Source organism: Acinetobacter rongchengensis (assembly GCF_003611475.1).
GTDB lineage: Bacteria > Pseudomonadota > Gammaproteobacteria > Pseudomonadales > Moraxellaceae > Acinetobacter > Acinetobacter rongchengensis.
In genome coordinates, this window is sequence record NZ_RAXT01000001.1 from 115,344 (window position 1) to 230,686 (window position 115,343).

Genomic DNA, 115,343 nt, shown 5'->3' on the forward strand with positions numbered 1-115,343 from the left:
TTACAAAAAAGTAAGACCTCTTCATTTTGGCTGAAAATTATCTCAAAGCCAATATTTACCGTGATTTTTCATTTTATATTCAACCAATATGACACAAAAATAATCTTAGACACAAAAATAATCATTTGAATTTTACTCAATCAAGTTTTAGAATTTTGAATATGTAACAAATTCGAGTTAAGCGATGAATGAGCCTAAATATCAGCATGATGACCATGGGGAAAAAAGGATACTCAGGCCACATGATGCCTATCAAATACTAAAAATAAACCTCACTAATAAAGAACAGGCTAAGTCTTCTCATACATTTCAATCTTGCTCATTCACAATCAAAAATTCCTCCAATAAAACACAGGTTGACATTGACCATATTCAACAGATTAATCCTGTGACCTTTCTACAAATTCCTCTTGTAACTGAACGTGTCCAAGCAGGCTTCCCCTCTCCCGCTCAAGACTATATCGATAAAACCCTCGATTTAAATGAACACCTGATTAAAAACCCAGATGCTACTTTTATTGTTCGAGTAAATTCCCTATCCATGCTTGATATCGGTCTCGATATTAATGATGAGTTAGTTGTTGACCGTAGCCTTGAAGCTAAGCATCGAGACATTGTCATTGCCATGATCGACAATCATTTCACAGTCAAACGTTTGATGATTGAAAATGGTCTGCATTGGTTAAAAGCCGAAAACTCTGAATATAGCGATATTTATCTTGATGAAAGTCAAGAACTTATTATCTGGGGTGTCGTCACTTATGCATTAAAGAGCTTCAAATGAATAGTCAAAATAAAATCTTTGCACTGGTCGATATTAATAATTGCTATGTCAGTTGTGAGCGTGTTTTTGATCCATCTTTAAACAATAAACCTGTTATTGTACTGTCAAATAACGATGGTTGTGCTGTGGCGAGAAGTCAAGAAGCCAAAGATTTAGGCATAAAGATGGCTGTACCATACTTTCAGATCGAAGAGATTGTACAGAAGCACGATGTACAAGTTCTTTCCAGCAACTATGCTTTATATACTGAAATGTCACGTCGTTTTCACGCTATACTGGGAGACTTCGTGACAGCTTCGGAACAAGAAATTTATTCTATTGATGAATGTTTCTTAGAACTGACTGCTTATGCAAAAACCTATGATCTCACTGAATATGCTCAAGAAATGCGTAAGCGTGTTGGGAAATGGCTCGGTTTACCTGTATGTATTGGCATTGGTCGAAGTAAAACAGAAGCTAAAATGGCCAATCACATGGCGAAAAAAGCCAAACGTTTTAATGGTATATGTAATTTAGCATCAATGGAGCCCAAACATCGTGATTATTTTTTCAGCCTAATTGATGTCAGTGAGGTTTGGAATGTTGGTCGTAAGCTTTCTAAAAAATTACATGCGATGAATGTTCATACAGTATTGGATCTCGCTTCTTCAAACCCTGTTGAAATGAAAAAACACTTTTCAATTGTTATGGCAAAAACGGTTGCAGAATTACAAGGTACATCTTGCATCGAGTTTGAACATACCCCACCAAGTAAAAAACAAATCATCGCCAGTCGTTCATTCGGTTCACGTGTGACTGAACTCAATGACCTTAAAGAAGCCATGAGTGCTTATACTCAAGATGCTTGCGCACGGTTACGTGAAGGTCAATTGCTGTGTGGCTGTATTATCATTTTTGTGCAATCTAATCCTTTTGATGAGAATATTCCTTTTTATAATCAATCTATTCCTTTTGCATTTCCTGAGCCTACTGACTGTGTAACAGATTTAACCAAGGCTGCGACCGGAATGCTCAAACATATTTATAAAAAAGGCATTCAGTATAAGAAATGTGGAGTGATTCTGACCGCATTAGAGTCGAAAAATAGCTATGCTTTTGACTTACTTTCTGATAGATCAAACATTGAAAAAAAAGATAAATTAATGTCTGCGATTGAAGACGTACATGAACGTTTTGGGAAGAAAAAATTAGGAATTGGTGCTTGTTATATTCCCAATCGCAGTTGGTCAATGAATCGTAATAAGCTCAGTAAAAATCCTTTTCATTGGGATGAGCTATTAACAATAGATCATTAAAAAGCATCAGAAATAAAGTGCTAAATAATTCTAATCTATAAAAATAACTATATAGTTTTAAAGCAATCAAAGCCTAAGACAATGATCTTACTTCTTTTTTTTACGAATATATCTCAAAAAAAAAGCAATTAAACATGCTAATTTAGAGAAAATTATTTATCGTCTTTAAAATAATCATCTTTTAGAAGAGCCATTTTGATTTCATCAATCTGTTCACCTTTATAAATCAATCCATTTTTTAAAATATCTACAGTTTTAAATCCAAGTTTTTTATAGACATGTAACCCACGCTTATTATGACTATACACTTCTAGTCCTAGCTGTTCCAAGTTCAAAACATTAAAAACAAAATCCAACGCTAAATTCATCGCTTGAGTCCCATAACCTTGACCTGTCAATTCGATATTGCACATGGAAATTCTGAAACCCGCACTTTTATGGACTTGATCTATATCCATAATGACAAGTTCGCCAATCATTTGATGATTACTATTCAAACATATCGCGAAGTCATAACGACTTGTATTATTTTGACAATTCAAGATATGTTGTTGTATTTGTTCCAATGTAAAATCAACTGTCGTTCCAGTCATATAGCGAATTTCTTCAATCTGCGTGCTCGCCAAAATAAGTGGTGCATCTTCTATACGGATTGGTCTTAAATAAAGTTTTTGATTGGTAAGTTTGTGCATATATTTGCGATAAATTGATTATGATGAATAAAAGATAAATTAACATTTTTTTATTTAAAACCAATAGCTTCATTTATATTTTATTAAAATAAACTTTGATATTTTAATGTCTTATAATTCATTAAATATGAATTTTATCACTTTTATTGGATTTTCTTTTTTAATAAAAATAATCACGTGTACTCTACTGATAAACAATAAAAAAACTTGCACCAGAGTATCTCGTGCAAGTTTTTCATTTTATTCGTTGATTACTTAGCAGCAGGAACAGAAGCTTCAGTGGTAATATTTACAGTGATCTTATCGCCGACATTTGGCACATATGCACCCACACCAAATGCAGAACGATCAAACGAAGTGGTTGCATTAAAACCAATTGACTGTGCTTTGGTCATCGGATGTACGCCTTGTTTGTTTAAAACTGCATCTAAAACAACAGGCTTAGTCACATCTTTAACCGTTAAGTTACCCGTAATTTTATATTTGTTTTTACCAACCGCTTGTACTTTAGTACTTTTAAACGTGATATTTGGGTATTTTTCAGCGTTAAAGAAATCAGCATTTTTTAAATGCTCATCAAGCGCTTTTACATTGGTATTTAAGCTTGATAAAGGAATAGTTACATTCACTGAAGAGTTTGCAGGTTTTGCATTATCTACAGAGATTGTACCTTGAATATCACTGAAATTAGCAGATGGTGTAGAAAAACCAAAATGGTTCCAACTAAATACTGTAGCAGTATGTGTAGGGTCAATCGTGTAATCCACTGGTTTTGCAATCGTGAACGTTGTTACTGACGCCACGGCCAAACCTAATGTTAATACTTTAAAGTTCATATTCTTAATCTCGCTCTTGAATGTTTGTTATTTTATACCGCTCAGATTTTAATGCACTGTTATAGATAAGACGATATGTTTCAAAATTAGAACGCAGTATCAAGACTCATGCATTCCATAAACACTTAAATAGATATATCCAATTGAATTAGATGCACTTTATTTAAAATAATATTATTATCTTTTGAATTTCTGTTCTATTTTAAAATATCATTTAAAAAATATTCGATACAAAACAACTACAGTCAAAATTGTCGTTAAGGCGTTGTATAAGCTTACGAATTCATTCCGAGAATCATTAGAAATGAGCCATAATAGTAGCGTAGCACACAGTACAAAAACGCCTTATCGTGTCACCCTCACAGATCAACAAGGACATACATGGTATGCCGACGAACCCATTGAAAAAGGTGGAAAAGATACAGCCCCAAATCCAATCCAGTTACTATTGTCTGCTTTAGGTGCTTGTACAACCATTACGTTAGAAATGTATGCCAATCACAAAGGGATTAAACTTGACCATGTTCAAGTTGATTTAGCACTGAATCCAAATAGTGAACCAGAAGCTGGGCAAAATAATATTGTCCGAAAAATTATTTTAACAGGTGATTTTACTGAGGACCAGCATAAACGGTTACTCAAAGTAGCGGAGAGCTGTCCTGTACATAAGCTGTTGACGTCAAATATTCAGATTCAAACAACATTAGAAATTGATTAAAAATATATGTAAAAATTATGATTTTACTCAAAGCAAAGCCCCTTACAGGGCTTTCATTTTCAAACTTACAACTTTTCAACCAAGATTCGATCAATCAGCTTCATACCTGTCTGCTTTTCATGGTTTTTGCGACGGATTTTAATTTGCTTATCTTCTGCTAAATCTTGCAATAGCAACTCAACGGCGACCATAGATTCAATAGGCAAATCCTGTCCAATCCACTTTTGCTCGCCTGCATCCATCAAAACAATTTCATCACTAATCTGATCATAAAGGCTCATACTTTCCTCACTTATGGTCTATGTTTGACTATAACGCTTAAATACTGAAAAACGGGTCAACTATAAACCTATTACTAAAAACGACTCGTAAAATTTGACCTAGTTACAAAACATCGCTCAAAATAAAAAACGCTCCAATTAAGTTGGAGCGTTTGGAAACTTTAAAAGAATTTAATACTAAGCTGTTAACTCTTTTACCGCTTCAACTACAGCTTCAGTGGTGATACCAAAGAATTGGAATAAGTCCTTCGCAGGTGCAGATTCACCATAAGTCGTCATACCAATCACTTTGCCGTCTAAACCAACAAATTTCCACCAGTAGTCTACATGAGCTGCTTCAACTGCAACACGTGCACGAATGTGTGCCGGAAGTACAGCTTCACGATAAGCAGCATCTTGTTTTACAAATTCTTCAGCACATGGCATAGATACAACACGTACACCCTCAAGTTGAGCATGTGCTTCCATTGCCAATGAAACTTCTGAACCTGTTGCAATGATGATTGCTTTTAATTCACCTTTTTCTTCAGCCAAGACATAACCACCTTTTGCAACATTCTCAATTTGAGCTTGAGTACGTGTTTGGAATGGTAGGTTTTGACGAGAGAAAATAAGTGCTGTCGGGCCTTCACTGCGTAACAATGCAGATTTCCAAGAAATAGAAGCTTCAACAGTGTCACATGGACGCCATGTATTTAAGTTTGGCGTACCACGTAAAGAAGCAATTTGTTCTACAGGTTGATGTGTAGGGCCATCTTCACCAAGACCAATCGAGTCATGTGTATAAACATGGATCACACGTTGTTTCATCAACGCAGACATACGTACCGCGTTACGTGCATATTCCATAAACATTAAGAATGTTGCAACGTAAGGGATAAAGCCACCATGCAATGCAACACCATTGGCAATAGCTGTCATACCAAACTCACGTACACCATAATGTACATAATTACCTGCTGGGTTTGACTCTACGCTTTCAGCACCTTTCCAAAGTGTGAGGTTTGAGCCTGCTAAATCAGCAGAACCACCTAAGATTTCAGGAAGTAGCGGAGCAAATGCTTGAATAGCATTTTGACTGGCTTTACGTGTTGCAATCGTTTCAGCTTTTGCATTTACTTCTGCAATATAAGCATCTGCTTTAGCAACGAAATCAGCAGGTAAATCACCAGTTAAACGGCGTTTAAGTTCAGCAGCTTCTGTAGGGTATTTTGCAGCATACGTTGCAAATACATCGTTCCAAGCAGCTTCAGAAGCAGCACCTTTGGCTTTTGCATCCCAAGCAGCATAAACGTCAGCAGGAATAACAAATGGCTCTTCTTTCCACCCCAAAGCTTCACGTGTTAACGCGATTTCATCATTGCCCAATGGCGCACCGTGGCAATCTTCTTTACCTTGTTTGTTTGGTGAACCTAAACCAATAATTGTTTTACAAATAATCAATGTCGGTTTTGCGGTTTCAGCTTTAGCTTCAACAGTCGCAGCACGGATTGCATCACTGTCATGACCATCGACTTTAAGTACTTGCCAACCATAAGCTTTGAAACGTTGCTCTGTATCGTCAGAGAACCAACCTTCAACCTCACCGTCAATCGAGATACCATTGTCATCATAATAAACAACAAGTTTACCTAAACTTAAGGTCCCTGCAAGAGAACATGCTTCATGAGAAACACCTTCCATTAAACAACCATCACCCAAGAAACAGTAAGTGAAATGATCTACGACTTTAATATCTTCTTTGTTAAATTGAGCAGCTAAAGTTTTTTCAGCCAAAGCAAAACCAACCGCATTGGCAACACCTTGACCTAATGGACCAGTGGTTGTTTCAATACCTGGTGCGTAACCTAATTCAGGATGCCCTGGTGTTTTTGAATGTAATTGACGGAATGCTTTTACATCTTCAATAGAAAGATCATAGCCTGTTAAATGAAGTAACGCATATTGAAGCATTGAGCCATGACCATTCGATAAAACAAAACGGTCACGGTTCGCCCATTGTGGATTGGTCGGGTTATGATTTAAAAACTCACGCCATACCACATCAGCGATATCTGCCATCCCCATTGGAGCACCTGGATGTCCAGAGTTTGCTTTTTGCACAGCATCCATTGCTAATACACGAATTGCATTGGCAATACGACGTTCATTCAGCGGGGTTGTCATAGATCAAAGTCCAATAAATATGAAAAAAATAAGAAGATGAATTAAATTCAAAACTGCTGCATATTGTCTTAAAAAAAGCGCAAGGCGTAAAGCCCGTTAAGCTATAAATATCCAATCAAAATGCAATAGAACAAAAAATAAACATATTTAAAATAAAAGATCAAATTCAGATGAATATTATTCACTCTTATTCAGCTCATTTGCTTGAAAAATTAAAATACAAAAGAATGAATAACAATATTTGTATGCTCGGGCTACATGTTGCAGCATGTCTTAATTTTTAGATCACTTTAAAGTGTTTCTATAAAGCCCCCACCGATATGATGAGTCATCAATCAAAATCAGCTTATACATTTTTATACTTAATTTATAGAATGTTGATGATATTGGAATGAAGTATTATTTAAAAATGATTGATGCTATGACTTAAAAAAGCAAAGCCAATTTTAAATCAGCTTTGCCAAAAATATAAAAACCAATAAATAACTGAGTTTAATCAATTATTTTAAGAAACCTGAAACCATGTTCATTACATCTTGAATATCATTATTCGCTTCATTTTGATCTGTCGCATCACCTTGAGGTGTTAAAGAGTCAATGATTTGTGGTAATACAGTTGAAATCGCACCATAAACTTCGTTGGTTGGAACTTGAGCTTGTTGCGCAACTTGTTCAACTTGCTGACCACCAAACAAGCTTTGGATTTGCTGTGCATCTACAGCATTATTGCCTTGAGATGGATCGACCCAACTTTGTACTTGACCACCCAAACCAGCACCTTGCAATTTTGCCAAAGCACCTTGTAAACCACCATTTTGTTGAATCCAACCTAAGATTAAAGGTACAACGGCAATCAATAAAGAAGAACCATTAAAACCGCTCGATTGTGATTGCGGTGCTTGTTGTTGCTGCCCGCCTGTCAATCCCCCAAGCACAGAGCCAAGCATGCCACCTAAACCACCTTGTTGTGATTGTTGTTGACCACTTGTTAAGCCACCCAATACTGAACCTAACACGCCCCCCAATCCCCCACCTAAACCGCCTTGTGATTGTTGTTGTCCGCCAAGCGCTTGTTTCGCCAAAATTTCCACAATATTTGATAAATCTGTCATGAGTTTCTCCTTTTTAAGTTTTTATGACACTCGCACAGCATACGTGGCTTTGTTGTTTTCGACAAAATTGAAATTGTTAAATTTTGCAATAAGTTAAAACTCAGTTTTTAACTCGTACAAACAGCTTACCAACGGAATTTATCCCAATTTTCAGGATTTGCCCAAAACTTGGAATTAAACCAATCAGGCACATGTTTATACGTCAGAATATTAAATTGCCACAGCGCGAAATCATTCTCATGTGACGTTTTATCGATCAACTGGGTAAAACCAAGTGATCTTAATAGTTGTTCATCACTTAATTTACAGACCACAACAATTCGTTTCGCCAATAAATCACGTAGTTTGACTAAAAGTTGTGTTTTATGCTGATCTGAAACAGCTAAAGTTTCATCTGTATCAAATAACACAAAACCTAAATCATAACGTTGAGTAAAAGGCAGATTTAAAAACTCAGATACGTTAAAATAAGACCATTGAATTGAATGATGAACATTGTATTGCGCCAAATTTTGCCCAATACACAATGCAGTTTGAATTGGCTGTTCTAACGATAAATCGTCTAGCATTGAAGTGATGACATTTTGCTCAGCCATAACTGCACCTTTATTGAAGTGAGTAATTAAACATGGAACTACAAGGCATTTGCCATAAAATGCATGCAGGCCTTAAAGACCTAAGTGTAACTGATCAGCAAACACATAAGGCAAATGTTGAATATAAATTCATATTAGATCGTTCAGAAATTGACCTTCCGTTTAGTTTAGGTCAAGAAATTGAAATTGAAGCGACTGGAAATATTTACTGCGTATCATGCGGGTCAAAAACCCCGAAGTCATATTCACAAGGTCATTGTTTTAAATGCATGAAAACCAAAGCAGCTTGTGACATGTGTATCATGAAGCCTGAAACCTGCCATTATCATTTGGGAACGTGCCGTGAAAATGATTTTGCGCATAACGTTTGCTTCCAGCCACATATCGTTTATTTAGCCAATTCCAGTGCTTTAAAAGTTGGAATTACCCGTATAGGTCAAATGCCAACCCGTTGGTTAGATCAGGGTGCAACACAAGCCCTGCCGATTATGAAAGTCGGTTCACGTCGCCTGTCTGGTCAGCTAGAAGTTATGTTTGGAACCCAAGTTGCAGATAAAACAGATTGGCGTAAATTACTCAAAGGCGAAGCAGAACCTGTCGATTTAATTGAAATTCGCAATGACTTGGTTAAAGAATTCGCACCTAAAATTCAGACCATTCGTGATGAATTTGCCCAAAATCTTGAGTTTAACGAAACCGTTGAATTGCTTGAAAATGAATTGCCACGTGAATTTGTTTATCCTGTTGATCTTTATCCTGAAAAGATTAAATCGCATAACTTGGATAAAACCCCGATTATTCGTGGCAAATTACAAGGCATCAAAGGTCAATACTTAATTATGGATACAGGTGTGATCAATATCCGTAAATATACTGGATATGAGCTTAAAGTTCGGGCTGAATAATCAGTTAATCAATCCATATTGAACAATCTCTCCTTTTTTAAAGGATGAGCGTTATTACGCGCAAGAGGAAGAGGATTTAAATAACCTCTTCTTAACTCTTTATCACAATCACATCAAAAAATATAATTTAAAATCAAATACATAAATCTTAAAAATTAACAATATTAAAATGCTTAGGCTATTTTAAAATCGCTAAAATTGCTTGTACAGGATCTTCGCTATTGCCTGACAATAATTGCTTATGCATGGTAATCAATTGCATCACTTGAATTTGAGCCGTTTCAATATTCATTAATTTTTCAATCTCATCTGCAAGTTTTTCAGCGGTTGCATCTTGTTGAATAAGTTCCTGAATCACTTTTTTACCTGCAATAATATTGGGTAAAGAATAATAAGGAATCTTCACCAATAGTTTTGCAATGATATAAGTCAACCAATTCAGTTTATAAAAAGTCACCATTGGACGATGCAATAATAGTGCTTCTAAAGTCGCCGTTCCTGACGCTAAAGCCACAATATTTGCAGCATTCATGACTTGACGACCAATTTTTGATTCTTTATCTGTATTTTCAAGTAAATGAATTTGATCTGTTAATGATTTCGGATAGTTTTTTAATAGTTCTTCAATTTGCTGTTTTCGTAAATCATTAATCGCAGGAATTAAAAATTGATACTCAGGGTGCTTTTGGTGAATGATTTTTGCTGCATCTAACACCAATGGCCCAAGTCGTTCAATTTCACCACGGCGACTCCCCGGCAATAATGCAATATGTTTTTGGCTAATGTCTAAACCCAGCTCTTGTTTGGCATCTAAAATCGGGTTTTGTAATGACAATTGACTGGCAAGAGGATGACCAACAAAGGCCGCGGGTACAGCAAACTTTTCAAAAAATGCTTTTTCAAACGGAAATAAACACAACACTAAATCAATACTGGCTTTAATGCCATGTACTCGCCCTTGACGCCATGCCCAAACTGAAGGACTCACGTATTGAACTGTTTTAATCGCTAAATTTTTCTGTTTTAAACTTTTAGAAAGACGTAAATTAAAATCTGGCGCATCAATACCAATAAAAATATCGACAGGATTTTCTGTCCATCGCTCAACTAGGCCATCACGAACAGCAAATAGTTTTTTCAAATCTTTAAGTACTTCAACGATTCCCATAACCGATAAAATATCCATCGGGTAAAAACTATTAAAGCCTTCTGCGATCATTTGAGGACCACCAATCCCCTCAAACTCAACATCTATACCTTGTTCACGAAAACTACGGATAAGTTTCGCACCTAAAGTATCTCCTGATACTTCACCTACTACGATTCCAATTTTAAGTTTCCGATTTTGCAAGATATTCTTCCTCACCCTTTTAACAGGCACATCATAGCATAGTCATTTTTGGATTGGTGTGTATCTGAGCACAGTACTCTTAAATTCAGTATTGATTCGAACACTGATTTATCCAATCACTTTTCACCTATTTTCAATCAAAAAGTATTTTCAATTTATATTTCCAATTGTAAAAAACTTGTAAAGCATATTTACAAACAATAAACTTATTAATAATTATTCTCATTTGTATTTGTAAATGACAAACACTATCTCATCCCCTTTTAAGCTTTCGATGATCACATTGGCTATTTTCAGTGCACAATATAGTTTGGCTGAAGATGTACAAACTCTAGCCACCATCACAATTGAAGCAAATGCCGATCAAAATGAGCAAACGTCTGAACAGTCTAAATCCTATATCATTAAACGATCTTCTAGTGCCACTAAACTCAATATTCCACTGAAAGAAACGCCGCAAACGGTCAATGTAGTGACCCGTCAGCAACTGGATGATTTTGCACTGAATAGCACACGTGACGTATTACGTAATGTACCGGGTGTGATTGTCAGTAACCAAGAAACCGACCGGAGCACTTATCTTGCACGTGGTTTTGAAATTTCAAATATATTGGTTGATGGCGTTGGTTTCCCCTTAGAAAGCTATAACTACAATAATGATAATCCTGACAGTTTCTTGTTTGATCGAATTGAAGTCGTTAAAGGTGCGGATGCTTTAAATAATGGTGTAGGTGATCCAAGTGCGACCATTAACATGATCCGCAAACGCCCAACACAAGACTTACAAGCGTCTTTTAATGCAAGTTATGGTTCTTGGAATACCCAACGTTATGAGGCAGATATATCTTCAGCCCTCACCAAGGATGGTAAAATCCGTGGTCGTGTATTTGGTTATGAACAGACGGGTGATAGTTATTTAGACCACTATTCACTTGAGAAAAATGGCTTTGGTGCAATCATTGAAGCAGATCTCACCGATTCAACATTATTCACGGCAGGTTATACCGAAACCAATAATAATTCGAACGGTAATAACTGGGGCGCCAATCCGCTGATTAATACACAAGGTGAACAACTGCATTATTCACGAGATTATAACTACAGCCCAGAATGGACCTATTGGGATACCAATATCAAAAACTATTTCGCTGAATTGCAACAAAAGCTAGGCGGTGATTGGGTTGCAAAATTGTCTTATGATGAAAAGCAAACCGATCGTCGCTCAAAATTATTATATTTATCGGGTAATCCGAGTGCAGATGGAACCTCTGGTGTCTACTTATGGCCTGGTATTTATATAGATGACAATAAAGCACGCCAAGCCAATATTAATTTCCAAGGGACATATCCATTATTCGGACAAAAACATGAAGCCACTTTTGGTTATTCATGGTCTGAAAATAACAGCAATGAATTGGGTTATGGTGGAAGTTATGCAAATCATTTAACGACTGATTTAGCCAGCTGGACTGCTGCGGAACCGACGTGGGATTTCTCCCAAACCAGTGGTGAAATGCATATGAAACAAAAAAATCAAAGTTATTATGCGGCAACACGTTTGCATTTTAACGATGATTTAAAACTGCTCTTAGGTGCAAACTATGTGCAAGCTGAAAGTACAGGTAGCAGCTATGGTACTGACACGATTTATGATGAAGACAAAGTTTTACCTTATGCAGGGTTAACCTATAATTTCACCCCTGAATATACAGGCTATATGAGTTATACCTCTATTTTCCGCCCGCAAACAACCAAGGCGCTTGATGGAAGTATTAATAAACCCATTGAAGGCGAAAGCTATGAAGTTGGGATAAAAAGCACATGGTTAGATGACAAATTAACAGCAACCATGGCGGTTTTCCGTACCGAAGAAAGTAATTACCCGCTACGTAACTCAGATGGACTACCGACTACACGTAAAACCCAAGTCAGTGATTTACGTTCTCAAGGCTACGAATTTGGCCTTGCAGGACAGCTTACAGACAATTTAAATCTCAGTTTTGGTTATACCTTATTGAGTTTGAAAGATCTAATTAATGGTGGAGATGCACGTACCTTCAACCCAACACAATCTTTCAATTTATTAACAACCTATCAAGTACCTCAACTACCGAAGTTAAAACTCGGTTTAGGCGTTCAATGGCAAGATAAAACACATTTAGATGTGCCTCAAACTGAAAGCAATGGCGTTGTGACTCAAAAAGCGGGTGTGATTCAACAAGATGCTTATGCGTTGGTCAATGTCATGGCAAGCTACGAAGTGAATAAGAACATCACTTTACAAGCCAATGGTAATAACCTCACCGATGAGAAATATCTCTATAACTTCCCCGATGCTCAAGGTTTTTATGGCGCACCTGCCAATTATAGTGTTGCTGTAAAATTTAAATATTGATTCAATAGCGCCTTGGTTTTCACCCTTGAAGATAAAAGTAAACCAAGGCACTTTTATCTGAATAAAATGGTTCGTTATGCATAAAGTTCAATATCCATTATCAGTCTTATATCGTTTTATTCTTGCCTTTGGTTTGGGGTATATCTGTAGCTACTTATTGTCTTTATCTTTAACTGATCTTTTTTATCCTTATTTTGCAAAAGCAGAATCTATTTATTTGGCTGCATTTTCAGCTTTGGTTTTTTACATTATTTTTGTGATTTCGAGTTTTTGTATTCAATCTTTAAAAAAACTCTCAACCATTATTCTGTCTTTGTTATCCATGTTGTTTTTACTTTCGAAATTAGTAGGTTAATCCATGTTTAAATCTGTTCGCCAATCGATGGCATGGCTACATTCATGGATTGGGCTTCTTTTAGGCTGGCTTCTTCTGGCAATTTTTATGACAGGTTCAGTCACCTATTATCGTCATGCGATCAGCACTTGGATGCAACCTCAATTCGCAAGTATGCAAATTCATCAAGACACCGCTGTGCATACTGCTTTTGATTATCTACAAAAAAATGCAGCAGATGCCAAAAATTGGTATATCGGTGTGGCCAATGCTGAATCCCCCGTCAATAAAATCTATTGGCAGAAAGCGGATAACAGCTATGAAAGTAAAACCTTAGATGCCAATACTGGAAAAGCGTTAAATTTATCAGCCACACAAGGCGGTAATTTTTTCTATACTTTTCATTATCAATTGTATGGCATGCCTTATCAAATTGGTCGGTTGATTGTTACCCTCGCCGCTTTAGTCATGTTGATTACCCTTATTTCAGGCATCATTACCCATAAAAAAATATTTACCGATTTCTTTACATTAAGAGCTTTCAAGGGACAACGCTCCTATTTAGACTTTCATAATGTTTCTGCAGTATTGGCCTTGCCATTTTTTTTGACCGTTACATTTACAGGATTGGCGATTTTCTTTTACATTATCTTTCCTGCGGGTATGAAAAAACTTTACCCCGACAATCCATTTCAATATTTTGAAGAAATTAGAACTATTTCAATATCTTCAAATGAAATAACTGCCAACAAAGTACAGATGCTACCGATTGATTATTTTTTAAAACAGTCCCAACAGCGTTGGGGAAATTCAGAAATTGATCATATTACAGTGAAACAGCCCAATACTCAGCTTGCTCAACTGACGATTACAGAACTTAAAGATCAATCCATTACACGAAATCAAGCGCAACTGAGTTTTAATGCGCAAGATGGTCATTTACTTAACGACACACGTAATCACAGTGCAATTGCAACCTTAAATGCAGGTGTCTATGGCTTACACATGGCAGATTTTGCACAACCGATTTTACGTTTAGCCTTCTTTTTTTCAGGTATTTTAGGCTGTGCCATGATTGCATCTGGCTTATTATTGTGGAGTTTAAAACGTCAAATTCAAAATAAAACACAGCGTTTTCATTTCGGACAATATCTGGTGAACCGTTTAAATATCGCTGTAATCTTAGGCTTACCGATCGCAATGCTCAGTTATTTGTATGCCAATAGACTGGTACAGATTCAAGCTGACGGCCCTAATTATGAAATATACAGTTTCTTTATTGTGTGGCTAATGAGCTTTATCTTTGCCCTCATCACGCCACAACAATATTTATGGAAATCGCAACTTAAAGTCTTTATTGGACTGGGGTTAGGATTACCATTTTTTAATATTTATTATTTAATCACCCATAATCATATCCAATCATTTCAACAATATTGGGCATTTTTACGTGTCGATTTAATGATTACACTCTTTGCAATGATGGCAATCTTCCTACATCAAAAAATTGTTCCGATACAGCAAAAATCGGTAGCTAAAATTCAACAGAAATTAGCAAACAATCAAGCTAAGCCAACATTTTCGGAGTCTCTAAAATGATTTTAATCATTACTTTTGGATTGATTCTGATTGCGAGTTTTGGCTTGTATTTAGTCAGCAGCAAACAAATCCCGAAAACCTTAAAATCGAAATGGGCCATACTGGCGAAGCATCCTAAGCGTATTCGTGTTATTGCGTTTATTTTTATACTGATCGCACTTAGTTGTTTGAGTCATTATTTTGGCAATAGCATTGCGATTGTTGCCTTGTGTCTATTTTCAACTCCAATTATTTTTGGGTTGATTTTATCAATCAACGATCTCAAACCCAAAAGCAAAACTTAAATAGCTTAGCTTGAGTATTTAGAAGTTTAGTGATTGAAACATTTGAGCACTTTGGCATTTCTACTTATCTAATGCCAACAGTACTTCATTTACTGGGGTTAACAATTGTACTGCAACTATCCCCCTAATCATCAACGAGCATTATCCAAAATAAATAGTTAAATATTTTCAAATAGATATAAATAATTTCTTGAAAAAAGTTTTAAAATAATCATTTTAAAATTACTTTAGCATTTTTTAGAATAAGTAAATCAATAATCAAGACAACCACTTATATCAAAAAGTCATAAGATATGCCTGTTTTCTGATATTTGGCACTATAGTCATGGTTGGTCCTGTTGAGTTTATTTTAGCTGGTGTTCTGGTTGGTTTTTGCGTAGGTATTACGGGTGTCGGTGGTGGTTCTTTAATGACCCCTATTCTAATCAGCTTATTTAGAATAGAACCACACATTGCGATTGGTACCGACCTGCTTTACGCTGCTATTTCAAAATTTTGTGGTTCTTTGGTGCATGCTAAAAAACTGAATATTGTTTGGCCGATTGTTTTATGGCTCGCTGCGGGCAGTATTCCTGCATCATTTGCGACCCATTGGGCTTTAGAAACCTACCTGAGTGGTTCAACACATTACAAAGCTGTATTGACCATGGTCTTAGGTTTCATGTTGACGCTGACAGGGCTTTCAATTGTGTTCCGTGCGCAAATCGAAAAGTTCTTTGCTAAATTCCGTGCGGAAAAACATGATTTCCATGAAACCAATAATTTCACAATCGATGGTAAACGTCTTTATGTCGTCATTATGGGGATTGTATTGGGTGTATTCGTCACATTATCTTCAGTCGGTGCAGGTGCTTTCGGGATTATGGCACTAATTTTAATGTTCCCAAATTTACCTATGATTCGCATTATTGGTTCAGATGTGGTTCATGCTGTTTTACTGACGTCTGTTGCAGGCTTTGCACACATGACCTCTGGTAATGTCGATTTCCACTTATTGGGTTGGCTTTTAGTTGGATCAATTCCAGCGATTGTGATTGGTACACTGATCAGCTCTCGCCTACCTGAAAAAATGATTCGTAAAATATTAGGTGTTACCTTATTTGCACTGGGTATCAACTTTATTTTGAATCCTGTAAAAAGCAAACCAGTAGAAAAACCTAAAACTGCTATGGTTGTTCAAGTACAACAACACCATTATTTAGGTTAATTTGCAGGTTTAACTCATAACTGAATTTTATGAATTGATCGCAAAGTTTTAATGATTTATTTATAACAAAACTTTGCTCAATTCATGTTATATTCAGCCAACTAAAAATACTTTTGTATGATCTAATACCTAGTGACGGCAATGAATACACAACAGTCTACTCCAATTACTCAATCAGATATTGATGATGTGAATGTACAAAGCATTCAAACACTTGTAACTCCAGCTGAACTTAAAGCTGAATTGCCTTTAAATGAAAATGCCTATCAAACTGTGCTGCATGGTCGTGAAACAGTTCGCAATATTCTTGATGGTAAAGACAACCGTTTATTTGTTGTGATTGGTCCATGCTCGATTCATGACCCCGTTGCTGCCCATGATTATGCAGATCGCTTAAAAGTTTTAAGTGAAAAAGTAAAAGATACGTTATTTATCATCATGCGTGTTTATTTTGAAAAACCACGTACAACTGTAGGTTGGAAAGGTTTAATTAATGATCCCGACATGAATGATTCATTCAATATCGAAAAAGGTTTACGTATTGGTCGTAAACTTTTGCTTGAATTGAATGACAAAGGGCTTCCTTGTGCAACTGAAGCACTCGATCCAAATTCACCACAATATTACCAAGACTTAATTTCTTGGTCTGCGATTGGCGCACGTACGACTGAAAGCCAAACACACCGTGAAATGTCTTCAGGTCTTTCATCACCTGTCGGCTTTAAAAATGGTACAGATGGTGGTTTAACGGTTGCAACCAATGCTATGCAATCGGTAAAACATGGTCATAGTTTCTTAGGTTTAAACAACGAAGGACAAGTTTCTGTTATTCGTACCAATGGTAACCCATATGCTCACGTTGTTTTACGTGGTGGTAATGGCAAACCAAACTATGATGCAGGTTCAGTCGCTGAAACTGAAAATGCTTTAGCAAAAGCCAAAGTAAGCAACAAAATCATGATTGATACCAGTCATGCCAACTCAAACAAAGACCCATACTTACAACCTTTGGTATTGAAAAATATTACCGAACAAATTTTAGATGGTAATAAGTCTATTGTCGGGATTATGGTTGAGAGTCATATCAAAGGTGGACGCCAAGATATTCCTGAAAATCTCAGTGATTTGGAATATGGCAAATCTGTTACTGATGGATGTATCGATTGGGAAACCACTGAAAAAGCCCTACTCGAAATGGATGCGGCATTAAAAGAAGTTTTACCAAATCGCTAATTAATTTAAAAACGCCATCTACATAGATGGCGTTTTTGTTTATGATGTCATTAAAATTTTTGTGTAAGTGTTAGAGTGTTATGAACGAATTTGAACAAGAACTCAGCCAAATTCCAAACTTCCAGTTTATACATGAGCATTTATTTACTTCAGGACAGCCTTCACTAGAGCAATTTCAACACATTAAAGAATATGGCATAGATACAGTCATCAATCTTGCCTTTAATGATGCGGAACCACACTTAGCTGGTGAAGATAAAATCTGTGCTGAACTTGGGCTTAACTATATTCAAGTCCCAATTTTGTGGGAAACACCTGCCGATGATCAGTGTCTATTTGTTTTGGACTTGATTGCACATTTGGTTCAGGAAAAAATGATTTGGGTACATTGTGCCAAAAATATGCGGGTCAGTAGCCTCATGTATCTATATCGACAATATTTCATGAATATCGATATGCCGACAGCCCAAGAGCTACTGCACCAAATTTGGGAACCGAATGAAACCTGGACGGGTTTAATTCATGCGGTCGGCTTACAACTTCAAGGGCGCAAAGCCACAGAAGATTTACAACATTCATTAATGAATGCGGATCAGTTTTTTTAAACCTTAGACACTCCGTCCTTAAAAATCGATCAGTTAATCATTCAAAATAAACGTTAGATATCACACGTTACAACAGATTAGCTGATCATTTTTTACTTGGTAGGATGCGTAATCAATACCGTCGCAGTCGATAAAATACCTTCCTGACGTCCTGTGAAACCTAATTTTTCAGTTGTGGTTGCTTTAATACTGATCTGGGTAATATCCACATCCAAAACATCTGCAATGCTTTGACGCATTTCTAAGTTATGTTTCGCCAATTTCGGACGCTCGCATGCCACTGTAATATCAGCATTATTCAACACATAACCACGATCTAAAATCAACTGATACACATGCTTCAATAACTTACGACTATCTGCACCTTTAAACTCTGGGTCAGTGTCTGGAAAATGCTGCCCAATATCACCCAAAGCCAGTGCACCTAATAATGCATCACATAAGGCATGTAACACCACATCACCATCCGAATGCGCTTTTAAGCCATGACTATGTGGAATTTGTACGCCAGCCAAAGTTACAAAATCACCTTCATCAAAAGCATGTACATCCATTCCTTGCCCAATACGAATCGGTATGATCATTTTCAGCTCCTTTATGCAATCTTTTCCTTTGAAAAATCTTGTATTCGTACTTTCTATTTCGCTATAGTACGTATGCAAACATTGTGAAAGTATAAGCGATCATGCTGTTGAATACAGAATTTAATCAAACTAAAACGCTCTTATCTGCTCTCATTTTAAGCTGTATCAGCACATCTGCTGTTTATGCCTTACCTGTGGATTGTGCGCATCAAAACGCTTCAACTTTGAAGACCTTGTGTGAAACACAATTCAAAGATTTACGAGCAGAACTAAATGAAAAGTATTTAACAGCTTATCTCATTACAGACGCACCTATTCGCTTAATCAATGACACCAATCAGTTATGGTTCAACCGTTTAAAGCAATGTAAATCTAATGATTGCTTTAAACAGCAAATTGATATTCGCCTAGAAGACTTTAACTTTTATACTTCAATGAATCAAAGTTTAACGCAACATTTCATTAAATATGAACATGGTGAAATTGCGAAACAACCGATCCATTTGCAAATTCATCAGTTAACCAAAGACCGTATCAAAGTTGAAGGTATCGCATATCGCAATCCCAATAACCGTAAAGACACTCAAATTGTCACCTTATTGGCATACACCACACCCGAAAAGAAAAACGAAATTTTGGACAATGAACATGATTGCAAATATCAACTCAATTTCCAGAAATCAATTCTATCGATAAAAACTGAACAGAAAGGTTGCGAACGCTTTACTGGTGTCTATCGTTTATATGATTAAGTTTTATCATATTGTGCTTGCTAATCAATAAATTATCTTTCGGTATATAAAAATGAATAACAAATTTGACGATCAAATTGTTTAGGGAAAATACTCATACCTATCTATGAATAATAAAATAACGGTATTACACAACCTGTTTTTATAGGTATTCATTTTGAGCTAAATGGATCAAAATTCTATTTTTGAATCTAGAGTGCATCGACTCAAAACCGAACTAAAGCGATCACGATTTTAAAACTTCATTATTTTTTGTTAAAAATAAATTTTTTCATCATCTATCAAATAGATACTTCAACATAATACTAACGATGAAGATAATGCAATGAATATACTTAAATCACTATTGAATTTCGAATTATCCATGATCAGCAATAAAAACCCTAAACTTCACATTCTTATTTCATTTACATTTTGCTTAATTTTTAATTACTTAGCGTTTTAAATATTGAGAATAAAACAATGATTTGTATTTTTGCAGGACTCCTTCTGTTTTGAGAGCGCTATATTATGATCAACTTAAAACAACAGATTCTTAAACAAAACTAAGCATAGTTAACTTCATCCTTCAACAAAACTCTTTCTGAAACAAAAAGCCCAATCTATTTGATTGGGCTTTTATATGAAATAACACCAAGCTATTTCAGAATAACAATGAAGAGCAAATTATTTAATTTTAGCATGTGCTTTTAAGTAACGAGAGTAATCATCAAGGATTTGCTCACCACGGAACTTTTGATACATCTGAGTTAATTGCTGAACTTCAGCAGGGCTCAAACTATCAATCGGCGTTTGCTTCACATTTGATACAGCTACCACAACCAATTCATCTGGTAATTTAGCTGTCGTCACAGACCACATACCTGCTTTAGGTGTAGGTTGGCTAAATGCAGCTCGTTCAATTTGACGTTTCAAACCTTGAGAACGTGTGAATATACCCGCATGCACAAAGTTATATGGGTATTTCTTGGTCACTTCCTGCGCTGGTAATTTTTTGAAATCAGCCAACATTGCATTGAGTTTGGCATGCGCCGCATCAAAAGCCTTTTGCTCAATGAGCTGTGCTTTAACACGCTCAGTTGCTTGTGCCAAAGGTTGAACACCTGCGGCATGGTACTTACGCACTTTGATCCAAACTGTGTCACCATTTGCTGTTTGAATGTTACTTGAAGCAGTTTGATTACCCGCTTTCACATCTTCACTAAACAATTTAGATTTCACCGCAGGATCAGCAAATACAGGATTTGTGGTACCGAGCGTTACACCATTTGCAGATTCAACTTTTACAGTTTTAATCGCTTCTGGAATCACATCTAAACTATCACCACTTACAACTTGTTCATTTAAAGTATTCACTGTATCTGAATAATAATTTGCAGATTTATTCTTTAATACTTCAGCCGTTAATTCAGCTTTTTTAGCTTCAAATGATGGCACTGCACCTGCAACTGTTTGCACTTCCAATATGTGATAACCAAATTGAGTTTTTACAGGTTTAGAGATTTGCCCATTTGCAGTGCTTGAAACCGCAGCATCAAATTCAGTACCAAAAGCACCTGGTACATAAGCAGCAAGTAAACCACCTTTTGCCTTTGAGTCTGGATCTTCTGAATATTGTGCCGCAGCAGCTGCAAATGAAGTCCCTGCTTGAATTTTCGCATATACCTCATTGGCAAGTTGGGCTGCTTGTTCAGGTGTACGATTATCCAAGGTGATCAAAATATGCTTAACATCACGTTTAGCATCTTTGTTTTGCTTTTCAACAAACTGATTATAAGCTTGCTTTAATTCTTCATCTGACACAGCTGTATTTGGCTGAGTCAACGTTGCAGGACTTAACACAACATAATCCACATCAACTGAAGCGACTTGTTTAAACTTATTTTGATGTTTGTTGTAATAATCAGCAATTTCCTGATTCGTCACTTTCACATTGGTTTTGTATTCATCCAGCTTAATACTCGATAAAAATAATTCACGCTGCTCAGTTTGTAAGTTTGCAATCTGTTGAATATCAGTTTTACTTACCAAGGCATTGTCCGTAAATGTACTCATTAACATTTTCAACGCATGGTCTTGACGTAAACTTGCAATCAACGTTTGATTGGTCATTCCAACAGAACGCAAATAGTTTGCATACAAGTTTTGTGAAAATTTACCATTTTCTTGAAAACTTGGTTGTTGAGCGATCATTTGCTCAATTTGTGCATCACTTAATGAAATACCCAGCTTGTCCGCTTGCTGAACCAACAATGAACGCGCGATTAAATTATCAAGAACAGTATTTTCAATATAAGACTGATTGAGCAAGGACTCGTCACCATTTAGGCGTTGAAGCAATTGATCTTTATACGCTTTTGTCTGCGCTTCTAAATCTTTTTTCGAAATATCTTGACCATTAACGGTTTTAGCTACGTCTTCTTTTTGCCCACCGCTGAAATAACCTTCAATACCGACCACAGCAAATGGCGCTAAAAATAACACAAGGAGAACTTTACCAAACCAGCCCCTTATGAGCGTACGAAACGATTCCATGAGTATTCCAATATTTTATTTCGTAGGGATTCTAACTGAAATTAACAAATGAATGAATGAGCAATCTCTTATAATTCGACATTTTTCATAAAAAACGCGCCACATGGGCGCGCCTATAGCAATAAAAGATTAAGCAACTGAATCTTTTAATCCTTTACCTGCTTTAAAGCTAGGAACTTTGCTTGCTTTAATTTGTAGTTCTTCACCAGTTTTTGGGTTACGCCCTGTACGAGCAGCACGGTCTTTCACACTGAAAGTACCAAAACCAACTAAAGTTACTGTATCACCCGTTTTAAGTGCTTCACCGATTGAAGCAATAGTCGCATCTAATGCTTTACCTGCATCAGACTTAGACAATCCCCCTTTCTCTGCAATCGCGTCGATTAATTCTGATTTATTCATGAAGATTACGTCCTCTTATATCGTTTGTTTAAGTTCCAAGGCTGTAGATCAAAGGCCATGACGACTTTATAGCAATGCTTTGGGGGAAAACGCAAGACTCCAAACCAGCTTTTCACAAAATTTATGACCAAAAAATGAGATTTTTTTACTTTCACAGCATTTATTTCATTTTTTTAGCAATTGTTCACGTAAGTTTTTATTCTCATCTGCCAACGCATCAACCTTGCTATGTAACTGTAAAATGAGGTTTTCTAGGTGCTGTAAATCTTTTGCCGTTACCAGCCCAATTCGATTAAGCGAATGATTAACACTTTGGTCTATTATTTTTTCAACTTTATCCTTGGTATCCGTTACAGACTCTTTGGTTTTTTCAGCAACTTTGTTGACGGTCTGATCCGTGACTTCTACTGTTTTAGATTCAAGTTCTTCACCCACTTTCACTAAAGAATCAAATAATTTATTACCTTCTTCTTCTGCGCGTGAAAATGCACCCAAACCTGCCAACCAAATTTGTTTGGTATATTTTCTAAAATCTAAAGCTGATTTTTTTTGAAATTTACTTCTTTGTTGCGATGAAATGTGCCCTTTTCGCTCTGTCGTTTGATCCGATTGTTCTACACTATTATTTTTCATATCTTGCTCCATTCGCCCCGCACTCCTGCATTTAATTGCTTAAATGACCAAATTATGTAGAAAATATACCTATAATATCAAATAAAAGTATTGAACCTTTTGCTAAACTGTTCTACAAAGCAAAAGTAATTATTTAATGTTAAGGAACACTTGGCAATTCAACAATGGTTATGCGATAAATATTTACGTAAATCATCAGAGAACATTGAGTGTTTCTTTTTGAGAATATATTTTGTCAATGGATTTTGTGAATAATTTCACTTTTTAGTTTTAAGAGATCGGATTCTCTGTTTTGCAATAGGAATTTTATATGGATGAAGCGCAACAAAAACAAGGTCAAACTCGTTTGTTGCTAAACATTGTCATGATTATATTGGAGACAATTTATTCTTTCGTATTAAAGCATGATCGTGTTGTTCGCTTACAGGCAAAAACATTTGTCACACAGCAAATAACCATAAAAGTGAATAGCTACATTCCGTATTTTGATTTTTATGTCCAATTTACAGATCGTGGCATATTATTTGACTTACAGCCATTTGAAAAAGCTGTGGATTTAACTGCCAGTAGCACACTAATTGATTTAATTCAGATTTTTGTATTTGCTAATCGACGCAGTATGAAAAAAATGCGTCTAGAAGGCAGCCCAGAACTAAAAGACCAATTTCGTGATTTAGTCGTACATTTAACAGCACCAAAACTATTGTCAGATTGGAAGCATTGGCTCACTCACCCAGAGGATGACAACGAAACGCGTGCTTCAAAAAAACGTATTGCACCACTATTGGAAAAAATTGATCTACAGCGCTCTAAAATCAATACATTACAAGTAGAAGTAAAACAGTATCAAAACCGCATTAAACGCATGAAACAGAATCAAAAAAGAGTGAATACTGCTTTTGGCGTAGTAGGCTTTCTATTTGTTGTGTTAATCGTGTATAATTTATGGCAGATTTTTTCTTAAATCTGTTAAGAGAATCTGTCATTAAATAAACAATTACAAATTCTGACTAAAATAGTCAGAATTAACCTCAAAAAAACTTGACTATTTTAGTCAGGATTCATAAAATTCGAACATCTAGTCTAAAACATGTGTATCGAATCATGCGCCTAACTACTCGCGGTCGCTACGCAGTGACTGCACTACTTGATTTAGCATTGCAGCCAGCTGAGCAAACGATAACGCTTGCAGAAATTGCAGCTCGCCAAACAATCTCTGTCGCTTACCTCGAACAACTGTTCGCAAAATTAAAGCGTCATGGTTTGGTTTCAAGTGTCCGCGGTGCAAATGGTGGTTATCACTTAGCGCGTAGTGCTGAAGAAATTACTGTCTTAGAAATTATTGAAGCCGTAAACGAAACAGTGGATGCTACACGTTGCGACCATAAAGGAAACTGCCAAAATGGTGCAATGTGTTTAACTCATGATTTATGGCAAGAACTCTCCCTTCATATTGCCGATTATCTCGCTAAAATCACGCTTGCAGACCTAGTCGCTCGTGACAACGTACAAACCGTTGCCGTTCGCCAAAATTCAGCACACCTTGATTCAGCCCTATTATCGGTTACAGGTATTTGACATGAAACGTCCGATTTATCTTGACTACGCAGCAACAACACCTGTTGATCCTCAAGTAGCAGAACGCATGATGGAATGTTTAACCTTTGACGGTACATTCGGTAATGCTGCCTCTCGTTCACATGCTTATGGTTGGCAAGCTGAAGAAAAAGTTGAATACGCACGTGAACAAGTCGCTAATTTAATTAAAGCAGACCCACGTGAAATCGTTTGGACTTCTGGTGCAACTGAATCAGATAATCTTGCACTTAAAGGTATTGCGCAATTTTACGGCTCTAAAGGCAAACACATCATCACCAGTAAAATTGAACATAAAGCAATTTTAGATACTTGTCGTGAGTTAGAAGATGAAGGTTTCGAGATCACTTATCTTGAGCCTGAACCACAAACTGGTCTTATTACTCCTGAAATGGTTCAAGCTGCATTACGTCCAGATACCATTCTTGTTTCATTGATGATGGTAAATAACGAAATCGGTACTGTGACAGATGTTGCTGCGATTGGTGAACTCACTCGTGCCAACAAAACTTATTTCCATGTCGATGCTGCTCAAGCTGCAGGTAAGGTTGAAATCGATCTTTCAAAAATGAAAGTTGATTTAATGAGTTTCTCTGCGCACAAGATTTATGGACCAAAAGGTATCGGTGCTTTATTTGTACGCCGTAGCCCACGTGTTCGTATTAAAGCGCAAATGCATGGCGGTGGCCATGAACGCGGTATGCGTTCAGGCACACTTGCAACTCACCAAATTGTTGGTATGGGTGAAGCATTTGAACTTGCAGGCAAAAATTTACAAGCTGAACAAGCGCGTTTACGTGTACTGCGTGACAAACTTTGGAACGGCTTACAAGATTTAGAACAAGTGTTCTTAAATGGTCACCCAGTTCATAATGTTGCCAACTATCTCAATGTCAGTTTCAACTTTGTTGAAGGTGAATCATTAATGATGGCGTTAAAAGATGCTGCTGTATCGTCAGGTTCAGCATGTACATCAGCAACATTAGAGCCGTCTTATGTACTACGTGCATTGGGCTTATCTGATGAATTAGCACATAGTTCAATCCGTTTTAGTTTTGGTCATTACACCACTGAAGCTGATATTGACCATGTGATTGAAATCACCAAAGCGGCCGTTGAAAAATTACGTGCGCTCTCTCCTCTTTGGGATATGTACAAAGAAGGGATCGATTTGAGTACAGTTGAGTGGGCTGAACACTAATCACACAATCAAAACTCGGCATTTCATTGAAAATCAGTGAAATGCCCTCATATTAGACTGTAGCAATACATATTATCAACGCTGACCCCGAGGTTTGGAGAAGCATCATGGCTTATAGTGAAAAAGTAATCGATCATTACGAAAACCCTCGTAATGTAGGTGTTTTAGACAAAAATGCGGAAAATGTTGGTACAGGTATGGTCGGCGCACCAGCTTGTGGCGATGTTATGCGCCTTCAAATCCAAGTGGATGATAATGGTGTTATTGAAGAAGCACGCTTTAAAACCTATGGTTGTGGTTCTGCAATTGCTTCAAGTTCACTTGTAACTGAATGGTTAAAAGGTAAAACTTTAGACGAAGCTCAAGCGATCAAAAATATTGATATCGCAACTGAACTTGCTCTACCTCCTGTAAAAGTACACTGTTCAGTACTTGCAGAAGATGCCATTAAAGCTGCTGTTGAAGATTACCGTAGCAAGAAAACTAAAGCCTAATATCTGTAGGTTTATTTTACAGATCATTTTATCACGGAGTTTTCATGATCCACTTAACTGAAAATGCTGCAACTCATATCAGCAATTATTTAAAAAATCGCGGTAAGGGTGAAGGTATTCGTCTTGGTGTGAAAACTTCAGGCTGTTCTGGATTGGCTTATGTGCTCGAATTTGTAGATGAAATAGATACACATGATCAAATTTTTGAACAGTTTGGCGTTAAAGTTTTTGTAGACCCAAAAAGTTTGGTTTACCTCGAAGGCATGGAAATGGACTATGTAAAGAATGGTCTAAATGAAGGCTTCGAGTTTAATAACCCAAACAAAAAAGGTGAATGTGGTTGTGGTGAATCTTTCACTGTTTAATAACAGCCCCTACACTTTTCATATTAAAACAGTGCACAACACTGTTTTAATCATATTTATTTATACCGTTTTCTTGCAAAACATCGTGGATGAGTATCTCCCATGAGTCATTTTGAGCTGTTTAATCTCCCAGAAGCACTCGATATTGATCTAGCAACCTTAAAAGCTAATTTTTTAAAATTGCAACAACAATATCATCCTGATAAAGCTGAAGATAAAGATCAAGCGCTGATTAAATCAAGTGAAATTAATCAAGCATATAAAGCTTTGTCTCATGTGGATAGTCGAGCCGCTTATCTTTTAGCACTCAAAAAACAAGATCATCATTTAGATCAATCCATTAATGATTTTGAATTTTTACAATCTGCGCTAGAAATACGCGAACAATTAGATGAAGCAAGTTCAACCGACCAGCTTAACTCACTTAAAAATGAAGTAAACCAATGGATTGATGGTTTAGTTCGTGAATTTAAAATTGATTATTTAGCTGAAGATTGGGCAGAAGCACGAGATACAGTTCGTAAATTACGTTTTTTCCAAAAAGTGATGAATGACATTGAAAAGACTGAAGATCGTCTTTTAGATGATGAAGACTTTGATTTAGACGACGATTTTTAACTTCAAGCTCAACCCATTCACCTAAAGCGCTATTTTGTATATTTAAAGCTTGTATATTTTAAGGATGTAACACATGGCACTCTTGCAAATTGCTGAACCAGGTCAATCAAGTGCGCCACATGAACACCGTATCGCAATTGGTATTGATCTAGGTACAACACATTCTTTAGTTGCCACAGTATTGTCTGGAAAAGCTAAAGTTCTGAATGATGAACATGGCCGTGTACTGCTACCCTCTATTGTCCATTATTCAACAAATACAACTGAATATGGTGATGCAGCTAAACCCTTTATCACGACAGATCCTAAAAACAGCATTGTTTCAGTTAAACGCTTTATGGGGCGTTCTAAAGCAGATATTAAATTTCAGCATCCATATAACCTCGTCGGTGCGGATAATGAAATGCCTGCATTCGAAACCGCTCAAGGTCGTAAAACACCTGTAGAAATTTCTGCTGAAATTTTAAAACAACTCAAGGATCGTGCTGAAAAAAGCTTAAATAATCCTGTGAATGGTGCAGTGATCACCGTTCCTGCCTATTTTGACGAAGCACAACGCCAAGCAACCCGTGATGCAGCGGAACTTGCTGGTTTAAATGTACTACGCTTACTGAATGAGCCAACAGCTGCGGCTGTTGCCTATGGCTTGGATCAAGCGAGCAACCTTGAGAATGATCGCAATTATGTGATTTATGATCTCGGTGGTGGTACTTTTGACGTTTCAATTTTACGTTTTTCTCAAGGTGTTTTTGAAGTTCTCGCAACGGGTGGTCATACAGCACTGGGTGGTGATGATTTAGATCGCTTAATTGTTAAATGGGCAAAAAAACAACTCAACATAGACACTTTAGATGATGCTGAATATGCACATTTTCTAGTCTCTGCACGTAAAGCCAAAGAAGCGCTAAGCGATGCGGAATCTGTGGATATTAAAGTTCTTGGCCATCATTTAACTTTGAACCGTAGCACTTTTGAAGAAATCATCAAAGTTGCTTTAGATAAAACCATCAGTGTTTGCAAACGTGTCATGCGAGATGCCAAACTCGAACTTGATGATATTCAAAATGTTGTCTTAGTGGGTGGTTCAACCCGATCTTATGCTGTACAAAATGCAGTCCAAGCTACTTTTAAACAAGAGCCACTTTGTACAATTAATCCTGATGAAGTCGTTGCGATTGGTGCATCTATTACTGCAAATCAATTGATTGGTAATTCAAAAGATGGATCTTTACTACTGGATGTAACGCCACTATCACTTGGTTTAGAAACCATGGGGGGTTTAGTTGAACGCTTAATTTCACGTAATACAGCTATTCCTGTGGCTCGTCGTCAAGAATTTACCACCTATCAAGATGGTCAAACAGCCATGTTGATTCATGTCGTACAAGGTGAACGTGATCTTGTTGAGCATTGCCGTAGCTTAGGGCGTTTTGTTCTACGTGGCATTCCACCAATGACTGCAGGTCAGGCTCGTATTGAAGTGACTTTCCAAGTCGATGCTGATGGTTTATTAACAGTTTCTGCCAAAGAAACCAGCTCTGGCGTACAAGCGCAGATTGATATCAAACCCTCTTATGGATTGTCTGAAACAGATACTGAACGTTTACTTTTAGATGGCTATAAATTTGCTGAAGTAGATAAAAATCTTCGTCATTTAAATGAAACTAAGGTTGAAGCTCGCCGAGAGCTTGAAGCATTAGAACAGGCTTTAAAAGTTGATGCACAACTTTTAAGTACAAAACAATTAGATTCACTGAATCAAGCAACTGCCCAATTAAAAGCACAACTTGAAACAGATGACATCAAGGCTATTGAACATGCTATTGAGCAGCTAAAAGTATATAGTGATGCTTTTGCTGCAGAACGTATGAATCAACATATTGATCACGCCTTAAAAGGCACTAAACTTGATGACTGGTCAAACTCAAACTAATTTATAGGTAAAGACTATGCCACGTATTAAAGTACTACCTCACGCAACAATTTGCCCGAATGGTGCTGAGTTTGAAGTTGAAGAAAATGCCAATCTTTGTCAAAGCTTACTCGATAACGGCATCAAAATTGAGCATGCTTGCGATATGTCAAAAGCCTGTACAACTTGCCATGTCGTTGTTCGCAAAGGTTTTGACAACCTAGATGAAATGGATGATGTTGAAGCTGATTTACTTGACCGCGCTTGGGGGTTAGAGCCAGACTCTCGCCTTTCATGTCAAGTTAAAATCACCGATGAAGATATGGAAATTGAAATTCCAAAATACACCATTAATCATGCTTCAGAGAACCATTAATTCTCAATCAAAGTATGCGAATAAAAAAACCACTCTAAACTGAGTGGTTTTTTTACAACTGAAATTCAGGAAAATTAAAAATATCAGATCAAATAATCCGATCTAATTTCATCTTCAGCATTTAATTTTGCAACGCCTTGGGCATTGGTTAAACGTTGTTGAATTTTAATACGTTGAACCATTTTTTCTAAAACTTCAACCAATTCAGCATATTCAAAGTTTTGTACTTCTTCTAAATTGAGCACCAAGTGAAAGCCTTTATACTCATAATCAAACCATTGCTGATTTTCATTTTTATTGGCTGAATATTTTTCCATCACTTGCCAAGTACGTACTTTGCCTTGAATGCCTTTTAACTCAATTGGCTCTTTAGGCGCACAAAGATAATCATTTTTGATCAACTTAAACGTCTCTTCTGAAATTAAAATCTCATCAATTTCAGCAGCATATTGTAATCGTGCTGCCAAATTAGCATCACGTCCCACAATTGTATAAGCCATACGATGAACTGCACCGTAGTTACCTACGTGGCAATACCCTGTACTTACCCCCATACGAATATGCAATGGTGCATAACCCATTTTCACCCAGCGCTCTCGTAAAAACGTCATTTGTTGACGCATTGCCAAAGCCATATCCATACAATTTTTAGCATCCCGCTCTACACCTTGCGAGTCAGGATCGCCAAAGAAAATCAAAATAGCATCGCCCATAAATTTATCAATGGTTGCGCCATATTGTTTTGCAATTTCAGTCATATGACTGAGATAATCATTTAACACAAATGCTAAATCATCTGGAATAAGTGTTTCAGATAACTCAGTAAAACCTTGAATATCTGAGAAGAAAACGGTGATCTTTTTACGTTTATATTCGATTTTCGCCTCTGAATCACCTCGCATAATCGCCTGCCACAATTGTAATGGCGCATAACGACTCAGCTGATTTGATAATTCAATATAACGATTCATTTCGTTAAAATAAGTTTGCTTTTGCTTTTCAACTCGCTTCATGCGTCTGTTTTGATAATAGTTTCCAATATTAACAAACATGATCAAACTAACAAACGACAAGACCGAAAGTTCTAAACTGGTTTGTTCGAAATAACCATCAAAACCAAAAATGAAAATAATGTTGGTATAAAAAACCACGAAAGCAATTAAAGTGGCTAAAGATCCCATCATAAAGGATATTTTGTTATTGATTGCAGTATAAATAAGTGCAAACAGCAAGACAAAAGACACCACTAAACTTAAATGCACAGCGGCCAATGCAGTAGATACAACCACCACATCAATTAAAAAATAAATATTTTTTCTCGCTTTATAACCATAACGATATTCAAGCCAACGAGAAAGTTTTGGACTAATTAAGAAAATAAATAAAATAAAAATAGGGACATAAATTTGATAATTCGCGTTAGCTGAAGTGAAATAATAAATAACAACCAATAAAGCAATAATGACATATCCCATAAACCGCTGGAATATTTCGAATTGCTTAGGCTCTTTATCTAACATACGGTCAAATGGCAAAATATTTCACCTCGAATGTCATTTATTAAACACTTCCTATGCGTCGCTGAATTAATCCATACGCCAATCAAATGGCATATCACCTTGACCACGTAGAGCCAACATCAGTGTTTGACGCATATGTGCCAAAACTTCATTTGTATATGGAACAGCTTGAAGACCAAACACTGGCTTAGGCCACGCTACATCGTTTTGATAACGAACAACATGGTGAAAATGTAATTGCGGAACCATATTTCCCAATGCTGCCACATTCATTTTGTCAGCACGGAAAACACGAGAAAGCTGGCTCGATAACCAACTAGATTCACGCAAAAACTGCTCTTGATCTGCTTGACTCAGTTCATAAAGCTCTGTAATACCTGGCACACGTGGGATAAGAATCAACCACGGGAATTGCATATCATTCATTAAACGACATGTTGAAAGCGGAAAATCGCCTACAAAAAAAGTATCTTGAGCAAGTTGTGGATGCAAACTAAACATATCTTTATAAATGACGCAAAATTAAAATGATGGACAATACTACCACATCGGTTTTCATGTGAGTATTGCTTAGCTTGTGTTTCTGTACAAATTAATACAGATAAATTTGTACTTGATCACAATTACACTTTAAAGAATCACAATTTTTTTTCAAGAAGTCTGAGCTAAATTTTTCAATTATTTTCTTTCATTTACTTTTATAGAGCATTCATATTTCAATGATTTTTTCTAAACCATATCATTAAGGCCTCTTCCTGAACACTTTAGGCTTTTCATTCACCTTGTTCAGGAAGTTTAAACACTTAAACGGATAAAAACTGCTCACATAGAACTGTCATAAAACTTAAATCAGCCTCACTTTAATTCTGAAATAAGCTTATTGAGAAGCTCCTGAATAAATTGAATACGTTTTTCGTATTCCTCTAGCATCACCATCACTTTTAAGCGCTGACCACCTTCCATACGATAATAAGTTGGTTGTTTTTGCATAAGCTGGATAATGCTCAGTGCCTGAACAGGTGTATCTGGTGAAAATTCTACAACACCACCATTCGCACCGATATCAATCTTGGTAATACCTAAAAACTCTGCATGAATTCGAATTTGATGTACGCTGAATAAATGTTTGACTGCCTGTGGTGGCACACCAAAACGATCAATTAACTCCATGCGAATATTATCTAACTTTTCTTGCGTATCTGTATTACTAATACGTTTATAGAATAATAAGCGTTGATGCACATCACCCAAATAATCATCTGGAATCAAAGCTGGCATGTGCAAACTAATTTCAGCCGTCAATGATAATGGTGCATCAAAATTAGGGGTTTTACCATTTTGAATTGCTTTGGTGGCTTTTTCGAGCATCTCCATATACAAGCTATAACCAATCGCTTGCATAGAACCACTTTGTTGCTCACCTAACAGCTCTCCAGCGCCACGAATTTCTAAATCTTCTGTAGCTAACATAAACCCTGCACCAAGATTTGATGCTCTAGTGATCGCATCTAAACGTTTTTCAGCATCACCTTTTAAGCCTTTTAATGAAGGAACCATTAAATAAGCATAGGCTTGGTGATGAGAGCGTCCAACACGGCCTCGTAATTGATGTAATTGTGCTAAACCCAATTTATCTGCACGTTCGATGATAATGGTATTGGCGTTTGGAACATCAATCCCTGTTTCAATAATCGTAGAGCACACCAAAACATTGTATTCTTTATGATAGAACTGCTGCATAACTTGCTCTAATTCACGTTCACGCATTTGTCCATGTGCGACCGCAACACGTGCCTCAGGGACTAAATTACGAATATTTTCAGCAGCGCGTTCAATCGTATCTACTTCATTATGCAGAATATAAACCTGTCCACCACGTAACAACTCACGCAGAATCGCCTCTTTCATGGTTTCATTGGTTTGTTCATTGACAAATGTTTTGACAGCCAAACGTCGTGCAGGTGGTGTTGCAATAATAGATAAATCACGCATCCCACTAAACGCCATATTAAGCGTTCGTGGAATTGGGGTTGCTGTAAGTGTCAACATATCCACATCTGCACGCAGTGCTTTGATACGCTCTTTATCACGTACACCAAAGCGATGCTCCTCATCGACAATCATTAAACCTAAGTTTTTAAATTGCACATTTTCCTGAAGAATTTTATGCGTACCGATCACAATATCAACTTTACCATCCACCAAATCTTCAATGATTTTTGTATGGGTTTTATTGGTTCCAAATCGTGAAAGCACTTCAATACGTATTGGCCAATCAGCAAAACGATCTTTGAAAGATTCATAATGCTGTTGTGCCAAAAGTGTGGTTGGTACCAACACTGCAACCTGTTTGTTATTTTGTACTGCAACAAATGCAGCGCGCATAGCCACTTCTGTTTTACCAAAACCAACATCACCACAAACCAAACGATCCATAGGCTTGGCTTGTTGCATATCATATAAGGTAGCTTCAATGGCATTGGCTTGGTCTAGGGTTTCCTCATAGGCAAAACCACTGGAAAATTGCATATAACTACTGTGTTCAAGTTCAAAACTCATGCCCGGTTTAGCTTGACGGCGTGCTTGAATATGCAACAACTCCGCAGCCACATCATGAATTTGTTCTAAAGCTTTTCGTTTGGCTTTATTCCATGCATCTGTACCCAACTTATGTAATGGCGCCAAGTCTGGATCACCGCCACTAAAACGGCTGATCAAATGTAAATGTGTGACTGGAACATAGACTTTTGCCTCGTCGGCATAATTCAACTGTAGAAATTCATAGTCTTGATTGTCAATATTTAAGGTAACCAAGCCTGCATAACGCCCAACGCCATGATCTATATGCACAACAGGTGCACCAATACTCAATTCAGTGAGGCTACGAATTAAAAATTCTTCAGAAACTTCTTGCTGGCGCTTACGACGTCGCTGAACGACACGGTGCTCGTAGAGTTGGTTTTCTGAAATGACAGACAATTGATCTGTAACGACCAATCCACGATCTAAAGGTGCATTGGTAATTGCAACAGAAAAGTTGGATTGACGGAAAATTTCAAAATTTTCAACAACTGGAATTTCACCTAAACTGGCACGCAACGCATCTTTTAAGGTTTCACGGCGTCCTGCACTTTCAGCAACCAATAAAACTGGATGATTGGCAACATCGATGTATTTTTTAACGGCTGAAAAAGGTTTTTCTTGTTTAGGGTCAACAGGGAGTTTTGGTGGTTGTTCTACATTTAAATGAACAACACCTGCCTTTTTCTCAAACTCTTCAGTTGATGCGATAATTCTTGAAAATTGGTTTAAATATTCAAATATTTGGTTCGGTTGTAAAAAGATTTCTTCAGGTGCCAACAAAGGCTGATCAACATTATGACGACGATCCTCATAACGTCGCATCACATCTTTCCAAAAAGTGGTTAATCCTTCATCAATATGTTTATCTGTAATGACAATAACATTACTTGGTAAGTACGATGTTAAACTACTTTGCGACTGCATCGCCTCTTTGCTAAAGAATAGTGGGAAATAAAAATCTAAACCTGGCGAAGCAATCCCTTCTAAAACATCTTGATAGATTGGGTTTTTTTTCGGATTTGCCGTTGGAAAACTTTCTGCATAACGATCACGGAAAATTGAACGTGCTTCTTTGAGCGGGAATTCTTTGGCAGGTAGAACGGTAAACCGATCTAACTTTGTTGTAGTACGTTGTGTTTCAGGATCAAAGAATTTTAGGCTATCAATTTCATCATCAAATAAGTCAATACGAATTGGTGCATTCTGACCTGATGCATAAATATCCATGATGCTACCACGTACGGCAAACTCACCATGATCATAAACGGTATCGACTAAATGGTAGCCAGCCTGAACCAATTTAAGTTTTTGTTGTTCTAAATCAAACTTCTGGCCTACTTTTATATCAAAATGTTCTCCGAGCACCCATGAGGTTGGAGCAACACGTTGCGCAAGTGTTGTTGCAGAAATGAGTAATATGCCTTTTTTAGGCATATTTGAAAGAATAGATAAACGCTCTGAAACAATGTCTTGATGTGGCGATAAGCGATCGTATGGCAATATTTCCCAGTCTGGAAATATCGTTGGTTTAATGCCATAAAACTCGAGTTCACTTTCGAGTTGCCCTAAATGCTGATTATTTCTTGCAACTAAAACAAATAGTTGTTCAGATTGTTCTGAAATTTCTTTAAATAATAAAGCAGCAGAAGATCCGAGCATCGAGCCGATCCAACGCTTTTCACCTATTTTAAGTTGTTTTAAATTGAGTTCAGAGATTTCTTTTTGGAACATGATCGCTATGGGTCTAAAAGACATGGCGATAGTTTAACATGCCCAAACTTTCATGAGAACTTTCATACCAAATCAATTAATGCGTAAAATTTTGATATACAAGAATAAAAACCATCAATAGCATATGATGGTTTTTATCTTTACTTACTGATTAAATTATAATTTTTAACAATCAGCTTCACCAACAATTTGCATTGCCTGTGCTTTCGTTGGTACGTCTACATAACCTTGCGCAGCAATACGGACTCTATCAAGATCGCCATTGCTCCACGACAAAAATGCAATCTTACAAGTACTACATTGATTAAATATCCGTATTTTATTCATAGAACCACTTAAAATTATTCTTACACAACCTAAATTGGCTGATTCAGGAATATCTTGGTTATTTACTTTGTTTAACTCCTTTTCAAAGGTATTTTGAATAAATGTTAACTGGTCAGAAGATATTTTATAATAATCTTCCTCATTTATTACTTCAGTATTCGTAAAACAGCTATATCCTGTTTCACTCCAATAATCACCATCACACCTCAATTCCCTGCCATTTGCACACACCAAGGAACCCTGAGAATAAGTTTTTCCATTATGATTACAACTCATACACTCACCTTTATTGTTTTATCTTTATTTATAGTTCATTAACATTGTTTTTGTATTTTATTAAACATATAAACAATGTTAGCTATAATTATATATCAATTTAAAATAATTACATAGTTTTAATAAAACATCATTCTTACAATTTTTTTCTAAATCATCTTGGTCTTTTAAATTCTTTATAATAATCATTCAGTTTCTGAATAACTGCTTTGAGTTGGATTAGATTTTCTTCTGTATTACCCAATCTTGCAACATAGCGCTTTGAGGCTATTTCCAAATCAATCTTTTCATTGATCAAAATAGCTTTATAAAACAGCGCTTCTAAATCATCAAAATTTGTTAATTTACGATTAGAAAAATACTCCAGCCGCTCAGCTAACGCATTCACCACCACATCATCTACGATATAACCCTTTTCAGAATCAATTTGAATGTTATTCTCACGTAAATAAACTTGTTCAGCACTTTCTTTATGACTCTTAAACATTCCTACAAGTTTATTCAACATTTTCAATCACCCTCATTCAACACTTGATCTATCATAACAAAATTCAACATAAGAATTAAAAAAGGATGCGATCTAGGCATCCTTCAAGATTAAAGCAATCTGCAATATTTTTTAGAACATGATGAAATTACTCATCGCCTAAATCATCTAGAAAATCAACTGTCGGTACAAAGAACAAAGTCCCTGTTTTTGCAGTACTAAAATCCAATAAACTATCTAAATTACCTTCTGCATCACCTTGGAACATATGCTGTAACATCTGACGTGTGACACTGAATTTACGTGCATAACCGATAAAGAAAGTTCCATATTCATTTCTGGATGGATAAGAGAACGGCATATTTGCACGCATAATTTTGATTTCATTACCATCTTCATCATGTGCCTTACTGACCACATTATGTGCAGTTTTCGGCTTAACATCATCCCCCAACTCCACATCATTAAACTTTTTGCGTCCAATGACTTTTTCTTGGTCTTCATCACTTAAGCCACGCCATTTGTCCATGTCATGCATATATTTTTGAATAAAGGCATAACTTCCACCTTTAAATTCTGGATCCTCATCACCAACCAATGCATATTCTGCGGCAATTTCATGTTCAGGATTTTCAGTACCATCAACAAAACCAATAATTGAACGACCATCAAAATAACGGAAGCCATGCACCTCATCAATTGGGGTAGTCACATCTTGTAATTGTTCTTGAATAATACTCGCCAGCTCAAAACAAAGCGCTTGGCGATCAGCACGAATATGGAAAAATAAATCGCCCGGTGTCGACACTGCTGTATATTTAGGACCTTTAATTTCTTGGAATGTTTCTAATTCTTTAGGTTTAGTTTCTTCTGGAAATAAACGATCCCAAGCATCTGAACCAAATCCTAAGGTCGCATTAAATTGAGCATCAGGATAACGATTGCTTAAACTACGTGTTAATGCTGAAAAATTAGCTGAAAAATCTATAACACTATCTACAACCTCTGCCCCTTGCTTTAAGCCCAAAACAATAAATAATGCATTCTCACCAGGACGGCTGATTACAGGTTGGATTCGAGTTGTAGTCATATAAACATCCCTAAATTGATAATATTTTTGTCAATTTATCATAATCTCAATGAGATTTTGTCAATTAGATTCACTATCCATAAGCAAACTTATGATTTAGTGCGACTTAATTTACAAAAAAAGTGCTAAAGCAATACATCGCAACATTCACACAAAGCCAATATTTTTTGCCAATCAAACTAAGACCATGACATTATTTTCAATAAAAAGCACCCTTTTCAGATGCTTATATTTTCATATCACAATTTCAATCCTATCAAGCTTCGATTTCAATCATGTTATGCGCCATATTGTTTTTGCAAATATTGAACAATCGCTTCAGATTCAAATAAATGTACCCCTGTATTGGGATCAATTAAATATGGTACTTGAATATCTTTTTTGTTACGCGCCATGATCGGAATGATTTTTTCACGCTTACCGCCTGACAAAGGTTGATATTTACCCGGTTTTAAACGCAAAACTGCTGGTCCCATATCTTGCCAACGTTCTTTTGCAACATTATGTAATTTAAAAGGTAATTCTAATTCTGTAAGCACGCCACGAATAATACGTGAGTACGGACTTGCTTCAAAACTCCACAACTCTAGCAACTGAGCAGGTGCCTCACGATGGATAACTTTTTTATCAATCCACACACCACGTGCTCCATTGATCATTGTTCCAACCAATGCCACTCTCGGATATTTTGGATACTTCGCATATTTTTGTGGCGTCTTGCCTGTTTTACCGTAATGTTTAAATAGATAATCGACAATCGCTATAGACTCATACAGCTTTTCACCTGTATTTTCATCGACAAAATAAGGAAATTGCGCCTTTCCACCTTGCTCTTTGACAATTTTACGGTATTTGGTTCCGCCTTTGGGGCATGGATAGACCTCATAATCAAGGTTTAATAAAGTCAAAACCTCACGAACACGGCGACAAAATGGTGAACCTTCAAATTCATACAATTTTAATGCTTTTTCAGGTTGATTGGGAAATGCTGTCCCTGAAACGCCTCGACCACCCGCTGTCAGGCTTGAAAGCAATGCTTGTACAACTTTTATTTGATGGTGCACCATTTTATGGTCCTTATGATTTGTCTAATCTTATAAATCGACTAATTTTTCTTTTGCAACTACGATTCCGTTGTTATCTGCATACAGATAATCACCAGAATTGAAACTTACACTACCAAAATACAAGGCAACATCGACTTCACCTATGCCTTTACGATTACTTTTTTGTGGAATTGCAGCCAATGCATGTACACCTAAATCAAGTTCTGCCAATGCATCCACATCACGCACACAACCGTAAATCACAACACCATTCCAGTGATTTTTAACCGCAGATTCAGCAATCATATCGCCCATCAAAGCACAACGCATTGATGCGCCACCATCTACCACTAAAACCTTACCTGTTCCATCCGTTGCCAATAACTCTTTAACACGTGAATTATCTTCAAAACATTTAACTGTCACAATTTGCCCACCAAATGTCTTGCGCGCACCATAACTCTTGAAGAATTTACCATCCATTGACGGAATTAAGGTTTGAATCTCTTTATCTGGATTATCATCTAATAAATCACACGTTACGAATGGAACTGTAGTCACTTTAATTCTCCATTATTGGGCATTGAGTATGCGTAAATTATCATATATTTCAAAATTTTCAGTCTGAGTTTGTGCTGCCTCGACCATAGTATGAGCCACTTGATCTGCTGTCACTGGCTTATATTTAAAAGAATTTGGAACCAAATGCGAAACCTTGAGATAAGCGCTTTGCATAGCACCTTCCATGGTTCTTTTTTCTTGGCGTTCACCTATCAGCAAAGATGGTTGAAGAATAGAAATACGATACAAATCTAGCTTTTGAATGTATTGTTCCAACTTTCCTTTGACTTGATTGTAAAAAATCGGCGAGCTTGCACTTGCACCCAATGCACTCACCAAAAGAAAATGTGTTTCCGTCATTTCAAACAAATCTGCAAAATGTGCATTGATTTCAAAATCAATATTATAAAAAGCCTGTTTTGAACCCGCTTTTTTAATGGTTGACCCTAGGCAGCTAAAAGCATGACTATAACCACTGACATCCTGATCATTGAGCAACAAGAAGTCTTCTATGACAAATTGCTCTACTTTACTCAAATGCTTAAAGTCTGCTGATTCACGTCTTACAATCGCTGTAATTTTCTCACAATTTGGATTTTGCTGAAGTTGCTCAATCAAAGCTTTCCCCACCAAACCTGTTGCTCCAATTACAATTGCATTTTTAATCGATTTAGTCATTTTTTAAACAATCTCCTGAACTTATTACTAATCTAACGTTTTATTTAGAATTTTTCTGCATCAATAATGTTGCCAAAACAAGCCAAGACTTGACTTTGAAGCTGGTTTTAATCACAATATGGCACTTGTTTACGGGCTGGTGAAAATTCTCTGATGTAGGTTTTCAGATGTAATTTCAGCCCGCCCAGACCAATCTATTTCAAGGAGTGCACGAGTGGCAAACTCTGCTCAAGCAAAAAAACGTGCTAAACAAAACGTTAAAGCACGCAAACACAACGCAAGCTTACGTTCTATGGTTCGTACTTATATCAAACGTACAGTAGCTGCTATTGCTGCTGGTGACTATACTGTTGCTACTGATGCTTACAAAAAAGCTGTTCCAGTAATCGACCGTATGGCTGATAAAGGCATCATCCATAAAAACAAAGCTGCTCGTCATAAGAGCCGTTTAAATGCACAAGTTAAAGCATTAGCTAACTAAGTTGTTGCATAGAAAAGAGCCCTAAATTATAGGGCTTTTTTTGTATCCGATACTTTATAAAACCAAATAGTTTATAAAACTAAACTTTATTGCTCAAACAATTCAAAAATATCAATAAATTTAAAAAATAACATCTTTAACCCATCAATAGATCAAAGCGTAAACTAAACCATTCCCATTTAATATTGCTGAAACTCTCGGATAGACAAATCACCTTTCTCACCGCGCCATATCCATTTCAAATGGCAATCAGCAAAACGGTCACCTTCAAACCAAACAAATAAACCTTCCATCATTTCAGGCCAATCACTTTGGTTAATTTGAGTACGTTTTGAAATAACAGCAATTATTGCAGCGAGAATTGTATCGTGGCTGACTGCAAGGCTCAGTTGGTTTTGCCCTGTTGGATGTGTTTCATAAATTAATTCAAGTACATCTACCACACCTGTAATCGGATGTTTCATTCCTGGCAAGGTATTATTCACAAAACTATTAATAAAACCTAAAGCACCCTGTTGACGAAAATACGGTGCAGCTTGTTTGATATCCAGTACAAAACTCCCGGGTTCAACCAATAATCCTTTTTCTACAATTTCAATATGATGCGTATTATTATCAGGTAAAATCGTATCCGCCCCCTGAATCATCAAAGCCGCTGTATCGACGCAACGTTGAATTGGACTTGAAATACAATGTTGAATCACCCGATCTGTATGATCAATCAAATGCGAGCCCCAAGCTTGCGCTAAATCACGGCCTTGTGAAGTCAATTGTAAATCATAGCCCGACAAACCTTGCCCATTCACTATTTCACGAATCGAATGTCGGGTAAATAAAGTCACAGGCGTACTGGTATCTGGCAATAAATCAATTGCTTTTAGCATGCTCTTTGGCAATAAATCTAAGGCCATATTCAATCATAACTCTGCTTTGTACTGCTCCCACTATACCATGTGAGGCTAAACTCTCAATCAAATCTAAAGATGAACTCTTTACTTTAAATAAGAATAATCGACTTCTTGCTTCAATCGAGTTGCGATAAACATCTATTTACAATGAAAATTCCCTTTCCTTTAAAAAGGATGAGCATTACTCGGCGCATGAGAAAGTATTTATATAATAAATTACCTCTCATACAAACCTTCTCTGATATTTTCAATGATCTCTAATCATCAATTTCAATGGCAATGTGAAGCCAAGACCACCACTACAGATTCACATTAGACAATGCTTCCAAAGCAATCTCTTTATTCTCTGCATTTCTATAAGCAATAAAACCGTCATTCAATACAGTATCTCTTTGATTATAAGTAAATGGCACTGCATCCAAACTCAATAAACCACCACCAATACTTTCCAACAAACCTTGTCCTGCACTGGTATCCCACTCTGAAGTTGGGTGGAAACGTGGATAAATATCGATTTCACCTTCCAGCATCATACAAAACTTATAAGCACTGCCTGCCTCACGACGAATTACAGGTGTTTCTTGTTCAATATAATCAATATATTGCTGATATTTTGGATTTTTACTGCTATGACTTAATCCAACTTGAATAGCATCCGTTTCGGTATCCTTATATTTACAATAACGCTCCCAACTTTCACGAATAAATGAGTATTTATAAGGCAACTCCGTTAAATATCCGATATACATCACTTGTTCTGTGGGCACAGCAATGATTGAAAATAAAGTCTGATGCGCTTGAATTAAACTTAAATTAATCGTGAATTCATCCCGTTCATGAATAAATTCTTTGGTGCCATCCAAAGGATCTAGCATCCAACATATATTCCATGTATGACGATTGGAATGATCACTTTCTTCTGATAAAACTGGGATATCTGGGGTTAATAATGCCAACTGTCTGATTAAATAGTCATTCACTCTTAAATCAGCCTGTGTTACAGGTGAATGATCATCCTTTTCATCAATATTAAATTCGCGTCCTGCACAATAATTTTGGTATTCTTCTAACAAGATTTGACTTGCATGCGCCAAAATTGGAACCAATTTTAAGATTTGTTCATCTTGCGGTGCGGGAACTGTAATAAACATTGATTAAAACCTATTTTATGTCTGATTCTACTCAGCCGATTATCTTCTTCGATATGGACGGCACACTACTCGATTTAGCTTTTGATGATTTGATCTGGAATACCAAACTTCCTGAACGTCATGCAGAAACTCATCAATGCTCATTGGAACAAAGCCATGCGCTTTTGCATGATTTTTATCAACAGCATAAGCATACACTATCTTGGTACTCATCTACCTATTGGACTGAAAAAGTTGGTGTCGATGTATTACAATTACAGCGTGACTTTAAAGATAAAATTGCACCAAGAACTGGCTGCTTTGAGCTATTAAAAACATTACAACAACAAGGCTATCGCTGTTGGTTACTCACCAATGCGGATTGCGCGGGATTAAAACTTAAACTTGAAAATGTTGATTTAAGCCCTTATTTTGAAGTGATGATCAGTAGTGAAGAGATCGGCTACTCCAAAGAGTTTGTTGAGTTTTGGCAAATTCTACAAAGCAAACACTTCTTTGATCCAAACAATGCGTGTTTAATCGATGACACTGCACCTGTTTTAAAAGGTGCGGAAAAATTTGGAATACAGCATTTGATTACGATCACTCAGCCTTCAAGCCTTCGTGCACCCCGTCATGCATTAGAACTTGAATTTACTGCGATCAATGATTTAACCACGCTTTTACCTATACTTGAACAAATTCAAAATAAGGATGTCGATGTCAAAACAGCCTAATCACTCACCTGTAGAATCTATGCGTGTAGACAAATGGCTTTGGGCTGCACGTTTTTTTAAAACCCGTTCAATTGCTAAAGGTGCTATTGAGGGGGGTAAAGTGCATCACAACAATGAACGAGTCAAAGTTTCCAAAGAAATTCGAGTTGGTATGGAACTCACCATACAGCAAGGTTTTGACCGAAAGACTGTGGTGATTAAGGCTCTTTCTGCTGTTCGTGGTGGCGCTCCAATTGCACAACAACTTTATGAAGAAACCGAAGTCAGTATTGCACGTCGAGAGTTGATTTCATCCCAAAGAAAATTGCATAATCTTGCCCGACCTGATCATCGACCAAGTAAAAAAGATCGACGTGAAATTCATAAATTTAAACAAGAAAATGATCAACAATTTGACCAAAACTGGTCTTATGATGATGACTGAAATTCGTTTTGGTCTATCGCGACATTTCATGTCGCACAAATAAATTTAAACATAGAACAGATTTTTAATTTCTGTCACTATTACTGCCGTGGACGAAAGATCAAATTTAATCACATCCACTTAAGATATTAGTGATATTACATCGTTTGAGGTTTACGAGATGGATGATAACAAAAGCAAAGCGCTCAACGCGGCTCTCAGCCAAATTGAGAAGCAGTTTGGTAAAAATACAGTTATGCGCCTTGGCGACAATACTGTTCAAGCGGTAGAAGCTGTATCTACAGGTTCTTTAACGCTTGATATTGCACTCGGCATCGGGGGTTTACCGAAAGGTCGTATCGTTGAGATTTACGGCCCTGAATCGTCAGGTAAAACAACCATGACACTTCAAGCGATTGCACAGTGCCAAAAAGCTGGTGGAACATGTGCTTTTATCGATGCTGAACATGCTTTAGATCCACAATATGCACGTAAACTTGGGGTTGATATTGACAACCTATTGGTTTCACAACCAGACCATGGTGAACAAGCGCTTGAAATTGCAGACATGTTGGTTCGTTCAGGTGCAATTGATATGATCGTTGTCGATTCTGTCGCTGCATTGACCCCTAAAGCTGAAATTGAAGGCGAAATGGGTGATTCCCATATGGGCTTACAAGCACGTTTGATGAGCCAAGCATTGCGTAAAATTACAGGTAATGCCAAACGTTCAAACTGTATGGTGATCTTCATTAACCAAATCCGTATGAAAATTGGTGTCATGTTTGGTAGCCCTGAAACCACAACAGGTGGTAATGCACTGAAATTCTATGCCTCTGTACGTTTGGATATTCGTCGTATTGGCCAAGTGAAAGAAGGCGATGAAATTGTCGGTTCTGAAACTCGTGTTAAAGTTGTTAAAAACAAAATGGCGCCTCCATTTAAAGAAGCCGTATTCCAAATTATGTATGGTAAAGGTGTAAACCACTTAGGTGAATTGGTTGACCTTGCTGTAGCACAAGAATTGGTTCAAAAAGCAGGTGCTTGGTACTCTTATCAAGGCGATAAAATTGGTCAAGGTAAGAACAATGTGATTCGTCACTTAGAAGAAAATCCTCAAATCGCTCAAGAACTTGATCGTTTGATTCGTGAAAAGCTTTTAACTACAGCGATTGCTGCACCAACTGATGAAAAAGATGAAGAAGAGCCTGATTTCCTAGAGGTTTAATTCTTTATTTGATCCTATTAAACGCCTTTCGGGGCGTTTAATTTTTATTATAGGGTTGCTAAATATTATTGAATCGTATTTCGCACATAAACATACAAAGCCATATCCATTTCCCTAAATAATTTTTCTAAATCTAATTCAACTCCACCTCCCAAAATATCGATCATATCTTGATGATAATCTGTTCTATCACCGAAAGGTCTTTTACCATCTGTATATGGCATTGGCAATGGATAGCCTTGAAAATAAAATTGTACGATACCATCATTGATGACCATATCACGCCAAATAAGGTGATGAATGAGCTTAATATGCTGTTCAGTCAATTGAAACAAAAATGACTCTTTTTGATTATTTTCACAAAGATATTCTCCAGCATGGCAATTAGATCTAGACAACCATAACGGAAAGGCACATAAAGCCTCACTCATAATTTTTCTTAATTCATTTGAATTTCTTGATAACTTTAATGCATGAGCAACTGAATCAAAATTTGGGAAATACGCCGCTATCGCCCCACTCTCGATATTCAACCAAGTAAACTTTAAATTCTGGATAACCATTAAATGCTGTTCATTTAATGCTATATCACCTTGATGATAAGCATCTTGCACATCATAACCAGTAAAAATATTTTTCAGTATATTCATTATTTTAGCCATATCTCTACCGCTCCCAATCTATACGCTTATCTAAAAATGCATAATTTGAATTTAACTTAGGCTCAAACTGCAATTTCGCAAAATAATCAACTTTTTCTGAGTCTTCTATATCAAAGCGTTTTAGCCATGCTTCAGCTCGATAGCCTTTAATCAATGGAATTTCATCCGTTGAATAATTACCACGATGTAAACTTCCTATCTTTTCAACACGTAGAGGTTTTAAAATCCGATTGAGTAAGACATAGGGTGCAGGCAAAGGATCTTCTTCAACAGAACCACCCAAAGGTAAAGTACCTGCTTGTATCACCACGCCAGTACCATAGTCATAACCAATAAACCAGCTCATGGGTAATTCACTATTTAAAGCCTCTTCTTCTTTTATTCGATTAAACCACTCGTAATTAATTGCAGTAAGCCAATTGACTGTTTTTATTCCTTTAATCAAGTTATCTGATTCAAGATAAGGATTACCAACATCCATCGCCCACCATTTTCGGGACAAAAAAGCTTCCGTCGGTTCATTTTGATCATCTCGAATCTGAGAAATAATACATGCATAACCCGCATAACCATGATTAGCTTTTAAGCGTTGAGCAAAGTTAATAAATAAATCTATAAATAATTTTGTGTTTTCTTCAGCCCACTCAATCGGCATAGAAAAAGTTAAAGTGCTCTGATATGTCCCATTGATTATTTGCCATTTGCTAGCTCCTCCTATACTAAACTCCCACGCTCCTGTTGCAAACTTTTCTTTACCACTGGTATATAAAAAACCTAGAGACTTCATAGGACTATAACATTTAAAAATACTACGTATAGGCTTTACATTCTTATACTGTGTGCTATCAGAACCAGCACCTTTCGGTGGTTCATCTAACCACAACCATGTCAAATGTTCTTCAGCAACAGCTCGATAATCATCAAAACATTGTGCAATCGCTTCTCGCATTTCATCACTATAGCCTTCTTTAAAGTAAAGCACTGCACGAATCGCAGGAATGGCACCGACATAATCTTCTGGGCCTTCTTTAGTAAAAATCCCCCCACCGATAGCACCTAATGCTTGTTGCTCAGCCCATAATTTATATTCTTCTTCACTTTTAAAATGCATTCAATTCTCCTTCTACCACGCAGGGCTAGGTGATGGTTTTGGGGATGGAAATTTAGGAAACTTGGGTATTTTTCCTTTTCTTAGTTGGAAAGCGGCAGCAACAATAGCAGCAGCCCAAGCCACAAACTCTAAAACTGTCGATGTTTTACCATTTTGGTCATCACTATCACAATCACATTCATTGGGATCTAATTTTTTAACTTTATTTTGATCTCCTGCTATTTTGGGATAATCTCTTTTTTGATCCCTATTGAGTTTATCCTTAAATTTAATTTCTATAACATGCTTAATATTATCTTGAGTCGGTGGTTTGGTAGGGTCTTTAACAATAATAACATCGGGGCGACGAACCATGCCTTGCCCGCTTTCAAAAGCATAGCCTTTTTCTTCTTCCCAATACTTTTTTATCCAACCTGGAAGATACGGATGCACTTTAGTTAAGATCCCTTTCTCCATAATTGGCGCAGGTGGGTTTCTATGCATATCATAATTCACCTCCGCCTTATAAGGGCTTTGATAACTTAAAAACTTATCTAATTCTTTTAAACGCTCAGAAACACATGATTGATGCAAATTTTGTTCTGTTTTACCTTTATTAGGAATGCTACTGCAATAGCAAATAGCCTTACAGATCACCTCCTTGTCTTGTGGATCAAGCGCATCATTATCAATTGCCACCACTTTTATGGCAGGCATTTGCACGGGTGAAGTGACTAAAGTTCCTTTTGGCTTTCCTTGATCAGCCATTGTCTAACTCATCCACTAAATATAAGTGAATGTCTTGCTCTGAAGGCGTATAAATCCAATCGGTAAAACCTTCATCATTACTTGCATAAATGGTACTTGTACCATCAGCCATAACGACCCGAACCCTACGGTTAGCTATAGGATGACCTGTATTTTGGTCAATCAATTGAAATCTTCCTGAATGTTGTTCAGGTACAGGAACTGTATCTTCCTCATCATCATTTGGATTGGCAATCAGACTTGAACCAAAAGGTGAGCTAGCCTCTACGATCACCAAAAAGGTACTTGCTAATAAAGTTGCTCCACATGCGGTTTTCATACCAGCCAAAGCAACAGGTAAATCATTGGGTAATGTAAAATTTTCCGCTCCCTCAATAATCGGGAAAACACCTTGGCATCTAGGGCAACTCACCATATACCCCTTAGCCGCCATACCAATCCCATTAATTGACATCGTTGGATGTCCTTGCAGAACAACGCCACCATGATCGGTCTTACAACCTTGAACAATAATTGGTTTCATCATTATTTTCCTAATTTGTGTATTTTTATATAAAATGTAAAAGAACTTATATTTCTAAACTGTAGCGGAACAAATTATGACCACATTAATGATCAAAACAAGATATTATTAAACATATCTAACAAAACTATACAAACCTCTTAACCCAATTAAACAGAAACCCAAAGATGTCCAACTCAAATTTCCCTAAAATGCTCGATTATGAAAAATTAAAACAGCAATTTGGTGAACAAAAACCCAATCAAACAGATCAACAAAATCATATAGCGTATCAACAAGCTGACGACACGACTTCTCTAGATTCACCCTCAGATGATGAAACCCACGACACCCCAAAACCACAAGGTTTAACAGGCACTCGCCTACGCTCTTATGCTTTTGCAGTATTAACACGCAGGGAATATTCAAAAGCGGATTTAATTGAAAAGTTAATCACCTATGCGCAAGATCGGGATGAAGTTATTGGTCTAGTAGAAGAATTAGCGCAAAATAATTATCAAAGTGATCAACGTGTTGCTGAAATGACTGTACGTAGTCAAATGCGTAAAGGTAAAGGCCCAAACCGTATTAAGCTCGCCTTGAGAAGCAAACAACTGGATAAAGCGTTAGTACAAGAGGATTTGGCTGAAATTGATTGGTATGCACAAGCTTATCAACTCAAAGTTAAAAAATATGGGACTGAGGTCGCTAAAGACCCAAAAATTAAAGCCAAACAAATTCGTTTTTTGCAATATCGTGGTTTTGAAATGGATGCGATTCTGAAAGCTATTTCCAAAAAAGAAATTGACTAAAAACAATATAATACAGATAAAAATATAGACTGATCATAGATGAAAAATAAGAATAAACAACAAAATTAAAGATATAAATAAGGGTGAGAATATTTAAATTAAGACAATTGATTAAAAAGATATTTAAAAACTGCAGAATAACAATTTATTATTATGATTTAGAAACTGGTGGCAACCCTACTAGCAAAACCTCGGCACATCGTATTTCTGATACCGTTGCTACCTTCCGGTCCTGGCGGGGTTTTCAGAGTACAATTGCGAAGCCACCAGCAGGGCTACCATTGCAAGATCAGAGTATAGAGATTTTTTATATTCTTTCAAGCCAAACATTGTCATTTTCTCAAGTTATTCATTCATTTGCTTATTTCATCATCAATATATCTAAAAAGTTGACACAATCTCAGCTTGAAGCACCCTTTTTCTGGGTATGGGAATAAAAGTAGCTGGTTGTTCTATACAAAAATCATTCACATTCTGATTAGAAATAGCTGAAGTTTGTAAATGCACCTTGCATTTCCCTTTTCAGCCGTTTTAAATGAGGGCAAATATTTATTTTCATACATGCTTTAAAAAGGGTCTGTATGTAAAACTTAACTTTGATGGATCTAAAATTATGCTAAAGAAGCATGCCCTGTTTTCTATTGCCTTACTCAGTTCAGCATCTTTATATGCAATTCCTATTGAATCTCGTGGTTTAAGTGATTCTGTATCGACACCCAATGCGATATCAAACTCTACTTCGCCAATCGCTGGCAATATGAGTTGGGATTTAATTCAAAAGAATCAACAATTAGAAAATCAAATTCGTGAATTACGCGGCAAAATTGAAGAACAAGAAAATACCATTGAACAATTAAGTAAAGAACTGACGAACCGTTATACAGATTTGGATCAACGCTTAGAATTATTAAGTCAAAAACTTGATCCTGAGAATACGGAGCAAACTGCACCTGTTGAAAATGCGCCTGCAAATAGTACCAATACACCTACGAATAGCACACCGACAGATCCTGCTCCTACCAACAACAGTGTTGCTTCCCCACAAACCGTAGCACCTACAACAGCAGCACCTCAACCAACTACAGAAAATACGCCCCAGCCCACCACAACCAATACCGTGAATAATAACAGTAGTGACCCTATTGCTTTAGAAAAAGCCGCATATACAATTGCGCTAGATGCATATAAAAAAGGTGGTGCAAAGCAAGCGATTGCACCTATGCAAAACTTTATTAAAAATAATCCGAATAGCATCTACACAGGTAATGCTTATTTTTGGTTAGCCGAATTCAATTTGGCGATTGACCCGCCAAATTACAATGAAGCCAAGAAAAACTATGAAATTGTTGCTGCAAAATTCCCAAACTCATCTAAAGCACCGCGAGCGCTTTACCAACTTTATAGCATTGCCAAAGATGTAAATAAAAATACACAAACAGCAAATGTCTATAAAAATAAGCTTTTAAAAGCCTATCCAAATTCTGAGGAAGCAAGCTACTTTAAAAAAGCTTAATGATTGGCTTGAAGATAAAGCAAAAAACAACAAGGCAACTTCGTTTAAATACGCAGAATTTGACATCAAAGTAGATTGGTTTAGCACTGATTTACTTTGATGTTTTATAGGGTAAATCTGTTACAGTTCTATTTCTTATCATTCTAAAAATCTATATTTCATTATTCAAATTGCTTGAATAACAATTGTGTAAATATCAATCTCGCCAAAACGCTAAAAACTGAACACGAAATCAACAATTGGTGGCATGCATATACTGTTTATATTTACTGTGACTTAACTTTTGCCAATCCATCTCCTGTTTGCTCAAAATGGTCAATGCTAATCAAACACATCAATCATGAACTAAATGGTCAATGCTGTATGTTTTTAGATATTTTATAAGACTGGTTGTGAAAGGATGTATTGCATGAATATTGCTTTAACAACTTTTTAAAAAGTTAAAATGATAAAATTAGAAACTGTTCTTATAGTGCTCATTGGAGACATCCCTTCATCAATAGCAATACAGCATAACACCTCATTTCGATTTGCGCTTCGTCATCCTCTAAAACACCATGCAAAGAAAATTATGGCATTGCTCAAATTTAATTTTAACCTATCACCATGAGTAAAAAATCAACAACCCAAATCCTAACATGCTGTTTTAATAAGTAAAAAATATGAATTTTAATTGCTTAATTTAATAAATACTGATGAGAAAAAAATGTAAAACCAAAATTTATAGCAATCGCTATCTTATATAAGACAATAACAAACATGCAAAAAAATTAGGCAACTGCAACTCGAGTAACTTGAGAATGTGTAGTCAAACCACACAATCTCCTTATCATAAAATGTTCAAAATCGGATAAAGATCTAACATTCATCATTGCACATCTGATTGAATACAATGTTGTATACAGTCGTTTTAAGTAAAGCTGTTACACAAATCAAATGAATAGTTTGGTCATTCGGTTTAAAATGTAAGAATTACGAAACATCTATAAAATTTGTCATATTTTAACATTGCCAATTGTCGGCAAAATTAACATTATATAGCCCATATGAGGCACAACCTTTCTGCGACAATTCAAAGAAAATATAAAGTATTTGTAGAAAAACATGCCATAATGTGCAAACTTTGCAGATATCTTGCAATTTTTTTTGCAACTTTTAAATTGGAGCAGGCTTAATGAGTTCGACCATTTTGGTCATCCACGGACCAAACTTAAATTTGCTAGGACAGCGCGAACCTGAGGTTTATGGTCACCTCACATTGGATGACATTAACCAGCAACTCATGCAACAAGCTCAGCAAGCAAATATTTCTTTAGACACCTTTCAAAGTAATTGGGAAGGTGCAATCGTAGATCGCATTCACCAAGCTCAGCAACAAGGTGTGAAATTTATAATTATAAACCCAGCCGCATTGACACATACATCTGTAGCCGTACGTGATGCGTTATTGGGTGTAGCCATCCCCTTTGTTGAAGTACATCTTTCAAATGTACATGCACGTGAAGCATTCAGACATCATTCTTATTTATCCGACAAAGCCGTAGGCGTAATTTGTGGCTTAGGTGCAAAAGGCTATGCTTTTGCGCTCAATTACGTGATCGACAAAATTCAATCTTCAACTTAAATCATAATTTAGGAATACGAACCCATGGATATTCGCAAAATCAAAAAGCTCATCGATTTGATGATTGAATCTGACCTTCAAGCGATTGAAGTGAAAGAGGGAGATCAATCGATCGCTTTAACACGCCGTAATCCTGTGGTTGCTGCTGGCGTAGCACCTATTGCAGCACCAATCGCTGAGGCACCTAAAAAAGCTGCGCCTCGTGGTGCAGTAGAAACCTCTCCAATGGTTGGCGTATTTTATTCAGCACCAAGTCCTGGTGAAGCACCTTTTGTCAATGTTGGACAAACTGTTTCTGCTGGCGAAACACTGGGTATCATCGAAGCAATGAAAATTATGAACCCAATCGAAGCAACTCAAAGCGGTGTTGTTGAAGAAATTTTAGTTAAAAATGGCGATGTAATCCAATTCGGTCAACCTTTATTCCGCTACCGCGCGTAATACCTCGGGGGGTTGATATGTTGCAAAAAGTTTTAATTGCAAACCGTGGTGAAATTGCTTTACGCATTACCCGTGCTTGCAAAACTTTGGGAATCAAAACAGTAGGTATCTATTCTGATGCTGATAAAGATTTGATGCACCTTCGTTTTTGTGATGAAGCGGTTTGTATTGGTCCGGGTGCGAGTAGTGAAAGCTATTTAAATATCCCTGCTCTCATTACCGCTGCTGAAATCACAGGTGCAGATGCTATTCATCCTGGTTATGGTTTCCTTTCTGAAAATGCTGAATTTGCTGAAATTGTAGAAAGCTCTGGTTTTATTTTCATTGGCCCACGCCCAGAACATATTCGCTTAATGGGGAATAAAGTTTCTGCAATTATGGCCATGCGTAAAGCTGGTGTACCAACGGTTCCTGGTTCAGCACATGCGGTAACGACAAATAATGCATTGGCTGAAGCCAAAGAAATTGGCTTTCCATTGATCGTAAAAGCTGCTTCAGGTGGTGGTGGTCGTGGGATGCGTATTGTTGAACGTGTAGATACCTTACTGGAATCTGTTCAAGCTGCTCAACGTGATGCTGAAATGTGGTTTGGCGATGACACGGTTTATATGGAACGTTTCCTGCAAAAACCGCGTCATGTTGAAGTACAAGTATTAGCTGATGGTAATGGGCATGCTGTACATTTATATGACCGTGATTGTTCATTACAACGTCGTCATCAAAAAGTTTTAGAAGAAGCACCTGCACCTGGGTTGCCAGAAGAGGCTCGTGCTCAAATTCTAGATGCTTGTGTTCACGCATGTAAATTAATGCAATATCGTGGTGCGGGTACTTTTGAATTCTTATTTGAAGATGGTGAATTCTTCTTTATTGAAATGAATACCCGTGTTCAAGTTGAACACCCTGTTACTGAACAAGTGACTGGTATCGACATTATTGAACAACAATTGCGAATTGCAGCTGGCTTGGGCTTAAATCTTCAGCAAGAAGAAATTGAAGTAAAAGGCCATGCGATTGAATGTCGTATCAATGCGGAAGATCCAACAACATTCTTACCTTCACCGGGTAAAATTGAAAGTTTCTATGCACCAGGTGGTGCAGGTATTCGCCTAGATTCTCATATTTATGAGGGATATAGCATTCCTCCATATTATGACTCTATGATTGCAAAGTTAATTTCGCATGGTAAAGATCGTGAGACAGCAATTGCTCGCATGAAACAAGCTTTAGATGAAATGATTTTGACTGGAATTAAAACCAATATTCCATTACACAAAGATTTGATTCTAGAAGACAAAAAGTTCTGTGAACGAGCGATGGATATTCACTACCTTGAAAAACATTTGTTAAAACAAGTTCAAGGTCATGAGAATGATGCTTAATTAGCTCATCGTTTAAGCATAAAAAACCTCTGTAAATCAGAGGTTTTTTTATGCTTTAGAATGTCTTGATTAAGGCAATACACGGCGTAATATTGCAAAACATTGATCACCTTTTTCAGAAGCGCAGAATGTTATGGTATTTGGATTATTCCATTTCACAAAATATTGAGAAACTTCACCTGATTGATCTTCTTTACGACCTGAACAATCAGTTTCATTATTTTCATATTTAATTTGCATAATTAATGCAGGTGGTTTTTCTAAAGTATTATCAGGAGATGGTTGATAATCATATAGACCAATTGACCACTCTTTGCCACTGTTTACGACGACTTCATTTGAACCTCGAAAGTTATAATATTCAGTACATTTTTTATTGTTTGGAATTTCCATACCCCATAAACCCAAAATTTCTGGTCGGGTGTTTATACGAATTAAATTCGCTGAACTTGTACTATTTTTGGTTTGTGGTTGAACTTTTTCATCTGCAAAAGAATGTACTGAAAGACTAAGCAGTAAAGGAATAATCAGTGCTGTTTTTTTCATACCTAATCTGTGTAAAGATTTCATCAAAACTAAATTAGCATATATTTAAAATAAAGCATGCAAAAATAACCATATAAGAACAATCTTTATAGCTTCTAAAGCTTGATATTAATTTTGTAAGTATTTCTTAAAATGACACCTACGACTATTGATTTATAGATCAAAAAATATATTCTTGTTGTAATAAACTTAGAGTAACTGAGTAATTGTATATAATATACTAATGGTTTAACCGCTCCAGTCAAATAGGTTAGCAAATTGCTAAAAATAAGATTCTCAAATCAAGCACTTAAACAGAATATCTCTGCATTTTTTATTGTTGCAGTGGTTATTTTCGTCTGTGCTTTAATGGGAATACTGGGTCGTCCGTTATTTTTCCTTGCTATTTTTTGGCCAGCCAATGCCGTGTTATTGGGCATGTTTCTTCGCTTCCATAAATTGAAAAATTTTGGTAGTTGGTTCGGTGCTTTTAGTGGATTTATGATTGCCGATCTGATTACAGGTAATTATTTCTTACTGACCTTATTTTTGACAATTGCAAATTTATTGCATGTTATTGTTACCCTATTATTGATCCGTCTGTTTAAACTCAATTATAAACAATATAATAAAGGCTTAACTTTCCTTTATTTATTTGCAATCAGTGCTTTTGGTGGATGTTTAGCCGCGCCAGTTTTTGCCAGCCTTACTGTGCCTTATTTACCCAATACTTTTATGTCGATGGATCGCATTTGGATTGATTTTGGTATGTGGTGGACGGGTGAAATTTTAAATGTTATCGCCTTTTTACCAATTATTTTGGCAATTCCAGAAAGGAAAGTTTTTAAAAAATATCTTGAAGAATATAAACAAAAACCACTCCAATCTAAAACACTGCTGCCTTTAGTCGCTGTCATTGTTTCTGTTATTTTGACTCATTTTTTTATTGGGCCAGGCGCAATTATGTTTCCAATTGCAGCATTGGTTTGGGCTTCACTGAGTTATAACTTATTTTTTGTTTCGATTATTAACTGTATTGTCTGCATGTTGCTGTATAACAGTTTAACAAGTTACTATATTGCGCAATCCCCAGATGCTTATTTAGCAACAACCATTTCCGTACGAATTGGACTATTGATGTTGGCACTCGGGCCACTCACGCTAACAATCATCAGTTTGAATCGTCAAAAGCTATATCATCAAATTTTATATCTTGCCAATCATGATGGCTTGACCACGGCGATGAATCGTCGCTTCTTTTATGAAGAAAGTGAGCGTGCTGTAACCAAGGAAATTGAAAAATATCAATCTCATAGCGTTACAATTTTAGTATTAGATCTAGACCATTTTAAAAAAATTAACGATCAATATGGTCATGTTGTTGGTGATTTTGTTTTACAAGAATTTACGCGACAAGTTAAAGCACAACTGCGTTCAAACGATTTATTTGGTCGTTTAGGCGGGGAAGAGTTTGCGATATTATTGAAAGACTTAAGCTTAGAACAAAGTGTCAATATTGCACAACGAATTTGCAATAGAGTTTTTAACACGCCAATCCGTTTAGATGATCAACGTGAATTAAATATTAGCGTTAGTATTGGATTAAGTTATCAAACTTTGCCCTATTGTGTTCCTTTCCAGCAACTGATAAAACGGGCTGATGAAGCACTTTATCAAGCCAAAGAAAAAGGACGCAATCGACTTTGTTTGGAAAGCAACTTAAACCTTGAACATACTTTAGAGGTACACCCTAATTTGCAAATGTAATTAGGGACTTCTGACATTTCATCCATAGTTTGTAGTTTAGGCTAAAATTGAGCAGACTAGAAATGACGATGAAAATAACCTCACATTAAATCACAAGTTAAATTAATAAAATGCAATTGTGCAAGGAATGCAATGAAATTCTCAGAATATGTTCAATACGATGGTTTGGGTTTAGCAGAATTAGTTCAAAATAAAGAAGTTCAAGCCAAAGAGCTACTTCAAGTTGCTATGCAACATGCCGAAAAAGTAAACCCCAAATTGAATGCGATTGTGATTCCAATGCATCAACAAGCAGTCGCACGTGCTGAACAACATTCGACAACAGGCACATTTTCAGGTATCCCCTTTTTACTTAAAGATTTACATCAAGAGTATGCAGGGGTTGCCACATCATCTGGATCAAATGCATATAAAAAAAGCAAATATGTCGCCACTGAAAATGCTGAAATTGTTAATCGTTGGGAAAATGCAGGGGTTATTACTTTTGGTTTAACCAATTCTCCTGAGTTTGGAATCAAAGGGATTACTGAACCTGAAGCATGGGGAAGTTGTAAAAATCCGTGGAATCTAAAACATAATAGTGGCGGCTCTTCTGGCGGTTCAGCATCTGCTGTCGCAGCCGGGATTGTGCCTATTGCAGGTGCAAGTGATGGCGGTGGTTCAATCCGTATTCCTGCATCATATTGTGGTTTATTTGGACTCAAACCAAGTCGTGGACGTACACCGTGGGGACCGCAAATAAGTGAAGCCATGCATGGTGCAGCGATGCAACATGTGCTGACTAAATCGGTACGAGATAGTGCTGCCATGCTGGATGCGACACAAGGTTCAGATCACGCCTCTTTATTTAATATCCAAAGTCCAACAGAAAGTTATCTAAAACTTTTACAAAAAGTACCTAAGCGCTTAAAAATTGGATTTTCGACTGAATCACCGATTGGTACTAAAGTTTCTAAAGATGCAATCCAAGCCATTCAGAATACAGCGAAACTATTAGAATCTTTGGGGCATCATGTCGAACAAGCCAAACCGCAAATTGATGGTATGCAACTGGCCAAAGATTTTATTACCACATGGTTTAGTCAATGTGCTTTTACAGTCAATCAAGTCAAACAGAAATTTAATGCCAAAGACAGTGACTTTGAATTAGATACCTTGGCAATCGCCGCTTTTGGCGCTAAAGCTTCTGCTGTAGATTATATTAACAACCTGAATAATTGGGGCATTTATGTCTCACAAATGAATCATTTTTTTGATCATTATGACTTATTTCTACTTCCTGCCACAGCTTCTGTCGCACCTAAAAATGGTGAAGTGAAAACCCCTACATGGCAAATTCCAATTCTCAAAACTTTGATTAAAGTAGACCGAGCACATTTGTTGGCAAAAGGAAAATTGGTCGAACAGCTCATTAAAAATAATTTGCAATGGGTGCCTTTTACTCAATTGGCGAATATTACTGGACTACCCGCGATGTCCGTTCCTTTGTATTGGAATAAAGACAATTTACCGCTCGGTTCGCAGTTTGTTGCACCCTTTGGACGTGAAGATATACTTTTACAGTTAGCAGCACAACTGGAAGTTGCTCAACCTTGGATGCCAAAATACCAATCCATCCAATTATAAATGGATTCAATTTTTCAAAATTTGCACCAATTCAATGAATAAAATGAGTAATGTCGATTACTCATTTTATAAATATACACTTGCGATCACAAAAGCCAGTAAACAGATTGCTTCTGTGATTTCAATACTCGCGCCTATGGTATCACCTGTAATTCCATCAATCCTTTGAATAAATTTAAAACGCAAATACAGTAATGTAAGAATAAAAACTGTCGCAGTCATCAAGCCGATCCAAACAAAATAACCACACAACAATAAGCACACTGCAAAAATAATCACGGCCCAAACACGTGAAATATATTGGGTAATTGAAGAACCTAAACCATTTTCACGGACATATTCTGTAGTAAGAAATAAGAATAACGGCGCTAAACGCCCCAATATAGGAAATAAGATTAAGGCAATATATTGTTGTTTTTGCAAAAGAACATACAAGGCAGACCATTTAACTAAACAAGAAATGATTAAGCTGAGTACCCCAATTGGACCACAAGCAGGATCTTTCATTATTTTTAAGGTGCGTTGTTTATCCCCAAAACCACCAACCCATGCATCAGCTGTGTCAGCCAAGCCATCGAGGTGTAAACCACCTGTTAGCCATATCCAAATGACGAGAACAATTGTACTCAGCAAAACCACGGGTAAGGCATGCAGCACATTCGCAATTGCAAATAAAATCCCGCCTATGATTAACCCCACCAAAGGATAAAACAATACAGACTGTGCATTTTGCTGGAGTGATGGCATCGCTTTGAGCTGAATCGGGATGATCGTCAAAAACTGTAGCGCAATAAAGAATGGCCTCATAGATTTACTCCAACCACTGCAAATGCATTGTTTCCCTGTTTAAAACAAAGCGATTTAACTGCCCTAATTCTGCTGACATTTTCAAAATATCATCTAAAGGCTGTTGTAGTGCGATACATTTTAAAAGTTTAATGACACCAGCATGTGTCACGATTAAGGCCTTTTCGGCATGCGCTTGCAACATATACTGTTGAATATTATGTAATGCATCTTGAATACGTGCATAAAAAATATGCAAACTTTCAGCATGTGGTGGTGTAAATTTTGTAGGCTGTTGCCAAAAATTCGCTAATAACTCAGGCTCATTTTCATAAATAGTTTGAGTTGATTGAGCTTCCCAATCCCCAAAATGCATTTCTTGTAGCTGTTGATCAACGATCAAGGGAATATTGAATTGTTCAGAAATAAGCTCTGAAAATAAACGACAACGCTTTAATGGTGAAGTAAAAATCATATCCCAATCAGACTGAAGCGCACTTAAAACAGTTGAAGACTGGTCTAAGATTTGAATGGACTGATGCATTTGCTGCCAACCCAATACAGTCAGATCATCATCGGTAGAACCTCGTAAGGTATGACTGAGTGTGGTTTCTCCATGGCGGAGCAAATCCAGTTGCAGTTTGAGTTCCATTTGGGTTGTCACTTGCTCGCCATCCACTTTGATTAAACCTTTTCACCTGTGACAGCCGCTTCAGCAAAAGTCGCCATATGATTATGTAAACTACATGCCAATTTGATAATGCCTAAAGCAGCACCTGCACCACTGCCTTCACCGAGTCGTAAATTCAATTTTAATAGCGGATCTGCATCTAATTCATCTAATAAACGGCGATGTCCGTACTCGGCAGACTGATGACCGAACAGCATCCATTGTCGTACTTCTGGGTTTAAACGCACAGCAATTAAAGCTGAAACTGTACTAATAAAACCATCGATAACAACAGCTAAGCCGAGTTGCGCACAACGAATATAAGCACCTGTCATTGCAGCAATTTCTAAACCACCAACGGCACAGAGTATTTTAAATGGATCCGTGCCAACAGCATGCTGATGCAGTTGAATCGCTTGATTAATCACATCCTTTTTATGTTGTAATTGTACTGCATTGATTCCTGTACCAATGCCTGTTAATTGTTCTGCCGATTCAGCAAGCAATAAGCAAGATAATGCTGAAGCTGAACAGGTATTGCCTATCCCCATTTCGCCTGCAATATAAATTGATGCACCATGAGCAATGGCTTTTTCTACACTTTCACAGCCTAAATTCATGGCTTGCATACATTGCTCTTCGGTCATTGCTGCTTGTTTTACGAAGTTTGCTGTACCTTGAGCTATACAATATCGCTCGACACCAGCATATTCATAAGTATCACCCACAGAGCCACAATCAATCACCTGCAATGTTGCAGCATATTCCTTAGCAATCACACTGATACATGCACCACCTGTCGCAAAATTTTGTAGCATTTGACGAGTCACAGCTTGGGGATATGCAGAAATATTTTCCTGCATAACACCATGATCACCTGCAAAGATCGTAATCCAAGGGCTATTCACATTGGGTTGAGGATTATTTTGTAACGCAGCCAATTGCACCGCTACATTTTCCAATACTGAAAGAGAACCTGTGGGTTTAGTCAGTTGCAATTGACGTTCTTGCGCCTGTTTTTTGACATCTGCATTTGGAACTTTACATGCATCTAACCACCACTTCATTATTTCTCTCCTTTTAAGATCATTGGAAACCCAGCCACACAAAACACCACTTTATCTACAATTTGTCCTAACTGCTGATGCAAACGCCCCGATTCATCGACAAATTTACGGGTAATTTCGCCCATAGGAATAACACCTAAACCAGTTTCATTACTCACCAGAATAAGCTCAGATTGCAGTTGAGGAAGCAGTGCCAATAACTTTTGACATTGATCGATTTGTAAATCTAAGTCAGGATGCATCAATAAATTACTCATCCACAGTGTTAAACAATCAACCAAAATTACTTGCCCTGCTACATCATTTTTCAGCAAACAATCTGCTAAAAATAGCGGTTCCTCTATGACTTTCCATTGGTTTGGACGTTGTGACTGGTGATGTTTAATTCGTTGGCGCATTTCATCATCATCAGCTTGTGCTGTGGCAATATAAATAACAGCTTTGCCTGACTGAATAGCTGTTTGCTCTGCTAAACGACTTTTTCCAGATCGTGCGCCACCCAATATTAACTGCATCATTGATTTTGCTCCTGAAATAAAGCTTGCTTAACACTATTTTGATCAAAGTTATGCTGATACAAAGGATAAAGCTTACCTTGTAAAATTTTAGCTTTATAAAAACCAAAAGTAAGATGATCAATTGAAATTTCAAACGTTTTTTGTTGCAACACTGAGATATCATTAAATATGTGTTCAGCTGTAAATGCCGCTTGATATAAACCCAAAGTAATATGCGGGCAATATTCTAATGCCGCAATTTCTTGATGGTTGCTAGAGAGTAGGTTTCTTATTTTGCTTAGGCTATTTTCTGTATCTAATATTTCAATAAATAATGCACTTTCAAAACTTTTGATTTGTCCTGTACTGAGTTTAAACCTTTTAAAATGTATATTCTCTAATCGTGCTACTTGTTGCTGAAACTGGTCTTGTGAGAAATCATCATTCAATTGCATGCAATCTTGTTTTAGAAAGCCACAAATGAATAAAGTGATATGAAACTGACGCATATTGGGGCGTAGTAAATAATTTGAAAATTGTTGTCTCAGTTGATTTAAATATGCAATAAGTTCAGGTTGCTCAATTTCTATGTACCATAGCGCATAGTCTTCCCTCCCTTTGTGCCACTCAGGATAATCATGCGCTTCAGTCGGAATGGTGAGTTGATGAGGTTGTAAAAACACAATAAATATACTTTTAGATTTATTGTGTTATTAAAGCATGTAATGGCTTGGTTTTGCTGTGATATTGCATGAAGGCTATTCAGTTAGAGATGAATATTGTTCATTTTATTTCTTGAATGATTTACCAAAAGCCCTTTCATTTAAATACAACTGTGTCTGTTCACACAGAATCATGTTTAAGAAAATACTAAAATACTGAAGGTGCATTGGCTTTTACGATACAAAAAATTGCAAATACATCAAAAACCCTAATTCAAGGTCATGATTTTTATTATTTTTTTACAAGATTAAATAATTACATAGCCCCAAAATAAAAAGATTGAGCTCAATTCAATATTGAGCTCAATCCTGTGTTTAATAAAACTGCCCGAGATTTAAGTTCAGTTCGATCTAGATAAAGTTTTCATCTGAAAAAAATGAATTATTTACCCGGTTTGAAACTATCTTTTAAATCCAAAATACGGTTAAACACTGGTTTTTCAGCGGTATGATCATACTGATCTGCAACAAAATAACCTTCACGTTCAAACTGGAAGCGATCTTCTGGTTGAGCTTGCGCTAAAGCAGGTTCAATGACCGCTTGAAGCACTTGTAAAGATTCAGGATTTAGATTTGCAAGGAAATCATCATCCGCATCGGGTGCAGCTTCGGTAAATAAACGATCATAAATACGGACTTCTGCTGGAATTCCTTTCGTTGCAGAAACCCAATGAATCACGCCTTTGACTTTACGACCTTCAGGATTTTTACCTAAAGTTTCAGGGTCGATTGAACATTTCAATTCAATCACTTCACCATTCGCATCTTTAATGACTTCATCACACTTGATCACGTAAGCATGGCGTAAACGTACCTCACCTTCTGGAACTAAGCGTTTAAAGCCTTTCGGTGGGACTTCTTCAAAGTCTTTACGATCGATGTAAATTTCAGATGTTAATGGAATAATGCGATCGCCCATGTCTACATTTGGATGACGTGCATGGGTTAAATCCATCGCTTCAGGAAGATTAGTCAACGTCACTTTCAATGGATTTAGCACAGCCATACCACGTGCCGCTGTGTTTTCCAATGATTGACGAATACAGAACTCAAGCATTGCCACATCGACAATACCATCGGTCTTTGAAACTCCTACACGCTTACAAAAATCACGTAAACCCTCAGGAGTAAAACCACGACGACGCATACCGACAACGGTTGGCATACGTGGATCATCCCAACCATTAACATGATTACCTTCAACCAATTTGCGCAATTTACGCTTAGAGGTAATGGTGTAATCCACATTTAAACGGCTCGATTCATACTGGCGAGGTACAGCCTTAGAATGCACTTTCTCAACAATCCAGTCATAGAATGGACGGTGATCTTGGAACTCTAAAGTACAGAGTGAATGAGTAATCCCTTCAATCGCATCGGATAATGGATGAGCATAGTCATACATTGGGTACATCTTCCATTTATCACCTGTTTGGTGATGTTCAGAATGAAGTACACGATATAAAATTGGATCACGCATATGCACATTAGGCGATGTCATATCAATTTTGGCACGTAAAACCGCTTGTCCCTCGCCTAATTCGCCATTGTTCATTTGTTCAAAACGAGCAAGGTTTTCTTCGATAGACGCATCACGGTATGGAGAATTTTTACCTGGTTCTACAAAATTACCACGATTCAATCGAATCTCTTCTGGTGACTGCAAATCGACATAAGCATCACCTTGTTGGATCAATTGAATCGCCCAAGTATGCAACTGATCGAAATAGCTCGATGCATAACGTGGTTCGCCATTCCAATCAAAACCCAACCATTTCACATCATTGGCAATACCATCGACATATTCTTGTTCTTCGGCATCAGGATTTGTATCGTCGAAACGTAGATTACATAAACCTTCAAATTCTTCTGCAATCCCAAAGTTTAAGCAAATGGCCTTAACATGACCAATATGCAAATAACCATTCGGTTCAGGTGGAAAACGTGTAACAACAGTTTGTGTACGTCCTGCTTCTAAATCGTCAGTAATAACTTGACGTACAAAGTCCAAGCCTGCCTGTTGTTCTTGCTGCACAGCATCGACAGGTGTAGTACTGGTTGTCGGGTTCTTTGGCAGTTCTGAAACAACATCATTTGGCTTCATAGTTGATAAATCACTTTTAAAAGTTAAAATAAGATAAATAAAAACGCTTTTCTGGAAATATTAACAAAGAAAATAGCGTTTTTGCTTGCTATGTAGTTTACAGTTTGCTTATGCTTCTCTCAACCAAAAACCCATGGCTTTTTGTCATGATTAGGAGATTATAGAATGAGTTTTCCTCAAGTCGAATTAAACACCAACAAAGGACGTATTGTTCTTGAACTTAATGCTGAAAAAGCGCCTAAAACAGTCGCTAACTTCTTAGAGTATGTTCGTGATGGTTTTTATGATGGCGTAATCTTCCACCGTGTTATTGATGGTTTTATGATCCAAGGCGGCGGCATGGACGAAAACTTCAAAGAAAAAGCCACTCGTGATTCAATCGAAAACGAAGCTGACAACGGTTTAAGTAACGATGAAGGTACGATTGCAATGGCGCGTACTCAAGCACCTCACTCTGCATCTGCTCAATTCTTCATCAACGTAAAAAACAACTCTTTCCTTAATCATACGGGTAAAACCGCTCAAGGTTGGGGTTATGCAGTATTTGGTAAAGTTACAGAAGGTTTAGACGTCGTTGAAGCGATCAAAGGTGTACGTACGGGTAACCGTGGTTATCATGCTGATGTTCCTTTAGAAAATGTTGTGATCGAATCTGCGAAAATCATTTCGGAATAATCCCTCCTAACCTCCCTTTAAAAAAGGGAGGAACTTCCAGAATATAAAAGGAAGAAAGTCCCTCTTTTTCAAAGATGGGTGAGGAGCATTGCTCCGCAAGGGAGATTTTAAAATAAAGGAAAATAAGTGACCTATCTGTTTATCGCTGATTTACATTTGTCACCTAATCACCCTCGACTCGTTCGGGGGTTTTTAGATTTGTTACAACACTACCAAAATAAGAATACCAAGCTTTATATTTTAGGTGATTGGTTCAATGCATGGATTGGAGATGACTATACTGCGCCATGGTTAGATGAAATTATTCAACAATTAAAACAATTTACAGATGTTGGAAATCAAATTTACTTCCAAGTGGGTAATCGTGACTTTGCATTAGGTCAAAAATTCTTAAATCAATTTAATGGTGTACTCCTTCCTGATATTTATATACTTCATATTGGCAATCAAACATTCCGCCTTGAACATGGCGATGCCTTATGCACCGATGATATTTCCTATCAACGATTTAAAAAGATCATTCGAAATCCAATCGTTTTAGGTCTTCTAAAAAGCACACCACTCAGTTTTAGACAAAAACTCGCCAACGGTTTTCGCAAAAAAAGCCGTCAATCACAACAAAATAAATCCTATGCAATCATGGATGTAAATCAACAAGCTGTTGAAAATGCACTACATGATGTGGATGTACTGATTCACGGACACACCCATCGTCCACAAATCCATAATATCAATGGAAAATCTCGAATCGTTTTAGGTGATTGGCGTGAAAAAACCGCTGAAGCCATGATATTAGAAATCAATCAGAATGCTGATTGGGAATTCTTCAAATGGATCATCATCGAGTAGTTATGCTTTAAATAATCGTGATTTTTCACATTTATTACGCGTAAAAAGATTTAAAAAATTAAAATTGAGAATATAATATATCGAAATTTTACGATATATGAGATCACTCATGGATGTATTAAGCATTTTAAAAACACGCTATACCACTAAAGCTTATGATGCAACTAAGAAAATTCCGCAACAACAGTTTGAACGTTTACTTGAAATCCTACGTTTAGCACCCTCTTCGATCAATATCCAACCGTGGCATTATTTTATTGCAGACCATCAAACGGCTAAAGAACGTATTGCAAAAGCCTTGGTTGGTAAATATACCTACAACGCAGCTAAAGTTTTGGATTCTTCTCATACACTTTTATTTTGCACAAAAGCTGACATTACCGAAGATCATCTTGCGAGCTTGCTAAATCAGGATGATTTAAGTGGTCGGTTTAAAGATGAAAAAGCCAAACAAGGTCAAAAAGATAGCCGCACAGGTTATGTTGATTATTATCGTAATGAAAAAGGCGATATTCAACGTTGGGCTGAAAATCAAACCTTTATTGCTCTAGGTCAAATGCTCTTGGCTGCTGGAATTGAAGGTGTTGACGCTACGCCTATTGGCGGTTTTGATGAACAAATTATCACTGAAGAGTTAGGCTTAGCTGAAAAAGGATTAATTCCTTCTGTTATTCTCACTTTAGGTTATCGCAGTGAGTCTGACTTTAATGCCAAACTACCTAAATCTCGCTTAAATAAAGAAGAAATATTTACTCAGCTTTAATTACACGATTCAATGGATAGAATAATCGATATATCCTCAAGAATTTTGAGGGGTATTACACCCCTCTACTTTTTTAACTATCTGAAAATAGAACTAACTTGAGTTTGGGATAAGATACGTTCCAGATGTATGATACACGAAACGTCAGTCGCGTTGTTTGAGGCAGGACTACATACGCCATTTACTGTTTTTGCAATACATTAAGTACATAGCGGTATTGGCCGAGTTTGCGACTGACAAATGGTTTTGCCTACTTTCCCCGAAAGAAAAGTAGGTCGAACCTGAACAAGATTGAAATATATTTCAAGCGAAGTGCAAGACGAAGTGGGTTAATACCTACATTTGACTTTAAAGAGTAAGACTCCGCCGTACATAATCTAGCTTTTTTTAACAACTTACATCAGAACTTACCCCGAACTGATGTTAAACCTAAAATTTCAACGATTAAACAGGATGGCTTTTTGCAATTTCTTGGCTAATCATCACCGCAGTTGCTGCTGATAATGTCCATCCCAAATGCCCATGCCCTGTATTATAAAATACCCGTTCCCGTTTACCACGCTTAACCACTGGCATCATATTCGGCATCATTGGTCTTAAACCAGCCCAAGGAATACAATGTTCAGTTGAAATATCAAAGTTTCTATTGACCCAATCGGTCAAGGGTTGAATTCGATCAGAACGAATATCTCGGTTATAACCATTAAATTCAGCCGTTCCTGCGATACGTAAACGATTTGCACCCAAACGAGATGTCACGATTTTGGCACTTTCGTCAAGTAAACTGACCCAAGGTGCACCATTGATACTTCTTTCATCATCCAACTGCACAGTAATTGAATACCCCTTCACTGGGTAAACATTGACACGATCACCCAATTGATTAGCCAAATGATAGCTTCCCACACCACCACAGACCACAACCGCATCTGCTCTCAATTGCTCAATGACTTTTGCTTGACCTTCTACATTTTCACCACTCGGATGATATTGAATATTCACGCCTTTGGTTGTGTGCTCAACATTGACCACTTCCATACCGAAAATATATTTCACCCCATATTTTTCAGTCGCTTTGGCTAAACCCGTGGTGAATTTATGAATATCTCCTGTCGCATCACCTGGACAATAGAACCCACCGTAATATTCACCTTTTAAGCTCGGTTCAATTCTTTTAATCTCTTCAGGACTCACCGCATGGCGCTCTAAACCACCTTTGCACAGCAAACTATTGACCCGAGTCGCCACTTCATAATCTTGCTCAGTATGATAAAAATGTAAAATGCCACGTTTTTCTAAATCAAAATGAATGCCTTCTTGTTCAGCAATGCTGAATAATCGTTGACGTGCCAAAAGCGCCATTTTTACGGTGTCTTGTGTATTGGATTCATAATGTTTGATATTGCCTAAGAATTCGGCCAACCATGCATATTTGTGCAAATCAAAAGATGGATTGAGCAATAATGGCGCATCTTTACGCGCCATCCATTTAATGCCTTTTAATACTGTAGATTTTTGATTCCAAACCTCAGCATTGCAAGCCGATAGTTGACCGCCGTTGGCAAAAGAGGTTTCCATCGCTGGGAAAAGATGTTTATCGATTACAGTAACTTGATAGCCCAATTGAGCCAGTTCGTAGGCTGAGGTAACTCCAGTAATCCCTGAACCAATCACAACAATATGACACATACGCACACTCCTTTGAAAATGCAATACTTTTTTTAATGCATTATTTCAAGCATGCCCCATCTGTCATGTGTACCTGAGAGCTTCGATAAAACTTAAACCATTTAAGTTTTACCATCCCCTTCGGTGAACCATTTGCTTATTTTACAATAGAATGGCTTCTCTCCAGATTTTAAAATTATTACAGTCCTTTTGCCTGAGAGTTTCCGGGGTCGTTGCTCCTTCGGCGAGTCTACAAGAGACTTCTCTCCTGCAATAATATTTAATTATAGTTAAGCAACTTATATGCCATTTTCAGAAACAAATACAACACATATTGCTAGACTTGTATAAGTAAATTGGCTAAAAATCCGTTTATTTTAGCTCAAAAATACAACTTAACCACTCACAGAATCATATCGGAACACATTCAAATCATCATATTCAATTTGAGGTGTTGTTCCCGAAATAATGTCAGAGAGTAACTTTGCAGAACCACATGACATGGTCCAACCCAGTGTTCCATGTCCAGTATTGGTATAAAGATTTCGATATTTGGTTTTGCCTACAATCGGTGTACCATCAGGAGTTGCAGGTCTTAAGCCTGTCCAAAAATGTGCTTCTGAAATATCACTGGCATTGGGAAACAATTGCTGTAAAACCATCAATAAGGTATTTTCACGACTGGATTTTAAAGAACGATCAAAACCGTTAATTTCAGCCATTCCTCCAACACGGATACGATCATCAAAGCGCGTTAAGGCGATTTTATAAGACTCATCCAGAATTGTTGAAACAGGTGATAATTCTGGGTCAATAATTTTGGTGGTAATTGAATAACCTTTCAATGGATAAACAGGTGCATCGATACCCAACTGTTTTAATATTTCATGGCTATAACTCCCCAATGCAATCACATAAGCATCACCTTTTATTGTTGTACCCTCTTTTAATTGAATGGCTGTAATTTGGTCTGCATTTTTTTCAATAGACGTTATAGTGGTATTAAATAAGAAATTCACACCCTGCTTTGCCGCCAATTCAGCCAGTTCCGTCGTAAATTTTTGACAATCTCCAGTCTGATCATTCGGAAGTCGTAATCCACCCACAAAATCTACCGTAGCATGTGCAAGTGCGGGCTCAGCGTTGATCACACCTTGCTTATCCAATAATTCAAATGGAACACCTTCATGCTTTAAAACTTCGGTATCTTTACCTGCAACATCTAACTGTTCTTGCTTTCTAAATAATTGTAATGTGCCCAATTGGCGTTCATCAAAATGAATCCCTGTTTCAGCACGTAACTCATCCAAACAATCACGGCTATATTCAGAAATCCGAACCATACGTTCTTTATTGATCTGATAGCGATCGATATTACACTCAGCTAACATACGAACCATCCACTGATATTGAAACATATCTCCAGTGAGTTTAATCGCGAGTGGTGAATGCGGTTGGAACATCCATTTAAAGGCTTTTAAAGGAATGCCAGGAGCGGCCCAAGGAGAGGCATAACCGGGAGAAATTTGCCCAGCATTGGCAAAACTGGTTTCTAGTGCGACATTTGGCTGACGATCAATGACTTTGACTTCATGTCCTGCTTGTTTTAAATAATATGCTGACGTTGTACCTATGACACCTGCACCTAGAACGACTATATGCATAATAAACCGATCCTTAAACGAATCATTCGTCTTATAATAAAATTTTATAACTCTTGATAAATATATTTATCATTGTATAAATTTAGCACTTTTCATCTTTTTCGCAATAAAGATTTAGTGATGACCTGTCCATTATGATCAAGAATTATGATTATCTATAATTTAAACTTAATAAAAAATAAAGGATATTGAGCTACCTCAATATCCTTAAAATAGAATACTTATACTTTAATATTTTAAATAATTAACGATGCGTATGGATCGACATCACAATACCAAAACTGGCCAACAATGCAATAACTGCTGTTCCGCCATAACTCATTAAAGGTAAAGGATCACCTGTTACAGGTAAAATACCACTGACCATTCCCGAATTGACAAAGACATAGAAAAATAAAGATAATCCAATTGTCCCAGCCAATAAGCGACCATAGTTATGAAAGCAATTCAAACTGATCATTAGGCATCTAAAAATCATCGCAGCATAAAGTACAAATAAGAAGAAAACACCAATAAAACCAAACTCTTCTGCATAGGTTGACATAATAAAGTCAGTATGGTGCTCAGGCAGATAACCCAATTGTGATTGCGTTCCTTCCAAGAAACCACGACCTGTAATCCCACCAGAACCAATGGCAATTTTTGACTGGATAATATTCCAACCTGCACCTAAAGCATCTGATTCAGGATCAAATAAAGTCAAAATACGCTTCTTTTGATACGCTTGGAGTACAAAAGTCCAAATCACGGGAAATGCGAGTGCTAAAGCACCCAAAGTACCAATAATCAACGTCCAAGACATGCCACTTAAAAACAGTGCAAACACACCGCCAATGATGATCCCAATCGCTAAATCGGGCTGTAATAATGCCAATACAAAAGGGACCAACATGATGATTACAGCAACAACAATATGTCTAAACTTGGGCGGTAATGGATTACGAGCAAAATACCAAGCCATCATCAAAGGCATAGCAAACTTCATAAATTCACTGGGTTGCATACTGCCAATACCCGGAACCGTTAACCAGCGCTTTGCACCTAAACGCACATCACCAACCAGTAACACCAAGATCAGTAATAAAATAGCAAATAGATAAAACCATGGGCTAATTGCCTGATAAACTTTCGGCGGAATTTGAGCACAAATGAATAACAGCACAAAGCCGACACCAAAACTGATCCCTTGACGTATCACCATAGATACATCTTCTGAAGATGCACTATAAACCATCAATAAACCAAGAACGGTATTGATCATCAAAAAACCAAGCAACCAAGGATCTAAATGTAATTTATCCCATCTAGATACATTTTGATTAATGCTTATACCATCTCGAACAGATTGGCGTAAAAACTTATACTGGGGTGATGGCGTCATGGAGAATATCTGTAGACATGCTTATTTAAGATAAAACGATCAGATAAATTTTAAGTCAGAAAATCTATCCACCAACAATAATTTTGATTTTACCCTATTTTCATTGCTGTGACTGTAAAATCAATTTTGCTAATTCAAGATCATCTGGATAGGTTATTTTTATATTGTCAGAACGCCCCGTAACCACATGTACAGGTTCATTTATATACTCAAGCGCACTAGCTTCATCTGTAATGACAATATCATTCGCCAAAGCACTTTCGATTGCAAATTTAAGTTTTGCAAGTGTTGATATCTGTGGTGTCTGAGCTTGCCACAATTGATCCCGACTCACAGTTTGATCAATCTGGTGTCCAGTTGCCACCAATTTCAAGGTATCACGTACGGGTATCGCCAATATAGCACTGACATCTTGCTCAATTGCAGTATTTAGCAAGTTTAGCAAACACGCAGTTGTTACACATGGTCGAGCTGCATCATGTACAAAAACCATATCTTGTGGGTCTGCAAATTTTGAAAGCGTGTTTAACGCATTTAAAACAGAATTTACTCGTTCTGCTCCCCCTAAACAAAAGTGAGCAATTTCTTTGTTGGTCAAATTGAGTGTTTGTACAAAATCATCGTGTTCACCAATCGCTAAAACATAACCTGCAAGTGGCAATTGGTTCAATCGATCAATGGTATGTTCTAATACTGTTTTATTTTCAATGATTTGATATTGTTTAAGTTCTGTTTTAGAAAAACGACTCCCTGTACCAGCAGCAGGAATAATTGCCCATATTTTACGGTTGGTCTGGCGCAGGTTCGTCTTGGTCTTCATTGGTTCTTAAATCAGCATTTGGGTCGATATAAATCGGTTTGTAATGGGTACTGATGGTACTCATTTGTACAAATGTTTCGTGTGGCTTCACTAGACCGAGGTCTAAACGTGCATGTTCTTCAATGGCTTCGGCACCATTTTTTAAATCATACACTTCCGCAGCAAGAATACGGTTTCTTTCTTTTAGGTCAGTGTTTACTTCAGTTTGTTGCTGAATTTGCTGAACTAAAGCTTGGTGAGGGAAATATCCCCCCTCACCAAACCAGAAGCGATACTGTAGGACTGCGATAATCAATATCGCAATCACTAAGATCACTTTACTTGAAGTTGTTTTAAATACTTCTAACATGAGCCATTCAAAGAATTAGTTTAAACCTTTGAATTCAGCTTTACCGCGATAAGCTGCATGAGTCAATTCTTCAATACGAAGTAATTGGTTATATTTTGCAACACGGTCAGAACGGCATAGTGAACCCGTCTTAATTTGACCCGCTGCTGTACCTACTGCTAAATCAGCAATCGTAGAATCTTCAGTTTCACCTGAACGATGTGAAATTACAGTAGAGTAACCATTTGCTTTAGCAAGATAGATAGCATCTAAAGTTTCAGTCAAAGTACCAATTTGGTTGTATTTGATTAAGATCGAGTTACCAACTTTCTCATCAATACCACGTTGTAAAATCTTAGGATTGGTTACGAATAAATCGTCACCCACCAATTGGATTTTATCACCAAGGATAGATGTTAAATAAGACCAACCCGCCCAATCAGATTCATCCAAACCATCTTCAATAGAAATAATTGGATATTGGTTGACAAGACCTGCTAAATAGTCAGCAAATTGGTTGCTTGAGAATGCTTTATTGCCTTCACCTGCAAGAATATATTGACCATTTTTGTAGAATTCTGAAGACGCACAATCCAATGCAAGCATGATGTCAGAACCTGCTTTATAGCCAGTTTTTTCAATCGCTTCCAGAATAACTGTAATGGCTTCTTCATTTGAACGTAAGTTTGGCGCAAAACCACCTTCATCACCTACAGCAGTGTTTAAACCTTTTTTGTTTAAAACTGATTTTAGAGAATGGAAGATTTCAGCACCTGCACGTAATGCTTCTGCAAATGATGTAAAACCTACTGGCTCAATCATAAACTCTTGAATATCAACATTATTATCCGCATGTGAACCACCGTTGATGATGTTCATCATAGGTACAGGCATGGTTAATGTTGTTTGACCACGTAAGTCAGCGATATATTGGAATAATTCAGTTTTCTTTTCTGTTGCAGCAGCACGTGCAGCAGCCAAAGAAACAGCCAAAGTCGCATTCGCACCTAATTTTTCTTTATTTTCAGTACCGTCAAGCGCGATCATTTTGTCATCAAGCGCTTTTTGTTCAAATACGTTTTGACCTTTTAATAAGTCTTTGATTTGACCATTTACGTTTTGAACTGCAGTACGAACACCTTTACCTAAGTAACGTGCTTTATCGCCATCACGAAGTTCTAAAGCTTCACGAGAACCAGTTGAAGCACCAGATGGTGCACATGCACGGCCAACAACGCCAGAGTCTAGGATTACGTCAGCTTCGATGGTTGGGTTACCACGAGAGTCCAAAATTTCACGTGCACGAATGTCAACGATTTGGCTCATGAATAATTCCTCAGTTGATTAAAAATAAGATGCCTCTTATAAAGGCATCAATGTGTATCTAATTTTTTGAACCCTTTCACCAAGGTGTCCAATTCTTTTATTTGTGCTAAGAATGGCTCAAGTTGTGACATACGCAAAGCACATGGTCCATCACATTTGGCTTTTTCAGGATCAGGATGACCTTCCAAGAACAAACCAGCCAAACCAGTTGCCATCCCTGCACGTGCTAAAGTTGTAATTTGCGCACGACGACCACCCGCTGAGTCTGCACGACCACCAGGTGTTTGCAAAGCATGTGTTACATCAAAGAACACAGGGACATTCATTTCTTTCATGGTGTCAAAGCCTAGCATATCAACAACTAAGTTATTGTAACCAAATGCTGAGCCACGCTCACAAAGAATCAGTTTGTCATTTCCAGCTTCTAAACATTTGTTTAGAATATGACGCATTTCATGCGGTGCTAAAAATTGTGCTTTTTTGATGTTAATAATGGCTTGTGTTTTTGCCATTGCTTCAACAAGATCAGTCTGACGACTTAGAAATGCAGGAAGTTGAATAATATCTGCAACTTCCGCAACAGGTGCAGCTTGATAAGGTTCATGTACATCAGTGATGATGGGTACATTGAAATGTTTCTTAATGTCAGCTAACCACTCAATTCCCTTTTCCAAGCCTGGACCACGGAATGAATACAAACTTGAACGATTGGCTTTATCAAAACTTGCTTTAAACACATATGGGATATCTAAGCGTTTGCAGATATCGACATACGTTTCAGCAATTTCAAAAGCTAAGTCTTTAGACTCAAGTACATTCATTCCGCCGAATAATACAAATGGCAAATGATTTGCCATTTGTATATCGCCTAAACGTACAATTTCTTGTGGTTTTAATTGTGACATTTAAACTTCCTAGTTAGTTGCTACACACTTATTTACTGTTTTGATGCTGTTTTTTCGCAGCGTCAATAAAGCTAGCAAATAATGGATGCCCATCACGTGGTGAACTTGTAAATTCTGGGTGGAATTGTACAGCAATAAACCAAGGATGTTCAGGAATTTCTACAGTTTCAACAAGGTGTTGTACCGCTGAGTAACCTGAAATTTTCATACCTGCTTGTTCAATTGCAGGAATAAAACGATCATTCATTTCATAGCGATGACGATGACGTTCAGTAATTTCAGCTTTCGCATAAACTTCACGTGTCTTCGTGCCTTCAACCAATTCAGATGTTTGTGCACCTAAACGCATTGTTCCACCAAGATTTGACTCAGTACTGCGATGTTGGATTTCACCACGCTCATCTAACCACTCAGTGATCAAACCAATCAATGGGAATTTAGTCGAACGGTTGAATTCTGTTGACGTTGCTTCAGGCATACCTGCAACATGACGTGCAAACTCAATCACAGCCAATTGCATACCCAAACAAATACCAAGGAATGGTACACCATTTTCACGAGCAAACTGAATAGCCTTCATTTTGCCTTCTGTACCACGTTCACCAAAACCACCTGGAACCAAAATCGCATCCATATCTTTTAATACTTCAGCGACATTTTGAGTTTCAAGGTCTTCAGCATTGACATATTCAATTTGAACTTTAACGCGGTTTTGAATTCCTGCATGTAAAAGTGCTTCATTTACAGACTTATAAGCGTCTGGTAATTCAACATATTTACCTACCATCGCAACACGTACAGTGTATTCAGGGTTTAATAATGCTTCTACAACGTGATCCCAATCTGAAAGATCCGCTTCTGGTAAACCGTCATAACCAAAACGTTCACAAATTAAATCGTCAACATTTTGCTCATAGAATGTACGTGGAATTTGGTAAATCGAACGTGCATCTTTACATACCACAACAGCACGAGCTTCAACGTTTGTGAATAATGCAATTTTACGTGTCGTATCTGCATCAACATCGTGTTCAGTACGGCAAATCAAAATATCTGGCTGAATACCAATCGACAATAATTCTTTTACAGAATGTTGTGTCGGTTTGGTTTTAAGTTCTGCTGCAGATTTGATATAAGGAAGTAGAGTCAAATGCATCAGCATGGTACGTTTATGACCAAGCTCAACCATTAACTGACGTACAGATTCCATGAACGGAAGTGATTCGATATCACCCACAGTTCCACCGATTTCTACGATAGCAACGTCATAACCCTCGCCTGCGCGAAGTACGCGTTCTTTAATATTATCCGTAATATGTGGAATAACTTGTACAGTACCGCCAAGGTAGTCACCACGACGTTCTTTATTTAAAACATCTTGGTAAACACGACCTGAAGTAAAGTTATTCAGTTTGGTCATTTTTGCACGACGTAAGAAACGTTCGTAATAACCCAAGTCTAAGTCAGTTTCGGCACCATCCTCTGTGACAAAAACTTCACCGTGCTGGAATGGGCTCATAGTCCCAGGATCGACATTAATGTATGGATCCATTTTGACCATGGTTACTTTTAAACCACGGGCTTCTAAAAGTGCAGCAACTGAAGCAGCTGAAATACCTTTACCTAGTGATGATACAACACCACCAGTTACGAATATAAAATGGGTCATTAAGTTTCTCGTACAATGGAGCCTAAATTGGCCTACAATGTTGTGCGATTTTACTTTACTCTGTACCAAGAAAGCAAAGTCAATTCACATCAATTCATAGAACAATAAACAATTGGCTATTCTATCAGCATTTCCAATAAAAAATTAGCTCTAGATAAGATGATTTTCAAATATGATTTTGCTGTTATACTGCTACCATCTCTCTAATCTGTATTGTTTTGAGTCATTATGAATAAGAAACTTTTAATTTGTGGTGCAATTGCCACTGTACTACTTGTATCAGCTTGTGTAAAAAAAGAAGCACCGAAAGAAGATGAGCAAGAAATTGAGACCACTCAAACTACAAGCTCTGAACCTGCACAATTCGAAAACTTACCAAGTGCTGAACAAAATGGCACGCAACAAGTTGAAGCACCTGCGCAAGTTGAAATTGAACGTACTCAAACTGAAAATACGACCACTGAAATTCGTCGTGAAACACATGAAGTACACGCTACAACACAAAATCAATCAGCTGAAAGCAAGCCTGTTGAAGAATCTAAGCCTGCAAAAGCTGAATCAGTAAAAACTGAGACAACTCAAGCCGCTCCAAAAGCAACCACAGGTGCTGCGCAGTCTGAAGATGATGCTGTTGCTGCTGCGATTGCCGCTGCGACTCCAGCTTTGAAAAATTAATTTTTAATTTTTTAATAAAAAAACCAGTCATGATTGGCTCAGGCTGATCAGTAAAAAAGTATTTTGCTGATCCTAATATAAGAATCCCCCCTAACCCTGAGCCATATATTGCGCAAGGAAAAGAGGGGAAATCTTTGAGAATTTAAAATTATCTTAAATTCCTTATGTAGGAGTGCGACTCATCCCTCCTTTAAAAAAGGTGAGGAGCATGCTCCGCAAGGGAGAGGTTTTTCAAATGCCTAATGGATTGTTTTTCAATTTATTCGCTGATCAAACTGATGCTCAAATCAAAAATTAATACTGCTTTAAAAAATCCGCAATCAGTTTAGATGCCCACGATTTAGAGTTTAACCCCTCATAAAAACCACAATGACTTCCCTTCTTCGTGGTGACAACCATAATATTATCCATCTGCTGGATGGTTTCTTTGTAAGGTTCTAAATTTCGAATTGAGCATACTGGATCATCTTCCGCATTTAAAACCATGAGCGGAATTTTTATATTTTCAAGAACATAGATCGGGTTTATGGCTTGATCATAACTTTGATAATCTGCAAAACCTGCCATTTGAAAATAAGTACTTTGAAATTCTTGTAAGGTCTTTGTCGCCAGCACCTGTTGAACGGACGCAACAGCATTCCATGTATTTTTATATGGATAAACAAAGGCTTTGAATAACTTTTGAGTCATCATTTTGCTATAAAAAGGATGTACATTTTCAAAACCTGTTTGTGTGTTATAACCCGGACACATTGCAAAAGCGGCTTTAAAAGGGGTATCTACACCTTGCTCGCCCAAGTAACGGACCAATAAACCAGTACCAGCCGATGAACCAACAGCATAAAGCGTAGATTGTGGGAATATTTTTTGAATATAGGCTAATTGCTCTTTTAAATCAGACGTTGATCCAAAAATCGACATTTGTGGAACAGGCATCGGCAACCCAGCATGACCACGGCGTAAACACAGCGCAATTCTCCAACCTGTATATTCATGTAAATCTTTCACCAACTCACGCATACTTTCAGGTGTGCCTGTAATGGTATGCATCACTACAATCGTTGGTGTTTCTTTGGGTAAATCATAACCATACCAAGCGATCGCAGTAACACCACCATCTTGCATCGTCAGTTGTTCAATACGGTCATATTTCAGTTTAATTGTTTTCTTTTTCACCACATCAAAATAAATTAAATGGATGTGTTGATTACTGAGCCACGGTGTAGGTCGGTATTTTTGTTGTAATTGAGGGAGTTTATCTACCAAATCTTTAAATTGCCCTTCTTGGTCATAGTACATTTTAGGCAGTTCAGCACCAGTCACTTGATCCAATATAGATTGAGCCAACTGATTGAATTTATTGATGATTGACATGATATGACTCTCTATTCAACACATTTAAAACAATTCAATTACAAAGACTAAAGTAAAGACACATTCACATTAAATGATCATCCATTTAATTGTAGTTTTGTAGTGAAATTTGTTTCTAACCATTCATAGTCAATGATTAGAAACACTTCATATTGATTTAAAAAATAAAATTTTTAAATGGAACACCATTATTTAGGCTTAAATGCCGCCATACGTTGTCCCATTTGTGCAGCCAAAGCTTCCAAGCCACTTTTTGGACGTAACATCACTTCAAAATCAACGATTTTACCTTGTTCATTAAAACGAATCATATCAATCCCTTTTAATTTCTTTTCGCCAACATTGGCAGAAAACTCAAGTACCACACTTTGCTGATCTTCCGTGTAAAACTCACGGTGATAGGTGAAGTTTTCAAAAATCTGAATCACATTACTTAAAATAAAAAATACAACTTGTTTGCCTTCATATGGGTTATAAGCCACGGGTGAACGAAAAACCACTTCGTCTGCCAATAACGCATTGAGAATATTCATATCACGGCTTTCTATCATAGTGTGCCATTTTTCGAGTGAAGCTTTTGTGTTGATGTAACTCATTTTTATATCCTTATTAAATCAAAATATTCACACCAAGATTAACGCAATGAATGCTTCTTTTCCTTCAGGGATGAGGAATATAGTTCCGCAAAAGGATGAGTGGAAAATAAAATTTAGAACAACCTCTCCCTCACCCTGAGCCATACATGGCCTAAGAAAAGGAGAAAAAATTTGCATCTCAACTCATCATTTAATTCTAGATACTCCTCCCTTTTTTAAAGGAAGGTTGGGAGGGATTATTATCTCAAAAAACCTCTCCCTATCCCTCTCCTAAAAGAGAGGGAATCCATTAAATTTTCTAAATTTTCAAAGCGAATTGTCTTGGCAAATAAAATTAAATCACAGCGGCCAATTCAGCACCTTGACGGATCGCACGCTTAGCATCTAACTCGCCTGCTTCTTTCGCACCACCAATTAAGTGTACAGATTGACCATCAGCTTTTAATTGATCGAACATCGCTGTGTAAGGCTCTTGCCCTGCACAAATCACCACATTATCAACATCAAGGATCATTGATTTGTCACCCACAGTGATATGCAAACCTTGGTCATCAATTTTGTCGTAACTCGCGCCTGGAATCATATTGACATGACGGTGTTTTAAACCTGTACGATGAATCCAACCTGTTGTTTTACCTAAACCCGCTCCAACAGATGATGTTTTGCGTTGTAAAAGATAAATTTCACGTGGAGATTGCTCAACTTCAGGCTGTTTCAAACCACCAACATGTGCATAAGAAGTATCAATCCCCCATTCATCGTAGAATTTTTGAGGATTCAAGCTACCACTCTCACCTTCGTGAGATAAATATTCAGCCGTATCAAAACCAATACCGCCTGCACCAATGACCGCAACTTTCTGGCCAACAGGTTTACGCTCACGTAATACTTCGATATAAGTCAAAACTTTAGGATGATCTATACCTTCAATATCCAAATGGCGTGGTGTCACACCTGTTGCCACCACGATATCATCAAAGTTTTCTGCACTTAACTCTTCATAAGTTGCAGTATGGTTCAGCACTAATTTAATCTTAGGCTGTAACTCAATTTTACGTTTGAAATAACGTAAAGTTTCATAAAACTCTTCTTTACCTGGAATCGTTTTCGCAATATTGAACTGACCACCAATTTGATTCGATGCTTCAAAAATGGTGACGTTATGACCTCGGTCCGCAGCATAAGTTGCAAAGCTTAAACCTGCAGGACCTGCGCCAATCACTGCAATGTTTTTAGCAACTGCTGATTCTTTAAAAATCAGCTCAGTTTCGTAACATGCACGTGGGTTCACTAAACACGTTGCGATTTTCATTGAGAAAATATGATCTAGACACGCTTGGTTACAGCCGATACAGGTATTAATTTCATCTGCACGACCTTGTTCAGCTTTCAAAACAAATTGTGAGTCTGCAAGCATTGGACGTGCCATAGAAATCATATCTGCATCACCTTGCGCTAAAACATGTTCAGCCATTTCAGGTGTATTGATACGATTCGAAGTGATTAAAGGAACATTCACAGCACCTTTTAATTTTTTAGTCACCCATGTAAATGCAGCACGTGGTACTTTAGTCGCGATGGTTGGAATACGTGCTTCATGCCAACCAATACCTGTATTGATAATGGTTGCACCCGCTTTCTCAATTTCTTTAGCAAGCTGAATGACTTCTTCTAAAGTTGAACCACCTTCAACTAAATCCAACATTGAAAGACGATAAATAATAATGAAGTTTTCACCCACTTCTTCACGTGTACGTCTTACAATTTCAATTGGGAAACGAATACGGTTTGCATAACTTCCGCCCCACTCATCATCACGATGATTGGTACGTGCAGCAATGAATTCATTGATCAAATAACCTTCAGAACCCATGATCTCAACACCATCATAGCCCGCAATTTGTGACAATTTGGCACAATTGGCAAAGTCTGCAATAGTCTGTTGAACTTCTGCAGATGTTAGTGCATGTGGTTTTACAGGATTAATCGGTGCTTGAATTGCAGAAGGCGCAACATTTTCAGCCTGATAAGAATAACGACCTGTATGTAAAATCTGTAAAGCAATTTTTCCCCCTGCATCGTGTACAGCCTGCGTAATCACTTTATGTTTTTCAGCTTCTTCCAAAGTGTCCAACTTAGAACCACCGTGAAAAGTCACACCATGGTCATTGGGTGAAATACCACCTGTAACGATCAGTCCAACACCACCAGCAGCACGTTCTGCATAAAATGCAGCCATACGATCATAACCATCTGGAACCTCTTCTAGTCCAACATGCATTGACCCCATCAATACACGGTTTTTTAGTGTGGTAAAGCCCAAATCTAAAGGCGCAAGTAAATGCGGGTAATTAGACATATATACTCCTTGGCGTGCTTCCGCTGGCTGGTATTTTTAACAAGTTTGACGAATATGGTTAATGCAACAAGTTGCATAGTTTTTATCTTTATAATCGAGATTTGATTTTTATGCAACATGTTGCATAATGACTCCACATCCATTTTATTTGCGAACTATTACCGAAATGTCATTAGCCCATGTTTTATTGACAAGTTTGATTGAAAAACCCAGTACAGGTTTTGAACTGGCTCGCCGTTTTGATCGCTCGATGGGTTTCTTTTGGAATGCAACACACCAACAGATTTATCGTGAACTCAACGGTATGCAAAAAAAGGGCTGGATTTCAACTTTAGAAGATCAAGCAGATACTGGACGTAAAAAAACCTATCAAGTTGAACAACTTGGTCGTATTGAATTAACCGAATGGATGGTAAAACAAGGTCAGCCTGCGCAACTTCGTGAAGAATTGATGGTACGTTTACGCATAGAGGCACAGTTTGGTGGAAATTCTGTATTACCTGAACTCGAGCGTCATCTCAGTTTACACCGTGAAAATTTAAAGCTGTATCAACACATATTTGCCAAAGATTTTGCACATACCGATGCTCAAGATCGGACTTTATATATTCACAAAATGATTTTACAATTGGGAATTGACTTAGAAAATGGTTGGATTAATTGGCTAAATCAAGTCATTCCACAACTTAAAACATTTGAAAATCAAGAAAATAGATAAGGAATGCTATGCCATATTATACGATGCCTGATGGTGAGCTTTTATTTGTCCGAGAAATTGGTCAAGGTGAACCCGTACTCGTACTTTCAGGTTTAGGTATGCAAAGTTGGCAATGGCTTCCCTTTTTATTACCCAATATAAAACGCTATAAATTTTATATTCCAGATTGGCGGGGTTTTGGCGGTTCACGTGATTGTAAAATCCCACACGATATCGATGCGATTCAAAACCATTGGCGTGATATAGACAGCTTAATTACACAAATCAAACTAAAAGACTTTATTCTCATGGCCTATTCCATGGGTGCAACCACAGCAATGCATGGCATGCAGTATGGAAATTTACAAGATAAATTAAAGGCTTACCTACACATCGACCAAACACCCAAAATCCCGACTGATGATACATGGGCATTTGGATTATTCGGAAATAAATATTTTAAATTTAAACGCTTACTTGAAGATTTTTCAGTTTTTCTGCATCAATATTCAAATTACCGTTTGGTGGATGACTTACCAATCGCGCCAAGAACTGAGTTGGTTCAAATGTGGGCAAATTTTATTAAATTACAAGGTAGCAACAAAATTAGCCCTTTTATATTTAATTTGGCATTGAAACACCAGCAATTACAAAAATTTTTACTCCCCAGCAGACGTTTAGATTACCTCACATGGTATATCGATAATTACTTAAATCATGATGAAGATTATCGTGAAGCGATTGCAAAGCTAAATTGCCCAACAACATTCTTTATTGGTGAGAAATCGACCTTGTACCCTGCAGCAGGTCAAATCCAAATTTCAAACAGTATCAATCATGCAGAAAATATTATTTTCAAACAATCAGGACACACACCATTGATTACTGAACCTTTCAAATTTAGTCGTGAAATTTCTGCATTTTTAAAGAAAATAAATTAGTTCAATACGGCTTATTTATTCTGTCGTTCTTTAAACTATAAAAAGCAAAAATTGCTTAAAAATAAAGCCACTACTTAAAGTTGGTTTAGCATGCAACTCGCCTAAATAATACTGGCAAACCGTGTTTTATTTCCAATGTTCACAAATCAATCATTCATTCACGCATCTACTCACTTATAAACTTGCTTATTTTGAATATTTATCAATCTACTTATCTAGAGTACACAAAGAAAATTATTAAAGAATTGATTAAAAACTACCTATAAATTAAAACAATTCTCATATTATGAAAATAAATACAAGAATAGATCTGCTTTATTTTTGAGGAAAATATGTTTTAAGCTGTATCTTTTTGTTCCAAATAAATAAGCAATAACAATTTGATCCTAAAATAAAAAAAGTTTGAAAAATCACTTTCATTTTCAAAGCACACAAGATTTATCACAGTGATAAGGATATTGTATGAGTGAAACACATAGCTATCAGCCACATGAAAAGCGTGATCGCGTCATGGCCATTGTGGGCGCTGCTTCGGGGAATTTAGTCGAGTGGTTTGATTTTTATATCTATGCCGCATTTGCGATCTATTTTACACATGCTTTAACTGCCCCAGACATGAGCGACTCATCAAAAGCAATTTATGTATGGGGCGTTTTCGCTGCCAGTTTCTTTATGCGACCTTTGGGCAGTTGGTTATTTGGCTGGATTGGAGACACCTATGGACGTAAAAAGTCCATGATTATCTCTATCACTTTAATGGCGATCAGTTCTTTTCTTTTTGCAGCATTGCCAACGTATGAACAAGTCGGTATGGCCGCACCGTTTCTACTCCTTGCTGTTCGTTTATTGCAAGGGCTTTCCGTAGGTGGTGAATATGGAACAGTAGCAACTTATATGAGTGAGGTCGCACTGAAAGGACAGCGCGGTTTTTATGCTTCTTTTCAATATGTGACATTATCAGGTGGACAGCTTTTAGCCAGTGCACTTGGGGTCATCATGTTGGCATTTATGTCGAAAGAGCAGTTAATGGATGGGGGTTGGCGTATTCCATTCATTATTGGTGGGGTTGTTGCGATTTTATCTTTCTTTGCTCGTCGTCATTTGAAAGAAACACTACCTGAGGATGAAGGTCAAAAAGAAGGTTCAGGCAGTTTAAAAGCGTTATTTAAACACAACTGGAAAACCTTCCTTTTGGTGGTTGGTTATACCTCTGCGGGTTCACTTTGTTTTTATATCATCACGGTTTATTCAAAAACCTACATCACCAGTTTAGGTTTTGATGATAAAACTGTGGGTTATATGATGACCATTGCACTCTTTGTATTCATGTGTGCTCAGCCTTTATTTGGAATGCTTTCAGACCGCATTGGACGCCGTGCTTCGATGATGCTGTTTAGTATCACTTGTGCGATTTTTATCTACCCAGTGATGGTGATTGCAATGCCGTACTTTCATGGCTCGGCTGTTATTGTGACTTTGTTATTGATATTTCTGATGTGCTTGTTGAGTTTTTATACCTCAATTAGTGGCTTGGTTAAAGCAGAAATGTTCCCGCCATATATTCGTGCTTTAGGTGTCGGTTTTGCTTATGCAGTAGGGAATGCAATATTTGGTGGTTCTGCACCTGCTGTTGCCTTAAAGCTGAAAGATTTAGGTCATGAAAATACATTCTTTATTTATGTGATAGTTATGCTGATTATTTGTTTGTTCTGTAGTATGCAGCTGCCAAAACAGCCTAAATATCTACATCACGATCATTAATTTCATACTGATCTAAATGCACTAAAGGTCTGCTTATGCAGATCTTTTTTATTTATCGAATATAAACCTAGGTTGAATATATTAAGCTTTCGGTCGGAATACTGAATTGATGAGCTTGTAAAATACTTTCATATTTATTTTAACATTAAAGCATATAGTTGTTTATTTTTACTTTAATATTACACAAAAATACCCTACTATAGATTAAAAAACCCCAACCCTTTACTAAAAACAAATCAATATAAAACAAACCAGTTAAACATTATTTAAAAATAAATTTTTAAGCAATTAAATTATAAACTCTTATTATTTATAACATTTTAGATCAAGCTATCAATAAAATATATTTTGATACACTTTATTTAAATACTTTATTTTTTATTTCCACACTTAATGTTATCAATGAAAAATATAAAAGTAATAATTATATAGATGTTACGCACCTCACTCTTCTATATTGTGATTTGCATAAAATTGAAAACACAACATTTTGTGTTACCTACCCTCAAAAATTGGGTTACCGCGTAACATCAGTTATATAAATTAATTTCAATAAATTAAAAGAGTAACCATATGAAAAAACTAATATATCTTGGATCTTTAATATTTCTTTTTTTAAGTTCATATTGCTATTCGTATGTTGAAGATGAATGTGATTTAAAAAAAACTATTTGTATTTTTCCTTACAAAAAGAAGATTCCATATAGTTACCAATGGCAAAACACAAATACTTTTGATCCCTATTTCTACATAAATCATTATAAAAATCAAAGAGATGACTCTATAGAAGATGCTTTAGCATTTAGAGAATTATTTGTATTACCTTGGGATGAAGATGGTGGTAGTTTAAATATTAATTATGATTCAGGAGTTGAGACTGAAGAATTCATAAAATATAGCTGGATTAAAGGAAATCGTGATATTTACAATTCTTCTGAAGAAGAAACATTAATGAAAGTCAAAGAAGAATATGAATGTGCAAAAGGTTTAGATCGTATTTACTTTAGAATTCAACCTCAAACACCAAGTTTTATGTGTGCAAAGACAAAACCTATGGGTTGTTCTGCAGCTGTTGGAAATCCATGTTCAGTCGTATCAGGAAATAAGTTTTTAAAAGAAATTGACTGGAAAAGTAAATCTAGCCTTCTACAATTTTATCGTACATATAATAGCCTAAATTCTGACAAGAATATTAATGATATTGGTTATGGTTGGTCACATAATTACGACTATCAATTTAAAGTAGTTACATATAATGGGTTTGTTAATTTTACTTTAAAAAGGCCTGATGGAGCATTAATAATTGGAAAATTCCCTAATGAACAACCTTTTCTAACGCCTATAAAAATTAATAACTACTTGACCATATATAAAGAAGAAAATGAATGGATTGTTTTTGATCAAAAAAATAACACTAAAGAATTTTATGGATTATCTAATGATGATTTTAAAATAAATAAAATTACGAAAAATAATATTACTATATTTAATTTCTCCTATATTGGGGGAATTTTAATAGAAGTAAAAGACCATTTTAATAGAAAAATAACGTTTACATATGATAATAATTTAATTAAATCTATATTACTACCTAATGATAAATCAATAACATATGATTACGATCATACAAAAAGGCTAATTAGTATTTCAAAACCTGGTTATGGAAAAAGAAAATATGAATATTTTGAAAACGGAATACTCTCTTATAATACTAATCTTTTAACCAGTGTTATTGATGAGAAAAATAAAGTTTATGCTCAATATTATTATGATGAATATAGTAGAGGGATTGGTACTAAACACGCTAACAACTCACAAGAATACAAGTTAACATATTATGACAATTATACTGAAGTAATTGATCCTTACGGTACAAAAACGATTTACAATAGAACGTTTGAAGCAGGCAACCCACTGATATTAAATTCAGAAAAAAATGGGAACCCCGATAAAAATAATACTTATGATCAAGCTGGTAACATCACCCAAAAAACCGAAAAAGGCTTAACAACCAACTATACCTATGATCTTTCTAGAAACTTAGAAACCTCCCGTACAGAAGCCATTGGAACAGCACAAGAACGCAAAATAGAAACCACATGGCATAGTGATTTTCCTAAACCCACTGAAATTAAAGAATCTTCTAGTGGGCAAGTTTTACGTATAACCACGCTTACTTATGATACCAATGGCAATACTTTAAGCAAAACCATTACAGATCCACAGACTTTGGAAGCGCGTACATGGTCGTATGAATATAATTCTTTTGGGCAAATGACCAAACAAACTCGCCCTGATAGCACTACAACCCTTTATCAATACGATGACAACGGCAATTTAATCAAAGCTACGGAATCGAATGGTCTAATAACAGTATATAATGCATACAATGCCAGTGGCCTACCTACGATCATTCAATCCAATACAGGAACAGCCTTATATCTTCGATATGATGATGCAGATCGAATCATAGAACAAAAGCAAACGGTAAATGCAACTTCTCTCACTCGACAACAAAGTAATAGCGGATTGTCATGGTGGCAACAACTGGTCAATGCAGCGTATTCAATGGTCGGTGCCGCAGCACCCTATCCAGAGTCTGAAATCACCTATATAGCAACAGCCCAGACTTTAGCTACGCAAGATGCCATCACTCAATACCAATACGACCCTCGTGGCTTGCTTGTCGCAACTACTTTGCCTGATGGTGAACGGATTGAATACACTTATGATGACGCGCATCGTTTGACTGAAATTAAAGACCAGTCAGGCAATCGAACGGTTTATACTTTAAATGCCAATGGTGATATTACTCAAACTGAGGTTTACGGTGCATCGGGACAGCTAGAGGTCAAGAATCAGCAAGTTTATGACAACTTAGGTCGTTTACAAAAAACACTGGGAAATAATCAACAAAGCCAAACCTTAGCCTATGATAGTTATGATCAAGTCAGTTCAGATAAAAATGCACTGAATCAAAGTTATAACTACAGCTATGATGTTTTAGGTCGCCAAATTAAAGAAACTGACCCTTTAAATGGAAGTAGCCAAACTGAATATGATGCTCTAGATCAAATTAAAAAAGTGATTGACGCCAAAGGGGGTATGACAAGCTACAAATACAATGCTTTTGGTGAAAAGATTGCTCAAAACAGTCCTGATACAAGTGATACATATTATTTCTACCAAGATGGTCAGTTACGTAAAAAAATACATACTCTATTCTTTAAACATCTTTATGAATACGATGCTCAAGGACGTATGATTGTACAAAAAGATCAAAAAATAACGGGTAATGATCAATATGAGCAAACTAATTTCGTTTATGGTCCGATAGGTGTTAATCTTGGAAAATTAATTGCCGCCAAAAATAAACGCTCAGAAACATATTTGAATTATAACAATTTAGGTTTAGTCCGTCAAAAAACCGTGAAGTATTTGACTACACAGCAAAGTTCAGCGCCTACGTTCAAAGTTCAGTATAGCTATACTTTAGGTGGAAAATTAAAACAACTGGCTTTACCAAGTGGCAATATTGTCAATTATGTCTATAACACAACAGGTCAATTGACAGGTATTGGTTTAAATGATCAGTCCTTTATTCACAATATTCAATACAGTGCCAATGGTTTAAAGGGTTGGGTGTATAGTGGTGTCGGTGATTCGGTTCAGTTTGCTTATGATCTAGATGGGCGTATCACTCGAATCAATATGCCGAATGTATTTGATAAGAATTATAGTTTTGATTCCGCAGATCGTATTTTGTCGATTACCGACAGTTATCAAAGCTTGCTGAATCAGAGCTTTAAACATGATGCTTTGAGTCGTTTGACTGAACAAATGACTGCCGAAAAGACTTTTAAGTATACTTATGATCAAAACAGTAACCGTTTAATGCGTCAGACTGTACAAGGAACAACAACCAATACTGAAAATTATACCATTGCCAGTAATAGCAATCGTTTAACTAATATTCAGCAAGGTAGCAGTAATAAAGCGTACCAGTATTTGGCAACGGGTCAAATCACCAATGATGGTGTGCGTAGTTATACTTATGATGCTCAGGGTCGTAGTGAGAGTATCAGTCGTTCACCAAATACGATTTTAAATGCTTATGATGCTTTTGGTCAGCGGATTCAAAAGTTTAGTACGACCGCAGGAAGTCAGTCACAGACGTTGTTTGTGTATGATGAAAATGGGCAATTGTTGGGTGAATACTCGCCTGATGGTAAGGTGATTCGTGAGTATATTTGGTTAGATGAAACTTTGGTGGGGCTGAGAAGTTACCAGTATCCAAATGAAATTTTACGAGTGCATACCGATCATTTGGGCACGCCTAGAGCGATTAGTAATAACAGTAATCAGGTTTTATGGAGATGGGATGGCGATCAGTTTGGGGGTGTGTTACCTACAGGAACACTCACCTTCCCGATTCGTCATGCAGGTCAGTATTACGACCAAGAAGTTAATTTGTTTTATAATTATTTCCGTGATTATGATCCTATTACAGGAAGATACATTGAAAGTGATCCAATCGGACTGGATGGTGGGCTGAATACTTATGGGTATGTTGGGGGGAATGCCTTACATTTAGTTGATCCTAGAGGTTTAGCAATGGCATTACCAGCTGGAGCTGGTGAAGCTTTAAATCTTGCGTTAGCAATCGGGCTCATTTCTAATATGCCTGATACAAAACCAGTCCCTAATGCTGTATTTAATCAAAGCCCCGTTAGAGGATCAGCAGAAAATAGTCTCATCTCATGGCGTCCTAACCCATTCAATAACCCACAAGATAATTGTAATCAAGCAAGACAAAAAGTAAAAGAACTAAAAGAATTACAAAAATGGCGGAAAAATGATATGAATAATAGAGGCAGAAATAATTCAGCAAAAGGGCTAACTGTAACTGACTCATATAGGTCACATAGCATAAGAGCTAATGTTAATATTCAAAACTCTATTGATCAGCTAGAACGATATATTAGAGATTTCTGTGATCCAGAATGCACACCTACTTAATCGAGATATGTATGGAATCCAATCAAAAAGATTTATTTAATAAAGTTTGTTATCTACAAGGATATCTCGACTGCCTAACGAATATAGATTCAGATTTTAAAGGTTCCTTTTCTCTGCATTTATCCTCAATAGACTTAAAAGAATTCCTTAACACGGTCTTAACTTATGAATATGAAGATAATTTTGAAAAAAATATAAGCTCTTTTAATTGTGATAAAAAAATCGAAAAAGAAGAGTATTCGTATGAATTTATAGAAAATTTTTTAAATAAAGAGTTAATTTTAAAACCTTTTGATAATTTATGTTTTAGTAAAGAGAAAAAAGATTACGTAATTTACAACTTTATGGAGGAGCTAAGATATATTCTTGATGAAGAACTCAACATAGAAAAACCAATAGAATATTGCAGTGGATTAACTAAAACATCATTTTCAAACTTAGGTGATGAAAAAGAAAATATTTTATTTTTTTCTACAAAAGTTATCAATTTTCATTTGAATGAAAGTCAATACTTTACAATGGTTTTAAAGAAAAATGTAACGTCAAAATAACTACTTTAGAGACTATGATCCTATTACAGGAAGATACATTGAAAGTGATACAATCGGACTGGATGGTGGGCTGAATACTTATGGGTATGTTGGGGGGAATGCTTTACGGTTTGTTGATCCTTATGGGCTTGCCGCAAAAGGCGCAGCTCTTGGCGGTGCTATAGGTGCAGGTATTGGTGGAGTTGTAGGTGGTGTAGGCGGTGGTTTTGGTGGCGGTGCAGCATGTACCCTTGTCGCTCCCGGTGTTGGAACAATTGGTTGTGGCGGTGCTGGCGCAGTTTCAGGGTCAAGTTCGGGAGCAGCTATAGGTGGTGCAATTGGAGCCGCTGTAAGTTCAGCTGTAGAAGATATGTGTTTCAGAGATAATCCAATAGATTGTAAAAAAGAAATTGAAGCTTGTACACAGATTTGTCGTAAAGCAAAAGGAAGCGATGATCAAAAAAATATTTGGGGTGGTTCTACAGGAAAATGTATGAGAGGTTGTGTATCAGCAGGTTGTGGAGGAAATAAAGTTGGAAAATAATATCGAAATCATAATTGATGAAATTCTAGATTTGAGATGCAATGACAACTTTTTCGAGGCATATCAATTATCATTAAAATTAATAGATAAGCATTATGATTTATTTAACTTTTATATTGCGAGTGAATTAGCAATTGAATTAAATGAATTTTATAGCGCTATAGACTTATGTACAAAACTTATTCAAGCCTCACTTGAGCAAAATGATAGTTGGTATTTATCAGTTGCATTTTTATTAAGAGCTTATAGTTATGCAAAAATTGGGAATTCCGAAGGCGCACTAGCTGATTTAAATATGCAAATATTAAAAGAAGACTCTGATGAGAGTGTCTTTTGGCTACAAAATCATGATGTTATTACAATTGATACAGTAAAATCATTAATTAAAAAATAATATTTATCATGTTTGCACTGATCACTTGGATATACCGCGAGCAATCAGGTTTTATGAAGATGGGACGGCGATCAGTTTGGGGATGTGTTACCTACTGGAACACTCACCTTCCCTATTCGTCATGCGGGTCAGTATTACGACCAAGAAGTTAATTTGTTTTATAATTACTTCCGTGATTATGATCCTATTACAGGGCGTTATGTAGAGTCAGACCCGATTGGTTTAGACGGTGGGTTAAATACTTATGGGTATGTTGGAGGGAATGCTTTAGGAGCTGTTGATCCTACTGGTGAAGCTATGGTACTTCCTGCTATTGGTTTAGGTGAAACCATTAATTTAGGTTTAGCAATTAGCTTGATCTATAATATGCCAGATACCTCTGATAATGCTCCTGCTGTTAATTGGCCTAAAAAGAAACCGGGTAAATATGTATGTCATTGTAGAGCACAAGGAACAAATTGCGAGGGGCAACGTGCTTATGGTTCTGGGATTGGTGTGGGAAATACGATAGCTCAAGCTAAAGCAATTGCTGTAAAAGCAGCTGTATCAAGTTTACCTCAAGGATTTAGCAATATTCATCATGTTGCCTGTAAGTGTATGACGCCAAAAGGTGAAAAAAGAATCCCACATAGTGATTGAGACCAATAATGAATAATCGAAATGAAATTTTGAAAGATTTTCGTGAACACTATAATAGTGATTGTAATATAAACTTTCGTAGGCTTAAGAAAATAATTAAGCCATTAATTAATATTCGTGATCCTGAAGCTTTATTACTATTTAGTATGTTATTAAATAATAATGATAGTAACATTAAGAAAAGGTTATCATTGGAGTTAAATGAGGAGGCTGCAAGACTAAAATTTCCGCCAGCCCTCTCGGCTCTAGCTGAATGGTATTATAATGAGGGTAACTATGCTAAATGTTACCCGCTATATCAACAAGCAGCAGATATGGAAGAACCTCATGCTTTATATGTGCTTTCAACAGCTTACAAATTAGGAATAGATGGATTTAATAAAAATATAGAACTTGCTAATGAATATGAAGAACGTGCAAAAAAAGCAAAAAAATGGGATTTTCTTGAAGGATACAATGATAAATTTATTTTATATGAGCCTATATTTGACTAAAAATATTCCGATTGGAATTAAATATAACTAGGCGAGTTGAAAGAAACAACTATTTCATATCATATATGATCCATTTATCTAAATTATCAGTTTCTAGATACGCTTCCTACAGGAACGCTCACCTTTCCAATAAGACACGCTGGTCATGAGGAGGGATAAAACAAAGCAACGCTTTGTCCCGACGCAAGGCGAAGGCTATGCCTGAGTAATGATGCGGAAGTTGGTATATTCTACAATTACTTTAGAGATTATGATCCTATTACAGGAAGATACATTGAAAGTGATCCAATCGGACTGGATGGTGGGCTGAATACTTATGGGTATGTTGGGGGGAATGCTTTACATTTAGTTGATCCAAATGGATTAGCAGCAGCATTGCCACTCATAGGTTTAGGTGAAACCATTAATTTAGGTTTAGCAATTAGCTTGATCTATAATATGCCTGATATAGACTCTACTCCTCAAAGTAAGCCTGCAAAATGTGATCAAGAGCCTGATGATTTATGCGAACAACTTGCTTTAGCCGAAGCAAAAGCTGGAGCAGGTTATCAAATTATGCATGGGGAAAAAAATGGGTGACGAACCTCGACTAATTGCCCATTATGGAGCTGGTCCGTGGATTAAAAAGGAACATAAAAAAACATGTTATAGTGGTAGACAGAAAGTTATACACTATTTCCACAGTTTGTCTAGCCGTAAAAATATTGAACTGAAATTTAAAAAGCGCTAATAAGGATTTTTAAATGTTTATAGATAATCTAAATATACGATTTAATATATCTAGTTTTATGTGCAATGACCTATGTTTAAAAGATTTTGAGCAACTATTATATAATAGTACTCAAGAATTTGAAAATGAAATAGGAGAAGATAATTATTTAAAGCTAATTAGCATAGATTTTATAAATACTTCAATTTTTGAAGTACAGGAGGTTATATACAATTTCAATATTGATAATATTTATTTTGATCAAGCTATTTATATATGCACTAAATTCAAACTAGGCTTAATATCATTAACAGATACCTTTAACTTTTTAGATATTCTTAATGATAAAATTTCATTAAAAAAAAATTTAGAAACAGATGTTTATACAAGCGAATTGGGGATTGATACTACAGGTTATAGTAGTGAAATTAATAGGTTAGGTGAAGAAACATATAGATCAGGTGCCACTAAGGAAATTCAAAAATTACTAAACTATATAGATGAAAATCAAACTGTTACTAATTACTTTGAAATTGAATTATTGAATAAAAAAATTTAATTTTAGAATTATAACCATCCGAATGAAGTTTTACGTGTACATACCGATCATTTGGGTACACCAAGAGCGATTAGTAATAATAGCAATCAGGTCTTATGGAGATGGGATGGCGATCAGGTTGGGGATATGCTTCCTACAGGAACGCTCACCTTCCCGATCAGACACATGCAAGGCATGAGGAGGGATAAAACAAGCAACGCTTTGTCCCGACGCAAGGCGAAGGCTATGCCTGAGTAGATCAATTTGGGTATGTGCTTCTACAGGAATGCTCACCTTTCCTATTCGTCATACATAATACGTAAAAGTGGCAAATTCAAACAGATGGTACAACAATCTAAAATGGCTGATGACAATCCCTAAAGCCTTACATTCAACATTGTTTTTTATAACCTCAAAAAATATCCCCCCTATCGAAATAGGAGAGATACTATAAAAATCAGAACTTTAAAGCAAATTAAACACTTAACATACTATTTAAAGTTTCACTGACATTTTTAGACTTCACTTGCGGTTTTAAGGCTTCAAGCGCAGCTTTAACCTCACTACGCTGTGGTTCTGCTAACGTGTACCAGCGAGTTAAAACTTGCAATAAACGAGAACCTACAATTGGATTTTTCTCATCTAAATACTTCGCCAAGTCTACAAAATGCTGAATACCAAAGCTCCATGTGTTTACAGGATTGGCATTTAAACCACCACTCACCGAACGAATACGGTTTGGTGTACCTAAATCATAGTCTGCGTGTGAAGTTAAATATTGAATAGTTTCAGCAGTCGCTTTCGGATGCGCAGCCTGAATCATAAACCACTGATCCATAGATAGATCTTCATCTTTAAAACGATTATAGAAGTCTTGCAAAGCCTCTTTGGCTTGTGGTGCATCATTCCAAACCAATACTTTTAATGCACCTAAACGTTCAGACATATTGCCTGTATTTTTATACTGCGCATAAGCCAAATCAAACACTTCTGCATCACCTTGACGCGCCATCAAACTCAACATGATATTTTTCAGCGCACGGACACCCATAGCTTGAGAAAACTCATTCTGAGTATCTGGATCAAGAGATAGATACGTTTCTTTAGCAAAACCACCTAAGATTTTAGCCAATTGATTTAACAAAGCCTCACGTGCTTCATTGACCACAACAGGATTATAGTCTGTATCAATACGACTACCTAAATAGCCTTCTGTAGGCACATCAAACAGACGAGAAGCCAATAGTGGATCTTTGGCAATTACAAACGGTAAAGCTTGCTGAATCGCATTGATGTAGACTTGTGCATCATGACCATTCAACAATACACGCTCAAGTAAAGTTTGAGTTGCTTGCCATTGGTTAAAACCATTGGTTTCGTATTGCAATAAGAATGCAAGCTCTTCATCTGAATAATTAAATTCAAGATTTACAGGTGCTGAGAAATTACGTAATAACGATGCAACAGGCTTTTCAGTAACCCCTGTAAATTCAATCGTTGCTTCATCTTGATCAAATAGATAGACACCATCTTTGACCTCATTTTCAACCAAATCATCTGAATGAAGTGTGTATTGCTCACCTGTTTCTGCATTGAATAACGCCAAAGCGACAGGAATCGGCACAGCTTTAAGATTTGGGTATTTTGGATGTTCTTTCAAACTTTGTTTAAAGCTCAAACGATAAATATGATTTGCTGCATCATATTCACCCTGCGCTTCTAGTTTTGGCGTACCAGGTTGGTTGTACCAAATGAGGAATGCAGATAAATCGACTCCAGAACCCGCTGTTAATGCTGCAACCCAATCTTCAACTGTGACAGCTTGACCGTCATGCCTTAAGAAATATTCATCTGTACCTTTACGGAATTTTTCTTTACCCAGTAAAGTCGCCATCATACGGTTAATTTCTGCACCTTTTTCGTATACAGTCGCCGTATAAAAGTTATTAATTTCTACAAAATGATCTGGACGCGGTGGGTGTGACAACGGGCCTGCATCTTCAGGGAATTGATGCCCTTTCAATACCGCAACATCATCAATACGTTGTACTGCAGCCGATTGTAAATCTTCTGAGAATGACTGATCACGGAAAACCGTTAAGCCTTCTTTTAAACACAATTGGAACCAATCACGACAGGTAATACGGTTACCTGTCCAGTTATGAAAATACTCATGAGCAATCACAGACTGTACACGCATGATCGCTGCGTCAGTGGTATATTCTTCATCGGCTAAAACACATGCGGTATTGAAAATATTTAAACCTTTATTTTCCATTGCACCCATGTTGAACTGGCTTGTCGCAACGATCATATAATTATCAAGATCATACGGACGTCCATAATGCTCTTCATCCCAACGCATCGAATGTTTTAAAGCTTCCATGGCTATATGACACTTTGGAATGTCTTTTTCTTCTGCGTAGATTTCTAATGCAACATCACGACCTTCTGAAGTGGTGTAACGATCTTTGAGTACAGCCAAATCACCAATCACACAAGCAAATAAATAAGCTGGTTTTTTAGTTGGGTCTTCCCAAATCGTATAATGACGATTGTTTTCCGCTTCACCTGCTTCGATCAAGTTACCATTCGCCAAAAGCACTGGATATTTTTGATCAGCTTCTACACGTGTAGTGAATACAGATAAAACATCTGGGCGATCTGGGTAAAACGTAATTTTACGGAAACCTTCAGGCTCATTTTGCGTCACAAATAAATCACCACCAGCGAGATACAAACCTTCAAGCTGTGTATTTGTTTCAGGATGGATCACTACACTCGTTTCAACAACGGCATCATCAGGTGCATTTGTAATCACCAGTTGTTCAGAATCTAACGTGTACTCACTTTCAGTAAGTTGCTTACCATTTACAGATATTGATTTTAATTCAAGATCTCGTCCCAATAAAACCAAAGCCCCAGCAGCTTGTCTTTTCATGACTAACTTTGAGTTTACATTGGTGTGATCATCGTAAACTTGGATATCAAGTTGGATTGAATCTACTAGAAAAGAAGGCTTTTGATAATCTTTTAAATATACCGTTTGATCTGCTTCAACTACTGGGTTTGCCGCAATGTTCATATCATGTCCTAATTCTGTTGTTTAGCTTAGACTTATGGTTGTAAAGTCGTTTGAGCATAAGTCAAATTTCACAATTTGTCTGTGCATCGTGCTTAATTTCTATATGGGTCTGCGTGAAATTAATTTCAATCTTGAAATGCAAAAATCATGCGAGTTAAACTTTACTTATACAACTTTTTTGCAAAAAAATTAAATCATTCATGATGAATACAAATGCAATATTTCTCCACTATCTCTTTTCAGTGTCAAAGATAATCCCAACTTTATCGTGTGAAATATTTTTAAAATGATCATAAATACAAATTAGATAAATAAATTGTGACAAACAACACTTTTATTATTCAACTAGGTACCATCTTTAGTCAATTGACATATACATAATAATCAAGAGAATACTCCATTAAATTTTTCCAATAAAATTGATTTACCACCTTTTTCGATCATTAAATAGTCAAAAAAGATAATCATCCTTTTATTTAGAAATGATCACTATAGAATGCCTACTCAAAATTTGCTTAGGCTATTTTATGACTTAGATTCACGTTTTCTTTCTTGGGCTTTTTAGCCATTTTTATTCAAATCTAGCCTTGCCTTGCAGGCTAGAAAATTACATTCTTTTCAAACTGACTACATTTTGAGCACAGTTATTGCTTGTTTAAATATGTGCAACAGGCACAATAGTGAATCAAACAACATAATGAGGTGCAACATGATTTTCAAAGACCATATTGTCCGTATTGATAATATCAAAACGATACAAATGTTGAATGCCGCAAAAATTGATCATCAAGTCATTGCCATGTTTATGACCTGTGAAGGTATCCCCTTAGAAAAAGAAGATGTCTGTGCTATTTTGAGACAATATGATGCACTAGGACTGCACAAAGTATCCCATAAAAAAGCAAAAGCTTTAATTCAAGCCAAAATGAATCATTTTGAGGATTCAGAATTACCATGCCCTGCGGCTTATTAATTTTTGATTCATTTCATCAATGATATGGACTGAGATGGTAAATAGAATGTTCAATTGATTCTATTTGCCCATCTTAAAAGGCACCATTGTATTTTGTTAAATTTGTCGTTAAAAATGCACAGCAAAAAACTATTCAGATAAAAACTCGGCAGTCTTAGCTGATAGGATATGAAATAATAAATTTAATGAAACTTTGCTTTTCACTCATCAGCTTTCCTCCATATAGATGTGTATAATCAAAAATTATGTTTTTTAATATTCAACTATGCTTCAAATTTTGCAAAAACAGCTCGATGAAAGTAGCTATTGCCCATTGTGTCAGGCAAGCATGTACTATGTAGAAGCTGAGGAATTTGAAAAAGAAGTTAGTTTTCATCAGTGTAGCCACTGTAACCACCAAGTTTTTCAAAATGAACAACACACCTGTCACTGTGAAACTTGTCAAAACAAGCGTAAAAAACTGATTAAAGAAACACGCCTGCAAGAAGCCCGAAAATATCAGAAAAAAGATCATTTCGAGTTTGATTTAAATCAGTTGAGTTTTTTACATAAATTGTTTTTATTGAGTATTTTAGATAATCAAGTACATGAAAATACAACACATCAGGAATTTATCGATTGGGAAGTGATTAAGTATCACCCTATTACACCGAACTACTATTTTCAAAGTCAACTTTTAAATCAATTGGTTAAAGATAATGTGCTCACGCCAAAAGACTTTAGTGATGATGCACATCAATATTATGTCAATGTCCGTTTAGATGGTTACTCAGAACCAAGCCTATTTAGTATTACTACCCAGTTACGCCATTGGTTTTATGAAAATTTAAGCCTAGGAATTCCGTTTAAAACGGCTGAAGAAGTCAAAAATGCGTTGTATGTGGTGTTGTATCAAGAGATTGTACAATTCACGCAACACTATTGTCGTACTTGGGGGATTCAAATTTCTGGAAATAAAAATTTCCAAGCGTTTTGTTATCGTCTCATGGATAGCTTAGCTGTAGGCCAAATTTTCTACCTCATTCAAACAGCACTTGAATATCTCCATAAGAACAAAGCATTACAAGTGAGAAATGATAATTTCATCAATACCAATATTTTAAAAAAGACGGTTCAACAATATCGTGAGCGTGCTTTGGCTGAAAAATGGGAAACCTCTACACTGCCTCGTCCTCCAAATATTCCTTTTAGCCGTATGAGTGAAATCCTTTTTTATCGTTTTTTAGGCTACGATGAAAATATTTTCTTTCAACCTGTTTGGAAGTCTTGGAAAAAGATAGAATCACGCTTAAATTTTTATTCACAAAAACGCTGTATGTACTGTGGTTCAAATGAATTAACTGTGGATTATGATGCAGAAAATTATGTGACTTTATTTTGCCGAAACTGTAAACATCAAGACCACTACTTTACACAGTAAGGACTTTTCAATGAATCATCCTGAAAATATTTCGAGTTCTCAACTGGATCAGCGTCATATCCAAACTGATGTGATTTTAGAAAAAGTAGTCGAAGCATGGACTGAACTACAAACCCAGCAGCCATTGGTTCATTGTATTACCAATAGTGTTGCAGCGAATTATGCTGCCAATGTTTTACTTGCCGCAGGTGCATCTCCTGCGATGATTGATAATCCTTTTGAAGCTGAAAGTTTTGCTTCGATTGCGGCCGCATTGAGTATCAACCTAGGAACACCAACCACTGAACAAATGCAAGCAATGCAAATTGCTGCACAAACGGTTACTGCAAAAGGCACACCGTGGGTCCTTGACCCTGTTGGCTATGGCCCAATTTTAAAATGGCGTAGCGACATGGCAGATCAACTGGTTTTACTCAATCCAACCATTATTCGTGGCAATGCTTCTGAAATCAGTACCCTGGCTGGTAATCAAGTTGAGTCGAAAGGTGTAGACAGTACGGTATCAAGCAATCAAGTTTATTTACAAGCTTTACCACTTTTGGCACATTGTGAATGCGTTGCGATCTCAGGTGAATCTGACTTTATCCTGAGCAAAGACTTAAATGCAGTGATTCAAATCAATGGTGGAAGCTATTTACAGCCTAAAGTCACGGCGACGGGTTGTGCGCTTGGTGCTTTAATCGCGGCTTATAGTGCGGTAACAAAACCAAGCTTTGCCACAATCTCTGCACATGTACACTTTGCGATTGCTGGAAAATTAGCTTTCGAGCAATCACAAAGTGTCGGCAGTTTTAATGTCGCGTTCTTGGATGAAATCCATAACATGAGTGCTGATAAAATTGTGCAATATGCAGATATTCAGGTTTTAAAATAGTTCCTATTTCAAAGATGGATCTATTTTCCAGTTAAGAATAGAAATACAGGTTTGAAATGGGCAAGCGGTCATTTTTTAGTGCTTGCCCCACTCAGTTTATTTTGCTTTGACGATCACTTTTTTATAAATCTCTCTCGGCATTTCAGCAAATTCGACACAAAGTTGAATCTCTAAGCCATCTGCTGAGTAATTTTGAAAAGATTGTAGAAATTGCGATAAGCTTTCAGTCATTAAATCTTTTTGTTGTTCTGTCCGACCACTGAGACCTTGTAAGCGTACGAAAATAAAGGCTTGCTTACTTTCCTCTCCATTTTCATCGCCAAAGCCAATCAAATAATCTGTAACCTCTTGGATACGGGACTTGATATCATGTTCATGTCCAACCAAGCCTGTATCAAACAAAGCATGATTTAAACCTAACATAAGCTTCTTTTTGTCTAAATTCTGAATATTGTCAGAATAATCAATAAACATTTGTGGCATGAGATGAGTGACTACGAACTGTGAATAGTCAAAAAATTATAACAGTTCTCTACACAAAAGAATGCTTAGCTTGCTCTATTCAATAACAAAAAACCACCCGAAGGTGGTTTAAATATCTCTAAGCAACGAGCCACAATTCATAGAATTCTTGTATGTCGTGCTCAAGAAACTCGTCACAATCGCTGTCGTAAATAAATGCTTTTTCTTCTAATAAGTATTCACCATCCTGTTCGATCAAGTATCTTTTTAAAAAGGCCTTGAAGCTATCGGCACGTTCAGGAAATACTTGCTCGCCATCATAAATAATCATATTTGTTACCCCCCTATTTAGAGTGACCACAATATGACTATAGTTTAGTCTCAAATAAAAAATACATCAAACTAATGACAATTAATGTTACATGAATCACACTATTTCAAACATAAACTCGCCATTCAAATACAAGATTTCTGCTACTTTGACCTTTTTATACTCATTTAGACTTAGATTATGGCGATCATTGTTTGTGATACTTGGTTTGCGATAATCATTCAACAAAGAGTAAAGCTAAACGCACTTGGTCATAACCCATCTTAGGATTGGTCAATTCAACGATTGGACGTAACTTAATTGCACCATCATCACTAAAATGACTTGGGTCTTGACGCTTTTTAAGTTTCTTATAAATATTACGAATTTGTTCAACCACTTCTTCGCCAGGGTTCGCTACAGAAATATCTAAATTCTGCTCACGATGCAAACGAGCGAGATGGTTAATAATGGTGGCTGGAGTAAGACCCCGCTCAACAGCAATGTCTTGGATTTCATAACCATTTTCAAACAACTCACGTGTTTCATCCAACGTTGCAGAAGCATAATTGGTCTTACCTGCATTTCGAGCAATTTTCTTTTCATTACGCTCAATTTCAGTCGCATTCAATGTCCCACCACAATGACGAATAAATGCATTGTGCTGTTGGGTTAAGTCTGCATCTGCATAATGCTGTTCGGCTTCATTGGAAAGCTCTTGAAAACGGCGATCTGCTTTTATAGCTAAACTGTCTAACTCCAAAGCCTGCTCATTAAATCCGAGCAACCTTAAACCATGAATTGATTTAAGTCGTGACAGCGCCACATAACCTTGCCCTTTTTCAAAGGTATGACTGAGATTAATTTCAGCCGCTTCTAAAGTCATGCCTTGTGATTTGTGAATGGTAATCGCCCAAGCAAGGCGTAACGGAACTTGCTGTAAACTGGCAATAGTTTTGCCACCTTCATTGTCTACAGACCATGTTTCAGGCGCAACCAATAACGTTGTGCCATCGGTCATTTTGACTTTAGGCAACATCCCCATTTCATCATCTTCTTCAAAACCAACAACTTCGCCCAAACTACCGTTGATATACCCCATATCGAAGTTGTTTTTTACAAACATGACTTTGGCATGCTTTTTAAGTGTTAATTCATCTGGGGCACGCACTGAAGACTTTAATGTTTCAATCAGTTTTTCATTACCATCTGTTACTGCAACAAACTGATGGTCTGCACCTTCAATTGCATTCAGATGTTGAAAATTAATGCTATCAACATCCATATTATGGGTATATAGACGTGTATAAGTCTCACCAATATCTTGGTGTCGTGTATTGTGCAGCGCTTGAATATGCTGTTGCTGAATATTTTGCGCACGGATCGCATTCAAAATATCATTCAGCGCAGAATCATCCTGACGGTGTTGTTCGGTTAAATAGCACACGCGAAATTTTGCTTCGACCCATGCATTGGACATGAAGCAAAATTTATCTCGATTTTGCTCACTGTTTTTACCCACAGGCGGCAACTGAAAGAAATCACCTGCTGCGATGACTTGAATGCCACCAAAGGCATCATCAGATTCTTTAAAGTATTTTAAAACCTGATTGACCAAATTCAGTTGTTTGGCATGTAACATCGAAATTTCATCAATAATGAGCACTTGGGCATTTTCTAAATGCTCTTTTAAGTATTTTCGCTCTTTCATTCGCTTCAGATCGTCATCTGAAAGTGTGTCTTTAATTCCAATCCCTGCCCATGTATGAATGGTCATGCCATTCATATGCGTTGCAGCAATACCTGTTGAAGCTGTGATCGCTACAGGTACTTTTCGAGCTTTTAAATAATTGATGTATTGATTCAAGGTATAGGTTTTTCCTGCACCTGCGGAACCTGTCAAAAAGACATTCTCACCCGCTTTCATTAGTTTTAGCGCAGTTTCTTGTTTCATAACAGTCTATTTTAGCTCAGCAGGATAGGACGGCTATAGCCTAACGATTTTTATTCAAAATGTTAAGTAGAATGCTACGATCTGATCATATTTCGTCGATATTCACGACAGATTATGACCCGATAAAAGGCCAGTCAATCCTATAGATTGCCCAGTTCTTCATTCGGTTGAATGCTTGATTTCCACTTTAAATGTTGATTTACATCGTGAATAAAACGCATTGCCTGCAACATATATGCTTGATCGGGAATTTGATTATTCGGCAACCGAATTTGATCGAAAGACAATTGTCCAAGTTGATAATGACAACCTAAAGTAAACTCTTGGCTCGGATCTTCAATATTCGACATATGAAAAGCCACATATTCTCTTTCTATAATCGGTTTGCTATACGACAAAGCTAGACAGTGTTTAAAGATGATCGATTCTTGAATAATTCGTTTTAAACTGTTTAGCTCCTCATAACACCAGCCTTCAAAATAGATTTTCTGCATCGGTGAAACACGATCCCAAGCTTCAATATCAATCTGTTGTTTGAGTCTTAACAATGTTTCATCAAAATACACTTGCTCATGCCAACGTTCAGCTTGGTGATATAAGCCTAGCCATGTAACATTTTTAGCAATGCCACGTTGTTGGTTAAAGCAGTCCATTAAATAATCTAAGACGAAACTATCAAAAATACTGTGTATTGGTATTCTGCGTGTTGGAACATGCTTAAACACTTTGCGGAAATCTTCGACTTTGATTTGATATTTTTGTAATAGTCTAAAAAACTCAGGATGTTGCTGATGTTCTAAGTGAATAAAACTGAGTAACTCCTTCGGTAAATCGTGGACAATATTTTGCAAGAAAAGCATAAATGCCTGCATAACACGATTTATTTTGCTAAAAATCTTTTTGTATAACTGGGGATTTTCATCAGTCATCAAAGCGGTGAAGTCTAACCATTCTTCGATATATAAATAAGAATTGGCAATGACTTTTCGATTTTTTTGCGGCTGCGTCTCTTTTTGATATAAAACATAACGATCATTTTTAGGATGATCCAACCATTGATTTTGTATTGCAAAGGCATAACTTTCAATGACAAATAATCTTGCAGAAATATTTTTAAAAAACGCCAATACACTGACAATCACTTGTGCATCAATTTTAGAGGTATCCATAAAACTTAAAGCTGTAATGCTAATTCGAGTACTGACATGATTGACATGTTCAGCAATCCAATCATTCACCAAAGCATCTTGTTTAAACAACCAATTAACACTACGTTTGGTCTGGCAAATTGGTCGTTTAAGAATTAAATCTTGATCCCAGTAAGCCGTTTGTGCATTTAAAAAATGTTGTTTATTCAGTAAATCTTGATATTGCCAATAACCTCGTTGCATCAGTTTGGCATAAGCAAGCAAATGCGGTTGTTCTATTGCATGTTTGGCCAACAATTGATAACTGTTAAAATGTTGCAAAATATCTTTAAGTTGCAAAGATTCTGAATGGAAAATCTTAAAAATCCGTAAATAATGTGCTGGTATAAATTGATGCAATTGAAAACTCAGCTGATGCAATTTAGGCATCAATTCATTTACCGCTAAAAACTCACTTCCCAACACAGAGTTGATTAAAAGTAAGTGTTTAATATTGATCTCTACAGCGAGTGGAATTTCTTTGCCATGTTTTGCAAATTCAGAAACATAGGGATAATCAAAATAACCATATTTGATGAGCAACTGATCTATTTTTAAAGCCTCAGTCTGCTGAATATTATATAAATACTGCTCTACCCGATTTTCGCCATCAACCCATTCAAAGACTTGTTCAATAAACGTCTGTCTTAGAAGTTGTGTTTTGGTTTTTAAATCTGTCGGATGAAAATCATAAAATCGATTGCTATAAAAATAAATCTCTTCTGCGATAAAGCGAATAAAATGATCTGCATTTAATTGACGATTTTCCAGTACCAATTTAAATTGCAAACCTAAAGTTTCATCTAAAGAAATCTGCAAAAGCTGATTGGCAACCCCGAGACTCAACTTCGTTTTATTGATTTCAAAAAAGTTTTGAGGCGTAATATTTTTAAAAAAATAAAGCTGATCCAAATAAATTTGACGCAAATCAGTTGAAATCAGAAGCAAATCTTGTGCAGCAAGCTGGTGGTTATTTTGCAGCTCATGCGAGATTAACTGCGCCATAATTTGCCTCGATCTTTCATATCATGCCGATGAATGGCTTATTCTATGATAACCACATCACAAGACCTATTACATTTGATTATCTTTTGCAATTTTTTGTTTACGCGCACAGTGCATTTTTACATTCAATGCTTTAATGCAGCCACTTCACACAACTTATGCATCACTGAAGATGCATAAGCTAAACCATATATTAAAAGCATCAAAATGATTTTAGTTGCGCCATCATTACGTCATCAATAAAGGATCTAAACCCATCTAACAAACGGCATTTATACCCATTCGTTCTTCAATCAGGTCATAACACCATTGGAAAACAAAGGTATAAACTAAGATACAACTGGTCATGCCTAAATCCAGCAGAATCGCTTGTAGGATGCTCATCTCCATCGCATAAGCGACCATTGGAATGGTGGCAAGCATTAAGCCGCCTTCAAAACCAATCGCATGTAAAATACGAATTTTAATGGTTCGCTTAAACTTCTTTTTTTGCTCAATTTTTTCAAAGAAATGATTAAAAATCATATTCCAAACTACAGATGTCACCGCCATGGCTACACCTAAAGTTCCAGTCACTTCCATTGGAACTTCAAAAATAAAACTCAATGCAATCGCTATGATCACCAATAGAATGATTTCATAGCTCAAAGCATGAATAATCCTTCTTTTAGAAATCACCATTTCAAAATACTCACTTTTCTTTACGTTGCTGACTTATATATGGACGATTTGTTCATCATATAAAGACAGATATTGATTAGACTTCTTGCGATAAGTCGAGTTCTGATGAACATTTATTTTTAATGGAAGTTCCCTCTCCTTTATAAAGAAGAGGGTTAGGGAGAGGATTTATATGATAAATCTCCCTCATCCTAACCTTCTCCCTGAGCCATATATGGCGCAAGAGAAGGGACTCTCAATCTTAATTTTCGATCATTTTGACTTTTGCAAGATATTAATTCGACAGGTGCAGTATATTTTTATAATATTGATTAATCGAGTCAGATTCTTTCAATTTTATTGAAAGATAAACCAAGATTGAAAGATAAAACAAAGCATGTTTGAGAATAATCATGAATATTAACCAAGAGCAGTTGAATATATTTAAGACCGTGATGGAAACAGGTTCATTTTCTGCTGCGGCTCGAAAATTAGGCAAAGTACCTTCCGCAGTGAGTATGTCCATCGCTAACTTAGAAATTGATTTAAATCTGAAACTTTTTAATCGAGTCGGTCGTGAACCTATTCCTACAGCACATGCACATTTTTTATTTGAGAAGACTGAACAATTACTGGTTGAAATGAATCAATGGAAACAACAAGCGATTGCACTCAGCGAAGGTTTAGAGTCTGCACTCAATATTGTGGTGGTTTCAGAATTAATCCATACCGATTGGACGGAATATGTGGCGCTATTGGCCGAACATTTTCCAACCTTACAAATCAATATTTTTACTGCACCGCAAGAAGACGCTTTGAAAATGTTGATTAACCAAACAGCGCAACTCGCACTCATGTTTGAACGTGAATTTTTGGAAAGTCGTGAACAATTTGTCGAATTTAAGAAAGAAACTTTAGTTCCTGTGGCGGCTATTGAGCATGCTTTGGCACAGCATAGCCAAGTCAGTTTTGAACAAATCTTACAAAGCCTACAAATTGTGGTCGCGAGTCGTGATCGAACAGTCAAACCTGAATTGCTCTATTCCAAAAATTATTGGCGAACAGATAATCATCACTCTGCCTGCTCCCTCATTTTAAAAAAACTTGGTTGGGGCGTTTTACCAGTACAAATGATGAATGAGAATCCTGAATTAAGGAAAAAATTAAAAATCCTTGATTTGCTCGATTTCACACCAAAATTTGAATATTACGTCGATATTGTTTGGAATAAAGAGAGTAATCTCGGATTAGCTGCTCGTTTTTTGATTAATCACATCAGAAAACAAAGAATTCATACAAAATAATATCGAATTCAGACTATTTTTCACTTTTGCTAAATTTGCATTGTGTTATAAATAAATCACAAATATTTTAACTAAGAAATCAACGGCAATGACACAATCTGCATTAGATCAATTAAAACGCTTAACCACTATTGTTGCTGATACAGGTGATTTAAACGCTATTCAACAATTTCGTCCTTTAGACGCAACAACAAATCCCTCACTCATTACAGCAGCAGCACAACAACCTGAAAACCGTGAGCTGATTGAAGATGCTTATGATCAAGCGAAAAAAGAAGGTTATCAACTCGACCAACTTATTGATCGTACCATCGATATCCTCACCGTAAAACTCGGTGTAGAAATTTTAAAACTGGTTGAAGGACGTGTTTCAACTGAGGTAGATGCTGCACTTTCTTATGATACCGATGAAACCATTGCCAAAGCGAAAGAATTATTGGCGCTGTATAAAGCCTATGGTATCGAACAAGATCGTATTTTGATTAAAATTGCATCGACTTGGGAAGGGATTCAAGCGGCGAAAGTACTAGAAGCTGAAGGTATCCATTGTAATTTAACCCTACTCTTTGGTATGCACCAAGCCAAAGCTTGTGCGGATGCAAAAGTGACTCTCATCTCTCCATTTGTAGGTCGAATTTTAGATTGGTACAAAAAAGCTGAAAATGTAGATAGCTACCCAATTGATAAAGATCCGGGCGTACTGTCTGTTAAGCAGATTTATCATCACTATAAACAGTATCAAGTGAAAACTGAGGTGATGGGTGCAAGCTTCCGTAGTGTAGACCAAGTCCTTGCATTGGCGGGTTGTGACCTACTTACTGTTGCACCTGGATTACTTGAAAAACTTGAGCAAGATCACCGTGTGGTCGAGTCTCAACTACAAACTGAGCATAACAATACTGCTGATCAGCCATACCAAGAAATTTCTAAGGCTGAATTTAAACAACAGCTTGAAAGCGATTTAATGGCGTTCCAATTGCTGCAAGGTGGTATCGATGGCTTTATTAAAGCACGTGAACAATTGGCCTTATTATTACGTCAATCTTTTGGTTTAGAAGCAGATTTTATTGATTAATGCTTTCAACTTTGAAGGTATCATCAACACCTCAATTTAGTGGATTAATGCACTAAAATTGCTCACAATTTAAAACCGAGTTTGTTATGATACTGGCTCGGTTTTTTATTTATTTGATACATTAAGTGAGTGTTCTGTGTTTGGTATTACCGATCTTACAACGTATGTTCTAGGGGCTATTTTTATTGTAATTTTGCCAGGACCAAACTCGCTTTATGTAATGTCTATTGCCTCTCGATTTGGTATTAAAACTGGTTATATCGGTGCTTTAGGTGTATTTACAGGGGATTTAATTCTCATTCTCTGCACAATCTTTGGTGCTGCGTCACTACTGCATACTTTTCCTTGGTTGTTTACTATTCTCAAAATTACAGGGGCTGCTTATCTTTCGTATCTCGGTATTCGATTGCTCATCGCCAGTGCCAAAACATGGATGAATAAGCCCAAGAATATTCAAACTATTTCAACAAATTCTACAACGACAGAACAGTTTCATCCCTTTAGAACAGCACTCACCATTAGTTTGCTCAATCCTAAAGCGATTATGTTTTATTTGTCTTTTTTTGTTCAATTTGTCGACCCGAAATATCCTTATCCTGCGGTGAGTTTTGCTGTTCTCTCTGTTATTTTACAAATCATCAGTATGGCTTATCTGACTATTCTTATTTTTTCTGGAATAAAACTAGCAGACTTCTTTAATCGTCGTTATAAAGTTGCTGCTGTAAGTGTGGCATGTGTCGGCCTATTATTCTGTGGTTTTGGATTAAAACTGGCGACATCGACGATGTAAGTTAGCGATTTTGAATCGCTTCAATTTGAAGGTTTAAGTTTTAAATTTACATTTAAAAACTTATACTTAATGAATTCAATTTATTGAATACGGACATAAAATCCTGCTCTATTTGAACGAGTCTCAATTTTCAATCGATTGCAAAACTTCAATTCAATTTAAATACTGTTTGGAAGTACAGACTTAATGATCAATTGATTGAACATTGCATCAAAATCATCGACTAAGCACTCAGATTTAAATCATGAATCTATTGATTTTCAATGAGTATCTAAACATACATAAAATCCTTTAATCCTGTTCATTAGAAAATTTCATGTTTAAATTGCATGATCTTAAGATTTTGTCTATAAGCCGCAAATCGTTCCGTGTATGATGATTAGTGTAATTTTCTACCATTCAGTCAATTTTTGAAAGCTAGGGATCATGCAAAAACTAATCCAAGACTTTTCTATCCCTGCGGTATTTGCAGGTTTTATTACTTTTTTAATTGGTATCAGTGTTTCTGCTGTTCTCGTTATTCAAGCTGCTCAACTCCTTGGCGCAACACCTGAACAAATTACTTCTTGGTTTTGGGCACTTGGCTTAGGTATTGGTCTTTCAGGGCTGATTCTGTCTTGGAAATTTAAATATCCTGTAGCAACCTCGTGGTCAACCGCTGGACTTGCTTTAATTCTTGCCACCGCCAGCGGCTACACGCTCTACGAAGCGATTGGTGCTTTTTTAGTGTGTGGTTTATTGACGGCTATTTTAGGTTTTTTGGGGATTTTTGAAAAAGTTCTCGCCTATATTCCGCAAAGTCTAACCAGCGCCATGCTTGCAGGTGTCTTACTCAAGTTTGGGATCGCCTTATTTGCCAGTATGCAAAATGATTGGCAATTTATTTTGTCATTACTTGCTGTTTATATTATTTCTAAGCGTTTGTGGGCACGTTATTGCATTGTCATTACAGTCATTGTGGGTATTCTCCTTTGCCCTTTATTTATGGATTTCCACACACCTATTTTACATTGGAGTTTGGCAAAACCTGTATGGATGACGCCTGAATTTACATGGTCAGCCTTGTTTGGACTCGCGTTACCTTTATTCGTGATTAATATGGCATCCCAATATTTACCAGGTATAGCCATGATTAAAAGCTATGGTTATCAACCCCACGTCAATCAACTCATCGGTTGGACAGGTTTAACTCAGGCTGTTTTAGCACCGTTTGGATGTTATACCGTGAATATTGCTGCGATTAGTGCAGCAGTAAGCTTAGATGATCAAGTTCATCCAGATCCATCTAAACGCTATATCGCAGGTATCAGTTGCGGATTTTTTTATATTCTCATGGGGCTTTTTGCAGCAACACTCACCAGTTTACTAATGTCTTTTCCGCACTTATTTATTGTTGCTCTTGCTGGAATTGCACTTTTTGGAACGATTAGCCACAACATTGCTATCGCCTTCTATGAAGTGAAAGACCGTGAAGCAGCTTTACTAACTTTCTTATTCAGCGCTTCAAGTGTGCAATTCTTTGGCATTGGTTCAGCATTTTGGGGGTTATTGTTCGGATTTGTTGTGTCATTTATTTTAAATTTTAGAACTCAAAATAAATGATGGATAAACAATTATACAAATCATTTATATAAATATTTTTTACTCTTGTTTGAATATTTCAATAAATCTTTTAAATTTATGTTGTATTTTGGGTAATCTTAATACGAGATAAGTTATAAAGTGAAAGCTAGTACCAATCAATATTATAAGTTTGGTTTAAAGAAGACTGCTTTTGATTTTTTCGCGACTTGGCTATACGTGGTATTGCTATCGTGTTAGGCGGCATGGAAGCCGCCGTTGGACAAGGGAGATAAGGAAATCCCCTTTGTCCAACAAGGGATTTTGGTTACTTTGATCCTTCAAAGTGACAAAGGCCAATGCAAAGTTATTCAAACTTTTCATCATAATTAAGGCTGTACAAGCTATTATGAACTTTTGCGAAATATTATAAATTTCAAGAAAAAAAAAGCTTACCCTAAGATGAGTAAGCTTGGAAACTTAAAATAAGTCAAATAAAGTAGAAACTACAGCTAGAATCTGAAAGGAATAATACACACCGTTCATTATTTAAACAAATACATAAAAACGATTAAACAGTATTTTTATCACATCAAAAAAGATACCCAATTAAATTGATTGAATAAAAATGTGATAATTAATGCAAAAACATAAGATATAAAAACAATTAAAATATTATCGGATCAAAATTCCTAGACCAAAGTTGTATATCGATTAGATTTCAGGATAAATGCCAGTACCTTCTGGCCAAGGCGATAACAACTCAAAACCTGTATCCGTTACCGCAATCATATGTTCCCATTGCGCAGATAAAGATTTATCAGCAGTCACCACAGTCCAACCATCTTTAAGTTCTTTAACCTTCGCCTTACCTGCATTCACCATCGGTTCAATGGTAAATACCATACCTTTTTTAAGGATTAAACCTTGCCCAGCTTGCCCATAATGCAAAACATTGGGTTGCTCATGGTAAACCTTACCAATGCCGTGACCACAATATTCACGGACAATCGAGTAACCTTCTTGCTCAGCAACCTGTTGAATTGCAGCACCCACATCCCCCAATGTCGCCCCAGGTTTCACTGCATGAATCCCTGCTAACATTGCGTGATAAGTTGTTTCCACCAATTTTTTGGCTTCTGGTTTTACTGTACCGACATAGTACATCCGACTCGTGTCACCAAAATACCCATCTTTAATGATCGCAACATCGATATTGATAATATCACCATCATTCAAAACAATATTTTTAGAAGGGATACCATGACAAACCACTTCATTTGGAGAAATACATGTGGTTTTGGTATAACCATAATAACCTACATTGGCAGGAATCACTTTCAATGTATTCACAATAAAATCATTACACAAATCATCTAAGTATTCCGTCGTCACACCCGGTTTAACATGCTCGCCGATCATCTCTAAAACCTGCGCAGCTAAACGCCCAGACACTCGTAATTTTTCAAGGTCGTTTTCAGTTTTAATTGTGATCGTTGAAGCTTTCATCGTATCTGTCCGCAATAGTGAGCAAGCATTATAAGCTTTTTATAGAGTGATTGTGCTTTTTCTTGTCAAGCGTATAGAACTTTACAATGTGAAACATCCCACAATATTCACAAAATAAGAGAAATAAACAAAAATAGCCTATCGATACAGTACTGAAATATTTTCCAACACACTGATCATGCTAATAATTTAAATTAAGCTATTAATCATCTACATAAATATAACTCATATGGTTAATTGGTTAAAATTTATAAAGTTCTGGAATGTTATTTATAAAATAAAATACAAAAAAAACTACTTTTCTACTAAAATCACTGTTTTTGTTTCTCCAACCTCTCCTTTTATGACGAATCTCCGTACAAAGGATATTATTGCTTTAGGGTTTATGACCTTTGCCTTATTTATTGGGGCTGGTAATATTATCTTTCCACCTATTGTTGCTCAACAAGCAGGTGAACATGTATGGCTTGCAGCTTTTGGTTTTCTGATCACCGCTGTTGGCTTACCTGTACTCACCATCATGGCACTTTCAAAAACTGAAGGTTCTATTGCAATTTTAAGTTCACCTTTGGGTAAAGTCGCCAGTTTACTACTCACTGTCGTTTGTTATCTGTCAGTTGGACCTTTGTTTGCAACCCCACGTACTGCAACTGTTTCTTACGAAATCGGTTTTTCAACTTATTTTGGCAATAGCAGTTCATCATTGCTGATTTACAGTATTATTTATTTTGCTTTTGTGACCTTAGTTTCACTCTATCCAAATAAATTATTGGATACTGTGGGTCATATCCTTGCACCATTAAAAATTATTGCACTTGCTATTTTAGGTATTGCAGCTTTGGTCACCCCTACAGGCTCAATTTCTCCTGCAATTAATAATTATGTCAGTAGCCCAGTTTCTGAAGGTTTCGTTAATGGTTACCTTACCATGGATACTTTGGGTGCATTGGTTTTTGGTATTGTCATTATTCATGCGATTCATTCACGTGGTGTGACTGACAAAAAACTGGTGACTAAATATGCAGTCATCGCAAGTTTAATTTCAGGTGTTGGTTTAACACTGGTTTATTTAAGCCTGTTTAAATTGGGTTTAGGAAGCCATGATGTTGCGCCTAATGCTGCAAACGGTGCGGTCATCCTCCACGCCTATGTACAACATGCCTTTGGCGATTTAGGTTCATTGTTCCTTACAGCGCTCATTTTTATTGCATGTATGGTCACTGCGATTGGCTTAACCTGCGCATGTGCAGAATATTTCTCAGAATTACTTAAAATTCCTTATAAGATTTTAGTGGTTATCTTGGTTTTATTCTCATTGGTCATTTCTAATCTAGGTTTAACCAAGCTCATTGCTTTTTCAGTGCCTGTTTTAAGTGCAATTTACCCGCCAGCAATTGTTGTGATTGTCCTCAGTTTCTTCTGGAAAAAATTTAACCGCCCATCTTTGGTCATTGCACCAGTAACAGCAGTTTCATTTATTTTCGGTATTATTGAAGGTATTAAAGTCACCAGCTTTAAAGACAGCTTACCTGCAATCATCCAAAACTTGCCGTTAAATGAACAAAACTTAGCATGGCTAATACCATCTTTAATTATCTTAATGATTTGTGTCGTAATCGATAAAGTTAAAAAATAAATCTTTTTAACACGTCCTTAAAATTTGATTTTACCCAAATCATTTTTTAAAAGTGATCAATAATTGTCAAGTTTACCCAACTGGCTATTATTGTTTGCGACACTTATACATCAATTTGTGAACTTATTCGTTTCGGAAATGAGCAAATCTCTTTGTAATTTTTATCTAAATTTTAATCAAGTAAAGCAACTACTCACCCATAGACACAAATTTTTACATTTACAAATATATTTTAATTTCTCATCGTCGTGAACGCTCTTTATAGCTGAAAAATTTTTATTAAATCATAAACTTTGGTCTTAGCCCTCTTTCATGGCTAAGCAACTTATTGTATTTTATAATGATAACCAGATCTCATTTTGAATATAGACCACCTTTATAATCGGATATTTATTAAACATATTTCTTATATAAATGGAATATTCATAATTTGTCATAAATATGTCACATTTATTTATGAAAATAGTCATATTTTGACTTGAAATAATAATTAAATGTGGTACAACTAAATAAACCAATCCAGACCAAAACAATTAGGTTTTTGTCGAGCAGACAGGAGGTATGGAGATGTTACCAATACATTTCAATAAGCAAGTCTTCATTAATTCTTTGAAGACAAACAAAAAAATGGTCACGTATTTAAGCACTACGTTGGCACTATTAGCAACATTGTTTATTCATGGGCTAATTCAAGGCAACTTAAAACCTGAATTCTTCGCTTATGCTCTAGTCGTATCAGCAGCCTTCTATGTATGGGATGTTGTCGACCATAAATCACGAAAGCTTGCAAAAATTACAGAATAAAAGATGGATGCAAAGCATCCATCTTTATCGTGAACATAAGATACTGGAAAAAATAAAACGATAATTATCAAACACAAAAAATTTAATCATCACTCAAAACAATCCGTTAAACATGCCCAATAACAGCCCTGCTGTTGCTATCACTTCGCCAAGCACCAATAAAATCATTGCCATACGCATGAGTATTTTAGGTAAATGAATTTTTCCTAATTGATGCGGTTGTTTAAATTGATTCGTTGTATCTTTTAAAAAGCCATGTAAGACATAACTCACGATTGCAAATGTAAAGAAAATTAAATTAATCGTAATAAAAGCTAAATTTACCCATTCTGACCATGTAGAACAATATGCCATCACTGCCAAAATCAGCGTTGCAGGTGCATAAAGTAAACTACTACGATGAGCAATATCTACATAATAATGTGCTCTTGCCAATTCAGAACGACTGATTTGATAATACTTCCACACCCCTGTCAGCATACCAACCAATAAATATATTCCACTGAATAATAATGCTAATTTGACAGAAAGAGGTAAAAGATAAACATTCATTTTATTGTCCTATTTTATTTAACGCTCAAATTTAATACCTAAACTATTCGAACGTAATGACTTTTTAGTCACATTTTAATTTAGTTTCTTTTTGGAACTCATTTAAAGTAAACATAACTTTAAACGTTATCGATTCACTATGAGTACTTTTGAAAATTTAACCATAAGTTGTGCGGATGGCTATGGCTTAAGCGCACGTTTTTACAAGGCGAAACATCCAACTCAACAGCTACCTGTTTTGGTCTGCCCTGCAACAGGTATTACTCAAGGCTTTTATCATGACTTTATCGTATGGCTTACAGAACAAGATTTAGATGTTTTAGTCTTTGATTATCGTGGTATTGGTGCGTCTTTGCATGGTCCAATACGTCAATCAAATGCAAGCATTCAAGACTGGGGACAACTGGATATTCCAGCGGCAATTCAAGCGTTACTTGCAAAAACTGGTAAACAACAAGTTACTCTGATTGGTCATAGTGCAGGTGGACAGCTCCTTGGTGTGGTGCCTAATTATGACAAAGTCGCACAAATGATTGCTATTTCAGGCTCAACTGGACACATCAAGGGCTTAAAAGGTCGTACTAAACAATTAGCCCCTGTTATGTTTAATTTGATCTTTCCAGTTTCTAGCCTTTTCAAGGGCTATGGCGCAACCAAAATGTTGGGAATGGGCGAAAACCTCCCTAAAAAAGTAGCCAAGCAATGGGCGCAATTTTGCAGTAAGCCTGGCTATGTCATGAATGCGATTGGTAAAACTATTTTTGAGGATTTCCATCAAGAGATCCAATGTCCAATTACCGTGTATTGGTCTTCTGATGATGAGATTGCAACGCAAGCCAATGTTCAAGACTTATTGCGTTTATACCCCAATGCAACCACGGATATGATTGAACTCAAACCCCAAGCACATGATCATAAAGCCATTGGGCATATGTTAATGTTTAGGAAATCACATCAGAATTTATGGCCATTCATGACTAAAACCATTTTTAACTAAACCATTTTGGTTTTAAGCACTTAAATACGTAATCCTGTTTAAGTGCTCTTTTTATTTTTAAAAATTTCTTCTTAAAGTTCATCAAAAAAGTAACCAAAAAATCCAATAAAAATTAAATATATTTAAGTAAATCATATGGCTAACATAATTATATTTTCTCAATTGATGTGCATTAATATTCATGTAACAACAATCTATTAAGTTAGAACCACGTTGAAGTTAAGCATTCTTGTCCAATCTCAACTTTTGATTAACATATTTAG

At 36.6% G+C, this 115,343-nt stretch carries 108 protein-coding genes, 1 other RNA gene, 1 pseudogene and 1 riboswitch; of the genes and pseudogenes, 57 read left to right on the forward strand and 53 right to left on the reverse strand.

The window, feature by feature from the left end:
- Positions 1-184 precede the first annotated feature (184 nt).
- Together D7V20_RS00585 and D7V20_RS00590 are read left to right on the forward strand one after the other, a co-directional pair.
- A complete protein-coding gene (locus D7V20_RS00585; protein ID WP_120382418.1) occupies positions 185-784 on the forward strand; it encodes a LexA family protein in 600 nt (199 codons plus the stop codon).
- Positions 781-2,079: a Y-family DNA polymerase gene (locus tag D7V20_RS00590; protein ID WP_120382419.1), complete on the forward strand. Its 1,299-nt coding sequence runs from the start codon at positions 781-783 to the stop codon at positions 2,077-2,079. Before D7V20_RS00585 ends, D7V20_RS00590 begins: the two co-directional genes overlap by 4 nt.
- A 152-nt stretch (positions 2,080-2,231) precedes the next feature.
- On the opposite strand, the gene D7V20_RS00595 is transcribed toward D7V20_RS00590, so the two are convergent.
- Both D7V20_RS00595 and D7V20_RS00600 read right to left on the reverse strand, forming a co-directional pair.
- Positions 2,232-2,771: a GNAT family N-acetyltransferase gene (locus D7V20_RS00595; RefSeq protein ID WP_120382420.1), complete on the reverse strand. Its 540-nt coding sequence runs from the start codon at positions 2,769-2,771 to the stop codon at positions 2,232-2,234.
- A gap of 251 nt (positions 2,772-3,022) precedes the next feature.
- Positions 3,023-3,607 (reverse strand): YceI family protein, encoded by a 585-nt coding sequence (locus tag D7V20_RS00600; protein WP_120382421.1) that lies wholly within the window; start codon positions 3,605-3,607, stop codon positions 3,023-3,025.
- 304 nt (positions 3,608-3,911) lie between these two features.
- Here D7V20_RS00600 and D7V20_RS00605 point away from each other — a divergent pair, with 304 nt between their 5' ends.
- Entirely contained in the window at positions 3,912-4,325 is a 414-nt protein-coding gene (locus D7V20_RS00605) for an OsmC family protein (RefSeq protein ID WP_120382422.1), read from the forward strand.
- A gap of 65 nt (positions 4,326-4,390) precedes the next feature.
- Here D7V20_RS00605 and D7V20_RS00610 read toward each other — a convergent pair whose 3' ends face one another.
- The 4 genes from D7V20_RS00610 to D7V20_RS00625 form a co-directional block, all read right to left on the reverse strand.
- Positions 4,391-4,606 (reverse strand): hypothetical protein, encoded by a 216-nt coding sequence (locus D7V20_RS00610; protein ID WP_120382423.1) that lies wholly within the window; start codon positions 4,604-4,606, stop codon positions 4,391-4,393.
- Positions 4,607-4,783: 177 nt separating this feature from the next.
- The gene (gene tkt, locus D7V20_RS00615; protein ID WP_120382424.1) at positions 4,784-6,772 is read right to left on the reverse strand and encodes a transketolase; all 1,989 of its coding nucleotides are present in this window, start codon (positions 6,770-6,772) and stop codon (positions 4,784-4,786) included.
- Between the two features lie 500 nt (positions 6,773-7,272).
- The gene (locus D7V20_RS00620) at positions 7,273-7,884 is read right to left on the reverse strand and encodes a YidB family protein (protein ID WP_120382425.1); all 612 of its coding nucleotides are present in this window, start codon (positions 7,882-7,884) and stop codon (positions 7,273-7,275) included.
- A gap of 125 nt (positions 7,885-8,009) precedes the next feature.
- Positions 8,010-8,480, reverse strand: a complete 471-nt coding sequence (locus D7V20_RS00625) for a DUF6231 family protein (RefSeq protein WP_120382426.1) — start codon at positions 8,478-8,480, stop codon at positions 8,010-8,012.
- 32 nt (positions 8,481-8,512) lie between these two features.
- Here D7V20_RS00625 and D7V20_RS00630 point away from each other — a divergent pair, with 32 nt between their 5' ends.
- Positions 8,513-9,385 (forward strand): DUF2797 domain-containing protein, encoded by an 873-nt coding sequence (locus tag D7V20_RS00630; protein WP_120382427.1) that lies wholly within the window; start codon positions 8,513-8,515, stop codon positions 9,383-9,385.
- A gap of 178 nt (positions 9,386-9,563) precedes the next feature.
- On the opposite strand, the gene lpxB is transcribed toward D7V20_RS00630, so the two are convergent.
- The gene (lpxB, locus tag D7V20_RS00635) at positions 9,564-10,736 is read right to left on the reverse strand and encodes a lipid-A-disaccharide synthase (RefSeq protein WP_120382428.1); all 1,173 of its coding nucleotides are present in this window, start codon (positions 10,734-10,736) and stop codon (positions 9,564-9,566) included.
- A gap of 238 nt (positions 10,737-10,974) precedes the next feature.
- Between lpxB and D7V20_RS00640 the strand changes: the two genes are divergently transcribed.
- The 7 genes from D7V20_RS00640 to D7V20_RS00670 all read left to right on the forward strand — a co-directional run bounded on the left by D7V20_RS00640 (position 10,975) and on the right by D7V20_RS00670 (position 18,393).
- Positions 10,975-13,131 carry a TonB-dependent siderophore receptor gene (locus tag D7V20_RS00640; RefSeq protein WP_120382429.1) on the forward strand — a complete coding sequence of 719 codons (2,157 nt, stop codon included), beginning with the start codon at positions 10,975-10,977 and terminating at the stop codon, positions 13,129-13,131.
- 76 nt (positions 13,132-13,207) lie between these two features.
- On the forward strand, positions 13,208-13,486 hold the full coding sequence (locus D7V20_RS00645; RefSeq protein ID WP_120382430.1) for a hypothetical protein: 279 nt from the start codon (positions 13,208-13,210) through the stop codon (positions 13,484-13,486).
- Positions 13,487-13,489: 3 nt separating this feature from the next.
- Complete coding sequence (locus tag D7V20_RS00650) at positions 13,490-15,064, forward strand: PepSY-associated TM helix domain-containing protein (RefSeq protein WP_120382431.1); 1,575 nt, start codon at positions 13,490-13,492, stop codon at positions 15,062-15,064.
- Entirely contained in the window at positions 15,061-15,348 is a 288-nt protein-coding gene (locus D7V20_RS00655; RefSeq protein WP_120382432.1) for a hypothetical protein, read from the forward strand. The genes D7V20_RS00650 and D7V20_RS00655 overlap by 4 nt, the downstream gene beginning before the upstream one ends.
- 325 nt (positions 15,349-15,673) lie before the next feature.
- The gene (locus D7V20_RS00660; protein ID WP_120382433.1) at positions 15,674-16,555 is read left to right on the forward strand and encodes a sulfite exporter TauE/SafE family protein; all 882 of its coding nucleotides are present in this window, start codon (positions 15,674-15,676) and stop codon (positions 16,553-16,555) included.
- Positions 16,556-16,696: 141 nt separating this feature from the next.
- Positions 16,697-17,788: a 3-deoxy-7-phosphoheptulonate synthase gene (locus tag D7V20_RS00665; protein ID WP_120382434.1), complete on the forward strand. Its 1,092-nt coding sequence runs from the start codon at positions 16,697-16,699 to the stop codon at positions 17,786-17,788.
- 80 nt (positions 17,789-17,868) lie between these two features.
- A complete protein-coding gene (locus D7V20_RS00670; RefSeq protein WP_120382435.1) occupies positions 17,869-18,393 on the forward strand; it encodes a protein tyrosine phosphatase family protein in 525 nt (174 codons plus the stop codon).
- A gap of 92 nt (positions 18,394-18,485) precedes the next feature.
- On the opposite strand, the gene ispF is transcribed toward D7V20_RS00670, so the two are convergent.
- Positions 18,486-18,977, reverse strand: a complete 492-nt coding sequence (gene ispF, locus D7V20_RS00675) for a 2-C-methyl-D-erythritol 2,4-cyclodiphosphate synthase (RefSeq protein ID WP_120382436.1) — start codon at positions 18,975-18,977, stop codon at positions 18,486-18,488.
- A gap of 101 nt (positions 18,978-19,078) precedes the next feature.
- On the opposite strand from ispF, the gene D7V20_RS00680 reads away from it, so the two are divergent.
- On the forward strand, positions 19,079-19,729 hold the full coding sequence (locus D7V20_RS00680; protein WP_120382437.1) for an A1S_1983 family putative colistin resistance protein: 651 nt from the start codon (positions 19,079-19,081) through the stop codon (positions 19,727-19,729).
- A gap of 666 nt (positions 19,730-20,395) precedes the next feature.
- Here the strand turns inward: D7V20_RS00680 and D7V20_RS00685 are convergent.
- The 3 genes from D7V20_RS00685 to D7V20_RS00695 all read right to left on the reverse strand — a co-directional run bounded on the left by D7V20_RS00685 (position 20,396) and on the right by D7V20_RS00695 (position 23,299).
- The gene (locus D7V20_RS00685; protein ID WP_120382438.1) at positions 20,396-22,264 is read right to left on the reverse strand and encodes a SurA N-terminal domain-containing protein; all 1,869 of its coding nucleotides are present in this window, start codon (positions 22,262-22,264) and stop codon (positions 20,396-20,398) included.
- A 129-nt stretch (positions 22,265-22,393) separates the two neighbouring features.
- The gene (locus D7V20_RS00690) at positions 22,394-22,666 is read right to left on the reverse strand and encodes an HU family DNA-binding protein (protein ID WP_010114788.1); all 273 of its coding nucleotides are present in this window, start codon (positions 22,664-22,666) and stop codon (positions 22,394-22,396) included.
- Between the two features lie 165 nt (positions 22,667-22,831).
- Complete coding sequence (locus D7V20_RS00695; protein WP_120382569.1) at positions 22,832-23,299, reverse strand: phasin family protein; 468 nt, start codon at positions 23,297-23,299, stop codon at positions 22,832-22,834.
- 310 nt (positions 23,300-23,609) lie between these two features.
- Between D7V20_RS00695 and D7V20_RS00700 the strand changes: the two genes are divergently transcribed.
- From D7V20_RS00700 to fdx, 8 genes are all read left to right on the forward strand, one after another.
- The gene (locus tag D7V20_RS00700) at positions 23,610-24,263 is read left to right on the forward strand and encodes a hypothetical protein (protein ID WP_120382439.1); all 654 of its coding nucleotides are present in this window, start codon (positions 23,610-23,612) and stop codon (positions 24,261-24,263) included.
- A 140-nt stretch (positions 24,264-24,403) separates the two neighbouring features.
- Positions 24,404-24,877, forward strand: a complete 474-nt coding sequence (locus tag D7V20_RS00705) for an Rrf2 family transcriptional regulator (protein WP_120382440.1) — start codon at positions 24,404-24,406, stop codon at positions 24,875-24,877.
- A gap of 1 nt (position 24,878) precedes the next feature.
- Positions 24,879-26,096 (forward strand): IscS subfamily cysteine desulfurase, encoded by a 1,218-nt coding sequence (locus D7V20_RS00710; protein ID WP_120382441.1) that lies wholly within the window; start codon positions 24,879-24,881, stop codon positions 26,094-26,096.
- A gap of 107 nt (positions 26,097-26,203) precedes the next feature.
- Positions 26,204-26,590, forward strand: coding sequence for a Fe-S cluster assembly scaffold IscU (gene iscU, locus D7V20_RS00715; RefSeq protein ID WP_005010233.1), 387 nt, complete (start codon positions 26,204-26,206; stop codon positions 26,588-26,590).
- A 44-nt stretch (positions 26,591-26,634) separates the two neighbouring features.
- Positions 26,635-26,955, forward strand: coding sequence for an iron-sulfur cluster assembly protein IscA (gene iscA / locus D7V20_RS00720; protein WP_120382442.1), 321 nt, complete (start codon positions 26,635-26,637; stop codon positions 26,953-26,955).
- Between the two features lie 102 nt (positions 26,956-27,057).
- Entirely contained in the window at positions 27,058-27,573 is a 516-nt protein-coding gene (gene hscB, locus D7V20_RS00725) for a Fe-S protein assembly co-chaperone HscB (protein WP_120382443.1), read from the forward strand.
- A 73-nt stretch (positions 27,574-27,646) separates the two neighbouring features.
- Positions 27,647-29,506, forward strand: coding sequence for a Fe-S protein assembly chaperone HscA (hscA, locus tag D7V20_RS00730; protein ID WP_120382444.1), 1,860 nt, complete (start codon positions 27,647-27,649; stop codon positions 29,504-29,506).
- 16 nt (positions 29,507-29,522) lie between these two features.
- The gene (gene fdx / locus D7V20_RS00735) at positions 29,523-29,861 is read left to right on the forward strand and encodes an ISC system 2Fe-2S type ferredoxin (RefSeq protein WP_010114772.1); all 339 of its coding nucleotides are present in this window, start codon (positions 29,523-29,525) and stop codon (positions 29,859-29,861) included.
- 83 nt (positions 29,862-29,944) lie between these two features.
- Here fdx and D7V20_RS00740 read toward each other — a convergent pair whose 3' ends face one another.
- The 9 genes from D7V20_RS00740 to D7V20_RS00780 form a co-directional block, all read right to left on the reverse strand.
- Positions 29,945-31,396, reverse strand: coding sequence for an adenylate/guanylate cyclase domain-containing protein (locus D7V20_RS00740; protein ID WP_120382445.1), 1,452 nt, complete (start codon positions 31,394-31,396; stop codon positions 29,945-29,947).
- 51 nt (positions 31,397-31,447) lie between these two features.
- On the reverse strand, positions 31,448-31,882 hold the full coding sequence (locus tag D7V20_RS00745) for an HIT domain-containing protein (protein ID WP_004830893.1): 435 nt from the start codon (positions 31,880-31,882) through the stop codon (positions 31,448-31,450).
- Between the two features lie 354 nt (positions 31,883-32,236).
- The gene (mfd, locus tag D7V20_RS00750) at positions 32,237-35,695 is read right to left on the reverse strand and encodes a transcription-repair coupling factor (RefSeq protein WP_120382446.1); all 3,459 of its coding nucleotides are present in this window, start codon (positions 35,693-35,695) and stop codon (positions 32,237-32,239) included.
- A 165-nt stretch (positions 35,696-35,860) separates the two neighbouring features.
- A complete protein-coding gene (locus D7V20_RS00755) occupies positions 35,861-36,298 on the reverse strand; it encodes a hypothetical protein (RefSeq protein ID WP_120382447.1) in 438 nt (145 codons plus the stop codon).
- A gap of 154 nt (positions 36,299-36,452) precedes the next feature.
- Positions 36,453-36,806: a hypothetical protein gene (locus tag D7V20_RS00760; RefSeq protein WP_120382448.1), complete on the reverse strand. Its 354-nt coding sequence runs from the start codon at positions 36,804-36,806 to the stop codon at positions 36,453-36,455.
- A gap of 127 nt (positions 36,807-36,933) precedes the next feature.
- Positions 36,934-37,875: a Dyp-type peroxidase gene (locus D7V20_RS00765; RefSeq protein WP_120382449.1), complete on the reverse strand. Its 942-nt coding sequence runs from the start codon at positions 37,873-37,875 to the stop codon at positions 36,934-36,936.
- 278 nt (positions 37,876-38,153) lie between these two features.
- On the reverse strand, positions 38,154-38,942 hold the full coding sequence (locus tag D7V20_RS00770; protein WP_120382450.1) for a glutathione S-transferase N-terminal domain-containing protein: 789 nt from the start codon (positions 38,940-38,942) through the stop codon (positions 38,154-38,156).
- 27 nt (positions 38,943-38,969) lie between these two features.
- Entirely contained in the window at positions 38,970-39,482 is a 513-nt protein-coding gene (gene rraA / locus D7V20_RS00775; RefSeq protein ID WP_120382451.1) for a ribonuclease E activity regulator RraA, read from the reverse strand.
- A gap of 12 nt (positions 39,483-39,494) precedes the next feature.
- Complete coding sequence (locus D7V20_RS00780; RefSeq protein ID WP_120382452.1) at positions 39,495-40,160, reverse strand: NAD-dependent epimerase/dehydratase family protein; 666 nt, start codon at positions 40,158-40,160, stop codon at positions 39,495-39,497.
- Positions 40,161-40,374: 214 nt separating this feature from the next.
- On the opposite strand from D7V20_RS00780, the gene rpsT reads away from it, so the two are divergent.
- On the forward strand, positions 40,375-40,641 hold the full coding sequence (gene rpsT, locus D7V20_RS00785; protein ID WP_010114753.1) for a 30S ribosomal protein S20: 267 nt from the start codon (positions 40,375-40,377) through the stop codon (positions 40,639-40,641).
- 179 nt (positions 40,642-40,820) lie between these two features.
- Here the strand turns inward: rpsT and D7V20_RS00790 are convergent, their stop codons facing one another.
- Together D7V20_RS00790 and D7V20_RS00795 are read right to left on the reverse strand one after the other, a co-directional pair.
- Entirely contained in the window at positions 40,821-41,552 is a 732-nt protein-coding gene (locus tag D7V20_RS00790) for a histidine phosphatase family protein (RefSeq protein ID WP_120382453.1), read from the reverse strand.
- Between the two features lie 296 nt (positions 41,553-41,848).
- Entirely contained in the window at positions 41,849-42,700 is an 852-nt protein-coding gene (locus D7V20_RS00795; RefSeq protein ID WP_120382454.1) for a 3'(2'),5'-bisphosphate nucleotidase CysQ family protein, read from the reverse strand.
- A 17-nt stretch (positions 42,701-42,717) separates the two neighbouring features.
- On the opposite strand from D7V20_RS00795, the gene D7V20_RS00800 reads away from it, so the two are divergent.
- The 3 genes from D7V20_RS00800 (at position 42,718) to recA (ending at position 45,047) form a co-directional block, all read left to right on the forward strand.
- On the forward strand, positions 42,718-43,416 hold the full coding sequence (locus D7V20_RS00800; RefSeq protein ID WP_120382455.1) for an HAD hydrolase-like protein: 699 nt from the start codon (positions 42,718-42,720) through the stop codon (positions 43,414-43,416).
- Positions 43,400-43,840, forward strand: a complete 441-nt coding sequence (locus D7V20_RS00805) for an RNA-binding S4 domain-containing protein (protein WP_120382456.1) — start codon at positions 43,400-43,402, stop codon at positions 43,838-43,840. The genes D7V20_RS00800 and D7V20_RS00805 overlap by 17 nt, the downstream gene beginning before the upstream one ends.
- Positions 43,841-44,000: 160 nt before the next feature.
- Positions 44,001-45,047, forward strand: a complete 1,047-nt coding sequence (gene recA, locus D7V20_RS00810; protein WP_120382457.1) for a recombinase RecA — start codon at positions 44,001-44,003, stop codon at positions 45,045-45,047.
- 65 nt (positions 45,048-45,112) lie between these two features.
- On the opposite strand, the gene D7V20_RS00815 is transcribed toward recA, so the two are convergent.
- From D7V20_RS00815 to D7V20_RS00830, 4 genes are read right to left on the reverse strand one after another with little or no spacing between them, the layout of a single operon-like run.
- A complete protein-coding gene (locus D7V20_RS00815) occupies positions 45,113-45,709 on the reverse strand; it encodes a hypothetical protein (RefSeq protein WP_120382458.1) in 597 nt (198 codons plus the stop codon).
- A 4-nt stretch (positions 45,710-45,713) separates the two neighbouring features.
- Entirely contained in the window at positions 45,714-46,820 is a 1,107-nt protein-coding gene (locus tag D7V20_RS00820) for a type VI immunity family protein (RefSeq protein ID WP_120382459.1), read from the reverse strand.
- Between the two features lie 12 nt (positions 46,821-46,832).
- Complete coding sequence (locus tag D7V20_RS00825; RefSeq protein WP_120382460.1) at positions 46,833-47,567, reverse strand: VRR-NUC domain-containing protein; 735 nt, start codon at positions 47,565-47,567, stop codon at positions 46,833-46,835.
- The gene (locus D7V20_RS00830; RefSeq protein ID WP_235831579.1) at positions 47,560-48,090 is read right to left on the reverse strand and encodes a PAAR domain-containing protein; all 531 of its coding nucleotides are present in this window, start codon (positions 48,088-48,090) and stop codon (positions 47,560-47,562) included. The genes D7V20_RS00825 and D7V20_RS00830 overlap by 8 nt, the downstream gene beginning before the upstream one ends.
- 167 nt (positions 48,091-48,257) lie before the next feature.
- Between D7V20_RS00830 and D7V20_RS00835 the strand changes: the two genes are divergently transcribed.
- The gene (locus D7V20_RS00835) at positions 48,258-48,881 is read left to right on the forward strand and encodes a regulatory protein RecX (protein WP_120382462.1); all 624 of its coding nucleotides are present in this window, start codon (positions 48,258-48,260) and stop codon (positions 48,879-48,881) included.
- Positions 48,882-49,056: 175 nt separating this feature from the next.
- Here the strand turns inward: D7V20_RS00835 and ffs are convergent.
- An RNA gene (ffs, locus tag D7V20_RS00840) (signal recognition particle sRNA small type) lies at positions 49,057-49,153 on the reverse strand.
- A gap of 341 nt (positions 49,154-49,494) precedes the next feature.
- On the opposite strand from ffs, the gene D7V20_RS00845 reads away from it, so the two are divergent.
- The 4 genes from D7V20_RS00845 to accC all read left to right on the forward strand — a co-directional run bounded on the left by D7V20_RS00845 (position 49,495) and on the right by accC (position 53,841).
- On the forward strand, positions 49,495-50,394 hold the full coding sequence (locus tag D7V20_RS00845; protein WP_120382463.1) for a YbgF trimerization domain-containing protein: 900 nt from the start codon (positions 49,495-49,497) through the stop codon (positions 50,392-50,394).
- A 1,174-nt stretch (positions 50,395-51,568) separates the two neighbouring features.
- Entirely contained in the window at positions 51,569-52,018 is a 450-nt protein-coding gene (aroQ, locus tag D7V20_RS00850; protein WP_120382464.1) for a type II 3-dehydroquinate dehydratase, read from the forward strand.
- A 24-nt stretch (positions 52,019-52,042) separates the two neighbouring features.
- Entirely contained in the window at positions 52,043-52,459 is a 417-nt protein-coding gene (locus D7V20_RS00855) for an acetyl-CoA carboxylase biotin carboxyl carrier protein (RefSeq protein ID WP_120382465.1), read from the forward strand.
- Between the two features lie 17 nt (positions 52,460-52,476).
- The gene (gene accC, locus D7V20_RS00860; RefSeq protein ID WP_120382466.1) at positions 52,477-53,841 is read left to right on the forward strand and encodes an acetyl-CoA carboxylase biotin carboxylase subunit; all 1,365 of its coding nucleotides are present in this window, start codon (positions 52,477-52,479) and stop codon (positions 53,839-53,841) included.
- A 69-nt stretch (positions 53,842-53,910) separates the two neighbouring features.
- Here the strand turns inward: accC and D7V20_RS00865 are convergent, their stop codons facing one another.
- Positions 53,911-54,387 (reverse strand): hypothetical protein, encoded by a 477-nt coding sequence (locus tag D7V20_RS00865; RefSeq protein ID WP_120382467.1) that lies wholly within the window; start codon positions 54,385-54,387, stop codon positions 53,911-53,913.
- A gap of 258 nt (positions 54,388-54,645) precedes the next feature.
- Between D7V20_RS00865 and D7V20_RS00870 the strand changes: the two genes are divergently transcribed.
- The gene (locus D7V20_RS00870; protein WP_120382468.1) at positions 54,646-56,133 is read left to right on the forward strand and encodes a GGDEF domain-containing protein; all 1,488 of its coding nucleotides are present in this window, start codon (positions 54,646-54,648) and stop codon (positions 56,131-56,133) included.
- Positions 56,134-56,265: 132 nt separating this feature from the next.
- A complete protein-coding gene (locus D7V20_RS00875; RefSeq protein WP_120382469.1) occupies positions 56,266-57,759 on the forward strand; it encodes an amidase in 1,494 nt (497 codons plus the stop codon).
- Positions 57,760-57,825: 66 nt separating this feature from the next.
- Here the strand turns inward: D7V20_RS00875 and D7V20_RS00880 are convergent, their stop codons facing one another.
- The 6 genes from D7V20_RS00880 to D7V20_RS00905 all read right to left on the reverse strand — a co-directional run bounded on the left by D7V20_RS00880 (position 57,826) and on the right by D7V20_RS00905 (position 63,605).
- Positions 57,826-58,566 (reverse strand): adenosylcobinamide-GDP ribazoletransferase, encoded by a 741-nt coding sequence (locus tag D7V20_RS00880; RefSeq protein WP_120382470.1) that lies wholly within the window; start codon positions 58,564-58,566, stop codon positions 57,826-57,828.
- A gap of 4 nt (positions 58,567-58,570) precedes the next feature.
- Positions 58,571-59,197, reverse strand: a complete 627-nt coding sequence (locus D7V20_RS00885; RefSeq protein WP_120382570.1) for a histidine phosphatase family protein — start codon at positions 59,195-59,197, stop codon at positions 58,571-58,573.
- Positions 59,198-59,229: 32 nt separating this feature from the next.
- Entirely contained in the window at positions 59,230-60,282 is a 1,053-nt protein-coding gene (gene cobT / locus D7V20_RS00890; RefSeq protein WP_120382471.1) for a nicotinate-nucleotide--dimethylbenzimidazole phosphoribosyltransferase, read from the reverse strand.
- Complete coding sequence (gene cobU / locus D7V20_RS00895; RefSeq protein WP_120382472.1) at positions 60,282-60,800, reverse strand: bifunctional adenosylcobinamide kinase/adenosylcobinamide-phosphate guanylyltransferase; 519 nt, start codon at positions 60,798-60,800, stop codon at positions 60,282-60,284. Before cobU ends, cobT begins: the two co-directional genes overlap by 1 nt.
- The gene (locus tag D7V20_RS00900) at positions 60,797-61,462 is read right to left on the reverse strand and encodes a 2'-5' RNA ligase family protein (RefSeq protein ID WP_120382473.1); all 666 of its coding nucleotides are present in this window, start codon (positions 61,460-61,462) and stop codon (positions 60,797-60,799) included. The genes cobU and D7V20_RS00900 overlap by 4 nt, the downstream gene beginning before the upstream one ends.
- A 421-nt stretch (positions 61,463-61,883) precedes the next feature.
- Positions 61,884-63,605 (reverse strand): glutamine--tRNA ligase/YqeY domain fusion protein, encoded by a 1,722-nt coding sequence (locus tag D7V20_RS00905; RefSeq protein WP_120382474.1) that lies wholly within the window; start codon positions 63,603-63,605, stop codon positions 61,884-61,886.
- A gap of 165 nt (positions 63,606-63,770) precedes the next feature.
- Here D7V20_RS00905 and D7V20_RS00910 point away from each other — a divergent pair, with 165 nt between their 5' ends.
- The 3 genes from D7V20_RS00910 (at position 63,771) to nfsB (ending at position 65,892) form a co-directional block, all read left to right on the forward strand.
- A complete protein-coding gene (locus tag D7V20_RS00910) occupies positions 63,771-64,280 on the forward strand; it encodes a peptidylprolyl isomerase (protein WP_120382475.1) in 510 nt (169 codons plus the stop codon).
- Positions 64,281-64,406: 126 nt separating this feature from the next.
- Positions 64,407-65,129: a UDP-2,3-diacylglucosamine diphosphatase gene (locus D7V20_RS00915; RefSeq protein WP_120382476.1), complete on the forward strand. Its 723-nt coding sequence runs from the start codon at positions 64,407-64,409 to the stop codon at positions 65,127-65,129.
- A 109-nt stretch (positions 65,130-65,238) separates the two neighbouring features.
- A complete protein-coding gene (gene nfsB / locus D7V20_RS00920; RefSeq protein WP_120382477.1) occupies positions 65,239-65,892 on the forward strand; it encodes an oxygen-insensitive NAD(P)H nitroreductase in 654 nt (217 codons plus the stop codon).
- Between the two features lie 444 nt (positions 65,893-66,336).
- Here nfsB and D7V20_RS00925 read toward each other — a convergent pair whose 3' ends face one another.
- The 8 genes from D7V20_RS00925 to D7V20_RS00960 all read right to left on the reverse strand — a co-directional run bounded on the left by D7V20_RS00925 (position 66,337) and on the right by D7V20_RS00960 (position 75,653).
- Positions 66,337-67,581, reverse strand: coding sequence for a D-amino acid dehydrogenase (locus D7V20_RS00925; RefSeq protein ID WP_120382478.1), 1,245 nt, complete (start codon positions 67,579-67,581; stop codon positions 66,337-66,339).
- A gap of 171 nt (positions 67,582-67,752) precedes the next feature.
- Positions 67,753-67,841: riboswitch (glycine riboswitch) on the reverse strand.
- A gap of 114 nt (positions 67,842-67,955) precedes the next feature.
- Positions 67,956-69,224, reverse strand: coding sequence for a D-amino acid dehydrogenase (locus D7V20_RS00930; protein ID WP_120382479.1), 1,269 nt, complete (start codon positions 69,222-69,224; stop codon positions 67,956-67,958).
- A gap of 244 nt (positions 69,225-69,468) precedes the next feature.
- Positions 69,469-70,605: a rod shape-determining protein RodA gene (rodA, locus tag D7V20_RS00935; protein WP_120382480.1), complete on the reverse strand. Its 1,137-nt coding sequence runs from the start codon at positions 70,603-70,605 to the stop codon at positions 69,469-69,471.
- Positions 70,606-70,705: 100 nt separating this feature from the next.
- The gene (gene ispD, locus D7V20_RS00940; RefSeq protein ID WP_120382481.1) at positions 70,706-71,425 is read right to left on the reverse strand and encodes a 2-C-methyl-D-erythritol 4-phosphate cytidylyltransferase; all 720 of its coding nucleotides are present in this window, start codon (positions 71,423-71,425) and stop codon (positions 70,706-70,708) included.
- Positions 71,388-71,774: a cell division protein FtsB gene (ftsB, locus tag D7V20_RS00945; RefSeq protein WP_120382482.1), complete on the reverse strand. Its 387-nt coding sequence runs from the start codon at positions 71,772-71,774 to the stop codon at positions 71,388-71,390. The genes ispD and ftsB overlap by 38 nt, the downstream gene beginning before the upstream one ends.
- Positions 71,775-71,789: 15 nt before the next feature.
- Complete coding sequence (gene eno, locus D7V20_RS00950) at positions 71,790-73,079, reverse strand: phosphopyruvate hydratase (protein ID WP_120382483.1); 1,290 nt, start codon at positions 73,077-73,079, stop codon at positions 71,790-71,792.
- 47 nt (positions 73,080-73,126) lie between these two features.
- Positions 73,127-73,984 carry a 3-deoxy-8-phosphooctulonate synthase gene (gene kdsA, locus D7V20_RS00955; protein ID WP_120382484.1) on the reverse strand — a complete coding sequence of 286 codons (858 nt, stop codon included), beginning with the start codon at positions 73,982-73,984 and terminating at the stop codon, positions 73,127-73,129.
- 28 nt (positions 73,985-74,012) lie between these two features.
- On the reverse strand, positions 74,013-75,653 hold the full coding sequence (locus tag D7V20_RS00960) for a CTP synthase (protein WP_120382485.1): 1,641 nt from the start codon (positions 75,651-75,653) through the stop codon (positions 74,013-74,015).
- Positions 75,654-75,881: 228 nt separating this feature from the next.
- Here D7V20_RS00960 and D7V20_RS00965 point away from each other — a divergent pair, with 228 nt between their 5' ends.
- On the forward strand, positions 75,882-76,328 hold the full coding sequence (locus D7V20_RS00965; RefSeq protein ID WP_120382486.1) for an internalin: 447 nt from the start codon (positions 75,882-75,884) through the stop codon (positions 76,326-76,328).
- A 294-nt stretch (positions 76,329-76,622) separates the two neighbouring features.
- Here the strand turns inward: D7V20_RS00965 and D7V20_RS00970 are convergent, their stop codons facing one another.
- The 3 genes from D7V20_RS00970 to D7V20_RS00980 all read right to left on the reverse strand — a co-directional run bounded on the left by D7V20_RS00970 (position 76,623) and on the right by D7V20_RS00980 (position 80,657).
- Positions 76,623-77,702 carry a YheT family hydrolase gene (locus D7V20_RS00970; RefSeq protein ID WP_120382487.1) on the reverse strand — a complete coding sequence of 360 codons (1,080 nt, stop codon included), beginning with the start codon at positions 77,700-77,702 and terminating at the stop codon, positions 76,623-76,625.
- 188 nt (positions 77,703-77,890) lie between these two features.
- On the reverse strand, positions 77,891-78,298 hold the full coding sequence (locus D7V20_RS00975) for a nuclear transport factor 2 family protein (protein ID WP_120382488.1): 408 nt from the start codon (positions 78,296-78,298) through the stop codon (positions 77,891-77,893).
- 334 nt (positions 78,299-78,632) lie between these two features.
- Complete coding sequence (locus tag D7V20_RS00980) at positions 78,633-80,657, reverse strand: NADPH-dependent 2,4-dienoyl-CoA reductase (protein ID WP_120382489.1); 2,025 nt, start codon at positions 80,655-80,657, stop codon at positions 78,633-78,635.
- Positions 80,658-80,823: 166 nt separating this feature from the next.
- Here D7V20_RS00980 and D7V20_RS00985 point away from each other — a divergent pair, with 166 nt between their 5' ends.
- The 12 genes and pseudogenes from D7V20_RS00985 (at position 80,824) to D7V20_RS01035 (ending at position 92,944) form a co-directional block, all read left to right on the forward strand.
- Positions 80,824-81,375, forward strand: coding sequence for a PadR family transcriptional regulator (locus D7V20_RS00985; RefSeq protein WP_120382571.1), 552 nt, complete (start codon positions 80,824-80,826; stop codon positions 81,373-81,375).
- Positions 81,376-81,383: 8 nt separating this feature from the next.
- Complete coding sequence (locus D7V20_RS00990) at positions 81,384-82,295, forward strand: alpha/beta fold hydrolase (protein WP_120382490.1); 912 nt, start codon at positions 81,384-81,386, stop codon at positions 82,293-82,295.
- A 462-nt stretch (positions 82,296-82,757) separates the two neighbouring features.
- Positions 82,758-84,056, forward strand: coding sequence for an MFS transporter (locus D7V20_RS00995; RefSeq protein WP_120382491.1), 1,299 nt, complete (start codon positions 82,758-82,760; stop codon positions 84,054-84,056).
- A 573-nt stretch (positions 84,057-84,629) separates the two neighbouring features.
- Positions 84,630-89,075 carry an RHS repeat-associated core domain-containing protein gene (locus D7V20_RS01000; protein ID WP_120382492.1) on the forward strand — a complete coding sequence of 1,482 codons (4,446 nt, stop codon included), beginning with the start codon at positions 84,630-84,632 and terminating at the stop codon, positions 89,073-89,075.
- A gap of 11 nt (positions 89,076-89,086) precedes the next feature.
- Complete coding sequence (locus D7V20_RS01005) at positions 89,087-89,626, forward strand: hypothetical protein (protein WP_120382493.1); 540 nt, start codon at positions 89,087-89,089, stop codon at positions 89,624-89,626.
- A 349-nt stretch (positions 89,627-89,975) separates the two neighbouring features.
- Positions 89,976-90,149 carry a hypothetical protein gene (locus D7V20_RS20075; protein ID WP_171407718.1) on the forward strand — a complete coding sequence of 58 codons (174 nt, stop codon included), beginning with the start codon at positions 89,976-89,978 and terminating at the stop codon, positions 90,147-90,149.
- A complete protein-coding gene (locus D7V20_RS01015; protein WP_120382494.1) occupies positions 90,139-90,543 on the forward strand; it encodes a hypothetical protein in 405 nt (134 codons plus the stop codon). Before D7V20_RS20075 ends, D7V20_RS01015 begins: the two co-directional genes overlap by 11 nt.
- Before the next feature lie 84 nt (positions 90,544-90,627).
- The gene (locus tag D7V20_RS01020; protein ID WP_120382495.1) at positions 90,628-91,182 is read left to right on the forward strand and encodes an RHS repeat-associated core domain-containing protein; all 555 of its coding nucleotides are present in this window, start codon (positions 90,628-90,630) and stop codon (positions 91,180-91,182) included.
- An 8-nt stretch (positions 91,183-91,190) separates the two neighbouring features.
- On the forward strand, positions 91,191-91,676 hold the full coding sequence (locus D7V20_RS01025; protein ID WP_120382496.1) for an SEL1-like repeat protein: 486 nt from the start codon (positions 91,191-91,193) through the stop codon (positions 91,674-91,676).
- Positions 91,677-91,877: 201 nt separating this feature from the next.
- Positions 91,878-92,030 (forward strand): annotated as a pseudogene (locus D7V20_RS20390) (RHS repeat-associated core domain-containing protein); the annotation flags it as partial.
- Between the two features lie 21 nt (positions 92,031-92,051).
- On the forward strand, positions 92,052-92,255 hold the full coding sequence (locus D7V20_RS20080; protein ID WP_235831580.1) for a hypothetical protein: 204 nt from the start codon (positions 92,052-92,054) through the stop codon (positions 92,253-92,255).
- A gap of 164 nt (positions 92,256-92,419) precedes the next feature.
- Entirely contained in the window at positions 92,420-92,944 is a 525-nt protein-coding gene (locus D7V20_RS01035) for a hypothetical protein (protein ID WP_120382497.1), read from the forward strand.
- A 454-nt stretch (positions 92,945-93,398) separates the two neighbouring features.
- On the opposite strand, the gene pepN is transcribed toward D7V20_RS01035, so the two are convergent.
- On the reverse strand, positions 93,399-96,008 hold the full coding sequence (gene pepN, locus D7V20_RS01040) for an aminopeptidase N (RefSeq protein WP_120382498.1): 2,610 nt from the start codon (positions 96,006-96,008) through the stop codon (positions 93,399-93,401).
- A gap of 709 nt (positions 96,009-96,717) precedes the next feature.
- On the opposite strand from pepN, the gene D7V20_RS01045 reads away from it, so the two are divergent.
- The 3 genes from D7V20_RS01045 (at position 96,718) to thiM (ending at position 99,275) form a co-directional block, all read left to right on the forward strand.
- Entirely contained in the window at positions 96,718-96,981 is a 264-nt protein-coding gene (locus D7V20_RS01045) for a hypothetical protein (RefSeq protein ID WP_120382499.1), read from the forward strand.
- Between the two features lie 265 nt (positions 96,982-97,246).
- On the forward strand, positions 97,247-98,401 hold the full coding sequence (locus tag D7V20_RS01050) for a hypothetical protein (RefSeq protein WP_120382500.1): 1,155 nt from the start codon (positions 97,247-97,249) through the stop codon (positions 98,399-98,401).
- 10 nt (positions 98,402-98,411) lie between these two features.
- Entirely contained in the window at positions 98,412-99,275 is an 864-nt protein-coding gene (gene thiM, locus D7V20_RS01055; RefSeq protein ID WP_120382501.1) for a hydroxyethylthiazole kinase, read from the forward strand.
- Positions 99,276-99,371: 96 nt separating this feature from the next.
- On the opposite strand, the gene D7V20_RS01060 is transcribed toward thiM, so the two are convergent.
- The 5 genes from D7V20_RS01060 to aceI form a co-directional block, all read right to left on the reverse strand.
- Entirely contained in the window at positions 99,372-99,758 is a 387-nt protein-coding gene (locus tag D7V20_RS01060; protein ID WP_120382502.1) for a 5-carboxymethyl-2-hydroxymuconate Delta-isomerase, read from the reverse strand.
- Positions 99,759-99,876: 118 nt separating this feature from the next.
- Positions 99,877-100,068: a hypothetical protein gene (locus D7V20_RS01065; protein WP_120382503.1), complete on the reverse strand. Its 192-nt coding sequence runs from the start codon at positions 100,066-100,068 to the stop codon at positions 99,877-99,879.
- Positions 100,069-100,285: 217 nt separating this feature from the next.
- Positions 100,286-102,001, reverse strand: a complete 1,716-nt coding sequence (locus tag D7V20_RS01070; protein ID WP_120382504.1) for an AAA family ATPase — start codon at positions 101,999-102,001, stop codon at positions 100,286-100,288.
- A gap of 140 nt (positions 102,002-102,141) precedes the next feature.
- The gene (locus D7V20_RS01075; RefSeq protein WP_120382505.1) at positions 102,142-104,193 is read right to left on the reverse strand and encodes a hypothetical protein; all 2,052 of its coding nucleotides are present in this window, start codon (positions 104,191-104,193) and stop codon (positions 102,142-102,144) included.
- 258 nt (positions 104,194-104,451) lie between these two features.
- Positions 104,452-104,874, reverse strand: a complete 423-nt coding sequence (gene aceI, locus D7V20_RS01080; RefSeq protein WP_120382506.1) for a chlorhexidine efflux PACE transporter AceI — start codon at positions 104,872-104,874, stop codon at positions 104,452-104,454.
- 392 nt (positions 104,875-105,266) lie between these two features.
- Here aceI and aceR point away from each other — a divergent pair, with 392 nt between their 5' ends.
- From aceR to D7V20_RS01100, 4 genes are all read left to right on the forward strand, one after another.
- Positions 105,267-106,157, forward strand: coding sequence for an HTH-type transcriptional regulator AceR (gene aceR / locus D7V20_RS01085; RefSeq protein ID WP_120382507.1), 891 nt, complete (start codon positions 105,267-105,269; stop codon positions 106,155-106,157).
- 88 nt (positions 106,158-106,245) lie between these two features.
- Positions 106,246-107,232: a transaldolase gene (gene tal, locus D7V20_RS01090; protein ID WP_120382508.1), complete on the forward strand. Its 987-nt coding sequence runs from the start codon at positions 106,246-106,248 to the stop codon at positions 107,230-107,232.
- A gap of 136 nt (positions 107,233-107,368) precedes the next feature.
- Positions 107,369-108,022 (forward strand): leucine efflux protein LeuE, encoded by a 654-nt coding sequence (leuE, locus tag D7V20_RS01095; protein ID WP_120382509.1) that lies wholly within the window; start codon positions 107,369-107,371, stop codon positions 108,020-108,022.
- A gap of 426 nt (positions 108,023-108,448) precedes the next feature.
- Positions 108,449-109,624 (forward strand): benzoate/H(+) symporter BenE family transporter, encoded by a 1,176-nt coding sequence (locus D7V20_RS01100; protein ID WP_120382510.1) that lies wholly within the window; start codon positions 108,449-108,451, stop codon positions 109,622-109,624.
- Positions 109,625-110,296: 672 nt separating this feature from the next.
- On the opposite strand, the gene map is transcribed toward D7V20_RS01100, so the two are convergent.
- Positions 110,297-111,091, reverse strand: a complete 795-nt coding sequence (gene map, locus D7V20_RS01105) for a type I methionyl aminopeptidase (protein WP_120382511.1) — start codon at positions 111,089-111,091, stop codon at positions 110,297-110,299.
- A gap of 343 nt (positions 111,092-111,434) precedes the next feature.
- Between map and brnQ the strand changes: the two genes are divergently transcribed.
- Positions 111,435-112,727 (forward strand): branched-chain amino acid transport system II carrier protein, encoded by a 1,293-nt coding sequence (gene brnQ, locus D7V20_RS01110; RefSeq protein WP_120382512.1) that lies wholly within the window; start codon positions 111,435-111,437, stop codon positions 112,725-112,727.
- Positions 112,728-113,294: 567 nt separating this feature from the next.
- Positions 113,295-113,531 (forward strand): hypothetical protein, encoded by a 237-nt coding sequence (locus tag D7V20_RS01115; protein WP_120382513.1) that lies wholly within the window; start codon positions 113,295-113,297, stop codon positions 113,529-113,531.
- Between the two features lie 93 nt (positions 113,532-113,624).
- Here D7V20_RS01115 and D7V20_RS01120 read toward each other — a convergent pair whose 3' ends face one another.
- A complete protein-coding gene (locus D7V20_RS01120; protein ID WP_120382514.1) occupies positions 113,625-114,083 on the reverse strand; it encodes a hypothetical protein in 459 nt (152 codons plus the stop codon).
- Positions 114,084-114,222: 139 nt separating this feature from the next.
- Here D7V20_RS01120 and D7V20_RS01125 point away from each other — a divergent pair, with 139 nt between their 5' ends.
- Positions 114,223-115,080: an alpha/beta hydrolase family protein gene (locus D7V20_RS01125; protein ID WP_120382515.1), complete on the forward strand. Its 858-nt coding sequence runs from the start codon at positions 114,223-114,225 to the stop codon at positions 115,078-115,080.
- The last annotated feature ends 263 nt before the right edge of the window (positions 115,081-115,343 follow it).

Coding starts and splice junctions, on each gene's coding strand:
- thiM (WP_120382501.1), top strand. CDS start 98,412: ATGAATCATCCTGAAAATATTTCGAGTTCTCAACTGGATCAGCGTCAT.
- D7V20_RS00845 (WP_120382463.1), top strand. CDS start 49,495: ATGCTAAAGAAGCATGCCCTGTTTTCTATTGCCTTACTCAGTTCAGCA.
- D7V20_RS00765 (WP_120382449.1), bottom strand. CDS start 37,875: ATGACTACAACTCGAATCCAACCTGTAATCAGCCGTCCTGGTGAGAAT.
- D7V20_RS00820 (WP_120382459.1), bottom strand. CDS start 46,820: ATGCATTTTAAAAGTGAAGAAGAATATAAATTATGGGCTGAGCAACAA.
- D7V20_RS00585 (WP_120382418.1), top strand. CDS start 185: ATGAATGAGCCTAAATATCAGCATGATGACCATGGGGAAAAAAGGATA.
- D7V20_RS01120 (WP_120382514.1), bottom strand. CDS start 114,083: ATGAATGTTTATCTTTTACCTCTTTCTGTCAAATTAGCATTATTATTC.
- D7V20_RS01075 (WP_120382505.1), bottom strand. CDS start 104,193: ATGGCGCAGTTAATCTCGCATGAGCTGCAAAATAACCACCAGCTTGCT.
- D7V20_RS00690 (WP_010114788.1), bottom strand. CDS start 22,666: ATGAATAAATCAGAATTAATCGACGCGATTGCAGAGAAAGGGGGATTG.
- D7V20_RS01005 (WP_120382493.1), top strand. CDS start 89,087: ATGGAATCCAATCAAAAAGATTTATTTAATAAAGTTTGTTATCTACAA.
- D7V20_RS01000 (WP_120382492.1), top strand. CDS start 84,630: ATGAAAAAACTAATATATCTTGGATCTTTAATATTTCTTTTTTTAAGT.
- kdsA (WP_120382484.1), bottom strand. CDS start 73,984: ATGTCACAATTAAAACCACAAGAAATTGTACGTTTAGGCGATATACAA.
- tkt (WP_120382424.1), bottom strand. CDS start 6,772: ATGACAACCCCGCTGAATGAACGTCGTATTGCCAATGCAATTCGTGTA.
- aroQ (WP_120382464.1), top strand. CDS start 51,569: ATGAGTTCGACCATTTTGGTCATCCACGGACCAAACTTAAATTTGCTA.
- D7V20_RS00755 (WP_120382447.1), bottom strand. CDS start 36,298: ATGAGTTGTAATCATAATGGAAAAACTTATTCTCAGGGTTCCTTGGTG.
- ftsB (WP_120382482.1), bottom strand. CDS start 71,774: ATGTTAGAAGTATTTAAAACAACTTCAAGTAAAGTGATCTTAGTGATT.
- D7V20_RS00865 (WP_120382467.1), bottom strand. CDS start 54,387: ATGAAAAAAACAGCACTGATTATTCCTTTACTGCTTAGTCTTTCAGTA.
- rodA (WP_120382480.1), bottom strand. CDS start 70,605: ATGACGCCATCACCCCAGTATAAGTTTTTACGCCAATCTGTTCGAGAT.
- D7V20_RS00985 (WP_120382571.1), top strand. CDS start 80,824: ATGTCATTAGCCCATGTTTTATTGACAAGTTTGATTGAAAAACCCAGT.
- D7V20_RS00680 (WP_120382437.1), top strand. CDS start 19,079: ATGCTGTTGAATACAGAATTTAATCAAACTAAAACGCTCTTATCTGCT.
- D7V20_RS00885 (WP_120382570.1), bottom strand. CDS start 59,197: ATGGAACTCAAACTGCAACTGGATTTGCTCCGCCATGGAGAAACCACA.
- hscA (WP_120382444.1), top strand. CDS start 27,647: ATGGCACTCTTGCAAATTGCTGAACCAGGTCAATCAAGTGCGCCACAT.
- cobU (WP_120382472.1), bottom strand. CDS start 60,800: ATGATGCAGTTAATATTGGGTGGCGCACGATCTGGAAAAAGTCGTTTA.
- D7V20_RS00610 (WP_120382423.1), bottom strand. CDS start 4,606: ATGAGCCTTTATGATCAGATTAGTGATGAAATTGTTTTGATGGATGCA.
- recA (WP_120382457.1), top strand. CDS start 44,001: ATGGATGATAACAAAAGCAAAGCGCTCAACGCGGCTCTCAGCCAAATT.
- D7V20_RS00795 (WP_120382454.1), bottom strand. CDS start 42,700: ATGTTTATTACAGTTCCCGCACCGCAAGATGAACAAATCTTAAAATTG.
- aceR (WP_120382507.1), top strand. CDS start 105,267: ATGAATATTAACCAAGAGCAGTTGAATATATTTAAGACCGTGATGGAA.
- fdx (WP_010114772.1), top strand. CDS start 29,523: ATGCCACGTATTAAAGTACTACCTCACGCAACAATTTGCCCGAATGGT.
- D7V20_RS00880 (WP_120382470.1), bottom strand. CDS start 58,566: ATGAGGCCATTCTTTATTGCGCTACAGTTTTTGACGATCATCCCGATT.
- D7V20_RS00670 (WP_120382435.1), top strand. CDS start 17,869: ATGAACGAATTTGAACAAGAACTCAGCCAAATTCCAAACTTCCAGTTT.
- D7V20_RS00640 (WP_120382429.1), top strand. CDS start 10,975: ATGACAAACACTATCTCATCCCCTTTTAAGCTTTCGATGATCACATTG.
- D7V20_RS00620 (WP_120382425.1), bottom strand. CDS start 7,884: ATGACAGATTTATCAAATATTGTGGAAATTTTGGCGAAACAAGCGCTT.
- D7V20_RS00655 (WP_120382432.1), top strand. CDS start 15,061: ATGATTTTAATCATTACTTTTGGATTGATTCTGATTGCGAGTTTTGGC.
- D7V20_RS00705 (WP_120382440.1), top strand. CDS start 24,404: ATGCGCCTAACTACTCGCGGTCGCTACGCAGTGACTGCACTACTTGAT.
- D7V20_RS00595 (WP_120382420.1), bottom strand. CDS start 2,771: ATGCACAAACTTACCAATCAAAAACTTTATTTAAGACCAATCCGTATA.
- D7V20_RS00695 (WP_120382569.1), bottom strand. CDS start 23,299: ATGAAAAATAATAGTGTAGAACAATCGGATCAAACGACAGAGCGAAAA.
- cobT (WP_120382471.1), bottom strand. CDS start 60,282: ATGAAGTGGTGGTTAGATGCATGTAAAGTTCCAAATGCAGATGTCAAA.
- D7V20_RS00605 (WP_120382422.1), top strand. CDS start 3,912: ATGAGCCATAATAGTAGCGTAGCACACAGTACAAAAACGCCTTATCGT.
- D7V20_RS00770 (WP_120382450.1), bottom strand. CDS start 38,942: ATGGTGCACCATCAAATAAAAGTTGTACAAGCATTGCTTTCAAGCCTG.
- D7V20_RS00650 (WP_120382431.1), top strand. CDS start 13,490: ATGTTTAAATCTGTTCGCCAATCGATGGCATGGCTACATTCATGGATT.
- D7V20_RS01115 (WP_120382513.1), top strand. CDS start 113,295: ATGTTACCAATACATTTCAATAAGCAAGTCTTCATTAATTCTTTGAAG.
- D7V20_RS00930 (WP_120382479.1), bottom strand. CDS start 69,224: ATGCATATAGTCGTTCTAGGTGCAGGTGTCATAGGTACAACGTCAGCA.
- mfd (WP_120382446.1), bottom strand. CDS start 35,695: ATGTTCCAAAAAGAAATCTCTGAACTCAATTTAAAACAACTTAAAATA.
- D7V20_RS01070 (WP_120382504.1), bottom strand. CDS start 102,001: ATGAAACAAGAAACTGCGCTAAAACTAATGAAAGCGGGTGAGAATGTC.
- D7V20_RS00835 (WP_120382462.1), top strand. CDS start 48,258: ATGTCCAACTCAAATTTCCCTAAAATGCTCGATTATGAAAAATTAAAA.
- D7V20_RS00625 (WP_120382426.1), bottom strand. CDS start 8,480: ATGGCTGAGCAAAATGTCATCACTTCAATGCTAGACGATTTATCGTTA.
- tal (WP_120382508.1), top strand. CDS start 106,246: ATGACACAATCTGCATTAGATCAATTAAAACGCTTAACCACTATTGTT.
- D7V20_RS00645 (WP_120382430.1), top strand. CDS start 13,208: ATGCATAAAGTTCAATATCCATTATCAGTCTTATATCGTTTTATTCTT.
- D7V20_RS00825 (WP_120382460.1), bottom strand. CDS start 47,567: ATGGCTGATCAAGGAAAGCCAAAAGGAACTTTAGTCACTTCACCCGTG.
- D7V20_RS01025 (WP_120382496.1), top strand. CDS start 91,191: ATGAATAATCGAAATGAAATTTTGAAAGATTTTCGTGAACACTATAAT.
- D7V20_RS00590 (WP_120382419.1), top strand. CDS start 781: ATGAATAGTCAAAATAAAATCTTTGCACTGGTCGATATTAATAATTGC.
- D7V20_RS01065 (WP_120382503.1), bottom strand. CDS start 100,068: ATGATTATTTATGATGGCGAGCAAGTATTTCCTGAACGTGCCGATAGC.
- D7V20_RS00990 (WP_120382490.1), top strand. CDS start 81,384: ATGCCATATTATACGATGCCTGATGGTGAGCTTTTATTTGTCCGAGAA.
- D7V20_RS00660 (WP_120382433.1), top strand. CDS start 15,674: ATGGTTGGTCCTGTTGAGTTTATTTTAGCTGGTGTTCTGGTTGGTTTT.
- accC (WP_120382466.1), top strand. CDS start 52,477: ATGTTGCAAAAAGTTTTAATTGCAAACCGTGGTGAAATTGCTTTACGC.
- D7V20_RS00780 (WP_120382452.1), bottom strand. CDS start 40,160: ATGACTAAATCGATTAAAAATGCAATTGTAATTGGAGCAACAGGTTTG.
- D7V20_RS00925 (WP_120382478.1), bottom strand. CDS start 67,581: ATGTGTCATATTGTTGTGATTGGTTCAGGGATTACTGGAGTTACCTCA.
- D7V20_RS00970 (WP_120382487.1), bottom strand. CDS start 77,702: ATGTCAATCATCAATAAATTCAATCAGTTGGCTCAATCTATATTGGAT.
- iscA (WP_120382442.1), top strand. CDS start 26,635: ATGATCCACTTAACTGAAAATGCTGCAACTCATATCAGCAATTATTTA.
- D7V20_RS00760 (WP_120382448.1), bottom strand. CDS start 36,806: ATGTTGAATAAACTTGTAGGAATGTTTAAGAGTCATAAAGAAAGTGCT.
- D7V20_RS00630 (WP_120382427.1), top strand. CDS start 8,513: ATGGAACTACAAGGCATTTGCCATAAAATGCATGCAGGCCTTAAAGAC.
- D7V20_RS00685 (WP_120382438.1), bottom strand. CDS start 22,264: ATGGAATCGTTTCGTACGCTCATAAGGGGCTGGTTTGGTAAAGTTCTC.
- D7V20_RS00910 (WP_120382475.1), top strand. CDS start 63,771: ATGAGTTTTCCTCAAGTCGAATTAAACACCAACAAAGGACGTATTGTT.
- D7V20_RS01125 (WP_120382515.1), top strand. CDS start 114,223: ATGAGTACTTTTGAAAATTTAACCATAAGTTGTGCGGATGGCTATGGC.
- D7V20_RS00960 (WP_120382485.1), bottom strand. CDS start 75,653: ATGACCCATTTTATATTCGTAACTGGTGGTGTTGTATCATCACTAGGT.
- D7V20_RS01050 (WP_120382500.1), top strand. CDS start 97,247: ATGCTTCAAATTTTGCAAAAACAGCTCGATGAAAGTAGCTATTGCCCA.
- eno (WP_120382483.1), bottom strand. CDS start 73,079: ATGAGCCAAATCGTTGACATTCGTGCACGTGAAATTTTGGACTCTCGT.
- D7V20_RS00975 (WP_120382488.1), bottom strand. CDS start 78,298: ATGAGTTACATCAACACAAAAGCTTCACTCGAAAAATGGCACACTATG.
- D7V20_RS00995 (WP_120382491.1), top strand. CDS start 82,758: ATGAGTGAAACACATAGCTATCAGCCACATGAAAAGCGTGATCGCGTC.
- D7V20_RS00855 (WP_120382465.1), top strand. CDS start 52,043: ATGGATATTCGCAAAATCAAAAAGCTCATCGATTTGATGATTGAATCT.
- D7V20_RS01100 (WP_120382510.1), top strand. CDS start 108,449: ATGCAAAAACTAATCCAAGACTTTTCTATCCCTGCGGTATTTGCAGGT.
- D7V20_RS00700 (WP_120382439.1), top strand. CDS start 23,610: ATGGATGAAGCGCAACAAAAACAAGGTCAAACTCGTTTGTTGCTAAAC.
- D7V20_RS00980 (WP_120382489.1), bottom strand. CDS start 80,657: ATGTCTAATTACCCGCATTTACTTGCGCCTTTAGATTTGGGCTTTACC.
- D7V20_RS00905 (WP_120382474.1), bottom strand. CDS start 63,605: ATGAAGCCAAATGATGTTGTTTCAGAACTGCCAAAGAACCCGACAACC.
- D7V20_RS01045 (WP_120382499.1), top strand. CDS start 96,718: ATGATTTTCAAAGACCATATTGTCCGTATTGATAATATCAAAACGATA.
- D7V20_RS00830 (WP_235831579.1), bottom strand. CDS start 48,090: ATGAAACCAATTATTGTTCAAGGTTGTAAGACCGATCATGGTGGCGTT.
- D7V20_RS00800 (WP_120382455.1), top strand. CDS start 42,718: ATGTCTGATTCTACTCAGCCGATTATCTTCTTCGATATGGACGGCACA.
- D7V20_RS00805 (WP_120382456.1), top strand. CDS start 43,400: ATGTCAAAACAGCCTAATCACTCACCTGTAGAATCTATGCGTGTAGAC.
- D7V20_RS00665 (WP_120382434.1), top strand. CDS start 16,697: ATGAATACACAACAGTCTACTCCAATTACTCAATCAGATATTGATGAT.
- D7V20_RS00600 (WP_120382421.1), bottom strand. CDS start 3,607: ATGAACTTTAAAGTATTAACATTAGGTTTGGCCGTGGCGTCAGTAACA.
- D7V20_RS00710 (WP_120382441.1), top strand. CDS start 24,879: ATGAAACGTCCGATTTATCTTGACTACGCAGCAACAACACCTGTTGAT.
- D7V20_RS01035 (WP_120382497.1), top strand. CDS start 92,420: ATGTTTATAGATAATCTAAATATACGATTTAATATATCTAGTTTTATG.
- D7V20_RS00965 (WP_120382486.1), top strand. CDS start 75,882: ATGAATAAGAAACTTTTAATTTGTGGTGCAATTGCCACTGTACTACTT.
- brnQ (WP_120382512.1), top strand. CDS start 111,435: ATGACGAATCTCCGTACAAAGGATATTATTGCTTTAGGGTTTATGACC.
- hscB (WP_120382443.1), top strand. CDS start 27,058: ATGAGTCATTTTGAGCTGTTTAATCTCCCAGAAGCACTCGATATTGAT.
- ispD (WP_120382481.1), bottom strand. CDS start 71,425: ATGAAGACCAAGACGAACCTGCGCCAGACCAACCGTAAAATATGGGCA.
- iscU (WP_005010233.1), top strand. CDS start 26,204: ATGGCTTATAGTGAAAAAGTAATCGATCATTACGAAAACCCTCGTAAT.
- D7V20_RS20075 (WP_171407718.1), top strand. CDS start 89,976: ATGTGTTTCAGAGATAATCCAATAGATTGTAAAAAAGAAATTGAAGCT.
- D7V20_RS00790 (WP_120382453.1), bottom strand. CDS start 41,552: ATGGCCTTAGATTTATTGCCAAAGAGCATGCTAAAAGCAATTGATTTA.
- ispF (WP_120382436.1), bottom strand. CDS start 18,977: ATGATCATACCGATTCGTATTGGGCAAGGAATGGATGTACATGCTTTT.
- D7V20_RS01060 (WP_120382502.1), bottom strand. CDS start 99,758: ATGCCACAAATGTTTATTGATTATTCTGACAATATTCAGAATTTAGAC.
- aceI (WP_120382506.1), bottom strand. CDS start 104,874: ATGGTGATTTCTAAAAGAAGGATTATTCATGCTTTGAGCTATGAAATC.
- map (WP_120382511.1), bottom strand. CDS start 111,091: ATGAAAGCTTCAACGATCACAATTAAAACTGAAAACGACCTTGAAAAA.
- D7V20_RS00745 (WP_004830893.1), bottom strand. CDS start 31,882: ATGTTTAGTTTGCATCCACAACTTGCTCAAGATACTTTTTTTGTAGGC.
- pepN (WP_120382498.1), bottom strand. CDS start 96,008: ATGAACATTGCGGCAAACCCAGTAGTTGAAGCAGATCAAACGGTATAT.
- nfsB (WP_120382477.1), top strand. CDS start 65,239: ATGGATGTATTAAGCATTTTAAAAACACGCTATACCACTAAAGCTTAT.
- D7V20_RS00875 (WP_120382469.1), top strand. CDS start 56,266: ATGAAATTCTCAGAATATGTTCAATACGATGGTTTGGGTTTAGCAGAA.
- D7V20_RS00815 (WP_120382458.1), bottom strand. CDS start 45,709: ATGGCTAAAATAATGAATATACTGAAAAATATTTTTACTGGTTATGAT.